General features: G+C 61.3%; 102 protein-coding genes and 4 tRNA genes (2 of these 106 only partly in view). 56 read left to right on the top strand and 50 right to left on the bottom strand.

Annotated features, from left to right (window positions below):
- The 3 genes from HZC36_13580 to HZC36_13570 form a co-directional block, all read right to left on the bottom strand.
- A protein-coding gene (locus HZC36_13580; protein MBI5708007.1) for a hypothetical protein crosses the window boundary here: on the bottom strand, positions 1–448 show its beginning. The gene continues 881 nt to the left of window position 1, outside the view; the window shows 448 of its 1,329 coding nt (coding positions 1–448); it begins with the start codon at positions 446–448; its stop codon lies off the left edge, out of view.
- A gap of 114 nt (positions 449–562) precedes the next feature.
- Complete coding sequence (locus HZC36_13575) at positions 563–1,549, bottom strand: Gfo/Idh/MocA family oxidoreductase (GenBank protein ID MBI5708006.1); 987 nt, start codon at positions 1,547–1,549, stop codon at positions 563–565.
- 95 nt (positions 1,550–1,644) lie between these two features.
- The gene (locus HZC36_13570) at positions 1,645–2,487 is read right to left on the bottom strand and encodes an LmeA family phospholipid-binding protein (GenBank protein MBI5708005.1); all 843 of its coding nucleotides are present in this window, start codon (positions 2,485–2,487) and stop codon (positions 1,645–1,647) included.
- Between the two features lie 48 nt (positions 2,488–2,535).
- Between HZC36_13570 and HZC36_13565 the strand changes: the two genes are divergently transcribed.
- Positions 2,536–3,456, top strand: coding sequence for a hypothetical protein (locus tag HZC36_13565; protein MBI5708004.1), 921 nt, complete (start codon positions 2,536–2,538; stop codon positions 3,454–3,456).
- A 37-nt stretch (positions 3,457–3,493) separates the two neighbouring features.
- Here HZC36_13565 and HZC36_13560 read toward each other — a convergent pair.
- A tRNA-Gly gene (locus tag HZC36_13560) sits at positions 3,494–3,568 on the bottom strand.
- A gap of 374 nt (positions 3,569–3,942) precedes the next feature.
- On the opposite strand from HZC36_13560, the gene HZC36_13555 reads away from it, so the two are divergent.
- On the top strand, positions 3,943–4,710 hold the full coding sequence (locus HZC36_13555) for an inositol monophosphatase family protein (GenBank protein ID MBI5708003.1): 768 nt from the start codon (positions 3,943–3,945) through the stop codon (positions 4,708–4,710).
- A 7-nt stretch (positions 4,711–4,717) separates the two neighbouring features.
- On the opposite strand, the gene HZC36_13550 is transcribed toward HZC36_13555, so the two are convergent.
- The 3 genes from HZC36_13550 to HZC36_13540 all read right to left on the bottom strand — a co-directional run bounded on the left by HZC36_13550 (position 4,718) and on the right by HZC36_13540 (position 9,812).
- The gene (locus HZC36_13550) at positions 4,718–6,040 is read right to left on the bottom strand and encodes an MFS transporter (protein MBI5708002.1); all 1,323 of its coding nucleotides are present in this window, start codon (positions 6,038–6,040) and stop codon (positions 4,718–4,720) included.
- 63 nt (positions 6,041–6,103) lie between these two features.
- On the bottom strand, positions 6,104–7,120 hold the full coding sequence (locus HZC36_13545; GenBank protein ID MBI5708001.1) for an ROK family protein: 1,017 nt from the start codon (positions 7,118–7,120) through the stop codon (positions 6,104–6,106).
- Positions 7,121–7,628: 508 nt separating this feature from the next.
- Positions 7,629–9,812, bottom strand: a complete 2,184-nt coding sequence (locus tag HZC36_13540) for a PD40 domain-containing protein (GenBank protein ID MBI5708000.1) — start codon at positions 9,810–9,812, stop codon at positions 7,629–7,631.
- A 149-nt stretch (positions 9,813–9,961) separates the two neighbouring features.
- Between HZC36_13540 and HZC36_13535 the strand changes: the two genes are divergently transcribed.
- From HZC36_13535 to HZC36_13515, 5 genes are all read left to right on the top strand, one after another.
- Positions 9,962–10,195 (top strand): hypothetical protein, encoded by a 234-nt coding sequence (locus HZC36_13535; GenBank protein MBI5707999.1) that lies wholly within the window; start codon positions 9,962–9,964, stop codon positions 10,193–10,195.
- Positions 10,196–10,330: 135 nt separating this feature from the next.
- Complete coding sequence (locus HZC36_13530) at positions 10,331–11,170, top strand: aldolase (GenBank protein ID MBI5707998.1); 840 nt, start codon at positions 10,331–10,333, stop codon at positions 11,168–11,170.
- A 200-nt stretch (positions 11,171–11,370) separates the two neighbouring features.
- Positions 11,371–12,513 (top strand): Gfo/Idh/MocA family oxidoreductase, encoded by a 1,143-nt coding sequence (locus tag HZC36_13525; protein ID MBI5707997.1) that lies wholly within the window; start codon positions 11,371–11,373, stop codon positions 12,511–12,513.
- A gap of 8 nt (positions 12,514–12,521) precedes the next feature.
- Positions 12,522–13,637 carry a carbohydrate kinase family protein gene (locus tag HZC36_13520; protein MBI5707996.1) on the top strand — a complete coding sequence of 372 codons (1,116 nt, stop codon included), beginning with the start codon at positions 12,522–12,524 and terminating at the stop codon, positions 13,635–13,637.
- A gap of 193 nt (positions 13,638–13,830) precedes the next feature.
- Entirely contained in the window at positions 13,831–15,015 is a 1,185-nt protein-coding gene (locus tag HZC36_13515) for an argininosuccinate synthase (GenBank protein MBI5707995.1), read from the top strand.
- Positions 15,016–15,154: 139 nt separating this feature from the next.
- Here HZC36_13515 and HZC36_13510 read toward each other — a convergent pair whose 3' ends face one another.
- From HZC36_13510 to HZC36_13500, 3 genes are all read right to left on the bottom strand, one after another.
- Positions 15,155–16,738, bottom strand: a complete 1,584-nt coding sequence (locus tag HZC36_13510; protein ID MBI5707994.1) for a sulfatase-like hydrolase/transferase — start codon at positions 16,736–16,738, stop codon at positions 15,155–15,157.
- A 6-nt stretch (positions 16,739–16,744) separates the two neighbouring features.
- On the bottom strand, positions 16,745–18,112 hold the full coding sequence (locus HZC36_13505) for a class I SAM-dependent methyltransferase (GenBank protein MBI5707993.1): 1,368 nt from the start codon (positions 18,110–18,112) through the stop codon (positions 16,745–16,747).
- Positions 18,113–18,203: 91 nt separating this feature from the next.
- Positions 18,204–18,347 carry a hypothetical protein gene (locus HZC36_13500; protein ID MBI5707992.1) on the bottom strand — a complete coding sequence of 48 codons (144 nt, stop codon included), beginning with the start codon at positions 18,345–18,347 and terminating at the stop codon, positions 18,204–18,206.
- A 349-nt stretch (positions 18,348–18,696) separates the two neighbouring features.
- On the opposite strand from HZC36_13500, the gene argH reads away from it, so the two are divergent.
- A complete protein-coding gene (argH, locus tag HZC36_13495; protein ID MBI5707991.1) occupies positions 18,697–20,070 on the top strand; it encodes an argininosuccinate lyase in 1,374 nt (457 codons plus the stop codon).
- A gap of 133 nt (positions 20,071–20,203) precedes the next feature.
- Here the strand turns inward: argH and HZC36_13490 are convergent, their stop codons facing one another.
- Positions 20,204–20,452 carry a zf-HC2 domain-containing protein gene (locus HZC36_13490; protein ID MBI5707990.1) on the bottom strand — a complete coding sequence of 83 codons (249 nt, stop codon included), beginning with the start codon at positions 20,450–20,452 and terminating at the stop codon, positions 20,204–20,206.
- Positions 20,453–20,944: 492 nt separating this feature from the next.
- Between HZC36_13490 and HZC36_13485 the strand changes: the two genes are divergently transcribed.
- Positions 20,945–21,520: a sigma-70 family RNA polymerase sigma factor gene (locus HZC36_13485; protein ID MBI5707989.1), complete on the top strand. Its 576-nt coding sequence runs from the start codon at positions 20,945–20,947 to the stop codon at positions 21,518–21,520.
- A 66-nt stretch (positions 21,521–21,586) separates the two neighbouring features.
- Here the strand turns inward: HZC36_13485 and HZC36_13480 are convergent.
- The 4 genes from HZC36_13480 to HZC36_13465 form a co-directional block, all read right to left on the bottom strand.
- Positions 21,587–21,663 (bottom strand) — tRNA-Met (locus HZC36_13480).
- Between the two features lie 13 nt (positions 21,664–21,676).
- Positions 21,677–22,069, bottom strand: coding sequence for a hypothetical protein (locus HZC36_13475; protein ID MBI5707988.1), 393 nt, complete (start codon positions 22,067–22,069; stop codon positions 21,677–21,679).
- Entirely contained in the window at positions 22,066–24,639 is a 2,574-nt protein-coding gene (locus HZC36_13470; GenBank protein MBI5707987.1) for a hypothetical protein, read from the bottom strand. The genes HZC36_13475 and HZC36_13470 overlap by 4 nt, the downstream gene beginning before the upstream one ends.
- A 216-nt stretch (positions 24,640–24,855) precedes the next feature.
- Positions 24,856–25,269, bottom strand: coding sequence for a cell division protein SepF (locus HZC36_13465; protein MBI5707986.1), 414 nt, complete (start codon positions 25,267–25,269; stop codon positions 24,856–24,858).
- Positions 25,270–25,503: 234 nt separating this feature from the next.
- On the opposite strand from HZC36_13465, the gene HZC36_13460 reads away from it, so the two are divergent.
- The 12 genes from HZC36_13460 (at position 25,504) to HZC36_13405 (ending at position 39,414) form a co-directional block, all read left to right on the top strand.
- Positions 25,504–26,979, top strand: a complete 1,476-nt coding sequence (locus tag HZC36_13460) for an amino acid permease (GenBank protein ID MBI5707985.1) — start codon at positions 25,504–25,506, stop codon at positions 26,977–26,979.
- Positions 26,980–27,310: 331 nt separating this feature from the next.
- Entirely contained in the window at positions 27,311–28,564 is a 1,254-nt protein-coding gene (locus HZC36_13455; protein MBI5707984.1) for a histidine--tRNA ligase, read from the top strand.
- Positions 28,561–29,439 (top strand): hypothetical protein, encoded by an 879-nt coding sequence (locus tag HZC36_13450; protein MBI5707983.1) that lies wholly within the window; start codon positions 28,561–28,563, stop codon positions 29,437–29,439. Before HZC36_13455 ends, HZC36_13450 begins: the two co-directional genes overlap by 4 nt.
- A gap of 10 nt (positions 29,440–29,449) precedes the next feature.
- Entirely contained in the window at positions 29,450–30,082 is a 633-nt protein-coding gene (locus HZC36_13445) for a hypothetical protein (protein ID MBI5707982.1), read from the top strand.
- On the top strand, positions 30,079–30,501 hold the full coding sequence (locus tag HZC36_13440) for a hypothetical protein (protein ID MBI5707981.1): 423 nt from the start codon (positions 30,079–30,081) through the stop codon (positions 30,499–30,501). Before HZC36_13445 ends, HZC36_13440 begins: the two co-directional genes overlap by 4 nt.
- 267 nt (positions 30,502–30,768) lie before the next feature.
- The gene (locus HZC36_13435) at positions 30,769–32,478 is read left to right on the top strand and encodes a DUF885 family protein (protein ID MBI5707980.1); all 1,710 of its coding nucleotides are present in this window, start codon (positions 30,769–30,771) and stop codon (positions 32,476–32,478) included.
- Between the two features lie 39 nt (positions 32,479–32,517).
- Positions 32,518–34,248 (top strand): GAF domain-containing protein, encoded by a 1,731-nt coding sequence (locus tag HZC36_13430; GenBank protein MBI5707979.1) that lies wholly within the window; start codon positions 32,518–32,520, stop codon positions 34,246–34,248.
- The gene (locus HZC36_13425) at positions 34,245–35,318 is read left to right on the top strand and encodes a hypothetical protein (protein MBI5707978.1); all 1,074 of its coding nucleotides are present in this window, start codon (positions 34,245–34,247) and stop codon (positions 35,316–35,318) included. Before HZC36_13430 ends, HZC36_13425 begins: the two co-directional genes overlap by 4 nt.
- On the top strand, positions 35,315–35,890 hold the full coding sequence (tsaB, locus tag HZC36_13420) for a tRNA (adenosine(37)-N6)-threonylcarbamoyltransferase complex dimerization subunit type 1 TsaB (GenBank protein ID MBI5707977.1): 576 nt from the start codon (positions 35,315–35,317) through the stop codon (positions 35,888–35,890). The genes HZC36_13425 and tsaB overlap by 4 nt, the downstream gene beginning before the upstream one ends.
- Positions 35,887–36,855 (top strand): UDP-N-acetylmuramate dehydrogenase, encoded by a 969-nt coding sequence (gene murB, locus HZC36_13415; protein MBI5707976.1) that lies wholly within the window; start codon positions 35,887–35,889, stop codon positions 36,853–36,855. The genes tsaB and murB overlap by 4 nt, the downstream gene beginning before the upstream one ends.
- Positions 36,852–37,469, top strand: a complete 618-nt coding sequence (locus HZC36_13410) for a phosphatase PAP2 family protein (GenBank protein ID MBI5707975.1) — start codon at positions 36,852–36,854, stop codon at positions 37,467–37,469. The genes murB and HZC36_13410 overlap by 4 nt, the downstream gene beginning before the upstream one ends.
- Positions 37,470–37,686: 217 nt before the next feature.
- Positions 37,687–39,414, top strand: coding sequence for an amidase (locus HZC36_13405; GenBank protein ID MBI5707974.1), 1,728 nt, complete (start codon positions 37,687–37,689; stop codon positions 39,412–39,414).
- Positions 39,415–39,606: 192 nt separating this feature from the next.
- Here the strand turns inward: HZC36_13405 and HZC36_13400 are convergent, their stop codons facing one another.
- The 4 genes from HZC36_13400 to kdsB all read right to left on the bottom strand — a co-directional run bounded on the left by HZC36_13400 (position 39,607) and on the right by kdsB (position 43,616).
- The gene (locus tag HZC36_13400; protein MBI5707973.1) at positions 39,607–40,137 is read right to left on the bottom strand and encodes a D-aminoacyl-tRNA deacylase; all 531 of its coding nucleotides are present in this window, start codon (positions 40,135–40,137) and stop codon (positions 39,607–39,609) included.
- A gap of 2 nt (positions 40,138–40,139) precedes the next feature.
- The gene (locus HZC36_13395; GenBank protein MBI5707972.1) at positions 40,140–42,311 is read right to left on the bottom strand and encodes a bifunctional (p)ppGpp synthetase/guanosine-3',5'-bis(diphosphate) 3'-pyrophosphohydrolase; all 2,172 of its coding nucleotides are present in this window, start codon (positions 42,309–42,311) and stop codon (positions 40,140–40,142) included.
- Positions 42,312–42,460: 149 nt separating this feature from the next.
- Positions 42,461–42,727, bottom strand: coding sequence for a hypothetical protein (locus tag HZC36_13390; protein MBI5707971.1), 267 nt, complete (start codon positions 42,725–42,727; stop codon positions 42,461–42,463).
- Between the two features lie 166 nt (positions 42,728–42,893).
- Positions 42,894–43,616 carry a 3-deoxy-manno-octulosonate cytidylyltransferase gene (gene kdsB, locus HZC36_13385; protein MBI5707970.1) on the bottom strand — a complete coding sequence of 241 codons (723 nt, stop codon included), beginning with the start codon at positions 43,614–43,616 and terminating at the stop codon, positions 42,894–42,896.
- 47 nt (positions 43,617–43,663) lie between these two features.
- Here kdsB and HZC36_13380 point away from each other — a divergent pair, with 47 nt between their 5' ends.
- The gene (locus HZC36_13380) at positions 43,664–44,614 is read left to right on the top strand and encodes a glycine--tRNA ligase subunit alpha (protein ID MBI5707969.1); all 951 of its coding nucleotides are present in this window, start codon (positions 43,664–43,666) and stop codon (positions 44,612–44,614) included.
- Between the two features lie 62 nt (positions 44,615–44,676).
- Here HZC36_13380 and HZC36_13375 read toward each other — a convergent pair whose 3' ends face one another.
- The 4 genes from HZC36_13375 to HZC36_13360 all read right to left on the bottom strand — a co-directional run bounded on the left by HZC36_13375 (position 44,677) and on the right by HZC36_13360 (position 48,394).
- The gene (locus HZC36_13375; GenBank protein ID MBI5707968.1) at positions 44,677–46,005 is read right to left on the bottom strand and encodes a hypothetical protein; all 1,329 of its coding nucleotides are present in this window, start codon (positions 46,003–46,005) and stop codon (positions 44,677–44,679) included.
- Positions 46,006–46,092: 87 nt separating this feature from the next.
- The gene (gene uppS / locus HZC36_13370) at positions 46,093–46,764 is read right to left on the bottom strand and encodes a di-trans,poly-cis-decaprenylcistransferase (protein ID MBI5707967.1); all 672 of its coding nucleotides are present in this window, start codon (positions 46,762–46,764) and stop codon (positions 46,093–46,095) included.
- A 344-nt stretch (positions 46,765–47,108) separates the two neighbouring features.
- Positions 47,109–47,669: a ribosome recycling factor gene (gene frr, locus HZC36_13365; GenBank protein MBI5707966.1), complete on the bottom strand. Its 561-nt coding sequence runs from the start codon at positions 47,667–47,669 to the stop codon at positions 47,109–47,111.
- Positions 47,666–48,394, bottom strand: a complete 729-nt coding sequence (locus HZC36_13360; GenBank protein ID MBI5707965.1) for a UMP kinase — start codon at positions 48,392–48,394, stop codon at positions 47,666–47,668. The genes frr and HZC36_13360 overlap by 4 nt, the downstream gene beginning before the upstream one ends.
- A gap of 227 nt (positions 48,395–48,621) precedes the next feature.
- On the opposite strand from HZC36_13360, the gene HZC36_13355 reads away from it, so the two are divergent.
- Together HZC36_13355 and HZC36_13350 are read left to right on the top strand one after the other, a co-directional pair.
- Entirely contained in the window at positions 48,622–49,350 is a 729-nt protein-coding gene (locus HZC36_13355) for a PEP-CTERM sorting domain-containing protein (GenBank protein MBI5707964.1), read from the top strand.
- Between the two features lie 22 nt (positions 49,351–49,372).
- Positions 49,373–49,999, top strand: a complete 627-nt coding sequence (locus tag HZC36_13350; protein ID MBI5707963.1) for an MOSC domain-containing protein — start codon at positions 49,373–49,375, stop codon at positions 49,997–49,999.
- Between the two features lie 317 nt (positions 50,000–50,316).
- Here HZC36_13350 and HZC36_13345 read toward each other — a convergent pair whose 3' ends face one another.
- Together HZC36_13345 and HZC36_13340 are read right to left on the bottom strand one after the other, a co-directional pair.
- Entirely contained in the window at positions 50,317–51,213 is an 897-nt protein-coding gene (locus tag HZC36_13345) for a PD40 domain-containing protein (protein MBI5707962.1), read from the bottom strand.
- A gap of 17 nt (positions 51,214–51,230) precedes the next feature.
- Positions 51,231–51,896, bottom strand: a complete 666-nt coding sequence (locus HZC36_13340; protein ID MBI5707961.1) for a hypothetical protein — start codon at positions 51,894–51,896, stop codon at positions 51,231–51,233.
- 660 nt (positions 51,897–52,556) lie between these two features.
- Between HZC36_13340 and HZC36_13335 the strand changes: the two genes are divergently transcribed.
- Positions 52,557–53,801, top strand: a complete 1,245-nt coding sequence (locus HZC36_13335; GenBank protein MBI5707960.1) for a serine hydroxymethyltransferase — start codon at positions 52,557–52,559, stop codon at positions 53,799–53,801.
- 7 nt (positions 53,802–53,808) lie between these two features.
- Here the strand turns inward: HZC36_13335 and HZC36_13330 are convergent, their stop codons facing one another.
- Positions 53,809–54,897: a M28 family peptidase gene (locus HZC36_13330; GenBank protein ID MBI5707959.1), complete on the bottom strand. Its 1,089-nt coding sequence runs from the start codon at positions 54,895–54,897 to the stop codon at positions 53,809–53,811.
- A 186-nt stretch (positions 54,898–55,083) separates the two neighbouring features.
- On the opposite strand from HZC36_13330, the gene HZC36_13325 reads away from it, so the two are divergent.
- Positions 55,084–55,479 carry a hypothetical protein gene (locus HZC36_13325; GenBank protein MBI5707958.1) on the top strand — a complete coding sequence of 132 codons (396 nt, stop codon included), beginning with the start codon at positions 55,084–55,086 and terminating at the stop codon, positions 55,477–55,479.
- On the opposite strand, the gene HZC36_13320 is transcribed toward HZC36_13325, so the two are convergent.
- Positions 55,480–56,577 carry a hypothetical protein gene (locus tag HZC36_13320; GenBank protein ID MBI5707957.1) on the bottom strand — a complete coding sequence of 366 codons (1,098 nt, stop codon included), beginning with the start codon at positions 56,575–56,577 and terminating at the stop codon, positions 55,480–55,482.
- 127 nt (positions 56,578–56,704) lie between these two features.
- Here HZC36_13320 and HZC36_13315 point away from each other — a divergent pair, with 127 nt between their 5' ends.
- Positions 56,705–57,718 carry a uroporphyrinogen decarboxylase family protein gene (locus HZC36_13315; protein ID MBI5707956.1) on the top strand — a complete coding sequence of 338 codons (1,014 nt, stop codon included), beginning with the start codon at positions 56,705–56,707 and terminating at the stop codon, positions 57,716–57,718.
- 63 nt (positions 57,719–57,781) lie between these two features.
- On the opposite strand, the gene HZC36_13310 is transcribed toward HZC36_13315, so the two are convergent.
- A complete protein-coding gene (locus HZC36_13310; GenBank protein ID MBI5707955.1) occupies positions 57,782–58,411 on the bottom strand; it encodes a PEP-CTERM sorting domain-containing protein in 630 nt (209 codons plus the stop codon).
- 260 nt (positions 58,412–58,671) lie between these two features.
- On the opposite strand from HZC36_13310, the gene HZC36_13305 reads away from it, so the two are divergent.
- On the top strand, positions 58,672–61,038 hold the full coding sequence (locus HZC36_13305; GenBank protein MBI5707954.1) for a S9 family peptidase: 2,367 nt from the start codon (positions 58,672–58,674) through the stop codon (positions 61,036–61,038).
- Positions 61,039–61,181: 143 nt separating this feature from the next.
- On the opposite strand, the gene HZC36_13300 is transcribed toward HZC36_13305, so the two are convergent.
- A complete protein-coding gene (locus tag HZC36_13300) occupies positions 61,182–61,496 on the bottom strand; it encodes a hypothetical protein (protein ID MBI5707953.1) in 315 nt (104 codons plus the stop codon).
- A 363-nt stretch (positions 61,497–61,859) separates the two neighbouring features.
- Between HZC36_13300 and HZC36_13295 the strand changes: the two genes are divergently transcribed.
- Complete coding sequence (locus HZC36_13295) at positions 61,860–62,804, top strand: hypothetical protein (GenBank protein ID MBI5707952.1); 945 nt, start codon at positions 61,860–61,862, stop codon at positions 62,802–62,804.
- Between the two features lie 89 nt (positions 62,805–62,893).
- Positions 62,894–64,252, top strand: coding sequence for a Gfo/Idh/MocA family oxidoreductase (locus tag HZC36_13290; GenBank protein MBI5707951.1), 1,359 nt, complete (start codon positions 62,894–62,896; stop codon positions 64,250–64,252).
- 67 nt (positions 64,253–64,319) lie between these two features.
- On the opposite strand, the gene HZC36_13285 is transcribed toward HZC36_13290, so the two are convergent.
- The 3 genes from HZC36_13285 to HZC36_13275 all read right to left on the bottom strand — a co-directional run bounded on the left by HZC36_13285 (position 64,320) and on the right by HZC36_13275 (position 66,971).
- A complete protein-coding gene (locus HZC36_13285) occupies positions 64,320–64,961 on the bottom strand; it encodes a PEP-CTERM sorting domain-containing protein (GenBank protein ID MBI5707950.1) in 642 nt (213 codons plus the stop codon).
- 283 nt (positions 64,962–65,244) lie between these two features.
- Positions 65,245–65,841 carry a thioredoxin family protein gene (locus tag HZC36_13280; protein ID MBI5707949.1) on the bottom strand — a complete coding sequence of 199 codons (597 nt, stop codon included), beginning with the start codon at positions 65,839–65,841 and terminating at the stop codon, positions 65,245–65,247.
- A gap of 8 nt (positions 65,842–65,849) precedes the next feature.
- The gene (locus HZC36_13275; protein MBI5707948.1) at positions 65,850–66,971 is read right to left on the bottom strand and encodes an exo-alpha-sialidase; all 1,122 of its coding nucleotides are present in this window, start codon (positions 66,969–66,971) and stop codon (positions 65,850–65,852) included.
- A gap of 30 nt (positions 66,972–67,001) precedes the next feature.
- On the opposite strand from HZC36_13275, the gene ilvE reads away from it, so the two are divergent.
- The 12 genes from ilvE (at position 67,002) to HZC36_13215 (ending at position 83,654) form a co-directional block, all read left to right on the top strand.
- Complete coding sequence (gene ilvE / locus HZC36_13270) at positions 67,002–67,874, top strand: branched-chain-amino-acid transaminase (GenBank protein MBI5707947.1); 873 nt, start codon at positions 67,002–67,004, stop codon at positions 67,872–67,874.
- Positions 67,875–68,204: 330 nt separating this feature from the next.
- Complete coding sequence (locus HZC36_13265; protein ID MBI5707946.1) at positions 68,205–68,933, top strand: DUF4397 domain-containing protein; 729 nt, start codon at positions 68,205–68,207, stop codon at positions 68,931–68,933.
- Positions 68,934–69,447: 514 nt separating this feature from the next.
- A tRNA-Tyr gene (locus HZC36_13260) sits at positions 69,448–69,533 on the top strand.
- Positions 69,534–69,536: 3 nt separating this feature from the next.
- Positions 69,537–69,611: transfer RNA gene (locus tag HZC36_13255), tRNA-Thr, on the top strand.
- A gap of 96 nt (positions 69,612–69,707) precedes the next feature.
- On the top strand, positions 69,708–70,565 hold the full coding sequence (locus tag HZC36_13250; GenBank protein MBI5707945.1) for a hypothetical protein: 858 nt from the start codon (positions 69,708–69,710) through the stop codon (positions 70,563–70,565).
- Between the two features lie 31 nt (positions 70,566–70,596).
- A complete protein-coding gene (locus HZC36_13245) occupies positions 70,597–71,628 on the top strand; it encodes a phenylalanine 4-monooxygenase (GenBank protein ID MBI5707944.1) in 1,032 nt (343 codons plus the stop codon).
- Between the two features lie 373 nt (positions 71,629–72,001).
- Positions 72,002–72,547 (top strand): PH domain-containing protein, encoded by a 546-nt coding sequence (locus HZC36_13240; GenBank protein MBI5707943.1) that lies wholly within the window; start codon positions 72,002–72,004, stop codon positions 72,545–72,547.
- Positions 72,540–74,006, top strand: a complete 1,467-nt coding sequence (locus tag HZC36_13235) for a PH domain-containing protein (protein MBI5707942.1) — start codon at positions 72,540–72,542, stop codon at positions 74,004–74,006. The genes HZC36_13240 and HZC36_13235 overlap by 8 nt, the downstream gene beginning before the upstream one ends.
- A gap of 58 nt (positions 74,007–74,064) precedes the next feature.
- Positions 74,065–75,336 carry a type II/IV secretion system protein gene (locus HZC36_13230; protein ID MBI5707941.1) on the top strand — a complete coding sequence of 424 codons (1,272 nt, stop codon included), beginning with the start codon at positions 74,065–74,067 and terminating at the stop codon, positions 75,334–75,336.
- A gap of 79 nt (positions 75,337–75,415) precedes the next feature.
- On the top strand, positions 75,416–75,814 hold the full coding sequence (locus HZC36_13225) for a hypothetical protein (protein MBI5707940.1): 399 nt from the start codon (positions 75,416–75,418) through the stop codon (positions 75,812–75,814).
- A gap of 45 nt (positions 75,815–75,859) precedes the next feature.
- The gene (locus tag HZC36_13220) at positions 75,860–78,421 is read left to right on the top strand and encodes a beta-propeller fold lactonase family protein (protein ID MBI5707939.1); all 2,562 of its coding nucleotides are present in this window, start codon (positions 75,860–75,862) and stop codon (positions 78,419–78,421) included.
- A gap of 76 nt (positions 78,422–78,497) precedes the next feature.
- Positions 78,498–83,654 carry an acetylxylan esterase gene (locus HZC36_13215; protein ID MBI5707938.1) on the top strand — a complete coding sequence of 1,719 codons (5,157 nt, stop codon included), beginning with the start codon at positions 78,498–78,500 and terminating at the stop codon, positions 83,652–83,654.
- Here the strand turns inward: HZC36_13215 and HZC36_13210 are convergent.
- On the bottom strand, positions 83,632–84,324 hold the full coding sequence (locus HZC36_13210; GenBank protein ID MBI5707937.1) for an N-acetylmuramoyl-L-alanine amidase: 693 nt from the start codon (positions 84,322–84,324) through the stop codon (positions 83,632–83,634). The two genes, HZC36_13215 and HZC36_13210, sit on opposite strands and share 23 nt — an antisense overlap.
- Positions 84,325–84,378: 54 nt before the next feature.
- Here HZC36_13210 and HZC36_13205 point away from each other — a divergent pair, with 54 nt between their 5' ends.
- A complete protein-coding gene (locus HZC36_13205) occupies positions 84,379–84,882 on the top strand; it encodes an N-acetyltransferase family protein (protein ID MBI5707936.1) in 504 nt (167 codons plus the stop codon).
- On the opposite strand, the gene HZC36_13200 is transcribed toward HZC36_13205, so the two are convergent.
- Both HZC36_13200 and HZC36_13195 read right to left on the bottom strand, forming a co-directional pair.
- Complete coding sequence (locus tag HZC36_13200) at positions 84,876–85,340, bottom strand: DinB family protein (GenBank protein ID MBI5707935.1); 465 nt, start codon at positions 85,338–85,340, stop codon at positions 84,876–84,878. The two genes, HZC36_13205 and HZC36_13200, sit on opposite strands and share 7 nt — an antisense overlap.
- A 25-nt stretch (positions 85,341–85,365) precedes the next feature.
- Complete coding sequence (locus HZC36_13195; protein MBI5707934.1) at positions 85,366–86,388, bottom strand: hypothetical protein; 1,023 nt, start codon at positions 86,386–86,388, stop codon at positions 85,366–85,368.
- A 93-nt stretch (positions 86,389–86,481) separates the two neighbouring features.
- On the opposite strand from HZC36_13195, the gene HZC36_13190 reads away from it, so the two are divergent.
- Together HZC36_13190 and HZC36_13185 are read left to right on the top strand one after the other, a co-directional pair.
- A complete protein-coding gene (locus HZC36_13190) occupies positions 86,482–87,201 on the top strand; it encodes a hypothetical protein (protein MBI5707933.1) in 720 nt (239 codons plus the stop codon).
- A 158-nt stretch (positions 87,202–87,359) separates the two neighbouring features.
- Positions 87,360–88,778 (top strand): nitronate monooxygenase, encoded by a 1,419-nt coding sequence (locus HZC36_13185; GenBank protein MBI5707932.1) that lies wholly within the window; start codon positions 87,360–87,362, stop codon positions 88,776–88,778.
- A gap of 169 nt (positions 88,779–88,947) precedes the next feature.
- On the opposite strand, the gene HZC36_13180 is transcribed toward HZC36_13185, so the two are convergent.
- Positions 88,948–89,652 (bottom strand): hypothetical protein, encoded by a 705-nt coding sequence (locus HZC36_13180; protein MBI5707931.1) that lies wholly within the window; start codon positions 89,650–89,652, stop codon positions 88,948–88,950.
- 190 nt (positions 89,653–89,842) lie between these two features.
- Here HZC36_13180 and HZC36_13175 point away from each other — a divergent pair, with 190 nt between their 5' ends.
- Together HZC36_13175 and purD are read left to right on the top strand one after the other, a co-directional pair.
- Entirely contained in the window at positions 89,843–91,243 is a 1,401-nt protein-coding gene (locus HZC36_13175; GenBank protein MBI5707930.1) for a hypothetical protein, read from the top strand.
- Positions 91,244–91,663: 420 nt separating this feature from the next.
- Positions 91,664–92,923, top strand: coding sequence for a phosphoribosylamine--glycine ligase (purD, locus tag HZC36_13170; GenBank protein ID MBI5707929.1), 1,260 nt, complete (start codon positions 91,664–91,666; stop codon positions 92,921–92,923).
- Between the two features lie 106 nt (positions 92,924–93,029).
- Here purD and HZC36_13165 read toward each other — a convergent pair whose 3' ends face one another.
- From HZC36_13165 to HZC36_13140, 6 genes are all read right to left on the bottom strand, one after another.
- Complete coding sequence (locus HZC36_13165) at positions 93,030–94,223, bottom strand: hypothetical protein (GenBank protein MBI5707928.1); 1,194 nt, start codon at positions 94,221–94,223, stop codon at positions 93,030–93,032.
- A gap of 79 nt (positions 94,224–94,302) precedes the next feature.
- Entirely contained in the window at positions 94,303–95,547 is a 1,245-nt protein-coding gene (locus tag HZC36_13160; GenBank protein MBI5707927.1) for a replication-associated recombination protein A, read from the bottom strand.
- A 71-nt stretch (positions 95,548–95,618) separates the two neighbouring features.
- Positions 95,619–95,963: a DUF86 domain-containing protein gene (locus HZC36_13155; protein ID MBI5707926.1), complete on the bottom strand. Its 345-nt coding sequence runs from the start codon at positions 95,961–95,963 to the stop codon at positions 95,619–95,621.
- A complete protein-coding gene (locus HZC36_13150) occupies positions 95,956–96,246 on the bottom strand; it encodes a nucleotidyltransferase family protein (protein MBI5707925.1) in 291 nt (96 codons plus the stop codon). Before HZC36_13150 ends, HZC36_13155 begins: the two co-directional genes overlap by 8 nt.
- 38 nt (positions 96,247–96,284) lie before the next feature.
- Complete coding sequence (purB, locus tag HZC36_13145; GenBank protein MBI5707924.1) at positions 96,285–97,301, bottom strand: adenylosuccinate lyase; 1,017 nt, start codon at positions 97,299–97,301, stop codon at positions 96,285–96,287.
- Between the two features lie 66 nt (positions 97,302–97,367).
- A complete protein-coding gene (locus HZC36_13140; GenBank protein MBI5707923.1) occupies positions 97,368–97,670 on the bottom strand; it encodes a hypothetical protein in 303 nt (100 codons plus the stop codon).
- A gap of 95 nt (positions 97,671–97,765) precedes the next feature.
- On the opposite strand from HZC36_13140, the gene HZC36_13135 reads away from it, so the two are divergent.
- A complete protein-coding gene (locus tag HZC36_13135) occupies positions 97,766–98,827 on the top strand; it encodes a DUF1731 domain-containing protein (GenBank protein MBI5707922.1) in 1,062 nt (353 codons plus the stop codon).
- On the opposite strand, the gene gspG is transcribed toward HZC36_13135, so the two are convergent.
- Entirely contained in the window at positions 98,808–99,308 is a 501-nt protein-coding gene (gene gspG, locus HZC36_13130) for a type II secretion system major pseudopilin GspG (protein MBI5707921.1), read from the bottom strand. The genes HZC36_13135 and gspG overlap by 20 nt on opposite strands.
- Before the next feature lie 58 nt (positions 99,309–99,366).
- The gene (locus HZC36_13125) at positions 99,367–99,657 is read right to left on the bottom strand and encodes a hypothetical protein (GenBank protein ID MBI5707920.1); all 291 of its coding nucleotides are present in this window, start codon (positions 99,655–99,657) and stop codon (positions 99,367–99,369) included.
- Positions 99,658–99,728: 71 nt separating this feature from the next.
- Here HZC36_13125 and HZC36_13120 point away from each other — a divergent pair, with 71 nt between their 5' ends.
- On the top strand, positions 99,729–100,193 hold the full coding sequence (locus tag HZC36_13120; protein ID MBI5707919.1) for a hypothetical protein: 465 nt from the start codon (positions 99,729–99,731) through the stop codon (positions 100,191–100,193).
- Positions 100,194–100,498: 305 nt separating this feature from the next.
- Here the strand turns inward: HZC36_13120 and HZC36_13115 are convergent, their stop codons facing one another.
- Positions 100,499–101,686 carry an acyl-CoA dehydrogenase family protein gene (locus HZC36_13115; protein ID MBI5707918.1) on the bottom strand — a complete coding sequence of 396 codons (1,188 nt, stop codon included), beginning with the start codon at positions 101,684–101,686 and terminating at the stop codon, positions 100,499–100,501.
- Between the two features lie 152 nt (positions 101,687–101,838).
- Between HZC36_13115 and HZC36_13110 the strand changes: the two genes are divergently transcribed.
- Entirely contained in the window at positions 101,839–102,447 is a 609-nt protein-coding gene (locus HZC36_13110; GenBank protein ID MBI5707917.1) for a hypothetical protein, read from the top strand.
- 275 nt (positions 102,448–102,722) lie between these two features.
- On the opposite strand, the gene HZC36_13105 is transcribed toward HZC36_13110, so the two are convergent.
- On the bottom strand, positions 102,723–105,827 hold the full coding sequence (locus HZC36_13105) for a PD40 domain-containing protein (GenBank protein MBI5707916.1): 3,105 nt from the start codon (positions 105,825–105,827) through the stop codon (positions 102,723–102,725).
- Positions 105,828–105,945: 118 nt separating this feature from the next.
- Here HZC36_13105 and HZC36_13100 point away from each other — a divergent pair, with 118 nt between their 5' ends.
- Genes HZC36_13100 through HZC36_13085 form a run of 4 tightly spaced genes read left to right on the top strand, consistent with a single transcriptional unit; the run spans position 105,946 to position 109,664 of the window.
- Positions 105,946–107,031, top strand: coding sequence for an aromatic ring-hydroxylating dioxygenase subunit alpha (locus HZC36_13100; protein MBI5707915.1), 1,086 nt, complete (start codon positions 105,946–105,948; stop codon positions 107,029–107,031).
- A 44-nt stretch (positions 107,032–107,075) separates the two neighbouring features.
- The gene (locus HZC36_13095) at positions 107,076–107,987 is read left to right on the top strand and encodes an ABC transporter ATP-binding protein (GenBank protein ID MBI5707914.1); all 912 of its coding nucleotides are present in this window, start codon (positions 107,076–107,078) and stop codon (positions 107,985–107,987) included.
- Positions 107,984–108,760: an ABC transporter permease gene (locus tag HZC36_13090; protein MBI5707913.1), complete on the top strand. Its 777-nt coding sequence runs from the start codon at positions 107,984–107,986 to the stop codon at positions 108,758–108,760. The genes HZC36_13095 and HZC36_13090 overlap by 4 nt, the downstream gene beginning before the upstream one ends.
- A gap of 1 nt (position 108,761) precedes the next feature.
- The gene (locus tag HZC36_13085; GenBank protein MBI5707912.1) at positions 108,762–109,664 is read left to right on the top strand and encodes a hypothetical protein; all 903 of its coding nucleotides are present in this window, start codon (positions 108,762–108,764) and stop codon (positions 109,662–109,664) included.
- A 10-nt stretch (positions 109,665–109,674) separates the two neighbouring features.
- On the opposite strand, the gene HZC36_13080 is transcribed toward HZC36_13085, so the two are convergent.
- The 4 genes from HZC36_13080 to HZC36_13065 all read right to left on the bottom strand — a co-directional run bounded on the left by HZC36_13080 (position 109,675) and on the right by HZC36_13065 (position 114,459).
- Complete coding sequence (locus HZC36_13080) at positions 109,675–110,466, bottom strand: nucleotidyltransferase family protein (protein MBI5707911.1); 792 nt, start codon at positions 110,464–110,466, stop codon at positions 109,675–109,677.
- A gap of 145 nt (positions 110,467–110,611) precedes the next feature.
- Positions 110,612–111,613 carry a sigma-70 family RNA polymerase sigma factor gene (locus HZC36_13075; protein MBI5707910.1) on the bottom strand — a complete coding sequence of 334 codons (1,002 nt, stop codon included), beginning with the start codon at positions 111,611–111,613 and terminating at the stop codon, positions 110,612–110,614.
- Between the two features lie 149 nt (positions 111,614–111,762).
- Positions 111,763–113,550, bottom strand: a complete 1,788-nt coding sequence (locus tag HZC36_13070; protein MBI5707909.1) for a DNA primase — start codon at positions 113,548–113,550, stop codon at positions 111,763–111,765.
- A 9-nt stretch (positions 113,551–113,559) separates the two neighbouring features.
- The gene (locus HZC36_13065; GenBank protein MBI5707908.1) at positions 113,560–114,459 is read right to left on the bottom strand and encodes a hypothetical protein; all 900 of its coding nucleotides are present in this window, start codon (positions 114,457–114,459) and stop codon (positions 113,560–113,562) included.
- 201 nt (positions 114,460–114,660) lie between these two features.
- Between HZC36_13065 and trxA the strand changes: the two genes are divergently transcribed.
- A complete protein-coding gene (trxA, locus tag HZC36_13060) occupies positions 114,661–114,984 on the top strand; it encodes a thioredoxin (GenBank protein ID MBI5707907.1) in 324 nt (107 codons plus the stop codon).
- A gap of 156 nt (positions 114,985–115,140) precedes the next feature.
- On the top strand, positions 115,141–115,343 hold the start of the coding sequence (locus tag HZC36_13055) for a hypothetical protein (protein ID MBI5707906.1). 640 nt of this gene lie beyond the right edge of the window; only the first 203 of its 843 coding nucleotides appear in the window; the start codon lies at positions 115,141–115,143; the stop codon falls past the right edge of the window.

Below are 115,343 nucleotides of genomic sequence, written 5' to 3'. Positions count from 1 at the left end.
TGATGTTCGCGAGTATGCCCGCAGAGCCGTCGAGCAGCTTCTTCTGCCCGAACTGGGTGTGTTCGGCGATTCGGTTGATGGAATCGATCGTGGAGCGAATCTGGGTCTGGTTGGCCTGCAGAGTCGCCGAATCGACCACTGCGGCATTGGCAGAGTGCACCGCGAGCGCTCGGATGTTGCGCAGAAGAAGCTGAACCTCGTCGAGCGCTCCTTCGGCTGTTTTCGACATGTTCACCGCGTCCTGGCTGTTGCGGATGGCCTGCTCGATGCCCTTGAGCTGGGTGCGCATGTTCTCGCTGATGATGAGGCCGGCGGGATCATCGGATGCCGTATTGATCCTCAGGCCGGTGCTCAGCCTTTCGACTACGCTACCCAGGGTGTCCTGCGTCCCCTGGAGGTTGCGCAAGGCGTTCATCGCCGAAACGTTCGAGTTGATTCTCAGAGCCACTGATCGATCTCCCCTGGCAGGCGCCCGCATCCCTGCGGACAGAAATCCTGCAAATCTACATGGGAGATTCTTGGCAAGACATGGAATAACTTTAGGTTTCCAGCTTGGGAACCCTCATTCCATGGGATAGCGAAGGCCCCACTGGGCGCGCATCGCGTCCAGGGTCTCCATGATCGAGATGGACTCCGTGTGGGGAATGATGTCGGACTGGGTACAGCCTTCGGCAATCAGCCTGGAGGCCTCTTCCACTTCGTACTGGAATCCAGGACCTTCAAAGGGAGACTCGAAAATCTCCGGCTCGTTGTCGCCTTCCTTGAGCACCGCAATCGAGGGCTTCCAGAAGGGCGTTGCGACCGTGATGCGCCCCTTTTCGCCGATGACGACGGCCTCCCAGGGGGTTGTAGCTTCCACTGCCGTGTAGAGGACCGCCATCGTGTGGCCTTTGATCAGGATCGCTGCGGACTGGGCATCTACGCCGTTCTCGGCCGGGACCATGGCGCTGGCGATGCGTTCCGGCTTGCCCATCAGCATCGAGGCGAAGGAAACCGGATAGATGCCCACGTCAAGCAAGGCGCCACCCCCCCGGGCAGGGTCGAAGAGCCTGCTCTGGGGGTTGAAGGACGCCCGGAAACCGAAGTCGGCGGTGATGGTGAGCACGTTTCCGATCCTTCCTTCCCTTACCCACTCGCGCAAGCGCGCCATCACGGGGAAGAACCGGGTCCACATGCCCTCCATGAAGAAGAGGCCCTTCTCGTCGGCTTTGGCGACCATCTTTCGGGCCTGTGCTGCGTTGATCGCGACCGGCTTTTCGCAGAGCACCGGCTTACCCGCTTCGAGCGCCAGGAGGGTGTGCTCACAATGGAAGTCGTGGGGGGTTGCCACATAGATGGCGTCCACGTCGGGGTCGGCAACCAGGGCCTCGTAGCTGCCGTGTGCCGTTCCGCCGCCGAACTTGTCGCAGAAAGCTTGGGCCTTGGCCTTGTCTCGGGAGCCTGCGGCGCCCAAGACGGCGTTCGGTGCGAGTTGGATGCCCGCGGCGAATTGGTTGGCAATGGATCCCGGACCGAGAATGCCCCAGCGGATGGTCTTCATCATGGTCATTTTGCTGCAAGGCGGGCAATCCTGGCATGGGCTCAATGCCCTAATGCCTCAATGCCCTAATGCCCTAATGCGCTAATGCCCTAACGCCATATCCCTCACTCCAACGGCCTAACCGGAATCTTGGTTGTTCCCCAAGCCTCCAAAATGCCCCGGTCCAGCTCCAGACGCTCAAGCTCAACCGCGCCGTGCAGCTTCAGGTCTTTGTCGAGGTCGATCACCGGGTTCAGTGCGTCCAGGATCGCCTTCTTGCTGTATTCGTCCGCCGACCGTCCGTCGAAAAACACCTTTGCGTCTGTGAGCACGATCTTGGACTTGTCCGCGATGGCCAGCTTTGCGATGACCTCAAACTGGGTTTGGACCACCAGGAACTCGCCGAACCCCTCGACGAAGGCATAGCCACGGTCAAGCTTCAGAGACACCCGCCTTACCTCAGCGAGCTTCTTGGGGATATAGGCCTCGAGATCCTGCTCTCGCAAGCGAACCCTGCCGGTGCCGATCCCGCTCTGGCTGAGGCGGATCTGGCGCTTCTTGATTGCGAGGTCGTAATCGAATCGGCAGTCAGGAATAGAGGCTTCCAGGTGCTCGACCCTGAGCCCGCACAACGTGAAATCGTCCAGGATGAGGTTCAGGGTCTGCAGCACGCCGCGCTTGGAGCGTTCCGGCTCGGTGAAGAGCGGAAGACCGTCTGATTCAAAGTGTGAGGCTCGGATCGTTGCGGATTTGAGGTTGCCAAGGGGGCCGTCGATGGGCCCATTGAGCTCTGAGCGCACCACCACCTTCTTGTTTGGGCCAGTTAGCTTCGATGCGATCTCGGCGGCGGCGGCACGCTCAAACCGCCGCACTTCGTTCCGTCCGATTCCGAAGAGCAGACCCAGGCCCGCCAACAGCAGCAAGACGCCACCATCGAAGATCGGCGTGCTTCCCCGGCGATGGCTCATGCCTTAGCCTACCCCTCAAATCCGACCGACACGGGCGTAGAATGAACCGTGCAGAATCGTGCAGAGTTCGAGCAAGAGTACGTGAAGCTTTCCACCGGGTGCGCCTTATGCGATCTTGGCGCGCTGCAGCCCGGACTGATCGAGCTCACTGGCGACGACCACCTCGATTGGCTTCAGGGCCAGGTCAGCAACGACCTGCGGGGGCTCGATGTTGGCGAGAGCATCGACTTTTGCCTGCTGAAGCCGACGGGCCAGATCGTCGCCCCGGGCCGCATTTGGAGACTTGAGGCCCGATCCCTTGTGGAAACGCCGCTGGCCTGCGTTTCGGCGGTGCTGGAGCGCGCCGAGGCGATGGTGGTCATGGAGGATGTAGCGGCAAGGGACTTAACGTCCAGCTATAGGCTGCTCTCGTTTCAGGGGCCGCAGACGTTTGGCACGATTGGAGGCGATTTCGCCTCCGACTGGATCGTCCTTGGTTCCGATCACACCGGATTTGGCGGCTTGGACATTTGGGTTCCCAAGGAAGTGGAGTTCACCGTTCTTGAATGGTTCGATAACAAGGCGAGTGCCCAGGTCGTGGACGCGGCTCGACTCGAAGCAGGCATCCCCAACTATGGTGTGGATATGAGCGACCGGACCCTGCCACCCGAAATGGGACCGGCGTTCGAGAAGTGTAACGTCAGCTACACCAAGGGTTGTTACGTGGGCCAAGAGGTGCTCGCGCGCATCCACAGCCGTGGCCACACGAACAAGACCTGGATGGCGCTTGTCTGCGAGGATGAGGTTCAGACAGGCTGCAGCCTGAAAGATGGCGCAGGCAGGGTCACGAGCGCGGCCTGGTCTCCAAGGTTCGGATGGATCGCGGGCGCGATGCTGAAGAACGACGTCGCGAAGCCGGGCGGCACAGTGGCTGTGGAGGTGCCCGGGGGCCCGGTCCGTGCCGAAGTCCAGCACTTTCCCCTGCACTAAAGCAGGAAGCCCGGCGCTTTCGGCCGGGCTTCGAATTTGGAGCGGGAAACCAGATTCGAACTGGCGACCCTCTCGTTGGCAACGAGATGCTCTACCACTTAGCTATTCCCGCTTGGGTGGGAGGGTTATACCACGAAATCGCGCGCGAGGCAAGGGGGGCAGGATGGAGATGAAGAGGTGAGGGGAATAGGGACCACGGGACGAAGGGAGGTGGGGCCGGAGCCGCTGGCTTTAGCCTGCCCGCGCAAAGGACTGCATACCGCCCTACAGGGGCCGTAGCCGCAGGTTCCGTGCCTGCGATCGGAATAGGGACGAAGGGACAGAAGGACATGGGAACGGAGAGGAATCGGGACCTACAAACCTGCGAACTGACGGATCAATGAACAAACGACCGTAGCTGCAGGTCTGGAGCTTGTGCGGGGGTAGCGAGGGATGGAGGGATGTGCCTCGCAGTTCGGCACGGGGTCTCCCCTGCCATAATCGGCTGTGATACCTCCCGAGTTCCCTTCGGCCTTCGAGTCGCTCTTGCGGGAGGCGGGCGCCTTGGCCCAGCTTTGCCGGGACGAACTCGAGGTTCACAAGAAGCCCGACGGGAGCCTGGTCACCAACGCCGACCAAGAGGTTGAGAGACTTTTCCGGAGCAGAGTCGAGGAAATCACTCCCGGTGCGGCAGTCTGGGGAGAGGAGTTCGGCTACGCCCGCGACGAAGGGCAAGGTCTCTGGGTCGTGGACCCCGTGGACGGCACCAGCAACTTCGCGTTCGGTTCCCCGCTTTGGGGCGTCACTGCCGCCTACCTAATGGATGGAGAACTCCAGGCTGGTGGAATCTTTCTGCCGGAACTCAAGGAGCTCTATCTCGCCACGAAAGGTGGCGGCGCAACCTTTAACGGCGAGCCTATCAAGCCTATCCCACCGGGCGAAATTGAACGCGAGGAGCTGGTTTCCTGCTCGCAGTACGTTATCAAAGCCTATCGAGAGGCCCGTTGGCCGGGAAAGTGGCGCTGCACAGGTTCGTTCGTCGTGGACGGGGCGTTCGTGGCCACCCAGCGGTATCGGGGCCTGATCGGATTCCGCGAGAAGCTCTACGACATCGCTGCGGTGCTGCTGATCTGCTCGGAACTTGGGGCAGAGATTCGGTTTGCCGACGGCGAAGCCATGGATTTCCAGGCACTCTTGGAGGATTGCGAGATCGGCCGGGCGTGGGCCATTCTCCCGCAGGGATGCGGCTACAGGCTGGCCGAGTCCGGCAAATGAACCGCTACTACCGCGCCTTCTTCACATTTCGCAGCAGATACGCACCGAGTGCAAAGTACACCGCCGAGAGGCCAAAGAGCAACCCGTAGCCGCTGGTCGCATAGTGGACCACGACTTCGCCCGTCTTGGGATCCGGCACACGGGCCTTCTCGAAGTTCGACAACAGGAACCCGGCGATCGGCTGGGTGAGCGATTGCGGCAGGACCATCGAGATGTGCCACACCGCCATGTCCTTTGCGGCTGAAGTCTTGCTTGGGAGGACGTCCGTTCCCAGGGCCCAGTCCACCGAAATATAGGCGCCGTATCCGAGCCCGAAGATCACCCCGACGATGAGCACCTGGGTCATGGTGTGGCAGAAGATCAGCGCCACGGCCATAACCGCGATGACCGAGTTGGCGACGTAGACCACCTTCTTCCGGCCCACTTTGTCCGAGATCGCGCCTCCGAAATAGCCGCTCAGCATCGCGGCGAAGAGGACAATCCCGAAGAACATGGCCGCCGTAGTCGCGGGGTTCTTCACGCCGATCACATCTTCCAGGTAGTACTGAGCGAACGGCTGGATGGAGTAAAAGCCCATCATCACGAGGAACCTCGTGAGCCAAACCCAGGCGAAGTCGGGATATTCCCTTGGGCTGATCCAGAGGCTCCTCAGGTAGTTGCCCCAGTGCAGCGGGGGCGGCTTGGCGGGCAGCGGGGTCTCCCTGATCCCCAGCACCGTGCCAAGCATGAACACAGAGAGCACGCCGCCGAGGAAGACGTAGGTCTGCCACTTCATCCCCGCGTCCATGAGCGGGCCGCTGACCGCCGCGCCAAGGAGGGTGCCCGCCTGGCTCATGACACCCATGTAGCCGCTTGCCTTCCCACGCTGGTCCTCGGGCACGAGGTCGGGAATCAGGCCGTTGTAGGGGGCGGTTGCGATGTTGTTGCCGAACTGCACCGCCACGTAGGCCAGCAGAAACAGCCCGTAGCTCTTCAGGTCGCCGGCAAACCACATCATGCCGAGCCCGATTAGGTTCAAAACGCCACCGTACACCATGTAGGGTCTGCGGCGGCCCCAGCGGTGCGCGCACCGATCGCTCAGTGCGCCAAAAAGGAGAGGAACAAAGAGGGCGATGAGAGCCACCGCGCCGAGAATGCCGACCGCCTGCGCCTTCGCCGTTGGCGAGATGGACTCGAGTTCTTTGGCGTTGACGACGAGGAGCAGAGCGCCCCACATCGCGTTGGACCCAAACCAGAACGCCGAAATGGCGATCTGCTGCCAGAAGGTCAGCCGCTGGCCGGCATAGGGGGATTCAACTACCGGAATGCTCTCGTTGTGGTGATCGGTCATGGGCTATTGAGTGTGGAGCATAGCTCCTCAGCTTCGCCTTGCGCTCGGAAATCGTCGAAAGGACTATCGCGATTGCAGCGCCAAAGCCGCCCCGCCGAGAACTCCGGCGTCGTCGCTGAGCTCGGCTTGAACGATCCTTACGTCTCGGAAGAGCGTCGGGATGGCGACATTCTCCGCCGAGGCGATGGCGGGCTCTATTAGCCACTTCCCTGCTTTGGCGATCTGGCCGCCGATGGCGAAAACGTCCGGCGCGAAAATGTTGATCATGTTGCCGATGCCAAGTCCAAGGTAGAAGCCGACCTCAGCCCAGACCTCCTGCGCCACGGCGTCGCCCTGATCGGCGGCCTCGGAGAGCATTTTGGGGGAGAGAAGGTCGTAGTTCCCGCCGGTCATGTCCTGCAGGACCGACTTCTTGCCTCGCACCAGCCTATACGCCGCGCGACGCACGATGGAATCCCGCTGGCAATAGGCCTCGATGGAGCCATAGGCGCCGGAGGTGGAGGCGAGCCCGCCCGCGAGGATGGTCGTGTGGCCAAGCTCCGCGCCGCCCATGTTCCCACCAACCAACACCACGGGCGCCGACACGCTCCCAAGCAGCGACTTCGGCCCCAGCACCACCCCACCGCCGATGCCCGTGCCGATGGTGAAAATCACAAGGCAGTTGGCGCTGCCCTTGCCGGAGCCGAAGCGGTATTCGCCGAGCGCCGCCAGGTTCGCGTCGTTTCCAAGCCGGATGGGCAGATCCACCGCCCGCTGGATCGGTTCGCGGATGGCCACGTCGGTCCAGTATTGGAACACGCCGTTTTCGATGGACCCGAAATTGGGCGACCACTTGACCATGCCGGCGTCGTCGTCCACATGTCCGGGGACGGCGATGCCAACAGCTTCCGGCGCGGCTTGGCAGCCTGCGCGAGCCTCCTGAATGACCGCGACAATGGCGTTGGCGACGGCTTCGACCCCGCCTGTGGCGTTCGAGCCTCGTTCTGCGCGAGGCCCGGCTTCGGTCCCGTCTTCAAAGATCGCCTGCGCACGAACGTTGGTCCCGCCCAAATCCACGCCAATGGTGCACCGCTTGCTCACAGAGGCTATTTTGGCTGAGAGGGGAGGGATGGGGTTTGGGGGGTTGGGGGTCTGGGGTATGCAATCAAGAACTCCCAGTGCACTTCGCCTATGCAGGCTACGATTTGCCCAATGCCGACCCGCGCGTCGCATGCCCTTTTGGACTGCGGTGACTTGTCACCGCCTTTCTTTGGAGGACTTGTCTTCCGGTTCCGGGTGGCTACACATCCTTCCTCCTTTCGAGCTTCCGCTTGGAGGACGACATGAAGTCAGCGCAACAAATCGCGGAGACCAAAGAGGTGACTACAGCGCATCTCAAGAGTCCGAGTAGCGCCCCTTCAGGGCTTCCATTCACAGGCGCAACGGGTCCCAGGGCTGCGCCCTTCGCTTTCTTCTTTTGGCCCATTGGGCCTTCCAGACGGACTTTTGAGATGCTCTAGTCACTCCAGTCCAAACCCGTCTGCCGATCAAAGGGTCCGCCAAGCCAGTGCAATCCTAAAATCGGCCCAACTCCCAAGTCCCCGTCGTCCTATCTTGGTTTCCAGGCGGGCCCCCATTCGGCTTCAGCGGTGTTCGTCAAGTTCCTTCGGTTGGTACCGTCGAGGTCCATAATGCTGATGTCGGATCCCTCTGACCGAAAGGCTATTTTCGTTCCATCTGGAGACCACGCCGGATCGAGGTCGAATACGTCCCCGATTGAGACGCGATGTACATTCGATCCGTCAGAGTCAATGGTATAGATCGCAAAACCTCCCTCTTGCTCAAGTGATGAGTAGGCGAGCTTCATGCTAGTTGGCGACCAGCTTCCAAGCCAGCATTGGGTGCCGTTGGTCAGTTGATGCTTGTTGGAGCCATCGGCATTCATGATCCAGACATTGGTGTCGCCGCCTTCCGGCCCGGACAAGTACGCAATCCAGAGCCCATTGGGAGACCAATTGGGATAGCGGTCAGATTCTGCGCTGTTGGTCATTCTTGTCTGACCAGTGCCGTCGCTGTTCATCACATAGATCTCGCTGTTCCAATTGTCCCTTTGACTTCGGAACACGATCTTTGACCCATCCGGCGACCAACTAGGGGAATCGTTGTTAATGCCACCCGTGGTCAGTTTGACCTGATTTGTGCCGTCCGCTTCCATGACCCACACTTGTGCGTCCCGGGCAAAGGCGATCCTCTTGCCGTCTGGTGACCACGCGGGCATGACTCCAAGTCCCAGCGACTTCACGTCCGATCCGTCAGGGCGCATTACAACGAGAGATCCTGCCGTCGACAGGCCCCTGGAAAAGGCAATTCTCGACACAAACACCACCTGCACCTTTGCTGTGCCTGAGGCCGATGGGTCCGCCTTGCTCGTCGCCTTGACCGTGAACAAGCCGTACCTGAGCGGCGCTCGGTAGTTCCCCTGCGCTGAGATCGTGCCACCATCCGTTTCCACCACACTCCAGACCACTTCTTGGTTCGGGCTGCCTTCGACCACCGCCGTGAAGTGCTGGGCCGTGTCCTGCTCCAGAGTGACATCGCCTGGGGATACGGTCACGACCAGAGTTCCAGCTTGCACCGTGACCTTCGATGTTCCTGCAACCAAGGGGTCGGCGACGGCACGAGCCTCGAGGGTCACCGCCATCGGCGTGGCCGGCGCGGTGTAGAGGCCCGAAGCATCGATCGAGCCACCACCCGAGGTCAGCACCTTCCAGGTGACCGCCTGGTTGGGGCTGCCGATCACCCAAGCGGCAAATTGCTGCTGTCCGTTCGGCCCGACGGTCACCGGGTTGGGCGTCACGTCCACCTCCAGCGTCTCCATTTGCACGATCACCAATGCGGTGGTTGCCTTCGATGGGTCGGCCACCGATCGCGCCTCGATCGTCACATACATCAGCTCCAGCGGCGCGGTGTAAAGGCCGCTCGCCGAGATATCGCCGCCCCCCGCCGTGAGCACCGTCCAAGTGACCAGTTGGTTCGAAGTGCCATACACTGTCGCCGAGAACTGCTTGGACTCCGCAGGCTGAACCAGCGCCGAAAGCGGGCTGATCTCCACGCTGATCGCCGAGTCCACGGTTACCGCAACCGCTACGGAGGCGCTGGCCACGCCATCTACGCTTGCTGAGACAGACGCCGTCCCCACGGCCCTTCCCCTCGCATAGCCATCCAGAAACTCCAGCTTGTCCGCGCCGGAAGTCACGGACCAGATCGCCGAACCGCCGCTGACGGCGACGATGCCGCCGCTGGAGTCCTTGGCGTTGAACTGAAGCTGCCGGGTCTGATCGATCCCCACCGCCTGGCCCGCCGGAACCGTAACGCTTGCGACGGTCCCTTGCGTCGTGATGGCGCCTGAGAGCGAGCCGTCCGGCTGAACGGAGAGGCTTCCTGAAGCCACGCCCACCACGCTTCCCGTGCCGCTTCCCTGGGCAAAGAAGGTCGCCGTCACCAAGTGAGAGCCCACTTTGGTCTTCATGCCGGTGGGATAGGTCTCGATATGAGCCGATGGGTCGGCCCCCCTGTTGGCGACGTAGAGCAGGTCGGCGCCGGTTTCCGAAGCACCCTGAAAGCGAACCACCACGGACAGGGCCGAGGAGGGACCGTCCAGTGAGCGGCTGCGAGCGCCCCAGTCCACAGAGATCTTCAGCAGACTGAAGGATGAACCGCCTCCGCCGCCGCCACCGCATCCCTGGAGCAGAACCACCAAGACCGTGGCCAAGAGGACAACACGTAACCGCACGCCAACTCCCTCCACGCAATGGACGGAGCTACCCCGTGCCTAGGTTCTACCCAAAGCGCCAGATGGGGGCTTGCCATGCTGCGGTCGGGTTTGGGAGTGCGGTGACTTGTCACCGATTTTCCCTAGTGAGGACTTGTCCTCCGGTTCCGGTGTCCGCTCATCTGTCCGCTCAGGATGGGCTCAGGGCTGCGGAAGGGCAGCGCGACAAGTCGCGCCAAGCAAAGCGCTGGCAAGCAAGCGCCTTCCCAAAGCCGGAGCGCACTCTCAAGCGACAAGTCGCGCCAAGCAAAGCGCTGGCAAGCCAGCGCACTCTCAAGCGACAGGTCGCGCCAAGCAAAGCGCTGGCAAGCCAGCGCACTCCCAAAGCCGGAGCGCACTCTTAAAGCGACAAGTCGCGCCAAGCAAAGCGCTGGCAAGCCAGCGCACTCCCAAAGCCGGAGCGCACTCTCAAAGCAAAGCGCAATCCTGGAAACTGCTTTCGGGAGCTTTTGCCCCTTCATCGCGGATAGACTCGCCCCATGGCCTCCACGTCCGCTCTGCCCCGCCTGAACAGGCTCTTCGCGCCGGATGGCAAGTGCTTCGACGTCGCGATCGACCACGGGTTCTTCAATGAAGGCTCGTTCCTTTCAGGCATCGAGGACCTGCGAAAGGTCGTGCCCAAACTTGTCGAAGCTGCCCCCGACGCCATCCAATTGCCGCCCGGCTCCGCTCCCTTGCTCCAAGCAATTCCTGGCAAGGCCAAGCCGGCATTGGTTCTACGCACGGACGTCGCGAACTGCTATGGCAAAAAGCTGCCGGAGTACCTCTACTCCAAGCTGATCGTGGACGCCGTCGAGCAGGCCGTTCGGCTGGATGCTTCCTGCGTCGTGGTCAACCTCTTGATCCTCCCAAATGAGCCCGAGCTTCACGGTGAGTGCGTTGAGAACATCTGCGAGCTGAAACCCGAATGCGAGCGGGGTGGCATGCCGCTGATGGTCGAGCCTCTGGTGATGCAGGAGAACAAGACCGCCGGGGGCTACATGGTGGACGGCGACCTGGCGAAAATCCTGCCTCTCGTTCGCCAGGCTGTTGAGCTTGGCGCTGACGTGATTAAGGCCGACCCCTGCGACGATGTGGGCGAGTACCACCGTGTCATCGAGGTGGCTTGCGGGGTTCCTGTGCTGGTGCGTGGCGGCGGCAAGGTCCCGGACCGCGAGATTTTGGAGCGCACCCACGCCCTGATGGCTCAAGGTGCGGCAGGGATCGTCTACGGACGGAACGTGATTCAGCACGCGAATCCTGTCGGGATGACCCGAGCGTTGATGGCGGTCGTGCATGAAGGCGCAAGCCCGGAGGATGCTCTAAGTCTGATTGGTTAGGCCGGATTTGGGCCCCATTTGGACTGCGGCGGTTTTTCACCGCTTTTCCCTAGGAGAACCTACCCTCCCGCTACTGCAGAGCTTCCTTCGAACGAGACGATCAACGCGCCGACAAGTCGGCTGATGCAGAGCGGCGACAAGTCGCCGCAGTCCAAAGCGGCCGCAGTTCAAAGCGGAATGGGGCCAAAATGGGGCCAACCATGGGTCAGAGAGAGATAGGCGTCGGGATCATCGGGTGCGGGCTGATGGGCAAGGAGCTTGCCAGCGCATCGGCGCGGTGGATTCATCTGAACGACCTTCCCTTCCGGCCTCGCATCGTGGCCGCCTGTGACACCAACCCCAAGGCGCTGGAGTGGTTTGACGGGGCCCATCGGTCGAATAAGTCCTATAAGTCCTTCAGGACATATTCAGACCTCTTGGAGAGCACAGAAGTCGACGCCGTCTACTGCGCCGTCCCTCACAACCTCCACGCCCAGATCTACACCGACATCCTGAAGGCGGACAAGCACCTCTTTGCCGAAAAGCCATTCGGGATCGACCTGGCCGCTTGCGAGAACATCCTCTCTGAAGCTGCAAAGCACCCAGAGCTGCTCGTTCGCGTCTCTTCCGAGTTCCCTTTCTATCCCGGCGTGCAACGCATCCTCAAGCTCATCGAGAAGGACGCTTTTGGGCAGATCATCGAGGTTCATGCCGGCTTCTGCCACTCCAGCGACCTTGACCCCACCAAGCCCATCAACTGGAAGCGGCGCATCGAAACCAACGGCGAATACGGCGTCATGGGAGACCTAGGAATGCACGTGGTCCACGTGCCGTTCCGCGCAGGCTGGTTCCCAACGAACGTCCGGGCTCTGCTCGCCAACATCGTCGCCGAGCGCCCGGGCCCAGACGGGAAGCTCGAGCCTTGCGAGACCTGGGACAATGCGACACTCGCCTGCGAGACCCAGCAGGGCTTCCCCATGCTCTTGGAGACCAAGCGCATCGCCCCAGGGGAAATGAACACCTGGTTCCTGAAAGTCTACGGCACGAAGCTGAGCGTCGAATACTCCACCAAGCGCCCCAAGACCCTTCGGCTGCTCCCCTACGAGCCCGGATTCGCCCAGGCCTGGCGCGAAGAGGACCTTGGCTACGCCTCGGCCTATCCCGCCATCACCGGCGGCATCTTCGAGTTCGGGTTCCCCGACGCCATCCAGCAGATGTTCGCCGCCTTCCTTGATGAACTGGTCCATGGCCCGAAAATGATCGGCCCGACCCGCTGCGCGACGCCTGAAGAAGCGCTCCGATCCCACGAACTCTTCACCGCGGCGCTCGAATCCCAGAAGCGCTGCTCCGTCGTCAAGCTCTAAAATAGCCCATGCCCGACATCGTCGTCGCCGGCCACATCTGTCTGGACATCATTCCAGACATCCCTGCCTCTGCCGGGGAGCTTAATCCGGGAAAACTGGTAGAGGTTGGCCCGGCGACGCTTTCGACAGGCGGCGCGGTCTCCAATGTCGGGATCGCCTTGCATAAGCTTGGCGCGAAGGTGCGGCTCGTGGGCAAGGTGGGCGACGACGACTTCGGCAACATTGTGGTTCGCATCCTGGAATCGCACGGAAGCACGCTCTCAGAGCGGATGGCAGTCGTACGCGGCGAGCGCACGTCGTACAGCGTCGTCATCAGCCGTCCGGCCAAAGACCGAACGTTCCTGCACTTCCCCGGCGCGAACGACACCTTTTCGGCCTCCGACGTTTCTGACGAAGCTCTCGAAGGCGCGGGACTCTTCCACTTCGGCTACCCGCCCATCATGCGGCGTTTTTATGAAGACAGAGGTACTGAGCTAGAAAGGCTGTTCCGGAGAGCGCGAGCCAAGGGGTTGACCACCAGCCTTGACCTGAGCCTCCCGGACCCAAATTCAGACGCCGGTAGGGCGGATTGGCCCAGCATTTTGTCCCGAGTCCTGCCGCATGTTCAGCTATTCGTCCCCAGCGTGGATGAACTCGCGTTCATGCTTCGCGAGGAGGTCCGTTCGGCATCTCTCAATCAGTTGGAGACGCTCGAACGGCTAAGCGCCTGGTGCTTGGGCCGCGGGGCATCGGTCGTTGTGCTGAAGTGCGGGGCGGATGGGCTCTACCTTCGCTCCGGGCGTATTTCTTCCGAGAACTGCTTTGGCCCCAGTGACCTTTGGGAGAACCGGCAGCTCTTGGCGCCCTGTTGGGACGTTGAGGTGGCCGGAACGACGGGCGCCGGCGACACGACGGTTGCGGGGTTCCTGCACCGGTTGGACGGGGGCCCCGTGGACGCTCTTGCGCTCGGACAGCTCACGGGCGCATGTTGCGTTCAATCGCCGGATGCCGTGTCCGGCGTGATGCCGGAAGCTGAGGCGAAAAGGGAGAGCGGGGCCTGGCGGCTAAAGGAGTTTCCGTTTCCCGATGAACGCGCCAGATGGCGTTGGCACGGGCCCGTCTGGGCGGGACCGGAAGACGCCTAGCGTATTTGTTGGGCAGTTGATAGCTCCTCCACCCGTCCGACAAGTCAGACGAGTCAGACAAGTCGGACCTATGGGGCGCCTCCGCTGACCCCGCACCCCACACCCCGCACCCAGCACCCTGCACCCCACACCCCACACCCCGCACCCAGCACCCCGCACCGCAAACCCACTTCCTGCCAAAATGAGCCTTCCCATGAAGACGGCGTTAATCATCTATTCCGGGGGTCTCGATACGACGGTTTGCATCCCCATGATGCGCGAGGAAGGTTTCGACCGCATCGTCACCGTAACGATTGATGTCGGCCAACCCTCTGAGGACATCGCCCAGGCGGCGGAGCGCGCCCAGATTCTGGGGACCGAGCACCACGTGGTCGACGCCAAGGACACCTTCGCGAAGGACTATTGCTTCACGGCACTCAAGGCCAATGCGGACTACTTCGGCTATCCTCTCTCCACCAGCATCGCCCGGCCGCTAATCGCCAAAGCCGCGGCAGAAAAAGCTCACGAGATAGGCGGCGTCGATGCGTTTGTTCATGGCTGCACGGGTAAGGGCAACGACCAGTTCCGGATCGAGTTCGGGCTCCGTGCGTTCGCTCCTGAGATTCCCATCCTCGCCCCCATTCGCGAGAAGAACCTGACCCGGACCTGGGAGATCGAGTACGCCGAGAAGGTCGGCGCTCCCATCGGACAGAGTAAGGACAAGATTTGGTCGATCGATGAGAACGTCTGGGGACGCTCAATCGAGGGTGGACGGCTGGAGGACCCCGGCTACGCGCCTCCCGAGGAGATTTTTCAGTGGACCCGCTCGCTGGAAGCAGCCAAGCCCGAACCCGAGATCATCGAGATTGCCTTTCAGAACGGCGAGCCCGTTTCTGTCGCAGGCAGGTCTGGCACGCCGCTGCAGCTCATCCAGACCGCCAACACCATCGCCGGGTCGCACGGGGTTGGCCGAGTGGACATCATGGAGGACCGCATGATCGGCCTCAAGGTGCGGGAAAACTACGAGTGCCCCGGAGCGGTGCTCCTCATCGCGGCCCACCGGGCGCTGGAGGCCCTGATCACCACGCACGCCGAACGCGCCTTCAAGGCCCAAGTGGACGCCCAGTGGGCCGATCTGGCCTACAAGGGGCTCTGGTGGGAACCGCTCATGGAGGACCTGAACGCGTTCATCGGATCGGTCCAGAGGCGGGTTTCCGGTTCTGTCCAGGTTCGGCTGTTCAAGGGCGGGATGCAGGTGGTCGGGAGAACCTCGCCCCATGCACTCTACTCCGAAGCCGCGGCGAGCTTCGACGACACGCAGGCACTCGAGCAGAGCCAAATGACGGGCATGGTCCGCACCCACGGCATGGAGAGCCTGCTCTATCTGAAGCAGAAGTAGGGGAAGAGCCGCAAAAGACAACAATGTCGGAGGTCCTGAGTCTCCCTCCCCAACCCCTCCCTTCCCGACCGGTCGGGACTCGGAAGCATTAACGAACCAAAACGAGGGAGGGGCTTCGGAACCTCACAACCGGTCGGCCTCAGCTCACGTCAGGCGCTTCGGCGATGCCGTCTTTGATCTCGAAACCTGGGGTTTCGGGGTGCTTCGCCATCCAGGCCTTCAGGAACGCCGCCGTCTGATCCTGGTCCTTCACTTCGCCCTTCATGATCGCAAGCACCAGATCGTGCAGCGCCAGGTTGTTGAAGTGGAAATCCGCCTGCCCTGCCTTGCCACCGGGGAACCGTATCATGCAGGGAATCCGCGCATCGAGCTCAAGTTCCATCTTCTCGGCGTCGCGGTTGGTATGGTCGGTCGTGACGATGAAAACCGTATTCTTTTCGAGCGGTGACGCCAGCAACGTATCGAGCAAGCGGTCCGCCATGTTGTCGGCCAGCAGCAGCGAGTCTTCATACATCGTCCGCTCGCTGCGGAAGAAGCTGAATGCCGTGTAGCCGCCCTTTCTGCGATCCCAATAGCAAGGCGGATGGGGCGGAAAAAGGTGAGCGAACACGAAAGAGTAATTCGGATCGTCGATCAGGCGCTGTGTCTGCGCAATCCCGAGCTCATTGGCGCGGATGCCGCCCTTGCGGATAAACATCGTCTTGAAGGGATCACCTACCGAGAGTGCCCATTGCTGCGTCAGGTTCTCCAAGTGGTTGTCGCTCTCACCAAGGACGCCGGGCGGCTGCCACCAGGTGACATGCGTCACGTCGCCCAGCAGTCGGCCATAGGGCAAGAAGATCCCGACGAGAGCGGAATTTCGCCCGAGGTCTTGAACCTCCTCAAACAAAGTCCGGTGGGTGCGGAAATCGGATTCCTTTCCCTGCTGGTCCTTGAGGGTCAGCTTGTTCGGGCTGCTCAGGACCGACCACTTGAAGGACTTGCCCGTGAAGAAGGAGGGCATAGAAAACTCGGTCCTGCTGGCGGGCGACCTCGCGTCGGAGAAGAACAGGGACTGGCTCCTTAGCCGGTCGAACGCTGGGAAGTTCAACTCCTTGGGCCTCTCCGCGAAGGATAAGCGGTACTCCCACTCATCCAAAATCACCCAAACCACACGGAGCCCTTCTTGGGGGGGCGCTGGATGGAGCTTTGGGGGCGCCTTATCGGCCATGGCGCCGCCGGACTGAACGCTCATCACCGATTGGACCCCCCAGAGGACGTCGATGAAGAAGATGGGCAGCAGAGCGGCCACGACCGTTCTCAGCACACGCGTCACCTTTCGTGAGTGCTTCCACAGCACGTAAGCCACGATGAGAAAAACTGGCCCAGCGATCAAGAGTCCGGGAGGCTTCACCAGCGACTTGAAGAACTGGAACTCCGTGGTCCTGGAGGCCATCAGCGTTCCCGCAGTGCCCTTGACGGTGAACAGGAACTGGACCAGAAACAAGAACTCGGCGATCTTTCGGGGCCACGGGCTCTTCGACTTGCGGACCCATCGGATGCACCCATAGCCGAGCAGCGCGAACAACAGGATGTTGACGAACAGATACGTGAGGTGAACCGAGAGGGGCAGGCGCGCGTGGAACACCATCCAGCGGTTGTTCAACAGCCAAAGGGTGTTCGGCAGGAACAAGAGGTTCGCCGCTGAAAGCGCCAACGCCAGATCGCGTTTGGGATCGTCCATCGCCACCTACAGCCGTCTTGCGAAATAAAGTTCTCGATGGCCATCGTTCAGGGTGATGGACCGAAGGATCTTGAAGCGCCGCGACAGCACCTTTTCAAAAACCTCTTTGGTCAGCCCCTCGAACAGATGCTCCTTGGTCTTGGCCAGCGCCCGGAACATGGGGTCCTGAGTGCCCACATATTCGATGACCAGGCCGTCCTTCGTGAGGTCCGCCGCCAGGTCGACGATCTCCTCCATCGGGACGCGCTCGGAGACGTGCATATGGTGGATAACCGCCAGCATCAGCACCATGTCGAACGCCTGGGTGGCACGGCTCAAGAACGAAGGCCACTCGGCATTGCGCCACCCGGTCGCAGGCGTGGGCCTGGTGAGGTCGGAAACGAGCGGCAGAACCGACGGAAACTCTTTGATGGCTCGTTGATGCACATAGCCGAGGACTTCGGGATCGTAATCGGCCGCCACGACGTCAGCGCCCTGCCCCGCTGCAAGGAAGCTGAAGTGTCCCGTGTTGCAGCCCACGTCAAGGACTTTCTTGGGCGCGATTTCGGACAGCGCCCCTTTGACGAATTCCTCTTTCTTCTTGAAATTGGCGTCGTCATAGGTGAAGGTCTGCATGTACTGCGTCCACATGCTCGCCCCGATGGCCGGCCGGACGCGCTCGAGCTTCTTACGGAGGCCCTTTAGGGCCGAGCGGAGTACGTAGTTTGCCGCGTCGATATTGGCCATTTCCCGTTTCGGCGCCTCGCTGGAGGACTGGCCCTTCTTGGCGAGAATCGCCGGCAGCGTGACCGAGCCGATCACGCTGGGCTTCCAACGGCCCAGAGGCGTGAGCATCTTGTAGACGAACTCGGGCTCCAGGCCATCGCGGTGTTTGAGCGCGAACTCATCCGGCCCGATGCCGAACTTCTGACGCACCATGAGCGGCAAGATGAAGTTGCGCTCGAACTGGCCGTAAGGGAGCCAAATCGGATTGTGGGGGTCGCGCGGGTCGAAGGATAGCAGGTCGATAAAGACCGGCTTGGCGCCCCGGAAAAGGATGTTGTAGGGCGTCGCGTCTTTGAGGAGGTACTGGCTGTCCAAGGCCATCTCGGCGACGTCGAGGGTCGCCAGTCCCGCCTGATACAGCATCGCCGCAGGCCACTCGTAGGGGTAGCTGGGGAACCACACCTTCTCGTGCTCGAACGCCTGGAACTCCGGATCTGCGCGCCCTTCGAGCGAAGGCTCTTGGCGTATCGCTTCTGCGCCCGATCCCAACTCCTGCGTGGTCACAAGCAGCCCTTGGGCTGCGGCCTTCGATGCAAACTCTGAACCCAGGAACGAACGAAATGAAGCGACCGCGCCCGGCTTTACAAGCCTCAGGACGCGGTCGCCCACGACGAATAGTCTTCCGTCCGGATCCCTAAAAGAACCCCAATTGGACATCCCAGTAAAGTTACCGGAGTGTTAGCCCCGGATTCCTAGGGTGTCACTTGTTCTTGCGAGAAAAAAGCCCAGAGAGCTTCGAGCGAAAGGCAAAGGTCATGCTGGCGACGCCCGCCACGATCACTTGCCAGATAAGGGCTCCGCTACCCGGGTCGATGTAAGCAATGGTGTCATTCAACATGGTCATCTTAATTTCTCCTTAATCCTAATGATGTGTGCAACCTGATGGCCCCTACTTGTCCCGGACCGCGCAACCTCTCAGCGCCCGGCAAATCGACGAGGGGTCCACAATCCGTTAAGGAATTGTTGCCTCGCAATCATGATTCACACTTTCGGTACTTTCTGTGACAACAATTCAGCCAATTGTCGGCGAATTGCGGATTCCTAGCGTATATAGCGGGTACTTGCGTACTAGTTTGCCACCATTCGGGTACTTGAGCCCCAACCGTTTGGTCCGGGTCCACACCTGGGACCGGCTCCCTTGGCCATCACCACCGTTCGCAGGGCGGGCGCTCTGATTGGGTAAACATCGGTCCATGCGCAAGTTGTGGGGAGGAGCGTTTGGCAGCGGTTCGCACCCGCTGGTCGAGAGGTTTGGTCAATCCATTGAGTCCGACCTTCGGTTTTGGCAGGAAGACCTGATCAGCAGCGTGGCCCACGCTCGGATGCTCGGGGCGACAGGAATCCTCACCGATGAGGAATCCAAGCAGCTCGTCGACGGTCTTGAGCGCATTCACGAAATGGGCCCGGGTTGCCTCCCCATCGACGTCGAGGACATCCACACGGCCATCGAGGTCAAGCTCGCCGAGGTGGCGGGACCGGTGGCCAAGAAGCTTCACACCGCGAGGAGCCGCAACGACCAGGTTGCCACCGACGCAAGGCTCTATTTGCACAACGATCTGGTCTCGGTGCTGATGGAGATCAAGGAGCTGCAGGGGGTGTTGCTGGCGCTCGGCAAAAAGCACAAGTCGGCGCTGATGCCGGGCTACACCCACCAGCAGCCTGCTCAGCCCATCACCCTGGGGTTTCACCTTATGGCGCGGTTTTGGGCAATGCAGCGCAACGGCTGGCGTGCGGAGAGGCTCTTTGAAGCCGCGAATTACTGCCCACTCGGCGCGGCGGCGCTGGCGGGCACAGGCTTCCCGATCGACCGGAACCGCACGGCCGCCGAGCTGGGCTTCTTCGCACCGATTCCGAACGCCCTCGACGCCGTATCCGATCGGTCGTTCATGCTGGACGCGCTCCATGTTTGCGCGCAGATCATGATCGACCTGAGCAGCCTGGCACAAGAGCTGGTCCTCTGGTCGACCGCAGAATTCGACTTTGTCAGGCTTGCGGACGCGGTGACAACCGGCTCCAGCATCATGCCCCAGAAGCGCAATCCCGACATGGCCGAGCTGATCCGTGGCCGGGCGGGCCGGGCCATCGGGAACTATGTGTCGCTCGCTTCGACGCTCAAAGCGCTTCCGCTCGCCTATAATCGCGATTTCCAGGACGACAAGCCGATCCTGTTCGAGTCGTTGGATATCGCCAAGGACAGCCTGGAGCTCAGCGCTCTGATGTTGGAGGGCGCGGAGTGGAACCTCTTGCGCATGAAGAAGGCTGCAGGTGCGAAGTTCTCTACCGCCACCGATCTTGCCGACTATCTGGCGTCAAGAGGCATCGCATTTCGCGAGGCGCACGAGATCGTCGGCAAGTTCGTGAGGGCTCAGGAAACGGGGCCCGGCGCCTCGGTGCTCGACGGCGCCCTCGGCAAAGAGGGGAGCGCTGCGGCTCTGAGGCTGCTCGATCCTGCGGCGAGCGTCAAGCGGCGAGAGAGCTTCGGCGGGCCGGGCCCCGGAGCGATGGCCGCCCAACTCAGGCAGGCCACGCGCCTGCACAAGAAAAGGGGATTTGTCTCTCCGTACTAGGAAGCCGGCCCTTGGGAAATCGGTGTCGGCTATTGGCCCAGGCAGATGTGTCGGACCCGCGATGGCAGATGGTATTGAACCCGCTTGTCCCGGGTCCCTCTGTTTCCAGGTCCCTCTGTCCCACTTCTGTGACCTAGTCGTACCGTCGGTTGTGGGCGCTGAAATAGAGCTTTCCGAGGCGAGGCATATGCTCGCTGAGTTTTCCCGCAAGACGAACATGCTCCGACATGGCCGCGCGACACGCGTCGCAACTGGCCAAATGCTCTAGGATCGGTTTTGACTCTTCGGGCTCCAATTCGTTGGTCACGAAGGCATGCAACAGATCCAGAACGTCTTCGCAAGTCATCTCCGGTTCTGGGACCACTTCGAAACCGGGATTCATTGGTGAGGCTCTGTACTTAGTATTGACTCCAACCCCCGAAAATGTGACGTGTTGCAAGGGTTGAAAGGTAATCCTTACAACGATGTGCAGATTCAGACGGGCCCGCAAATCGCTGTCACGGGCCCGGATTGAGTTCCATAGCCCGCTCCGGCCGTGGCCGACGTGCTCCCAATCGGTATGTTCCGTTTTCTAGTAATTTTGCCAGCGCTGAATCCAAGAGTCTTTGATAAACTGCATCTGGTCGAACCCACGTGGAGTAAGCGCCGAGGCGTGGGTGGGTTCGTTGGTGAGGAAAACTAGCGAGGGAGTTGCCGGTGGCAGGATGTGGAAAACTTCCTGTCACGAAAAGGACCACTTCGGACAATTCCCCAATGAGGTTGGTACGTCTGCGGCACGCTTCCGGTGGGTGCCGACGGACGAAAAGAAGGGCGCGCTGCCCCGAGGCCATGAGACCCGAAACAGCGTGATTAGGGCATTGAGGAGTGCGAGAAAATGGGATATGCGAGAAGTCCGGTTCCTGTACGGGAGGAGGTCGAGTTTGTCGGCCTTATCGCCGATTACCAGCAAGGGAATCTGCAAGCAGGCGAGGCGCTGCAGACCTCGGTTCGTTCGATTCTGACCAAGCGCATCAAACGATGCGACGTGACCGCGCAAGAGGCTGAAGAACTCGTTCAAGAGAGCATCCTGCAGGTGTTTGCGCGGCTCAACGAGTATTCGGAGGAAAAGGGCACGTTTGAAGCTTGGTTGAGCGGCTTCGCCATCAACGCTGTTCGCGCCCACAGGCGCAGGACGGCCCGAATGAGAACCCGCAGCGTCACGGTGGACGATTCCTTTGAGCTCTCCTATGAGATCAATGTGAGCGACTCCGACCAGGAACTGCTCAGCGAGGCCATCAACAGCCTCGACGTACTTGATCGCGAGTTGCTGCACATGCGTTTCTCGCTTGGGATGTCCTCTGACGAGATCGCGGCGAGAAGCGACCTCAACGCGCCGCAGGTCCGCAAGCGGATCTCGCGGGCCGTTGAGCGGCTTCGCCGCCATCCGTCGGTCCGACAAGTACTCGTATAACGCCCAGTGCACCCTCAACAAAAAGAAGACCCCTTCTTCACTCAGAAGAAGGGGTCTTTTCAATTCTGGGTGCGGGGAGAGGATTTGAACCTCTGACCTCCGGGTTATGAGCCCGACGAGCTACCAGGCTGCTCCACCCCGCGTCGTGAGTTGATATTATGCCTCTTCGTCGGCCCGATTGTCAACTTGCCGGGCCGCGCGGATCTCCGAGAACTCTCGATAGAGCTTTATCAGCGTCATCGCCGTGACGATATAAGTCGAGAGCTTGCCCAGCCGCTCGGCGGAGCCCGTCACAACTCCCTGCAGGCTCCCCACCATCTGCCGCGTCCCGGAGCCCACGGATTCCACGGTCGTTTTGGCCGAGGCGGCCGTGCTCTCAAGCTTTTCCGCGATCGAGTTCACCCGATCGGTGAGCTGGTCCACCTTGGGCTTGAGCTCATCGACGGCCTTCGCCAGTTTGACCAACAGCACCACGGACGCCAGAAACGCGAGGATGCCCACGAGGAAGAAAACGCCGGAGACCCATAGCCAGATCGCAGGGATGCTCATGATTCCACCGTCCTTACGGTCAATTCAGTCACGCTCGAAGGGGCCAGCGCCACCTCGGTCGACATCAGGCCGTCCACGGACTGGATACTTTTACCCTCAATCTCGAACTTCCGGCCCCACAGTCCCCGCATTTGCAGCCCTGCATAGGCCAAACGGTCTGACGAATTCTCGATGAGCATCGTTGACTTTCGCTTGCGGACGTCCAGCGAGACCTGCTTGATGCCACCGATGCTGCACGTCAGGTCGTATCCAATGTGCTTGAGATAGACGCCCCTTCCCACCCCGTCCCAGGGTTTGATCACGTAGCCGTCCTCCTCGGCGTCGAAGTGGCAGCCGAAGGTGAAAAGCCCAAGGTTGCGGCTGGGGTAGACCCATGCCCCCGCGCTCCGCAGATAGGCATAGAGCCCGATCCCCGAGTCGCCGCTCCACACGTTGGAACCGTGCTGTTTGGAAGCCATGTCGGCGCAGAAGCCCATCGAGGCGGCCCCATCGGCGCGGACCATCGCCCACGGGGCGATCATGCCGCCAAAGGCGAGACGCATTTCGCCGTCCGAGGTGGCGTCGTAGTCGAGCCCCCAAGAGCCGAGGTAGCTCGCTGAGAGGCTGGGGCAAGTCCTGCCGAGGGTGGCGACCCCGCGGTCACCCAACGACGTGAAGGGCCCGGTCGTTGGATCTTGAAAGACCTGTTGATCGCTTCCATAGAGCCACCAGTTCGGGCATAGCCCGCGCTGCGCAAAGGCGACGGCGAGGGTGGACTCGCGGAGGTCCGGATCGCCGAGCACGTCTGCAGCCCAGAGAATCGCCTCGAAGACCGTTGGGTTCCAGGCCCATTCGGCGGAGTTCTTTGAGGCGATTCGCGCGATGGAGCCCGCCGCCCGCAGCGCCAGCTCGTTCAGCTCCTCTGCTTGGTCGCCAAGGCCCGCGCACTGCAGATCGCCAATCAAGGCCCCCAACTGGCCGATCCCTGGCATGTTGAGGTTGCGAACCGACACCTGAACGCCGCGAAACATGGCCCGAGCGGTGGCATAGGATTGGAGCAGACTCTTGCTTGAGGCGTCGGAACTCCCCGAAAACCGACGCTCGATGCGCCACATGGCGTGAAACAGGTTGAAGAGCAGCGTGTAGGGCGCCGGATTCCCATAGTGGACAGCCACCGAGGTTTCATCCACGAAGATCGACCCAACCGAGCAATCCGCAGGATTCTGCAGACGCTGCGCCACAAATGCCTCAAGATAGGTCCTGACGGCCTCGATCTCAGTGGCATCGGGATAGAGGACGTTCTTCTCCGCCAGAAACAGCGCATCGCCCAGGCTGCAGAGCACGGGAAAGCTCGACCCCAACAGGTCCGGGCCTGACATCGGCGCTTGCATCAGCAGGTTCATCGGCCAGATCGCGCTAGGAAAGGGTACGCCCTGTTGGGGAGCCACCTGCTTGGAGGCGATGTAGGCCGCTCGGGCGCGGATGAGGGTTTGGATCGGCTCGGTGAAGATCAGGTTCAGATAGCTGACACGGCCCTGTGCGTCGCTGAAACTGAGCCGGTGCTGGCCTGGGGTCTTGGGCCTAAGGAAGCAGAAACCCCCTCCCTCGTCCGCATCGGTCTCCAGTTCAGCTCTGCCGGTGGACACAAACCGCTTCGGGGACATGCCGCCGATCTCAACCGCAATTCCAACGTCCCGTGGGGCAACCGCAGCCGGAAGAACCTTGGCCGCCGGCCTTCCACAGATGGCCAGCATTTGCAGCGCGGCGTCGTGCCCGTCCGGGCCCGTTGAAACAAAGCGGGTCTGGAACACCTGGGAGTCCCCAGGTTCGAGCACCAGCGAGCTGGTCGAACCCATTCCTTCGCTCCACCCTTCGCGCTCGGCTGCCGCCCGGGCAAAGAGGTAGATCACCGGAATGCCGCCCCACTTCAAGCTGGTCTGAAGCGATGCCGGCACGCTGGACCAAAGCTCCCAAGAGGTGTTGTCGCCTGGAAACACGAGGAGCCCAGGCGGCAATCCGTTCGAGCGTTGGGCGAACAGGTAGCTCGCGTGGCCGCCTATGAAGGGGTGCAAGCGGACACGGTCCCCGTCGTAGGGGTGGCGCTTGTCGTCGGCGCCCTGAACGCCTTCGAAGAGGTTGTTGAAGGCAAGAGGGAACGCCAATTCGCCAACTTCCACGCTGTGGCGGCTCACATTGGCGAGCTTCACCTCCCAGACGATCTGCGGCACGGGATGGGCCACCTCGAAGAACTTGCCGGTGACGTGGAGTTCGGGAAGCAGCTGAAAGTCGTACTCGAAGCTGGCCGTGCGCAGGTCGTCGTCGTCTTCAAGGGTAGAAGCCGTCTTGGTCCTGTCCAGCACCCAGGGGTCATCGAGCCGGGTACGAGCGCCAAGGAGGATGGTTCCGGGGAAATAGTCCTCGGAGAACTCCTCGCCAAAGGCGATGCTTGGGAGCACGAACTGGTATTCCTGGCCCTCTTCGGGCAGGGCGGGGTCTGCCACCCACATTTGGTGGATGCGCCCGCTTCCCCCAAATTCAAGGGTGATGAGGCTCCCATTAAGCTCTGGGCGATCGAGCGGGAAATCGTCCATTGGGTAGCCGAATGTACCTGAGTACGAAAAAAAAGGCGCTCCGGCTGTGAGCCGAAACGCCAACTGGGAACGGAGTTCCCTATAGGGTCATTGAGGAGTGTTTGTTTGAGAGGAGTTTATGAATGGTGCGGTAAGAAGCCTCTTTGCTTGCCTTTCCAGGCATGGCGCTCTGCGGTGATCGAACATTACAATCTGCCGAGCACCTGCACTTGCCGGCTAGTTGGATCGAAATACGCTGGTCTTCGGAACACCCGCCGCCACTTCGACAAAGGCGCTGGCCGGGCAGACGAGGTAGATGTGCTCGCCGATCTCTTCCCAGTTTGCGTCCTGGGCAAACGAGACGCCGGACATAAAGTCCACGATCTTCTGGCGCAGGGAGGGCTCGGTGAGCGTCAGGTTCAGAATCTGCTGCTCGCCGCGCTTTAGGCCGTTCGCTGCGGCATAGGCGTCATCAAAGGACACGAGCTCGCGCCTGACGGTCACATGATAACGATAGGATGAACGAAGCGTGTAGGTCTGGGACTTGCCGCCCGCCTCTTCTACGTCCATATCCTCATCCTCGGCGCGCGAAAACACCGATGCGATTCGAGAGAAAAATCCAGGCTTGTCCTGGAGCTCTAGCTCTTCCATGAGTCCTCCAATGATTCTGTTTTCATCTTGAAAGGGCGTCCTGCCCTTCCTCGCTCGCCGCCCATCCATAGGCAATTCGAGCTTCCCCACCTTTCGAGACGGCCGAAATCGCCCTTTCGATGCGAGGTGATTCCGATTCTGTAGAAATACCGGGTGCATTGTCAAGTGCCGACGGGATTCTCGCCGAAATCCGGAATGATTTTGGGTATGGTCCCGAAACCGAAGGGGGGATCGATGGCGGAAGCAACTCAACCAAACGAAGGGCAGGGTGGACACCTCGTTCGCCAGATCGGGTTCTGGAGCGGCGTGGCCGTCGTCGTGGGGAGCACGATCGGTTCGGGCATCTTCAAGAACCCCGCCGACATCGCCGCCAAGCTGCCGGGCCCGCTGCCAATGCTCATGGTCTGGCTCGTAGGCGGCCTGGTCGTACTCTGTGGGGCGCTGACGCTCGCAGAGGTTGGAGGGGCTTTTCCCTACTCGGGGGGCCACTACGTGTTCATCCGTGAGGCGTTCGGCAGGATGCCGGCGTTCCTATTTGGCTGGGCGCAGCTTCTCCTCATCCGGCCCTCTTCGATCGGGGCCGTAGCCATCGTCTTTGGCCAATACGCCCTTCGCATGTTCGGCGTAAAGCCCGAAGACCCCAATTTCACGGCTTGGTCCGCCTATCTGGCGGCCGGCGCCATCCTGATTGTGGGCACCGCGAACTACCGGGGGGTCAAGTTCGGGACGGGCATCCAGAACCTGACCACTGTGCTCAAGGTAGGCGGCATCATCGTGCTGGTGCTGCTGGCGTTCGCGATCGGGCTGCCGAAGACGGGCGGCCATTTCTCGCCGCTTGCGCCCGGTGGGAGCTTCGACATCTCGATGTTTGGGCTGGCGCTGGTCTCCGCGCTGTGGGCTTACGACGGTTGGAGCGACGGTGCTTATGTCGGCGGCGAACTGGTGGACCCGAAGAAGAACCTCCCGCGGGTGATCGTGATGGGCACGGCGATCATCATTGCCGTGTATCTGCTGGCGAACCTGGCTTACCTCTCGGTGCTTTCGGTCGCCGACATGAGCAAGAGCTCGATCATCGCCGCCGACACGATGAGCGTGCTGGTGGGGAGCTTCGGCGTCACCTTCATCACCGCAACCGTCATGTTCTCGACCTTCGGCACGGTGAACGGCTCGATGCTCACCTCGCCGCGCATCTTCTTCGCCATGGCGGAGGACAAGCTGTTCTTTGAACCCGTGGCGCGGGTCCACCCCAGGTTCCAGACGCCCTATGTATCGGTCGCGATCTGCGGCGGTTTGGGCACCTTCTATGTCGTTGTGGCTTCCCTCTTCACGGGATCGCAGGCCTTCAGCACGCTCACCGATGCGTTCGTGATTGCGATTGTGCCCTTCTATGCGCTCGCGGTCGGGTCTGTTTTCGTGTTTCGGAGACGTGAGCGCAAGCGCCAAGGCTCGGTTACAAACGGAGATGCGGCCCTCCCCGATTCGCTAGCCGATCCGCCTTCGCCAGGACACTTGGAAACCCATCCGCACCCCTACAATCCGCCGGTCCACACGCCGCTGTACCCGGTGGTGCCAGGCGTCTTCATCGCGTCGACAGTGTTCCTTTTGACGAACTCGATGCTCGATTCGAGTTCGCGAACGGCGACGCTGCTGACGTTGGGCCTGGTGCTTGCCGGCGCGCCCGTGTACTACGGGACGATTGGGCGGCGGTAGGGCGACTTTGAATGAAGGGATGATGAGATGAGGAGAGCCCCTCCCTTGGTTTTGACGATGTCGAAACTGAGGGAGGGGTTGGGGTGGGAGACTCCGGAGGATGATGGGATCAAGGGATGAGGTGAAGCGGGACGGAACCTCGACCATTCAACCGCCAACCCATTACGCCATTCGGCCCTTCTGTTCCCCATCCCCTCATCTCTTCATCTCATCATCCCTTCATCCCTTCATTCCATGATCGCCTCACAACCCTCGCCACCCTCACCACTCTCACCCCCCTCACCCACCCTGTCCCTGCGCCGACGTCTCCACAACGACTAAAATAGCCAGCATGCGCTATCAGGCGCCGCGAGGCACCGAAGACGTTCTCCCAAGCCAGGTCGAAAACTGGCTCCGTCTGGAACGCGTCTTCCGGGGAGTCTGCCGACTCTACGGCTACGAGGAGATCCGGACACCGACGTTTGAAGACACCGACCTCTTCGTCCGCAGCTCGGGAGACACCAGCGAGGTCGTCTCGAAGCAGATGTACAGCTTCGTCGACAAGGGCGGACGCAACGTCACCCTGAAACCCGAGGGCACTGCGCCCGCGATCCGCGCGCTCATCGAGCACAACCTCTGCCAGCCCGGCGGAACCTGCCGTCTCAGCTACATCACCCCCGTCTTCCGCTACGAGAGGCCGCAAAAGGGCCGGCTCCGCGAACCGCACCAGGTGGGCCTCGAACTCGTGGGCAGCGCCAGCGCCGAGGCCGACGCAGAGGTGATCGAGACCACGGTCCGGTTCTATGAGGCGCTCGGAATCGAAGGGATTCGGGTCCGCCTGAACAGCATCGGGAGGAACGAGTGCCGTACCGCCTATCGCGAGGCCCTGCTCGCATTCGCTAGGCCCCTGCTCGTCGACATGCCCGACGAATTTCGCGAAAAGGCGGAGCGCAACCCTCTGAGGCTGCTGGACTCCAAGGACCCCAAGCTCGCCGAGGCCTTGAAGCAAGCCCCCAGCATCCTCGACTTCTTGGAGCCCGATTCCAAGGTCCGGCTCGACACGCTCCAGATGCTCCTGAATGAGGCGGGCATCGCCTTCGACCTGGACCCGAACATCGTTCGCGGGCTGGACTATTACACCGAGACGGTCTTTGAGATTCACTCGGACCTGTTGGGGGCGCAGTCCACTCTCTGCGGCGGCGGAAGGTACGACAATCTGATCAAGGAGTTGGGCGGACCCGATCTACCTGCCGTCGGCGTCGGCATCGGGATTGAGCGGGCGCTGATCGTCCTTGAGAACCGTCCCGAGCCTGCGTATTCGCCGTGTGTCTTTGTCGTTGCCCTGGGCGAAGACGCGAGGATCGCGGCTCGCGGCATTCTTCGCACGCTGAGGGGCCAAGGCGTAACCTGCACAACCGACCTGGAGGGCCGCAGCCTCAAGTCCCAGCTCAACCAGGCCAACAAGTCGGGCGCGCGCTGGGCCGTGATCCTGGGTGAGGACGAGCTCAAGAGTGGGGCCGCTGCCTTGCGCTTGATGGCGGATGGGACGCAGCAAAGCGTGGCCATGGGCTCTCTTGGGTCGTTCGATTGGGGAAGCAACCCATGAGTTGGCGCGCGGCCTGGACCCTTGTTGGAAGCGTATTCGGGGCGGCAGGGCTCGCTCAGACCCCCGAGGTTCTCGTGCGTCTGGACCTGAACCTCTCGTTCAGCTCCGGGCCGGGGACAGACACGCTGTTTCGTGCCTACGACCTGAAAGGCAGGGCCAGTACCGTCGGGCTGCACTTTTCGCTCGAACCGGGCTTTCTCGCCGTCGTGAGCCAGAGATTCCAAAAGGTGCCCACCAGCGCAGATCAGAACCAACTCGACGAGAGCTACGTCGAGGACCCCGGTTATTGGCGCGCCGGCAAGCAGTTTGTTCCGTTTGGGGTTGGGCGAATCTTGGTGGAGTCCGTTTCTGCGGGCAGGATCGAGCGCTTCGTCGGCGGCGATCAAGTTCCGGCAACGCTTGCGCTGTGCCAGGACCTGAAGGGGCTCGCCAGGGGGTTCGTGGGCAGGCTAGGCGGCAAGTTCGCGATCAGCTTCGCGTTCGGTGAGAACTTCGGCGTGTCGGCGACCTCGCTCGCCAACGTGCGCAAGCTCGACGAGGCGCCTGGCAAGGGCATGGGCTGGGGACGCGTTTATGGCGCGGATTTCACGTCCAGACGCGACCATTGGACCGCCAGCGTCGAGGTCGCGCGCTTCGATCGGGGGGCCACGTCCGCGGTACGTCCAGAGACCGTGTCGGACGTCGAGTTTCGGCTAAGCCCGATCAAGGACAAGTCCCTGACGTTCGGCTGGGGGAGGCTTTGGGAGAAGGGCGTGAACGTGTTTCGCCTGGAAGCCCATCTGCCCGTGGCGTCGGGGCTTTGGTTGGATCCGATCGTTCGGATGAGGGACGGCAAGTTCATGGACGCGGCGTTTCAGATCGGGGTGAAACTCTAGGAGCCTAAGGATGAGCTTAAGACAGTTGTTCACCCACCCCATCGCGTTCATCGCCGAGGGCGCGGTCCTGCTCGGGATCGTCCTGGGGCGTTTTGAGCTGAGCGTGCTGGGGCTGCTCGGATGGATCGGGTTCGCGGCATTTCAGTCCATGAAAGCAACGCAGGCGCGCCAGCAGGGAGACCCGACTCATAGCCTCAGCAACGACGCGCGATCGCGGATTGGACCGATTCGAAGGCTGGTCGCGGAGATCGAGAGACTGGTCGCGGGCGGAGCCGGCAACACAGCGCTCCAGGTGATCGGCGCCGAGGCGATCAAGGAAGCTCGGTCAATGCTCGCAAAGGCAGCGGCCTTGGCCGCGGCCCGCGACGATCTGGAGCGCGCCGTCGCACAAGTGTCGCCTTCGACAGAGGAGGGTGCGCGGGCCCTCGAGACCGCGAACAAGGGCATCGCCGACATCGACCGTGCCCTTTCGCAAATGGAGGCGGGACTTGCGGACCTTCGTGGGCGCTTTGCGCTCTCCATCGCTCAAACTGTAGGAGCGGCTCAGGACCAGCAGAGCCTGGAAGAGACGCTCGCCAGGCTCAAGGCGCTCGGATCGAGTCTCGACGAAGCCGAATCGTTTTTGAGAGAGGGCCAACGATGAACGAAGCGAAGCGCGCCTACAATATCATTCGCGGCTATGTGGGCCGGGAATGGGACCGGATCAAGGAGTTCGAGCGGTCCTTGGCGGAGAACGAACTGGATGAAGCGATGCGCGAACCTGTGAAGTCGGAGGGTAGTGAGGACGCCGTGGCCCGGGCCACGGCGGATTTGGAGCGCCAGGTGGACCGCACGGGGATCGCGCGCAAGATGATCGGCGTCGCCGAGGATGCGGACTTCAAGACGATCCGGAAGAAATTCGAGGAGCTGAAGGAGCGCAGCGATCCGGCGAAGTTCCCGGCAGGATCGAAAGAACAGACCCAGGCGGAGCAGATCCAAAAGCGGGCGTATTGGGCGTACAACGTGCTGACCGAGCATTTCGACGCGACAGAAAAACGGTTCCGGACGCTTGAAATCGAGTAGTTCTCGCTCAGAAAGACCGGTTCGCTCGTGGAGAGCCAGGCGTAGATTCCAGTCCTCCGTCCCACCGTCCCTTTGTCCCTTTGTCCCTTGGTCCCTGCGTCCCCCTGTCCCTTCGTCCCTTTGTCCCTTTGTCCCTTGGTCCCTGTGTCCCCCTGTCCCTTCGTCCCTTTGTCCCTTGGTCCCTGCGTCCCCCTCGTCCCTCTGTCCCCCTTAAGCGCTCAGGCCGGACAGGATAATCTGTGCTCTACGTCGAAGCACCCTCTACCTATGCTTGCGATGGCTGCCTATTGCGTCCTCGGGATACCGACTATGGCCAACCAGACCCCCACCCCATCACCCAGCGAGATGATCCCCGTTCTTGCGCGTTACCAGGCCGACGTCGGGAGCCTCACCAGGTTCTACAACGTCCCGAACTCACCAACGCGGTCCGAGCGCTTCCGAAAGCTCTATGCCGGATGGCAGAAGACGCTCGATGGCATGGACTTCGGCAAGCTCAGCCGCGACGGCAAAGTGGATTGGGTGCTGTTCCGTCGCTTGCTCGAAAAAAACGTTCGGGACCTCGACACCCAAGCCAAGCAGTTCAAAGAAGCCGAGCCCCTGCTTCCCTTCGCCCAGGACATCATCGAACTCTCCGAGTCCCGCCAGCGCATGGAGAAGCTGGACCCTGCAAAAGCCGCCGCCCGGCTGAACGCCATGCGCAGGGCCCTGGAGGGCGCCCAAAAGGAGATCGAAACCAAGCACCAGAAATCCCCCTACAAGCGCACCACCGCCAATCGGGCCGCCGACCTGGCCCTTTCTTTCAAGCAGACCCTCGCGGGCTGGTACAGGTTTTACAACGGCTATCTGCCCGAGTTCGACTGGTGGGTGGATGAGCCCTACAAGGCGTTCGACACCGCGCTCCAGAGCTATTCCAACTTCCTCAAGGAGAAGATCGTCGGAATCAAGGCAGACGACAAGACCACGATCATCGGCAACCCGATCGGGTCCGACGCGCTCAAGATCGAATTCGAGTCGGAACTTATTCCCTACACCGCAGAAGAGCTGCTTGAGGTTGCTAACAATGAGTTCGCCTGGTGCGATGCGGAAATGCTGAAAGCCTCGCAGGACATGGGCTTTGGCGAGGACTGGAAGAAGGCCCTCGAAAAGGTCAAGCAAGACTACGTCGAGCCTGGGAAGCAGCCTGAGCTGATTCGCGAACTGGCGCTTGAGGCGATCGAATTCGTCGAGAAGCGGGACCTTCTCACGGTGCCCGACCTGGCCAAGGAGACCTGGCGCATGGATATGATGTCCGCCGAAGCTCAACTGCGAAACCCGTTCTTCCTGGGTGGCGAAGTCATCCAAGTCAGTTACCCGACGGACGGAATGTCGCACGAGGCCAAGATGATGAGCATGCGGGGCAACAACCGCCATTTCGCGCGGGCGACGGTTCAGCACGAGCTGATCCCCGGCCATCACATGCAAGGCTTCATGACCGACCGCTACCAGCCCCAGCGCGAGATGTTTTCCACGCCGTTCTGGATCGAGGGCTGGGCGCTGTATTGGGAGATGCTGCTTTGGGACAAGGGATTCCCGAAGACCCCGGAAAACCGCGTTGGGATGCTGTTTTGGCGCATGCACCGCTGCGCCAGAATCATCTTCTCGCTCAGCTTCCACCTGGAAAAGTGGACCCCCGACCAGTGCGTGAAGTTCCTGATAGATCGTGTGGGATTCGAGCCCGACAACGCGAGCGCAGAGGTCCGACGCTCGTTCATGGGAGGCTATGGGCCGCTGTACCAGTGTGCGTACATGCTAGGAGGGCTCCAGTTCCGGGCGCTGCATAGGCAGCTGGTGGATAGCAAGAAGATGACGGACCGGCAGTTCCACGACACAATCCTGCAGTCGGGCGCAATGCCTGTGGCGATGCTGCGCGCGATCCTCACCAACGCCGACGTCAAGCGGGACTTCAATCCAGGCTGGCGCTTCTACGACGAAAAGTGAGCCGGGGCGTTCAGCGCGCTCGGACTTCATAATGGACCCATGACGTGCTCCAAGGCCCTCGCCGACCTTGTGCAGGCCATAGCGGCCGACCGCGACCCGTCGTCCGCGCTCGAATCGCTTGCCAAGAGCACCTTGGAGCTCACGCAGAGCCGCAACGTCATGCTCGCCGTCCTAAACGACGAGCTGGCTCTCATGGAGCTGCTTTATGGAGCTGGCCCCGAGTGGCAGCCGATCTCGGAGCTCGGCGTCAAGGTGGACATCAACGAGCGAGACGGGATTGTGGCCACCGTCGCCGCGACGGGCGAGCCGTACCTCTCCGGAGACGTCCAGAAAGACCAGCGCTATCGCAAGCTGTTCGACTCCACCGAGAGCGAGATCGCCTTCCCCATCCGGGACCGCCACGGGCGAATCGTGGCCGTTCTGAACGCCGAATCGGACAAGAGAGAGGCCTATACCGACCTGCACTTTGAGACCTGCCGAGTCATGGCGGGGCTCGCGGCGATGATTCTGGACCGCGCCGAGCAAGAGCAGATGGAAGAGGCCCTGATGCTGGTGGGCAACGCTCTGGACTCGGCGCTCTCCGAATCGGAATTGGTCTCCCGCGTCATGAAGGTGGCGAAAGAAGTGCTGCGCTTCCAGGCCTGCAGCATCTTTATCTGGGATTCGGCGACCTCGTCCTACGTTCTCAGGGCCTCAGTGGGCAGCCTTGAAGGCATGGTGGGAGAGATCAGCTACCTCCCCGGCGAGGGCTGCACGGGATGGGCTTGCGAGACCGGCCAGCCCGTCCTGCTGAACCACCCGAGCGAGAACCCGCGGTGGCGCGGCAAGTACGTCGAGTTCGCCAGCGACCAGATCGCCAGCTTCCTCGCCGTGCCGGTGGTGGGCCGGTCCAGGACGCTCGGCGTGATCCGGGTGCTCCGCAAAAAGAGCCAAAACGAATATCTGGACAACCGCTTCACAGAGACCGATCTCGCCGTGCTCCACGCGATCTCGGAGCAAGTGGCGACCGGCCTCGAGTCGATCCGGGCTATGAACCGTTTGGTGCACTCCGAGCGCATGGTGGCCTGGGGCGAGCTGAGCGCCAAAAGCTCCCACATGATCGGCAACCGTGTGTTCGCACTTCGAGGCGACGTGAACGAGTTGGGGCATCTGTTGAACCAGAACAGCCCCAACCCTGAAGAGCTCAAAGAGGTTCAAACGAGCCTCGTGACCAACGTGGACCGGCTGACGGAGATTCTTCAGGACTTCAGGGACTTTGTCTCCGCGACCCAGCTCACGAAGACCGCCTCAGACCTGAACCGCCTCGTCGCGGAGACCGCCAACGAGGTGTTCCCCAAGCGCGGCCCAATCCGCCTCAAGATGAACCTCGATGAGGGTCTTCCCATGGCCGAGGCCGACCCGGTCCGCCTGAGGAGGGCCGTTTCCGAACTCATCGAGAACGCACTCAACTGGATCGACGAGGGCGAGCTGCGCATCGAGACGGGTCAAGCGACGGAGGGCGAACTCGTGGCGGGCAAGTTGCCGAGGCACAGGCCTTTTCTCAAAATCGCGGTCGAAGACGACGGACCAGGCGTTGCGCAGGACCAGAAGGAGGCCATCTTCGAGCCCTTCCGCAGCGGGCGCGTGAAAGGAATGGGTTTGGGGCTCTCCATCGTCAAAGGCATCGCCCAGGCGCACGGGGGCACCGCCATCGAATGCGGAGAAGAAGGAGTTGGCGCGCGGTTCGTGATCCTGCTGCCCTCGCAGATTCGTCACAATACCGAGAGATGAACAGCCCGGCACCGCTCCTCGGCTTCTTGCTGCTGCTCCAGGGGTCACCCCAGAGCGGCCCGGCGCTCTTTCAAGACGCGCAGCTTGGACTTTCTTTTGAATACCCGAGAGCGTGGAAACTCACGCAGAAGAAGACCGACGCCAAGTTCGTGATCCCGTCGGCAGATGGCTCCGAGTCGATACTGGAGATCCACCGTGCGGGGTACATCGGCCCGGAGGACAACTGGGAACTGACCCAGCTGCAAATCGCCAATTCCCAGCGCTTGGAGGTGGTCCGGCAGTGGCGCGAAGTGATTCTCGGCGTGCCCTTGCTGCTCACCAAGACCGAAGGCGCCGTTGGCGGCTCCACCAAGACGATCCTGCAGGGGCTGGTTTTCAGCCAGACCGAACAAAAGATGCTCTTCCGGCTGGTGTGCCCTCAGGCCAGCTTTGAAGAGGTTGAGTTCGCGGTGCGCGGCGCCTTTGAGAGCCTGAGGACCCTGGACGGCTCGCTGCCCAAACCGGAGGACCCAAACCGGATTCCCGAACCCCCCGGAAAGGGCAAGCCGAAGCCCGCGATTGCCAAGCCCCCTCCCATCGTGGAAGTGGGCAAGGGCAAAGCTCAAATCGAAGTCAAGGGTTCGGTCAAAGCCACCCTTCGCGCCGCCGGAAAGGACGTGACCTTGAGGCTGCCGGAGGGCTCGAAGGTTGAGGGGGCCGAAGCCAACGCCATCACCGTCTCCTTTCCCGGGCTTCCAGGGACGTTCCGTGTCACCGCCGCCTCGACCCTGGACTCGGTCGCACCGGGCAGGGCCCTGCTGAAAGCCTCCGTCGCCTCGCTCTCCAGCTTCGAAAAGTCGAACGAACGCGAAGAGACAACCCCGAAGAAGAACCTCGCGGGGGCGTATGAAGCCCACACCTGGAGAACCGGACAAGGTAAGGAAGGCGCGATCGCGAGCTTCGAATCGGCCGGCGCTTCGGGCGACCTCTACTTTGTGCTCACCTGGATCGGCCCGCCGGGCGAGGGCGGCGCGAACAAGGCGACTCTGGTCAAGATCGTGGCGGTCATGTGTCTGGAGCCAACCCCTTGACCGCGGTGTTCAGCACGTCCAGCCCGCTGGCCAGTGTGGCCCTTTTCTCTGATACAGGCGCACTCTTGGCGACTCATTCTGAGCTTGCTGGGCGCAACGCGGGGGCCGTGATCCTGAGCGGCCTGATGGAATTGCTCGAAGGCTTGGACAAGTCGGCACCAGACATCGAGCTGTTCGTGGCTGACGTTGGACCGGGCAGCTTTACCGGCGTTCGCGTGGGCGTCATCCTCGCCAAGACGCTCGCCTACGCCCAAGGCAAGACTTGCGGCGGCGTTTCCAGCTTCGATCTGATCTCACCCTGCAAGACCGTAGCCATAGGCGCCAAAAAGGGCTCGTACTTCGTGCGCCATCCCGGACAGCCGGCACTTTCGCATCAAGACGAATGGCCCAAAGGCGCCTTTGGTTATGCCGCCGACCGGAACGAGGCCAACTATCCCCTCGCAGAACACGCAGGGCCATTGCTGGGCCAGGTAATGCCGCTCACCCCGTTTGAGCTGCTCCCGGAATACATCGCCGAGCCGAACATCTCGCTGCCCAAGCGCCCCTACGGCCAGGGCGTGGCCCACCCATGAAAACGGCGGATGTCTTCCCTTTCCCGACCCTCGCGAGCGAGCCGCTCAAGCCCTTTACGACGCTGCGAGCGGGAGGTCCCGCGGAGCGCCTGACGGTCTGCCGGACGATTAACGATTGCGCCGCGGTGGCCCTGCATTGCCAGAAGTCCGGGATAAACGCCGTTTGGCTCGGCATGGGGAGCAACGTTCTTCCGAGCGACACAGGCGTGCCGGGGCTTGTGGCGATTCAGGCTGCAAGGCACATCGAGGTCAAGGCCGATGGAACCGTGCTGGCTTCTGCGGGAGCGGCGCTGCAAGAGGTCTTCCTCAAGACGGCTCAACGTGGCCTGAAAGGCTTGCAGTTCGCCGTGGGCATACCGGGGACCGTCGGCGGGGCGCTCGTAAGCAACGCGGGCGCCTACCGCAGCAACATCAGCGACCATCTGAAGGCGATCGAGATCGTGTTTGAGGGGGAGCGCCGGTGGGTGGAGCCGTCGTTCCTGCAATTTGCCTATCGAGACTCCATCTTGAGACGCCCCAACGCGCCGTCCATCGTGCTTCTCGCCGCAAGGTTCGAGCTGTCCAAGGGCAACCCCAAAGCGATCTATGATGAGGCTCGTGACTACCAGCGCCAGCGAATCTCCAAGCAGCCGCCTCAGGCCAGCGCCGGGAGCTTCTTCAAGAATGTCAACGACAACGAACTTGCCGGCAGGCTCGAAGGGCTGCCCGAACAGCTCCGCAGGGCCGGCGTCGTGCCCAGCGGCTACCTGATCGAGGCCGTGGGGCTGAAGGGATACCGGCTCGGCGGGGCCGTCCTCGGCCCAAAGCACGCGAACTTCATCGTCAACGTCGGCGACGCATCGGCCACCGAGATCCGCCACTTGGCGGAACACGCCAAAGCCAAGGTCCTCGAACGGTTTGGGGTCTTGCTTGAGGAAGAGGTGCTGTATCTGGGCGACTGGTCGCAATTCGGGGCGTCTCAGTGACCCCCTTGGCGAGCCTTGACGGCGCGCTGTTTCACTGGATCAACCATTGGCCCGAGGCGCTGGCGCCGTGGTTTCGGTTTCTCAGCGAGGGCAACAAGGAGCCGGTGGTCCGAGCTCTGCTGGCCTGCGTCGTCGTGCTCTTCATCGTCAAGGGGGGGCGGTGGCGGGCGGCGGCGATTCTTGCCGTGCTGGCTTGGCTGATCTCCAATGAGACCTGCGACCTGCTGAAAGAGGGCCTTCGCATGCCGAGGCCGTGTGCCGATCCCGTTGAGCCAGACCTCATCCTTCGCGTTAAGCGGCTCACCAGCTTTGGCACCGCTTCTGCCCATTCAGCCAGCATGGCAGCCGTGGCATCGGTCTTTACGGCTCTGCTTGGCCGGTGGGGCTGGCCCTGGATCGCGCTAGCGTTTGGGGTGGGCCTGAGCCGGGCTTATGTGGGCGTCCACTATCCGAGCCAGATACTCCTGGGTTGGGCTGTGGGGGCGGCGTTTGGATTGTTGGCGGTTTGGGTCTATCGAAGGTGGATAGCCCCTCCCTTGGCTTTGCAGAGCGAAACTGAGGGAGGGGCTGGGGTGGGAGACACTGGAGCAACCGTCCACCAGCCGATGACCTAAGAAAGTGCGGGTGATGGAAGATGTCCACGGACTTCTCGCAAAGGTACAAAAGCCCAAAGGCACTCGCTCTACGCGCCCCCCTCACCCGGTTCACTTCGTTCACCGACCTCTCCCCAGGGGGCGAGGTGGCCATCTGGGTCCGCTATCGCCCTTCGCGCCTCGCCCTTCGCCCATCATCCGGCAGGAGCCAGAGCCCTCCCGGTCGAACCCATAGCGCATGCCCTCCCCAAAGGACGTCTCTCGCAAGCAGTTTCTGGTTGGATTGCTTTCGGCTGCTGCAGCGACTGGAATGGCCGGCAAAGTGCCGCCTGAGCTTCTGGCATGGGAGGGAATCCTGCCTATGGCTGACCCACAAGGCGGCAGCCAAATCCCGCTGCCCGACCTCACGCTCGAAGACCTCAAGGGCGCTCAGAAGGTCGGCGATTTCACCTTTACCGATGAGCAGTTGCAGGGCATCCTGAACGCCGTACGATCTCTTGCCCGCGGTGTGCGCGCAGCGCACGGCCTACCTATCACCTACGAGGTTGAGCCGCCCGTGAAGTTCATCCCGGTCGGCATGGCTCCGAACCGGGGCAAAGCCGTTTTTCGACCCACGCCCGTTCGAAACCCCAAGAGGCCGTCGCGAGCGGAGGACCTGGCCTTCCTCTCGGTCCGGGAGCTCGGAGCCTTGCTTCGCGCAAGGCATGTGACCTCCCTGGAGCTCACCCAGCTCTACCTGCAGAGGCTCAAGACCTATGGCGACAAGCTCTTGTGCGTGGTGACGTTGCTCGAGGACAAGGCCCTCGCCGCAGCTAAACAGGCCGATCGGGAATCGTCCCAGGGCAAATGGCGCGGACCTCTCCACGGCATTCCGTGCGGAGTCAAGGACCTCTTCGCGACCAAGGGCGACCCGACGACCTGGGGCTCGGAGCCTCATCGAAAGCAGGTGTTCAGCTATGACGCCGCGCTGGTTGAGCGTTTGCAGGCTGCCGGCGCTGTGATCGTCGCCAAGCTGAGCATGGGCGCATTGGCCCAAGGCGACGTCTGGTTCGCCGGCAGGACGAAGAACCCGTGGAACCCTGCCCAAGGATCCAGTGGCTCTTCTGCGGGCTCAGCATGCGCGACCGCCGCGGGCCTCGTGGCCTTCACAATCGGGACCGAGACCCTCGGCTCGATCGTCTCCCCCAGCCACCAGTGTCGCGTCACGGGCCTGAGGCCCACGTACGGCAGGGTGAGCCGTCGTGGCGCAATGGCCGTGTCGTGGACCATGGACAAGATAGGGCCGATCTGCCGGACCGCGGAGGATTGCGCGCTTGTGTTCGCGGCCATTCACGGCGCGGATCCGGCAGATGGAAGTTCGGTTGACAAGCCGTTCTCCTGGAACCCTACTCTCGACATGAAGCGCCTGAAAGTCGGATTTGTGATCGGTCCAAACGATGACCCCAATGACGCGTCGTTGATCGAGAAAAGCGATCACCTCAAACTCCTATCCAGCCTCGGTGTCCGGCTCCGGCCCGTACGCTTCGACCCCGTCCCTGACGGAGTTAATGTGATCCTTGGAGTCGAGGCCGCGGCCGCCTTCGACGACTTTGCTCGGAGCCCCGATATCGAACTTCTGAAGAACAGCGCCTGGCCCAGCACCTACAAAAGCAACCGGTTCGTGTCCGGGGTCGACTACCTGCGAGCCATGCGGGGCCGTACGCTGCACATGAAGCGCTTTGAAGAGCAACTGGAAGACTTGGACCTCTTCGTTGCTTCGGGGACGGGCGGAACGACGCTGTTCACGACGAACCTCACCGGTCATCCGCAGGTCTTGGTGCCATACGGCTTGGATGACCAGGGCAGACAGAGGAGCATCTCACTGGTCGGCCGCCTGCACGACGAGGGAACGATTCTCGCGGTGGCCAATCGAATCCAACATGCGAAGGGGTTTCACCTCCTTCGTCCGGACCTGAGCAAACTGTAGGGACGAAGGGACGATGGAACACCGGGCCAAAGGGGCGCTCCCACGTGGGGCAGACTCTCAGTCTGCCTTTCCGGGTCTTGGATGGGGGAGGCGGTTCTGCCCCCTCCTCCGGTTCGCAGTAGCGGGCGCGGAAGACCTGCTCCTCATCCCTTCATCTCCTCATCTCGGCTTCGCGCTCGGTGGGCGGCGTTTTCAGGCTTCGGCAATCACCGTCACCGGTCCATCATTGACCAGCGACACTTCCATGTGCGCCCCAAAGACCCCGGTCTCCACCGGACATCCGAGCTTGCGAAGCCCCTCGACAAAGCGGTCGAAAAGCTCCTTGCCGCGATCGTAGGGCGCAGACTCGACAAAGCTCGGCCGCCGCTGGGTCGTGTCGCCGTATACGGTGAAATTGGAAACAGCAAGGACCGCAGGGGACGGTGATAGTTGAGATAATTGTGAGAGTTGCACCGGACCACCCTCACCATTCTCACCATTCTCACCACTCTTGCCACTCGAACCACCGCTACCCCCAAAGTCCTTTAGTGCCAAGTTGATCTTCCCTTCCGCGTCATTGAAGATTCTGCAGCCCCACACCCGGTCCGCCATCTTGCCGGCATTGGCCTCTGTGTCTTCCCGGTGCGCAGCCACGAGCACAACCAGTCCCTGCCCGATCTGGCCCACGACCTCGCCGTCCACAGAGACGGAAGCTGACGAAACACGTTGGAGGATGGCTCTCACACTTACCTCCCCGACGTCCTGCCAAACATACGCAGCACGCTGATGACGTCGGAGTAGTTGCTAAGCCGGTTCATCACCTGCGCCAGGTGATCGATGTCCGTCACATCGATGGCGATCTCGATCTCGGCCGTGTTGTTCTGCAGCGTCTTGATCTTCGCCCAGGAGATGTTCGCCTTCTGCTCGCCGAAGACCGTGCTTACGTCGGCCAGAAGGCCCTGTCGGTTCACCGTCGTGATCTTGAGCTGTACCGAGTGCGTTTCCCCGTCCTTCGGCCAGTCCAGATCGAGGAGCCGTTCGGGCTCGGCCTGGATCATCTTTGCGGCGTTCGGACAGATGGTTCGGTGGATGATGATGCCGCGCCCGCGGGTCACGTAGCCTTTCACATCGTCGCCGGGGATCGGGTCGCAGCACCGCGCCCGCTTGACGAGCATGTTGTCCACTCCGTCGGAGGTGACCGTCAGCCGTCCCTCGCGGGACTTTGACGTGTGGATGGTGTCGGCGGGTTTGGCCTCGGTCTCGGGGCCACGCAAGCGGGCTGCGACGCTGAAGGCAGAGAGCACCCCGGAACCCACCTTGGCAAAGAGGTCGATCGCCTCTGCGCACCCGTCGAAGTGCGGCAGGATCGCGCTGATGCGGTCCTCGGTGAGCATCATTTTGGGGTCGGCGCCCTGGGTTTTCAGCTCGCGGGCGACCGAGTCCTTTCCGCGCTCGGCGTCCACCTCGCGACTGTTGCGCCGGAAGTAAGCCTTGAGCTTGCTGCGGGCATGGGCCGACTTGACGAACTCCATCCAGTCCATGCTCGGGGTCGCGTTGCTGCGAGTGATGAGCTGAACCACATCGCCGTTCTGCAGCTTGGAGTTGAGCGGCACCATCACGCCGTTCACTTTTGCGCCAACGATGGTCAGGCCAAGCTGCGTGTGCACGCGGAACGCGAAATCCACTGGAGTGGACTCTTTGGGCAAGTCGAGCACATCGCCCTTCGGCGTGAACACGAAGACCTGCTCGCTGAAGAGGTCGGTGCTGAGGCTCCTGAGGAAGTCGGAGCTCATTTTCGCGTCGCTGGACCAGTCGAAGAGCTGCTCTCTTAGCCTTGCCAGGCGCGCGGCCTCGGTGAGCTCGATCTTGCCTTCTTTATAGGCCCAGTGCGAGGCCACGCCGTGCTCGGCCACGCGGTGCATGGCCTTGGTGCGGATCTGCACTTCCAAAGGCTCGCCGTTGTAGCCCATGACCTTCGTGTGCAGCGACTGATAGCCGTTCGGCTTGGGCTTGGCGATGTAGTCGTAAAAGAGTCCCGGGATGGGCATCCAGAGCTCGTGGACCACACCGAGGGCGAGGTAGCAGTCGCTGACCTCGTCCACGATTACGCGCAAAGCCAGGAGGTCATGGATGTCGTCGAAGCTCCGGCGTTGCTTGACCATCTTTTGAAAGATGCTGTAGAGGTGCTTCGGGCGGCCGGCGATCTCCACGTGTCGCATGCCCTTGCGCTCCAAGCGCTCGCGAAGCGTTACGATCGCCCGCTGAATCTCCGATTCCCGTTGGCGGTGGCTCTTGGCCACAAGCTCCTTCACCTCCTCAAACTCCCGAGGGTGAAGGGCATGGAACGCAGCGTCCTCAAGCTGCCACTTGACGTCCCAGATTCCCAGGCGCGCAGCGAGGGGAGCGTAGATGTCCAGGGTCTCGTTGGCGATGCGCGTGCGCTTGACGGGCGGCAGGGCGTCCAGGGTCTGCATGTTGTGGAGCCGGTCCGCGAGCTTGATGATGATCACGCGGAAGTCCTTTGCCATCGCAAGGAGCATCTTGCGAAGATTCTCTGCGGCGCGGGTACTTTCGGCACGCGCCCGCTGGACATCGGAGCCCTCCAAGAGGTTCTGGAACTTCAGCTTTGTGACGCCCTCGATCAGCGCGAGCACGTCAGACCCGAACTGTTTGCTGATCGACTCGCGCGAGGTCTCCGTGTCTTCGATCACGTCATGCAGCAGCGCCGCGACGATCGTGTCCTCGTCCATCTCGAGCTCGGCAAGGATGCGCGCTACGGCGAGAGGGTGTGTGATGTAAGGTTCACCGGAGTCGCGGGTCTGGCCGGCATGCGCCTGCTCGGCCATGTAGTAGGCATAGCGGACCTTGGCGACGTCGATCTCAGGATGCTGCTCGCGAATCTGATCAAGCAGGTCCATGAGCTCCTGGGGCTCTTCCCATTCGTGGCTGATTTCGTAGGCTGGGGAGGTCATGGGCGGTGGAAGCGACGGGCGACGGGCGACGGGCGATGAGCGGTGATTCAGTATATCGTAGGTTCAATGCGGCTGAAGAGAAGCGTCGGATTCTGTCACAGCCATCTCTTGGGTGGCTTCAACATCGCTGCGACGCCAGCGCCGCCATCTCCGAAGTACTCCGAAATGACCCTCCACCCTTTCTCTACTACATTGGGAGCGTAATCGCCGAAGGCCCGTACGACCTCATCTTTCGGGAAGTCAAAGTAGCGATAGAACCCGATCAATGTCTCGGCGTCGAACCGTGCCCGGTATCGATTGCGGTTTCCTAGCAGGATGGCAACCCGAATGCAGAGGTCTTCAGGCTCCGATGATGGCGTCATTTTCCGTCTGTTGTGCTCGTGGCCCGGCCCGCCTGAGCGAGCCCTATAGCCTGGGCCACGAGGCTACTTGCTCCTCCCAGCTTTCACGGCATACCACACCGCAACTGCGAGCAGAGTGCCGACGAAGAGCAGAATCGGGATCGTAACAACAAATGTATACATGGCCTTACCCTCCCTCCAGAATCCTGCGGACCTCCTCCGCCTGCTCAGGCGTATCCACCGCCAGCTCCGACCCTGCCCCTTCCGCCATGAAGATCCGCACGCCGTTCTCCAGGAACCTAAGCTGCTCCAGGCTCTCGGTCTGCTCTAGGGGCGAGGGTGGCCACGTGGCGAAGTCCATCAGAGCCTTGCGTGTGTAGCCATAGATGCCCACGTGCTTCTTCACCGGTGCGACCCTTGGAATTCGCTCGAACGGGATCGCATACCGGCTGAAATAGAGCGCGTAACCCGCTCGATCCGTGACCACCTTCACCACCGCCGGGTGCTCCACCTCCTCCGGCTCGCACTCGCTGAAGACCGACGCCATCTGGATCGCTGCGTCATTCAGCATCGGGTCTGCGCAGGCGCGGATGGTCTCGGGCTTGATCAGAGGTTCGTCGCCCTGAACGTTGACATAAACATCGGCGATCCTCGATTCGGCCACCTCGGCGATCCGGTCCGTTCCCGAAGGATGGTCGGCGCGCGTCAAGACCGCCTCGGCGCCGAACCTGGCGCATGCCTCGACAATCTCAGGATCGGGAGTCGCCACAAGAATTCGGTCTGCTACGCCCGAGACCTGCGCGGCTTCGACCACCCACTGGATCATCGGGCGTCCACAGAGGTCCACCAACGGCTTGCCGGGAAAGCGTGTGCTGCCCATCCGGGCCGGGATCACGATCATGCAGCGCATCGCGCCGAGTTTATCCGCAGGCCCCCTGTCCAAGTACAATCTCCCCCGTGACGTTTCAGGACCTCATCTTCACCCTCAACGGCTATTGGGCCAAGCAGGGCTGCGCCATTCTGCAACCTTACGACATCGAGGTCGGGGCAGGCACCATGCACCCCGCAACTTCCCTTCGCGTCCTGGGGCCCGAGTCGTGGAACGTCGCCTACGTCCAGCCCTCACGCAGACCTGCCGACGGTCGGTACACCCGCAACCCGCAGCGCAGCCAGCGCTACTACCAGTATCAAGTGATCCTCAAGCCGTCCCCTGACGACATCGTGGACATTTACATGGGCTCGCTGGATGCGCTTGGCTTCGACACGAAGAAGCACGACGTGCGACTGGTCGAGGACGACTGGGAATCCCAAGCTGCCGGCGCTGCCGGGGTCGGCTGGGAAGTCTGGCTCGACGGCACTGAGATCTCCCAGTTCACTTTCTTCCAGCAGATGGGTGGCATCGAGTGCAATCCCGTATGCGCCGAGATCACTTACGGTCCCGAGCGCCTCTGCCTGATGCTGAACGGCCAAAACTCCTTCTGGGAGGACCTTATGTGGACCGATTCTCTGTCCTATCGAAGCGTGGACTGGGAGCTCGAGATGCAAGACAATGTCTACAACTTCGAGGTCGCCAGCACCGAAATGCTGTTCAAGATGTTCGACATGTTCGAAGCCGAGTCCAGACGCACGATCGAGACCAAGGTTCACTGGGATGCCGAGCAAGGGATCCTGACCACGCGCGAGACGTCTGGCGAAGTCCCAGATGGCGTGCAAACCGGGCCGATGGCGCTGGTCTACCCGGCCTATGACTTGGCGCTAAAGTGCTCCCACACGTTCAATCTGCTCGACGCAAGAGGCGCCATTTCGCCAACCGAACGCGCGGCCTACATCAATCGAATCCGTGGACGTATTCGCGCCTGTTGTCTCAAGTACGTCGAGCAGTTCAAGGCTCCCGCGGCCCAGAAATAGACTCCCCGACGCAGTAAGGCCCTGCTCCGCGCGGAGCAGGGCCGTTCTTGTTTGGGAGTGGACTAGGGCTTCGTGACGATCCAGCTGAAGTCGTCCAGCGAGAACCGCCAGAGCCTGGGGTGGTTGAGCACCTCTTCCCTGATCTCGACTCGGGCCCGCATGAGCTTCGTGCCGGTTTTCCTCACATATTCCTTGGCTTTGGAGCTGTTCACGAGCTTGTCGTACTGGACCACATTGTTGGTGATGGGGCCGGTATAGACCACATCCCATCTTGCGAAGTCGTAGTTGTACAAGCTCACCTTCTGGATGAACCCGCTGTACTGCATCTTTCCATGCCAGGTCAGGCGGAGGCCCGTGATGGCCGTCGAGGGCGACAGCGTCTGCATCTCTACCCCGATTGGATAGATGAAGTCGCCAGATTGGTCGAAGTTGTCCAGGACATAAAACTCAGCGTCAGTGTCATAGACGCTCAGCACGTCGCCCGAGATGTAGCGGCCGTGGTAGCGGCTGATTGTCGCGGGGTGGAGCTGCTGAGCGGTGCCTCCGACGTCGATCTGGACCAGCAGATTGGCGCCCGGATGGTCGCCGCCGAAAGTGTCGAACTCATATTCGTCATAGGTTCCGTCGAGCGGATCGTAGTCGAACCAGAAGCCCTCATCGCTATTGCCGACCGTAGGGTTGTTCAGGCTAAAGACCGTCCAGAAGTTCTGGTTCAGAGCGCCCTCGCCGGTGTCCCCAATAATGATCCCCATGAAATAGATGGGGTCGGGCTCGCGGATCTGAGAGGCGAAGTAGAACATGCCGTCGTCCACCGCGGCATTGGCGTCCGAGATGTCGAAGGTGACCTTATAGGCGACCGATAAATCTTGGAAGCGCGTTTCGTCGAAGGTGAAGTACCCGCCGAAATCGTTCACGGCGTTGTACATCGCCGAAATGCCTGCACCATGTCCACCTTCGTAGTCATCAAAGGAGATCCACCGTAGCAGCACTTCCTCACGTCCTCGCGGCTGATAGCCGACCGTGAGCTGTTTCCAAACGCCGCCCTGGCCTGGCGCCGTGGTGGTCACATCGTCGCAAGCGCTGGGGCAAGGATAGGATTCTTGTCCCGTGATGTCGCCGGTCACGACGTAGGAGCCTTCTCCGTTGTCATTCTTATAGGTCGTCTGGAGCGCGGTGATCTCTTGGTTCGAGCCGCCGCCCTTGACGTACCCCGTCTTGATCGGGACGGCAGTCCAAGGCACGCGGACGCCGGCAACCGAGTGCTTTTTGCCGTCGGGCCCGGTGACATAGCCGTAAGTCAGGGTCATTTCGCCACGGATCACGCGGCTTTGGGCCAGCGCGACGCTCGTCACGAGAACGAAGAGAGATAGAAGTGTAATGATACGTTTCAAGGCCAACTCCCTCGTAAAGTCTACAGGCAATTGGACCGACATCCAAGAAAAAAGTTCCAAGCAAATTCGCCAGGAATCCAGGCGATTCTACGAGGAAGCCCCCGGCAACCCCCCAAACTTCCGTACTCGGGACTGAAAGTGGGCCACGGCGCGCAGAAGGTGGCCGGTCGAGAAAGCGGGCCAAGGGTCGTCGGTTACCCAAAGTTCGGAATAGGCCGCTTGCCAAAGCAAGAAGTTGCTCCAGCGAAGCTCGCCGGCGGTTCGAATCATGAGGTCGGGCTCGGGGACGTCGGGGTTGTAAAGGCGCTCGGCGATGGAATCCTCGCTGAGGGCTTCCGGTGAGACCCCTTCGTGAACGATCGCCTTCACGGCATCCAGAATCTCGGCCCGCCCGCCATAGTTGATTGCGAGCGTGAAGCCAATCCCAGTGTTGCCGCGCGTGGTGTCGACGCCCTCGCGCAGGGCCTCTTGTAGACCCGCCGGCAGCTCCTCGACGCGGCCCGCCACCCGAACACGGACCCCGTTTCGGTGCATGACCGCCAGCTCTTGGCGGGCGGCCTGTTCGATGAGCGCCATGAGGCCGTCGACCTCCTCGCGCGGACGCCTCCAGTTCTCGGCGGAAAAGGCGTAGACGGTGAGGTAGCGGATGCCAAGCTCATTGGCGTCGAGCAGCACCTGGCGGAGCGTCTTGTAGCCTTCGCGATGGCCGAGAAGTCTTGGGAGCCCTTTGGCCTCGGCCCACCTTCCGTTGCCGTCCATGATCACGGCGATATGGACGGGCAGTCGCGATAGGTCGATGCCTGCGGCGACGGCAGACGCCTGTACAGAGTTCAGCGGGGCTTTGTCAGGATGCAATGTTCAGCTCCGGTGGCAGGTCTGAGGTCTGAGGTGTGAGGTCTGAGGTCCGAGGTCTGAGGCGTGAGGTGTAGGATATGGGGTTCTGTTACCTCATCCGTCATTCGTCATTCGTCATACGACATTCGACATCAGTCTTCCGACACTCGCCCCTCGCCCTTCGCTTCTCGCCTTTCGCCTCTCCGCTTCTCGCCTTTCGCTTCTCGCTTCTTCGCTTCTCGCCTATCGCTTCTCGCGGAAGGAACTCCCTAGACCTCCATCAACTCGGCATCCTTCTTCTTCTGGTGGTCGTGGACTTCGGCGATGTATTTATCGGTCAGCTTTTGAACTTTGGCTTCGTTGACCTTCAGGTCGTCCTCGCTGATGGTTTTGTCCTTTTGAAGCTGCTTCAGGTGATCGATCGAGTGGTGCCGGACGTTCCGGATCGCCACGCACCCCTGCTCGGAACGCGAGTTCACCTGCTTGACCAGCTCTTTGCGACGCTCCTCGGTCATCTGTGGGAAGTTGAGCCGGATGTTCTGGCCGTCGTTGGTAGGGTTGATGCCAAGGTCGCTCTTTTGGATCGCCTTCTCAATCACTCCCATCATGTGCTTTTCATAGGGCGTGATCATGAGCTGACGCGGCTCCGGCACGCTGACGTTTGCCACCTGAGTGACGGGGGTCTCGACGCCATAGTAGTCCACCTTGACGCGGTCCAGCACCATGGCGCTGGCACGGCCGGTTCGAATGGTCTGGAAGTCGTGAAGCATCGCATCGATGGCGTGCTTCATCTTCGTTTCGGTTTCGCTGAGGATGGATTCAACTGTCATGCTTCTTCTCCGACGAAGGTGCCGACGCTTTCGCCTCGCACCGCGCGCAAAAGCGCTCCGGGCTGGTGGAAGTCAAGGACCACGATCGGCAAGTGGTTGTCTCGGCACATGGTGAATGCGGTTTGGTCCATCACGGCCAGCCGCTGAGAGATCGCTTGTTCAAAGGTGACCCGGTCGTAGCGCCTCGCGTCCGGGTACTTCTTGGGGTCTTTGTCGTAGATTCCGTCGACCTTCGTCGCCTTGATCAGGCACTCGGCCTCGATCTCAAGGCCGCGCAGGGCCGCCGCGGTGTCCGTCGTGAAATAGGGGTTTCCGGTTCCGCCGGCAAACACCACCACCCTCCCCTTATCCAGGTGACGGATGGCCCGGCGGCGGATGAACGACTCACACACTTCATGCACCTCGATGGCGCTCTGAACCCGCGTGGGCACGCCCGCCTTCTCGATGGCCGACATGAGCGCAAGCCCGTTAATGATGGTGCCCAGCATCCCCATTTGATCCGCCACGTTGCGGTCAATTCCCGTGTCTCCGCTGAACCGCTCGCCGCGAATGAAGTTGCCGCCCCCAATGATGATCGCAACTTGAGTGCCGGCCTGAACGACCGCGGCGACCTCTTTGGCCATGTAAGCCAGAACGCCTAAGTCCAGCCCAAATCCGCTGGTCCCGGCAAGCACTTCCCCCGAGAGCTTAACGAGGACGCGTTTGAGGGGCTTGGGTTGTTTCATGCGGCTTGGGAAATTATGGCTGAAAGCATGAGCGGTACGGGATAGGCTCAACTCTTGTGTTCGTTATTGGCCAGGCCCAGCCCAATGACGAACTACGGCCCCTCTCGTGGAGTAGTAAGTGGCCAAAAGTTGCATAACCTGGCAACATTGCTGGCCCGCAATACAGCGGGCCCCGCTATATTTGCCCTGTTGCCTTGCCAACTTTGGCGGGCGGAGGAGGAGTTTCCATGGCTTTGCGGCGTTCTCCCGGGGCTGTCGCCCCCAAACTGCTCGCGTTTGTGGGAGCGATGGGTGCTTCCACAGTCAAAGCGCTTGCGTTCACTCTATTCTGGGGAACCGAAATCCAGACCAACGATAACGGCCCCTTCGACAATGACCCCAGGCTTGGGTACATCAGCATCCTTCCGGAGGACCTACCGGGTGGCGGCGGGTGCACCGTGGCCCTCAATGCCCGTATCGTCAGCACCCCAACCTCGCACTACATGTTTCTGGAGAACCTGACAATCTTCAACCCGAGCACAACACTAACGGTGACAACCGCGAATCTGATCGAGTTCGTGCGCGATGAGTATCACATTCCGTTTGCCGAGGGCGAGAACGGGACCCAGTTTAGCGGCGAAGTTCGAAGGCTCGACGCCAATCTGGCTGGAGGGGAAAAGTTCGACACCCTTAGTCGTGCAACCCGGTTCGCGCCTAGGGACGTTGGGGCATCCTGGAACGCTGGGTTTGGCGCTAATCAGCACACGCGACGCGATGCCGTTGCACAGAACTTCAAGGGTGGCACCAACTCTGGCGCAGCGGGCGACCACATCGGATTCGTCGGCTTCAAGCTGGGCCCGAGAGAAGGGTTCTATATGGGACTCGTCGAGTATAGGGTGCGGGTAGTACCCGAGCCAGCTTCGGTTGCCGGACTCGCATTGGGTCTCCTATTGTTCCTTCGGCGTTCAAAAGGCTGAAGTGTGAGGGTAGAGTTCGTGGATGCCAACCATCCTCTCGGTGAACACCGGCCGGGTTCTTCCCTTCGACCCAACCGGCAAGGCCCGGCCGTCAGGAATCGTCAAGCTGCCCCGCGAAGGGCGTGTGACCTTGGGCGCGCTTGGCCTGGACGGGGACGAACACGCAGCCGACGTCCACGGCGGTGAGTTTCAGGCCGTGTATGCCTACTCGAAAGAGGATTACGCCTGGTGGGCGGCAGAGCTTGGCCGTGATCTGGAACCCGGGCTCTTTGGTGAGAATTTGACCGTCGAGGGCATCAACATGGCCTCAGTCCGAAGTGGGGACCTATGGCGCCTGCCGAACGCCGTGCTCGAAGCCACCCAGCCCAGACTGCCCTGCGCGACCTTTCAGGCGCGCATGAAGGAAGAGGAGTGGGTGAAGCGGTTCGACGCCGGCCAGCGATGGGGCGTGTACTTCCGAGTGGTCGCAGAAGGCTCAATCGGCCAAGGCGAAACCGTTTTCGTCGAGTCTGCGCCCTCAAGCAGCCCCACGATCTACGACATGGCGCGAATCAGAACCGGCGAAACGCATCGCGCGGCCGAACTCCTATCCGCACCCGCCTTATCACCGAAGTGGCGGAACTGGGCAGAGTCGGCAAGCGCTTCGTAGCGTTCGATCCCGCCGGTAGCCTCGGGATACAGGTCCATAAGTCGAGAAGGCGCTTCTGAATTCGCGCGTTGCTCTAAGCTGTCTTCTTTCGGCCCTTTGGGCCCCATGCGGCTCTTGAGATGCGGTCTACGAGCGATCCCAAAATCCTGCAAGAGGCGCGTTGGAGGGACCGAGGGACAAAGGAACGCAGGGACGCGGAACCGTGGCCGAAGGTCTTTGGCCTGTGGCGGGGTATCGATGAGAAAGCTTGTAGTGCCGAGATAAGGCCATTCGGCGTTTCACGGGGACGCCGAATGGCGAGACACCTCGTTAGGGCGTTAGCCTTTCCCCCAGTCAGCGGAGCTGTCTTCGCTCGCGTCGAGGGTGAGCCTCCTCGGAAAGCTGCCGTCCGCGTTCATGATGTAGATCTCGCGATCTCCATCGCGTTCGCTATCGAAGACGATCATCGCTCCGGTGGGGCTCCAGTTTGGAGCGCCATCTCGCGCTGCGTTGTTCGACAAGTTGACCTGGTTGCTGCCATCAGCGTTCATCAAATAAATCTCTGCATTTCCATCTCTACTGGATCGAAAGGCGATCTTCTTCCCGCTAGGTGACCAACTTGGCCGGATGTTATTGTTCCCGTCCGTCGTGAGGCGCACGACGTTGCTGCCATCCGCATTCATCACGTAGATGTCGTAGCCGCCGCCGCGATCGCTGGCAAAAGCAATCTTCCTGCCATCCGGCGACCACTGTGGGTACGAGTCGTCGCTCGGATCGTTCGTGAGATTCACCAAATTGCTTCCATCTGGGTCCATCAAGTAGATTTCATCGTTCCCATCCCGATCGGTCTCGAAGGCGATCTTCGTCGCGTCCGGCTTCAGGGCCGCCTGGGCGCTATTTGCCGAAGCGTTTGTCAGCTGCTGAAAATTGGAACCATCGGCATTCATGGAGAAGATCTGCTCGTTCCCCAGGTCCCGCTCAAATACGATCCCGGTACCGGCCGGGTTGATGTCGACGCCGAACTCGTCTTCAGTCGAGTTCGTCAGGTCGACGAGGCCCGATCCATCCGGATTGATGGCATAGAGGTCGAAGTTCCCCGTCCTGTCGCTGCGAAACACGATCTTGTTGCTCAGCGGGCCTAGAAACTTGGCCGTGTATGTGTCATTCCCCCCACACCCAGCGATGAGGACGGGAAGGAGGGCGCCATAGAAGTACCTTCGGTTGTTCATCTTCATTTGTCTCCTTGCAGTCATCAGCGGGATGTGACGGCGATGAATAACGCCCCGCTGTTGCCCAGCCCAGGCGTCATGCTGAAGCCGGTTGTAGCGCCAAGGCTATTCGTGTAGCCCAAGTCGATCGAGACGTTCCGGTCCTGCCCAGTCAAGAAGCGAAACGCAAAGCTGTAGGTGTTTCGCCGTTGGCGAGCCCCTGTTGTCGTCGATCTCGTATTGTCGCCGCTGATGATCGGCGTAAACTCGCCCACAAATTGCGCAGATTCTCGAACTGGGACGTTGATCCCCAGGCCGATGCCCACAATCGCGTTGTGGTCGATGAATACGGCCTTGGGATTCAGGTAGCAGGTGGCCGAGGCCAGCTTCGCTTCACCCATGAGGCCCGCGGTCAGCACCGAATCGCTCTGAGTGGGCGTTGCCGGCAAGGCAACACCTCCTTGAAAGGTGAGCCTGAAGCGATCGGCAAGCCGGATCTTGAGCGCCAGTTCCACATCGCTTCCGCCGTGCAGGATCGAACCTCCTTCCGTCACCTGGCATGTCTTCCTTGATGCAAACACCCCGCGAAGAATGCCCTCGCATCGTTCGCTGACACCCACTCTCGCAGCGAAACTGGTGTAGGCAAGCGCCTCTTTCCCTCGAAACGAGATGAACTCAATCCTGCCCTTCGACGTACCAGGCGCGACCATGTTCGGAGTGTCCAGATGAAGGGAGCTGATTTCATCGGAGGCGGAAACGGCGGCGAAGGCGCAGGGTGCCGCGGCGAGTCCGGCAAAGACAATTAGGCAGGGCCTGCGCCAAACGCGAACCTCGGACGCCCGTGCTAGCGGAGAACGCACGTATAGATCCTGATCGTGTAGGCCACCAAGTATCGCGAGCCGAAGCCATCGCGGCAATTTCGGAATCATGGTCAAACCTCCCGGACATCACCTCACAAGGCCTTGTGCCAGTTCAGTACTAAAGGCTCTGCTAGGCAACCGTTCCGCGACTATACCGGTTTCTCCTCGCTGTGTCCACTGATTACTTCACATTCACTGCGTTTTCACTCAGTGCGGCGGCGTTTGAGCCCGAAGGAGGGTGCGCAGAAGGGGCATGTCGTATGGGGGAAAGCTGGCCGCAGCCCTGAAGAGAGTCGATGGCTAGGAGCCATCCGACCCTATACGCGGCTGAGCTGCTATCCTCACCCGCCTAATCCCCGAAGTGGCGGAGCTGGGCGGAGGGTGTGGGAAAGCAGGTCGACAAGGTCAATTTGGACCCATGGGGCATATCCGATCTATAGGGCCTATCCATCAGGGCTCCACCCACTCACCCGCTCTCTCCCTCATAATAGTCCCATGCCCATCGCCGCCATGACCTCCCACCGGATTCCGCTCGACCAGGCCGACCCGGAAGTGATGGCCCTCATCCACCAGGAGGAAAAGCGGCAGCAGAATAACCTGGAACTCATCGCCAGCGAGAACATCGCCAGCCTCGCCGTGCGCCAGGCCATGAGCAGCGTGCTCACCGACAAATACGCCGAGGGCACCCCCGCAAAGCGATACTACGGGGGCTGCGAAGTCGTGGATGAAGTTGAGAACCTCGCCATCGAGCGCGCAAAGAAGCTCTACGGCGCGCAGCACGTGAACGTCCAGCCCCACAGTGGCGCGCAAGCGAACATGGCCGCCTATTTCAGCATCATTCAGCCCGGCGACACGATCCTCGCCATGAACTTGGCGCACGGCGGCCACCTGACCCACGGCAGCCCAGTGAACTTCAGCGGCAAACTCTACAAGGTCGTCCCTTACGGCGTGCGGCAGGACACTGAGACCATCGACTACGACGAATTGGAGAAGCTCGCCAAAGAGCACCGGCCCAAGGTCATCGTCAGCGGCGCCTCGGCCTATTCCCGCGCGTTCGACTTTGCCCGCATTCGGCAAATCGCTGATTCGGTCGAAGCGCTTCACATGTGCGATATGGCGCACTACAGCGGCCTGATCGCGGCGGGCGTCTACCCGAGCCCGGTCGGCCACGCCCACATCGTGACCACCACAACCCACAAAACCTTGCGCGGCCCGCGAGGCGGCATGATCCTCTGCGACGAGGAGTTCGCAGCGGGTATCGACAAGGCGGTGTTCCCCAACGTCCAGGGCGGCCCGCTCGAGCACGTCATCGCAGCCAAGGCCGTTTGCTTCGGCGAGGCATTGCAGCCGGAGTTCAAGGAGTACGGCCTGCAAGTCCGCAAGAACGCCGACGCGCTCGCCGCAGCCCTCACCTCAGAGGGTTTCCGCATCGTCAGCGGCGGCACGGACAGCCACATGTTCCTGGTCGACCTTCGGCCCTATGGGGTGACCGGCAAGGTGGCCCAGGAAGTGCTCGACAATGTCCACATCACGACCAACCGCAACTCGATCCCATACGATCCTGAGAAGCCGTTCGTTACGTCCGGTATTCGCTTGGGTACGCCGGCAGTGACCACTCGCGGTATGAGAGAGACCGAGATGGCTCAGATCGCTTCCTACATCGCCAAGGCGCTAAAGGGCCGCGAGAGCGAAGCAGAGCTGGCGCAGGTGCGCAAAGACGTGCTCAACCTCACGGAGCGGTTTCCGATTCACTGAACCGCACTTACCCCCCGGCCTTCAGCTTCTTCCAAGCCTCGACGTAGCGCGCGGTTCGGGGGTTACCCTCGTTCCATTTAGGCTCTTGTGCCGAGTCCGCGATGGTCAAGACGCAAAGGCACGAGGCCTTGAGCACCTTGGCCAAGTTGTCGTAATCCACCTTGTCCCAGGTGTCGCTGACCTTGTGGTAGTCCGGAAAAATAAACGCCGTGCAAAGGGTGTGTGAGGGAATCCCCACACCTGCGAGTGCGGCGTTGTCGCTTCGCATGAAGAAAGGATCGCTGTTCTTTGGGTGCTTGGTGATCTTCACTCCGAACTCCTGGCCCGCTTGACTAAAGATCGTCCCGATGTCGGAATAGTCGTAGCCAGTCATGCTGAGTTCGCCCACCCTGGGGCCTTCCGTGTCGTCGGTACGGCCCATATGCTCCAGGTTGATTCCGGCCACGGTCTTTGCCAGCGGAAAGATCGGGTGCTGGCCGTAGTAGGTCGAGCCCAACAAGCCCCGCTCCTCGCCGTAGAAGCAGATGAAAACGATCGAGCGCTTCGGCTTGACCTTCATCGCTCCGATCGCGTTGGCGAGTTCGATCACGCTGACCGTGCCGCTGCCGTCATCGTTCGCCCCATTGAAGATTTGGTCGCCCTGGAGGTTTGGGTTCATTCCCATGTGGTCGTAGTGCGCGCTGACCAAAATGTAGGTGTCCTTGAGCTTCTCATCCGAACCGCGCAGGAGTCCAACGACGTTTCGTACTTTGACGTCTTGGGGTTCGGGAGCGGCAGCGTTCGGATCGGCGCTTCTCGGTGGGCGAGATTTCACCGTCGTGGTCTGGAAGTAACCGTCGTCGCCTACGGGCTCCAAACCCGCCTGTCGGAAGCGCGAGGCGATGAACTCGGCGGCGAGGTCGAGCCCGCGGCTTGGCGTTCCTCTTCCTTCGAGGGCATCCGAGGCGAGGAAGCTGAGGTTCCCGCGAAGCGAGCTCGCCGAGATGCGGTCGAGCGCTTCTCTCCTGATCGGCGAGATCTTGGTGTCCCAGGTTTGGGCCAGGGCGAGGGCGACGCTTACGAGTAGTGCAGCGCCGGCAAATCGAATGACCTTCATGGAGAGAGTTTAGCAGGGGGATGCGAAGGATCCTGGGAATTGGGACATTGGGCACTGGTGCATTGGGAAGGCTGGACGGGTCTCCACCCCCAACCCCCTCCTCAGTTTCGCTGCGCAAAACCAAGGAGGGGGCTACATTTCGCCCTTCCCAAGAACCCCCAATGCCCCAACGCCCCCAATGCCTAAATGCCCACCAAGCAGGACTTTCCTCACTTCCCATCGAACTATGCTCCTATGAGCGATGCCCTGTCCTTTTCCGTTGGCAACGTGTCGTTTGAAGGGATTCGCCGCCTATCCAACTTCGAAGCCCCTGGTGGCCCTTGCCTTTATGTGATCTGCTACAAGCCCAAGCCCGAAACGAACCCCCTCGACCTGAAGATCCTCTATTTCGGCGAGCACGAGGACCTTAGCACTCAGGACTTCTATGCCAACCACCCGAAACTTCGGTGCTGGGTGAGCGAGGGCGGGCGACTCGATGCGCTGTACGTCGGATTTCACCCTTTGCCCGAAGCCAGCCTTGCTGAGCGAAAGCAGGCCGTTTTCGACCTGCTTGAGGTGTTCCGCCCGGTATGCAATATATAGCTAAGCTCGCAGCACTGATTTGCGCTTTCCAGCCAAGAGCGTCAGCAATCCAACCAAGAGCGTCGAATTCGAGCCAAGCTCAGGAACCGGCGTTGCCAGAAAGGCGTGGTTAACGCCATTGATGCTTCCGTAACCTGTAATCTGACCCGCATTGTTGATACCTCGCGCCGACCTGAGTTCCCACCCTGGGGTTGATGCATCAATCATCGAGTTCAAGTCCTTGATGCCTGAAGAAGCACTCCAAATGAAGGCCTTGCTATCAAACGATGATGCGCTATGGCCAACCACCATGCCTGTATCATTCACCGAGAAACCGTAGCTCGTTGGATTGTCACCCCCAAGGTCTCCAATCCAAGAGATGCCTCCAGACTCAGTCCATGCGAAAGCTCTAGCGTCCGAGTGGTCCGCAACATAGCCAACCGTAAGCCCAGAGTTGTTGATGTCGTAGGCAACGGATTCGACGTTCGCAGTCGGGGGGCCATAGATAAAGCGCATGCCGTTTGTTGCATCCCATATGAAGGCGGTCGTTGGGTAAAGGCAGTAACCGACAACCTGACCAACATCGTTTAGCGATTGTGCGTATCCGCCCTGTGTTCCCGCCAAAAACCCAAGGTCGTGGACCCCTCCCGAGGAGTCCCACAACACGGCTCTGTAGTTGAACGCATCTGCCGCACTTCCAGCAATGCTTCCAGCATTGTTGATGGCCATAGCCTCAAAACCATATCCGCCGAATAGCCCCGACAACTCAGACATCCCGTTCGCACTGTCCCACCTAAAAGCCCTCTTGCCAGCAGTCGATTGGCTGTGTCCGACAACGATGCCTGAGGAATTCACCCCAAAGGCGTAGCTATGATTGCCACCTGGCAAGGCTCCGAGGTGCTCCATCGCCGAGGAATCTGTCCAGCGAAACGCCCGCTCATAGTTCGAGCCCCCCCAGTTAGAATAGCCTGCCACTTGGCCAGTGGAACTCAGTCCATATCCTCGGCTCCGGTCGGAACCAAACGGCAAATCACCTAGGTCGGTAATCCGATATGTCGTTGCCGCAACCCCCGTTGCGGCGAGAGCGAACACACCAACAACATGCAGTATCGTCTTCAAAGCGCCCCCCGCCTACGCTAATCTTCCTTGAGCATATCCGAGCATTTGGCGCCCCCATCCTGGCAAAATTCCTAGTTCCGGGGTCCTGGCAAGTGATCATTCCTCGCTAGGTCCGGCACCTGCTGGCATGAGCAAGACGCTGAGTTCCAAGGACCGAACGCTGGCCTTCCTCAACGGCCGCCCCGTCAACCGGCTTCCCTTTCACCCCATCGTCATGCGCTTCGCAGCGCGCCACGCGGGGGTGAAGTACCGCGATTTCTGCCTATCGCCCGAAGCCCACGTCGATGCCGTAATCAGAACTGCCGAGGACTTTGGCATGGACTGGGTCAGCGTGATGTCCGACCCTTACTGTGAGGCCGAGGCCTACGGGCTGGCGGTGGACTACCCGGAGGACGACCTGCCCAGAAACGAACGTCCCTTGGTCTCCACTGCGGCAGAGCTTCTGTCAGTGGCGGCTCCGCAAAACCTCCGACAGGTCCGACTGCTCGGACGAGTCCGGCAAGTGGAGCTTTTCAGGCAAAGAGCCCCAGAGCAGTTCGTCGTGGGCTGGGTCGAGGGGCCCTTCGCTATGGTCTCGCTATTCCGCGGCCTAAGCGAAGCCTGTCTCGACCTCTACGACCATCCCGACGCCGTCTGGGCCGCCGTTCGGACCGCCGTGGACTTTGCAATGCGCTTTGCCGAAGCTCAAATAGCGGCTGGAGCCGATGCCATTGGGATGGGGGATGCAGTCTGCTCGCAGATCAGCCCGGAGCACTACCGCAAGTACTTTTGGGAAGGAGAGCGTGAGATCATCGAACACATTCATGCCTGCGGCGCGCTCGCAAAGCTGCACATCTGCGGAAACACTTCCCAGATCCTGCCGGACATGGTGGCCACAGGCGCAGACATCGTCGACGTGGACCATTTGGCGGGGTCCATGGCGCCGGCTGCAAGGCTGCTGGCCACCAACCAGGTCCTCTGTGGCTCGGTGGACCCCGTGTCCGTGGTGCAGAACGGAACGCCGGAGAGGATCCAATCGGAAGCGCGGAAGTGCCAAGCCGAAGCCGGGAGCCGGTGCATCATCAGCGCGGGATGTGAAATCACTCCCTCTACACCGCCAAAGAACCTGCGAGCTCTCTCGTTGGCGTGTTTGCGAGCGTAGGTGAGAAGCGCGGGCCGCTCGTTGGAGGAGCGGCCCGGCATGATTTGCCGACGCGCAGACTGACTACCGCCTTCTTCGGATCAACGCCAGAGCGCCCAATCCCAGAACCGCCAGGCTCGCGGGCTCTGGAACGAGGTTGATCTCAAATGTTGGAGCCGTCTCGTCGCTGTAGAAGTAGGTTGCGCCGTTGTCGTGGCTGAAGCCGGTTCGCCGGACGTCACCTATTGAGTTGTAGTTCCAAGCGTGCCAGGAATCCTGAGCGTTATAGCGGGCTTCCACCCAGTACTTGACGCCTTGCGTCAGCGTCGGAACCGTGAACTGGTTTGGCAATGTGGTCGGGCCGGCATTGTCTCCAAAGTGCCTCCAACCCCAGTCGCCCCACCATGTGATCAGCCAGTTTCCGAGCGTATCGGATCCGCTGTCTTCATAGAGGGTGACTTGCGCTACGTTGGGGCCGCCGACGTGCTCGAGAGCGATCTTGATATTGCTCAGCAGGCCGCTCGCGGCCGAGGTGAACTGGGTTGCGACGGTCTGTTCCGTCCCGAAACCGGGACCTGCTACTGTCCACCCCACATTGGGGTTGTAGCTATAGCCTGGCCCGAAGTTCGTAAAGGCCACGGCGGAAAGGGCCGAGGCAGCTAAGCTCGTCAGAAGGGCGCCGCCCATCAAGGCGCGCGCGAAGTTGCGATTCATCTTTTTTCTCCTTTTGGGGGATTCAATTCCCCAATGTCCGAGTTGGACTATCAGCCCCAACGGTATCACATCGACCAGGCCCGATACCTGCTGAAAACACCCGGACTTTCAATGTAAATATGTATATATTCGTGGGACATACAGGAATCCCTAGATAACCTCTATTTCCTGTCCGAAACGCCGCTTCAATGGGCTTTGGTTGCCCTAAGACCTCTGGACCTGCCGCCAAAGGGAGAGATTCGGTAAAACGCACACGAGCTATGGTCACCCTTCTTGCCGCCGCGTTTCTTCTGAACCAGATCCCTCAGATCGACTCGGACCTCAAGTTCGACGACTGCTTTCCCAGAAAGTCCTTCTGGGGAAAGACTGCATCTGGCCTGACATGGTCCAGCGACGGCCGCTACCTGGCCTATTTCTGGAACCCCTATGAGGTGAAGGGAGGGCTGGACCTCTACCTCTACGACACCTCGAAGCCCGTAGCCGCCGGCTCCGTGCCGGCGTCAGCCAACCCCCGCCGCATGACCTCGATGGAGTTCATGAAGCCCTACGATCGAGACATCGCCAAGGCGATCGAGCGCTACAAGAAGGACGTCGAGGACGAGGACAAAGCCGACAAGATGGGCGACATGGAGTGGCGGGAGTGGGTCCAGAACCAGAAGGAAGAAGCCGCCAAGCGCAAGGAGCCGCTGCCCAGCTATCCGGGCATCAGCGAAGTGGAGTGGGCGCACAAAAGCAACGAGTTCCTGATGGTGTTCAAGGGCGACATCTATCGGTGGCGATTGGGCGCTGAGCGCCCTGTGCGGCTCACGCGGACGCGCGACTCGGAATCCAATGTCGAGTTCACTCCGAACGATGATGGCTTCACCTTCCGCCGGGGCGATGGCGTTTACCGTGTCAATTTCGACAGCGCGGTGACCGAGCAGCTTAACCCGGCGCTGCCAACCGGCCTGACTTTTGCCGGCTACCGGATCTCTCCCGACGGAACCAAGATGATGGTGCAGGCCGGCAAGACGCTTGGGAGCGAGCGGCAGGTGGACTGGATCAGCTACAAGGGCCGCTTCGCGCAGGCGCAAAAGACCAGCCGGAACGTCGCGGATGACAAGTTCGCTGAAGAAAGCTACCTCTTCCTCTACGATATCTCGGACGACGCCATGGAGAACGCCAAGGGTGACGGCAAGCCCTGGGAAGTCTGGAAATGGCCCGGCGGTGAGGATTGGTGGGAGGTCTCTATCAGCGAAAACCCCTTTTCCAAGGACTCCACCAAGTTCGTCTTTGCTGGTTGGAAGCGCGATGCCAACGACCTGCAGATCGTGGTGGCAGACCTGAAGGAGAAGAAGACCTCGATCGCCTACAAGGACAAGGACGACGGCGACCACGATTCGCCGGGGCTCTGCAACCCGTTCTTTGCGCCTTCCGGCGAGGAAGTGGTTTGCCTCTTGGACAAGAGCGGCTACCGGCAGGCTTGGAAGATCAGCCTGCTCACCAACCTCGCCACCCAGGTGACCAAGGGCGATTTCGACCTTTATCCTGTCCAGCTCACCCCCGATGGCAAGCAGCTCATCTGCTATGCAGGAGCCGAAGACCCCGCGCGCATGCAGGTCTATCGAGCCGACATGGCCACCGGCGCACTCACCAAATGGACCACTCAGACAGGAAACTACGGCCGCCCAAAGGTGAGCAAGGACGGCACCAAGGCCGCTTTGACCTTCGCCAACTGGTCGAGCCCGAACGAGACCTACGTGATAGGGACGGAGAGACAGAGGGACAAACGGACGTCTGAAACGAAGCTGACTTCCTCGCACCGCTACGACGCCTGGAACGCGGTCAACAAGGTCAAGCCCGAGCTTTTCACCTTCAAGAACCGGAACGGTCAGACCGTCCATGGGTACGTGATGCTGCCTCCAGGCTTCGACAAGTCGAAGCCGCGCCCGCTGTTCATGTACGTCTACGGCGGACCTCTCGGAACGGGCTACTCCGTTATGGATGGCGCGTTCAATTCGACCGCCTACATCTTCGCGATGTACTTGACCTACACCCTCGGCTATGTAACCTGCACGATCGACCCGCGCGGCCAATCGGGCTATGGCAACGCCTTCGGCATGGCGAACTTTGACAAGCCCGGCGTGCCGCAAACTGAAGACTTGACAGACTGTGTGAAGCACCTTCAGATGACCTACAACATCGACACGAAGAAGGTGGGGATCAACGGCTGGTCGTTCGGTGGCTTCCAGACGCAGATGTGTATGTACACCGCCCCGGATGTATTCACGCTGGGCATCGCCGGCGCAGGACCCACGGAGTGGCAGAACTACAACACCTGGTACACGGGCGCGGTCATCACGAACACCCGTGACGGCAAGTCGGAAGACACTGACAAGTTCAGCCTCACCAAGCTGGCAAAGAACTTGAAAGGGCCGCTGCTGCTGCTGCACGGCATCGAGGATACGAACGTGCTCTTCCAGGACACGGTTCACGTGTATCAAAAGCTGCTGCAGTACGGCAAGGGGCCGCTGGTGGAGCTGGCGCTCGACCCGACCGGTGGCCACGGGATGGGCGGCGATATGTCGAACCACGACCGCCACCAGATCTACCTGCAGTTCATCTTGAAGTGGTGGGGGAAGGGGTGAGCGTGGGAGAGATGAAGGGATGATGAGTTGAAGGGATGAGGGGAGGAGTGTTGAAGTTCTTTACTCCCGCCTTTTGCAGCACTTGTGACGACGTTGAGTCATTTCGAGCGGTTGACGATGCCTACCGACTTCACATAGAAGGCCTAAAGGGACGGCTGCCCAACCATGTCCTTCAGCTGGCAGTTCCTTCTGGAATGGAGGACGGGCTTGTGGTTCGAGTAGATCATGACCGACACCGGCATCACATCAAACTTGTCTTGCGTTGTGGCCATCTCCAGATGGGCTACTACAACCTTGAGCTGGTCTATCTGAATGCGGAGATTAGCCCCGAACATGATCTCGTTCTGGCAAGAATCGCCCGAAGCACTAAGTCCCAGACTTACTTCGCCTGCGATCTCGCATATCACGAAGTCGATTGGGTCGTGGACGGCAGGATTGAGCACCGGCTCATCTTTCATGCGATTGACTGGTTCCTTCCGGACGCTGGCGGCAGCCTGTGGTTCGCCGTAAAATGCCACAGTCTGCAATGGCGCAGAATTCCGAAACGAAGCCGCAGGCTCCCTCCTGCTCTTGACCGCTACCCAGGGAGCCCTCCAATACCAGTAGAGGAGACGCGTTTCTTTTGAAGCCAAGTGCCTTTCGGTCCTCTTGACCCCAGAGAGGTCAATGACCGCTATCCGGTTGTCGCAGACACCGGGCTTGGGTGAACCTCGCGATTCCATTCAGCCTCAAGCCTGTGCCTCCTTCCATTCCATCCGATCTTGCATAGATTGGCCCGCAAACTCCTGCGCTACAATGACTCCGGAGCGTGTCCCATGAACATGAACCGGCCTTTTTGGGTGATGCTGCTTCCCTTTCTTTGGGTTTCCGCCCTTGGCGAGACCCAAGGCGACTCCAGAGCCCCCGCTTTGCGACAACTGCCCCCAGGCGCCCGGGTCGCAGTAATCGCGGACGGATCGCGCGGCGGGCACGACGTGGACCTCGCCGTCGGCGACATGCTGACAGCAGGACTCCGACAGTCCGGAATGCGGGTCATCGAGCGCATGCAGCTCGACGCAGTGCTCCGGGAGCAACGGCTGGCACGCGAGGGGATCGTCGATCCCAGCACAGCAGCTCCAACCGGCAAACTCCTAGGCGCGGACTACCTGATGTACGTCAAAGCCACTGAGTTCGGGGTGCGTGATGATCGGATCGGCGGGGCATTCGGCCTTGGCAATCTCGGTGGGATCCAACTCCGCACCAGCAGTGCGCGGGTGGTGCTCGATGTGCGTCTGATCGAGGTCAAGTCCGGCTCCGTGGTGACCACAGCCAACGGTGAAGGCGGGCAATCCAGTACTGGCGCCACCCTCATCGGCGGCACGATCGCCAATGGGCGCATCTCGCTCGGCGCCATCGACATCTCGAAGACCGAGTGGTCCCAGAGCATGCTCGGCAAGGCGAGCCGCAAGGCCGTGGAGTCGGTCGTCAAGAAGCTTGCGGGCAGGGGCTTGGCGCCCGAGGGCCGGGTCCTTGCCTTGGCGGATGGCGAGATCTTGATCCTCGACGTGGGCGCCTTCGACGGAATCCGGCAGGGCGACCGGCTCACGGTGTTTCGGCTCTCTTCGATCAAGGACAGCGCGGGGCTGGCGGTCTGGACTGAGGAAACGGCGCTTGGCGAAGTGCGCGTCGTCGAGGTACGCGGCGATAAGGCCAAGGCCTCCTTGGTGGGAAGGTGGGACAGGGCAGCCCAGGAAGGGGACCTTGCTAAGCGGGTCCGAACACCTTGAAGGACTCTGACATCTCGTTGTCGAACTCCCTGACTTAGCGGAGGACTCCACTTTCAGCGTTCCGCGAGCCCTCCCTACCGAGATTAGCCATGTCACACAAACCTTCACGCCGCGACGTCCTCAAGACCACCTCTGCAGCGGCTATCGCGGGCGCCATCGCCCTCCCGAAAACTTCCAGTGCCTCGTCGTCGACATCTGCCGAGGGCTTCGAGGCCCCTCTCATCCTGCCGCAAGGCATCCCCAAAGGCGACAAGATCCGCTTCGCGGCCATTGGCATTGGCGGCAAGGGCAGCAGCGACACCGCCGATGCGGCCAACGCCGGCGTACTCGTGGCTTTCGCCGAAGTGGACTCCAACACCCGGTCGGACGGCGTCAAGAAGTACCCCGGCGCCACCGCTTTCGCGGACTACCGAATGATGCTGGACCGGATGGGAAAAGACATCGACGCGGTGACCGTCAGCACCCCGGACCATAACCACGCCGCGGCCTCAGCCATGGCCATGCGAATGGGCAAGCACGTCTTTTGCCAGAAGCCTCTGACCCGAACCGTCTATGAAGCCCGGAGGCTGGCCCAATTGGCGCGGCAACACAAGGTTGCCACTCAAATGGGCAACCAGGGCACCGCGCGAGACGACCTTCGCAATGCCGCAGCGTTCCTGAAGTCGGGCGGGCTTGGCGCGGTGAAGGAGGTCCACTGCTGGACCGATCGGTGTGGCGGTTGGTGGCCCCAAGGCGTCCCTCGACCTGAGCGGAAGTCAATTCCAAGGAACGTGGATTGGGAGGTTTGGCTGGGCCCGGCGCCGTTCCGCGACTATGCCAACGGCTACCACCCCTTCGCCTGGCGAGGCTGGTGGGACTTCGGTTCGGGCGCTCTCGGCGATATCGGCTGCCACCAGATGAACCTGCCGTACATGGCGCTCGACCTTCGCGACCCGATCGCCATCCAGGCGCAGACCTCCGGCAACAACCGGGAGAGCTTCCCTAACTGGTCCATCGTGACCTATGAATTCTCCGAGCTTAGGGGCCGCGCCCCGCTCAAGCTCTACTGGTACGACGGTGGCAAGCGCCCCTCGCCCGACCTCGTCCCGAGTTGGAAGTACACGCCCAACGGCTCGATCTTCGTTTGCGAAAAGGGGATCCTCTACACCGAAAGTGAGTACGGTTTCAATGCGAAACTCGGGAGCGGCGACCCCGTTCCGCCGATGGAGTTCGAGCATTCGCCCGGGCACTTCCAGGAGTGGGTGGAAGCGATCAAAGGCGGAAAGCCCGCGCGCTCCAACATGCCCGAATACTCCGGTCCGCTGACCGAGATGGTGGTGCTGGGCAACCTGGCCGTGTGGGCCGATGGGCCGAGGTTGGAGTGGGACGCCCGGCGATTGCAGGTCAAGGGCACCAAGGAGTTCGACAGCCTGATCAGGCCCGCCTATCGAGAGGGTTGGAGCCTGTAAATCCGCGAACCAAAAGGCGGTCCTTCACGAGTGGGTGAAGGACCGCCCGATGACGACAATCAGCTGCTTATCGCCGCTTTCGAAGCGCAAGCCCAGCAACGCCAATGGCCAGGAAGGCCATGCTTGCCGGCTCGGGAACGACCGAGACGGCAACTTCGCCGATCGAGAGCGAATCAAACTCCGCCGGCAAGTTTGGCCCGGACATCTCGAAGCCGATGTAGCGCGCCATGCGTGCTCCGCCCGCCAGCGTGAACACGTCTGCTCCGTATGTTGAGGAAGCTGTCGTGTGGTCGGTCGGATAATGAACGCCGCCTGCCATCGAGTCCGACAGATCGAACAGGTTGGCAGTGAACAATCCAAGTTCGGCAATACCGCCGGATTCCTCGTTCCAGAGTGCCACGCGATCCACCAGATAGGATGCGCCAAGATCATAGACGATGAGGCCCGGGTAGGTTCCCATCGGTCCAAACCACTCGTATCCTGCAAAGACATAGGTGTGGACCGGTGACATTCCCATGTAGGCGTCAAAGTCGGTAACACCCGGGGTATATCCCAGTGAGAGGCCGCTCTGATCGAAAGTGTAGGAAAGCGGGCTGTACGGTTCGCCCAACGTGTTCGTGTGGACTCCCGTTGGCGCCCTGATAACTGCAGCGTAGCTAGCCAGCGCCAGAGTGCTGACAGCCATCGTCAGCAAAGATCGCTTGAACATATCAATACTCCTTTTCGCGTACAAACTTGCACGCTCATCAGAGGATTGACTGATGCGGCGCGGCCTGTGACTAATCCCAAGAGAACCAGGTAAAATTAACAGGTACCTAAGTACCTCACCATCAATTCGCAGACTTCCACCTGCTCGCAGTGACAACTGAGCCCCCTCCTCGTTTTGGTTCGTAAACGCTTCCGAGTCCCGGCTTGTTGGGAAGGAGGGGATTGTCGCAGATCTCGCCGGGCAATGCGAGGGGAACGAAGTCGGGAGGGGTGGAGACAGGCCGCTACCGGACTTCCACTAGATCGCAGGCCTCTGCCGGCATCCAATGCGCCTCTTTGCCGTCCCACTTCACGTTACATCCGATCGGGTTCGTCAACGGAACCGATATGGGTTTCGCTTCCAGCAACTGGTCGAGCGCCCGCTCCAAGTCGTGAACCGTCGCCTGCGTGTGGTCCCGTGGGTTGTCGATGGCTCTTCCCGTGTAGACCAGCTTCCGCGAATCGTCGAACACAAAGAAGTGGGGCGTTCGAAGGGCGCCGTAGCGGCGCGCGACATCTTGTGACTCGTCGCGAAGGTACGGCCACGGGAAGTCCTGTTCTCTCATCCGCTCCACCATGCCCTCAAAGCTGTCCTGGGCATAGGTGTTCCTGCTGTTGGAGTTGATCGCCACAAACCGCACACCGCTCACCCCATATTTCTCTGCGATCCGCCTCGTGTCTTCGTCACTTCCAAGAACGTAAGGGCAGTGGTTGCACGTGAAAAACACGACAAGCACTGCGGCGCCCGCAAAATCTCCAAGACTGTAAGTGCGGCCATCAGTCGCCGGGAGCGAGAAATCTGGAGCTGAAGCGCCGATCTTGAGCGTAAACGTGTTCTCCATATCTATTTCTACGGTTGCGGGGTCCGCATCGTGCTCTGGCTCTTGGCGTCGTGAATCACGGCCTTAGGGCCCGTGGCCTCGTTCCACAGCACGGCGAGCCTTCCTTTGGGCGACACCACGGCCATCGGGTCGTCCGCCGAGTTGGCAAGGTGCCGCCTTATGCCCAACGGGTGCCCTTGCGCCGAAATCCCTTGCAGAAACAGCGGCCCATTGCGGCGCTCGATCCACACCGCCCAGGCCACACCTTCGTGTGAGGCGATCCAGGGCTGGAAACCGGGACCTAGCGTGACTTCAGAAGCTCCCGATCCGGCCAAGTACACGGTCCCCTCACGCCTCCAGATAGAGACCTGCCTGGCTCCGACCCGGGCGATAGCCCCTCCGTCCATGGGGCAGGCTTTAAGGGGCCACGAACCAACTCCAAGCTTGCTTGCTTTGACTGGGCCCGCAGGAGATCGCGGCACCTCGAGCGCGTACATGTCCCGGTTGCCGCCGAGCCAGTTGCGGAACATGGCCAGCGCACCGTCTCCGCTCGCCGAAATCGAGGGGTGGCAGCACTCGCAGATGGTCCCATCAGGTGAGGCGTAAAGCAAGCGGTTCTTGCTCCAAGTCCTGCCGGCGTTCGCAGACTCGGAATAGTAGAGCTCGGTCGTCTTGTTGCGGTTGTCTAGCCAGACACAGGCAACCCTGCCACCAGAGAGGCTGGACATCCCATGCAATCCTTCGGGCGTGCAGCCTGGCACGTCGTTCACGCGAAACGGCCCTTGCCATGTCTTCCCTTGGTCGGCGCTTCGGAAGGCACAGAGGTCCTCGCCGCCCGCCGGGTTGGGAAAGGTCGCAGTGATCACGAGGTCCTTGCCGGCCGTTGCGATCCGGGGCCCGCGCCGCATCCCAGCCATCATCCTCGACTCCTTCTTGATGAGCACAGGGGAATCGAATCCGGACTTCCCAGCAGACTGAACGGTGAACCAGAGCCCCTCCGGGCTGGCGAACGTCACAGCAAGCCTCCCGTCCGCGAGAAACGCGCCTTGGGGCTCCTTTGCCCTGGCAATCGAGGGCGCGATGTCTACGACGCTTGCCTCCTGTTTGGAGGGCATTCCAAGGATCAAACCGGCGAACAGGATTGGGAGCATTTGCCGAAATAGTACCGGTAATATCCAATCATGCCGAAAATCGTCTGGCTCAATGGCACCGTCTCGCCCCTTGAATCCGCCACAGTCAGCGCGGCGGACCACGCCCACCTTTATGGCGACGGCCTCTTTGAAGGGATTCGGTTCTACAGCCGCAAGATCTTCAAGTTCGACGAGCACCTTGACCGCCTGTACCACGGCATTGCCTACATGGGCTTCAACATGCCGTATCCCAAGGTCCAGCTTCGCGAGATCGTGCTCGACGTCTGCAAGCAAGCCGACCTTCCCGACGGCTACATCCGGCTCAACGTGACGCGCGGCACGGGGCTCGGCCTCGACCCCAAGCACATCGAGCAGAAAGCCAACGTGATGGTGATGATCAACACGCTCAGCCTCTATCCGCCCGAGCTGTTCGATAAGGGCATCACCGTCATGACGTCGCCAATACGCGTGATCCCCGCAGACTCTTTGGACCCCAGGGTCAAGTGCATCGGGCGTTACGCCTCCAACATCCTCGCCAAACAGTACGCCAACCGCATCGGCGCAGGCGACGGCATGATGCTGAACCACGAGGGCTATGTGGCGGAGGGCACCGGAAACAACCTGTTCATCGTCACCCAAGGCCGCCTGAGAACCCCGCACCCGTCTTCGGGCATTCTGAAGGGTATCACGCGCGACTCCGTGATCGAGTTTGCCAAAGAGGCCGGAATTCCCGTCAGCGAGGAAATGATCACGCCCTATGATGTTTTTGAGGCCGATGAGGCGTTCTTCACGGGCACCGCGACCGAAATCATGCCGATCAATTCGCTCGACGGCACGCCGATCGGGTGCGGCAAACCGGGAGAAGTGACCATCGAGCTCATGCGGCGCTTCAAGGCCGCGCTCGGGTCAGGCACGCCGTTTTGAAGCCCAAGTGCTCGCTCTGCGGGCAACCGGCTACACGACGGGCCACGCTCGGGGGACAGACCACCGATCTTTGCGAGCTTTGTACCCGTCAACATGCGCTGAGCAGGTCCTCAGCGAGCCTTTTAGGCCACTTCAGCCGTCCAAGGCATAGCGGCGACGTGTGCCCTTATTGCGGGTGGACGGCCTCCCAAGTTGCCGTAAGCGGCTTGGTGGGCTGTCCTCTGTGCTACGAGTCATTGCGCGCGCCGCTTATCGAGGAGTTCCGACGAGCCGATGCTTAGGTTCGACGAACTCGGCGAGAGCAGGTAAGCTTGAACCTTGGAGTTTAGGATGCTTCGAATCACTGGAATGTTGTTGGGATGTGTGGCCGCGCTCGCGCTGTCCGGCTGTGGCGGCGGGGGCGGCACGACCGCGCTACCAAAGCCCCAAGTGATGTTTTTCAATGCAGGCCCCGATAACGCCGGGATCGACTTCTACATCGACAGCGTGCTCTCCGGCAACGCGGTCGCTTCGGCGGCTGGAACGGACTTTATGGCAACCGATCCCGTCGCCAGGGACCTCATCGCCAACGCGACGGGCACAACCACCGATTACGACGCGATCCTTCAGACCTTTGCCCGCAACAAGCACTATGTCATCTCGGCGCTCGGGCTCGTGACGTTCGGTACGGAGTTTGAGAAGCGTCTTCGGCTGACGGCCACCGAAGTGGACCGACACACGATCCAGGGCAACAAGTCGAGGCTCGTAATCTTCCACGGGTTTAGCCGCGCGACGGGATTTCTGACCCCCAACATCGACTTCCAATCCCCTGGGCAGAACCCCCAATACAAGGCGGCCAACATCGAGTTCGGCGCAAGCAGCGTGCTGACGATCGACTCAGGAACCCACAGCTTCGACGCCCGGCGCGCCGGTTCGGACGATGTGTTTGTGTCGCTTGTTAGCTTCGCGTTCGGCACGGGAAAGATGTATCTGGTGTACGTGATGGGCGTCGAGGGCGGCGCAGGCGCACAAACACCGCAGATCGTGGTCAAGGAAATCCCGACGGGCGATTATCCCTGAGGTCTGGGGTCTAGGGTCTGAGGTCCGAGGTCTGAGGTCTGAGGTCTGAGGTCCGAGGTCTGAGGTCTGAGGTCTGAGGTCTGAGGTCTGAGGTCTGGGGTCTGGGGTCTGAGGTCTGAGGTCTGAGGTCTGGGGGCCAAGGTCCGAGGTGTGGGGTTTGAGGTTCGAGGTCTAGGACCTAATGAGTGACAACAGGATTTCGGGCTTTGGGATCTGGATCTCGAAGTCTGAAATCTGAAATCTGTGATTTGTAAGCCCAAGTCGTCACCCCCTCACCGACTCAACTTCTCATCCTCCCACCTCTTCACCCGGGATTCCAAGCAGCGCCGAAAGCAGGCAGACTGAGCATTTGCCCTACGGGACCTCACCGACCCATCGTCTCACCCCCCACTGTATCAACGCGTCCTGTCTTCACTCACCCTCACTCACCCTCACTCACCCTCACGCCCCCCTCATCCCTAGTCCCCCGCGCTCCCGCAGCCGAACATCCCAATGAGGTATAAATCTCCCTCACGGCGGGTTGCCCGAGTGGCCAATGGGAACAGACTGTAAATCTGTCGGCGAATGCCTTCGAAGGTTCGAATCCTTCACCCGCCACCAGACGCCTTCGTAGCTCAGGGGTAGAGCATCCCCTTGGTAAGGGGAAGGTCACGAGTTCGAATCTCGTCGAAGGCTCCATAACTTGCTTTTTGGCCGTATGTAGGAGTGGGCGCCCTGTTGGCGGCCCCATTGGAGGAAGTCTTGCAGCCTGAAACGCCTGGATCGCGCGGAGCAATGTCCTTTCTGTGGATCATCGGCGGGCTCGCCCTTGGCATCGGGTTCGCCAAGGTGTTCCTGTGGAGCGACTCCCAATACTCCATTCCGCCTGCCGGACCCAAGCCAAAGGTTGGGGCTCCCTTGCAGCCCCCTGGCGCCGGATCCTCGGAAGACCAGACGCCTCCCCACGAAACCGCGCCCGATAGCGTCGCTCTGAACGCCCACGACCCCGCCAGCCCAACCCACATGGGACCGGACCTTCCTGGCATCAGTTGGCGGCCCGACCCTCTGCAGGGCTCCATCTCCGGGCCCGGCGTACCTCCGGTTTCCCCCGTGGTCGTAAAGGACCCCGCTGCTCAAGAAGCTGCCAAAGAGGTGACCTTCACCGAGATCACGGTTATCGTGCCGGAGGCAGACATCGATTCCATCGGCCATCAGGTCGCCGACCTCGCCAAATCGGCGGGCGCAGGCGTCCAATCCCAGGCGACCTCGGAAACGGGATGGCTCGGCGACGCCAGGGAGATGCTGCTGGCCATCCCACCGGACCGCGCCAAACAGGTCGAAAGCGAGCTTCTCAAGCTCGGTTCTGCCCAGGCCACCGATCGCTGGACCGGCCCCTATTCCGAACGCCAGTTCCGGGTTGAGAGGATGCTCCGGGATGCAAAGCTCGACTACGAGGCCCGCGTCCGCAAGCTGCTCATCAAGTACCTGGACGACGCCCCGGAGGTGCTTCGCGCGCAGGAGCAGCTCGCCGAGATCGGCAAGGCGCTGAGCGCAATCAAGCGGATCCCCTCCGACAAAAGCGCGATCCGCGTGCTGATTGGCAAGAAAGCCATTTCGTTTGGGGCCGAAAACGCCCGGGCGTCGGGTACATAGTCGAGTGGCTCAGAGGTCGAGGAGGACCAGCGTGGCGCAAGCAACACCAGCGGAACAATCATCCCATCCCAACGACGATCGGTTTCGCACGGGGCTCACGACGACCTTCGCGCCCTTCATCGAGCAGGCCCAGGCGAACGGGCAGCTCTACATCGAACAGCCCTATGACCTCTATTCAGAGGAAAACCACCAAGCCTGGAAGCTCCTCTATGCAAGGATGCAGGACCGCTGGCACAAGTACGCCAATCCGCACTTTCTGAAGGGCATCGAGAGCCTCTGCCTGGACCCAGAGCGGGTTCCCAGGCTCGAAGACGTCAACAGGTTCCTGTGCCAGCTCACGGGCTTTCGGGCCAAGGCGGTCAGCGGCTATGTGCCCGCTTTTCCTTTTTTCGATTGCCTCAGGCAACGGGAGTTCCCCACCACGATCACCATTCGCCGGTCCGATAGGCTCGATTACCTGCCTGAGCCGGACATTTTTCACGACATTTCGGGGCATGTGCCGATGCACACAGACAAGGCGTTTGCCGACACTCTGGTTCGCTTTGGAGACGCCGCCCACCAGGCGGCTGAGATCGCCTCCGGCATCAAGGACGACGCCGAGAAGGTGCGGGTGCTGACCAGCATGGTCAAGGCGATGGCGCGGTTCTTTTGGTTCAGCATTGAGTTTGGGTTGATGAAGAGGGAGGAAGGGTCGTCAGGTGATCAGGTGATCAGGTTGTCAGGTTCTCAGGAACGACCTGAAAACCCATCACCTGAAAACCTGTCGCCCCCTCCACTCTGCGTCTACGGAAGCGGCCTGCTTAGCAGCTACGGCGAGATCGCCCATTCCATCGATTCGCCCGACGTCCAGAGGTACCCCTTTCAACTCGAATGGGTGGTCAATCAGTACTTCGAGATCGACCATTACCAGCCGCTGCTGTTCTATGTGGACTCGTTCGACCACCTCTTCAGCCAGGTGGACCTGCTGATCGAATGGATGAAACAAGGCAAACTGAACAACGTTTCACCCGGCGACCCCGAAGTGGGCGAAGCCGACCTCAAGAGCTTCCTACACGTGGGGTAAAGACGACAGCGGTACAAAATGCAAGGGGCGACGGGGGAACAGGGGACTACCCTTCCCTTTGAAGGAGAAGCCTGCGCAGAGCTTGCCGAAGGGGTCGGAGAGACTTAGCGAATCGAGGATCTCGCGCCTACCAGGACCAGGCGAGGGGGCCGGCATGTTCCGCACTTCCCGATGCTCAAGCGGCTCCCCATCACCCATCGCCCAACCCGTACCGCCTTCTCCCTCGCCCTTCACCCGCCCCCCATTGCCAACAGGAGTGAGGAATGGAGGGCCCCGCGGACAACTTCGAGGCGGCATCGCACCGCTCCGACTCCCGGGATCGTCGTACCTTAAGGAAACCGCCTGCCGAACGGCAAGGGGCCATCAACGTACAATGGACGACGCCAGCACCCCAACCCCTGCCCCGCCTGCTGCACGACGCACCACCGGCGGCCCGAGAGGCATCCACCCCGCAATCAAAAAGGTCTGGGTGGTTTCGGGCCTGTTTGGCTCGCTCCTTTCTGGGGCGATGTTCATCGTGCCCGGCTACCTTGTGTTCGACCTTCAGCGGGATCGAAACATCTCCAAGCCGATCGCGGTGGCCGTGTTCACCGTTTTTGCCCTCATCTGGCTGGGGACCATCGCCTTCACACTTGCGAAAATCCGGAGGCAGTGGGAGAGCTGGCAGTACGAGGTCCGCGAGCACGACGTCGTGCTGAGCTGGGGGGTGTTCTGGAAGACACGCCGCCATGTCGCTCGGGACCGCATCCAGCATCTCGACATCAATTCGGGACCGCTCGACCGGCGGTTTGGGCTGGTGCAGGTGGGCATCCACACGGCAGGCGGCGCAGGCACCGTTGGCGTCATTCCCGGCCTCACGCCTGAAGAGGCCGAAGACCTGCGCGACATGATTCTGGAGTCTCAAGCCGACCATGTTTGAGTCTCCGAGACGGCTTCACGTCGCCTCCATCCTGATCAGCGGCATGGCTTACTTGCGCCATGGCGTTTGGCCGCTCATCCTCACCGTCATGACCTCCACGAAGTCCGGCGAGGGAAAGATCATGCTGATCTTGGTGGTGGGTGGCGCGGTTGTGGGACTGCTCGGCTTCGTCGCGCCGGTTTTCTCCTACTTCTTCACCAACTACCGGATCTCGGACGACTCCCTGATCGTCAACTCTGGGTTCATCTGGAGGCGCACCCGAGTGATTCCATTGGCGCGCATTCAGAACGTGAACACGCGCCAAAACCTCCTGCACCGGCTGATGGGAGCGGCAGCCGTCATGGTGGAAACGGCCGCAGGACACGGCGTCGAGGCAGAGCTTGCGGCCGTCTCTCGCGCCGATTCGATCGAGCTCCAAAACGCGCTGCTCCAGAGGAAGAGCCAGTCCGAACAGCCTATTATGGAGGCCGAGCCACCCGCGCTCTTCCAGCTCACCCCCAAGCAGCTCTTTATCGCGGGCGCATTGAGCAATCGCCTAATGTATATCGTGGCCGGCATCGCCGGCGTCTTCCAGTTCGACGACGTTGTGGACCGCTTCATCGCTCCGATCGAGAGTCTTGCCCATCGGCTGTCACCTGTTCAGGCAGTTTTGCTTTCCGTTGCGTCGTTCTTTGCGCTGTTTCTGGTGGGCTGGCTTTTATCGGTGATCTACTCGCTGTCCAGGTTCTACGGCTTCCGCATGGAGCGACACATCAAGGGACTCAAACTCACCTACGGGCTCTTCACCAAGATTCAGAGCGTCGTACCTCTGGGCCGCGTCCAGAGCCTGAGAATCGCGCAGCCGCTGCTCTACCAGCCGTTCGGCTATTGTGAGATGTTTGCCGACACGGCAGGTTCATTCGACGCCAAGGAGTTGGGCGCGACGAACAAGCTATGCCCGCTGGCTTCCATCGAGCAGATCGACGTCATCGGGCAGCTGGTGTTTCCTCAATTCCGCTTCATGCACTTTCAGTGGCGTCGAGTGAGCCCGAAAGCGGTGTTGCGCTATGCGATCCGCAACTTCCTGGTGTTCCTCTTCCTCTTCGGACTGGCGTGCATTCCCGCTCGGAGCGCCTGGCCCCTTCTCGGCATGGTGGTGTGGGCGCCCCTAAGCTATATGCTGGCGGTCTTGCGTTACCGCTACGTGGGTTATGCGGAGCAAGACGGATTCCTGGCCGCTCGCCAAGGCATCTTCCGCAAGCAGGTGGCGGTGGTCCCCTTGGATCGCACGCAGATTCTAACGGTAAACCAATCCTGGTTCCAGAGGCGCTGGCATCTTGCCGACTTGGCGCTCACGACGAGCTCGCCCTTTGGCGTCCTGCACATCGAAAACCTGGACCTGGACCTCGCCTACAGCCTGCAGGATCGCCTTTCGATCGAGAGCCAAGACAGGCGCAAGGCTTGGCACGGCGGCAACTGAGACGAACGAAGTTCGCTTGCCAAACCGACTCCACTTCCGTCAAGATCAGAGAACCGCCATGTCGATGCAAGACCTCTCCAACACCAATTTCGGCGCCTCCAAGCGCTTCCGACTGATTCTCCGCGAGTCCGGCGTCACGCGCGAGATGGGTGGCGAAGAGATGTCGCTCGCCGTCGGCATCGTGGACAACATCTTCATGAACGCCCTTGAAACGGGCACTTCCGACATCCACCTTCAGCCGGAGCGCGACCAGTTGCGCATCCGCTACCGCCAGGACGGTGTTCTCCACTCGACTGGATTCCTTCCGCCGGAGCAGGCCACGAACGTGCTCGCCAGGCTCAAGCTCTCTGCGGGCATGCGGCTCGACGAGATGCGCGAACCCCAAGATGGCCGCATCGATATGGAGTACCAGGGACGGCGGCTCTCTTCCCGCGCTTCCTGCGTACCTTGCTTGAACGGCGAGAAGATGGTCCTTCGTATTCTCGACCCAACGGCGATGAAGGTCGACTTGATGAAGCTCGGAATGCCGGAGGACGTGCTCAAGAACTGGCAGCGAGCGATCAATATTCCCTATGGCCTCGTCATCGTCACGGGCCCCACAGGTTCTGGAAAGACCTCCACACTCTACGCGTCGGTGAACCAGCTCGACCACAAGACAAAGAACATCGTCACCGTCGAGGACCCGGTCGAATATGAGTTCGAGCAAAACATCGCCCAGGTTCAGGTCTCGGAAAAGATGAGCTTCCCCAGGGTCATGCGCTCGTTCCTGCGCCAGGACCCCGACATCATGCTCGTCGGTGAAATGCGCGACCCTGAATCGCTTGCCATTGGCATCCAGGCGGGTCTGACTGGCCACCTTGTGCTCACCACCATCCACACCAACAACGCCGTAGAGACCATCGGACGAATGATGGACATGGGCGCCGAACCCTACCTCATCGCGGGTACGTGCGTTGCCATCATGGCCCAGCGCCTGGTGCGCCTCAATTGCCCCAAATGCCGAACTCCCTATACACCCGACGATGACGAGCTTCAACTCCTCAAGGTGACACCCGAAGAGCGTGAAACGGCAAAATTCGCTAAGGGCGCAGGCTGCCCGGATTGTCGCGGAACGGGCTACAAGGGGCGTATTGGTGTCTTTGAGCTGATTGTAGGAACGACGGACTTCCGCCACGCAGTGGCCTCCAAGGCGGACTATCGCGAGCTGATGGCCGCCGCCCGCCAGCAGGGATTCAGGACAATGCTCGAAGACGGAAAGTCGAAAGTCCTTCAGGGCTGGACGACTGCCGACGAGGTGTTGCGAGCGGTGTTTACGCAGGCGCTCGACTAGACCCCGCTTCCTGCTCAAAAGCCCTCAGGCGTCAATTCGCCCAGCATTTCTATCAGCCATACTGGAGATGGATCGTTTCGTGCCCGATCATTCGTCTGGAGTCAACCCCATGTCGTTCCTCGCCCAAGCCGACGTCACCTGGACGGATGTCCTCATGCTTCCCCTGCTCGCGGTGATCTTCGGGCTTTTCGTCTACATCGTCGGCTATCGAAAGGAAATGGCGGGTGAGAAGGGCGTGTGGCGCTGGCTCGGCGTAGCGCTCTTCGTTCTTGGCTGCTATGTGGGCTGGAGCTACTTCTATAACATGTTTGGCGGCAGCGCCGATGCCCTCCTCTACCGCGCCCAGATCGAGGGCGGCGGCCCCAACAAGAAGCTTCGTATCGCGCACTACGCTTCGTTCCTCTTGCCCTTTGCGTCGCTTCTCGTGGCGCTCTTTCTTGAGTGGCGTCTCAAGCGAATGACCATCTACGAGGACTGATCCAGGCAACCCAATCCGGCTCCCATTGCGGCTATCCTAACCGTGATGGTTTGTACGACTCGGTGGCCGCTTTTTGCCGCTCTCGTCCTCGCTTCCGGCTGTTCGGCGCCTGACAGGATCGGCCCCCAACCTGATGGCGGCCACAAGGTTGCCACGGGACAGTACCTACACCCTGCCGGCAAGCAGGTTCACATTGCGGCGCGCCCCGTGGACATGGCGCTGTCCAGCGACGGCGCCATCGCCTTCGTCAGGGAGAACCGCGGCGTCACGATCGTCGACGTTGGGTCGGTGCGCGTCCTGCAAGAGCTTGAGATCAAAGGCGGCGCTTCCTACACAGGCATCGAGGTTTCGCCGGACGGCTCCTTCTGGACCACCACTGCAGCTTCCGACCTCGTGCACGTCACACGGTCTGCCGAGGGCCGCTGGGCGGTTGCCGAGACCTTGACCCTTCCAAAACCCATCGACAAAGGAGAGGCTTATCCCTGCGGCTTCGCCATCTCGCCGGATGGCAAATCCGCCGTGGTCTGCCTTTCACGCAACAACGCGATCGGGATCGTAGACCTCGCCTCGGGAGTCACCGTCCAAATCCCCTCGGACATTTGCCCTTACTCGGTGACGGTGGATTGGGAACGCTCGATGGCCTATGTGTCCTGCTGGGGCGGCCCTCCTCCCGACTCGAGCGCCAGGCGCGCGCCGTCTTCGGGCACGCAGGTCGCCGTCGACGCCCGGGGGATCGCGAAGGGTGGGACCGTCGTTCTTATCGATTTGAACCTGAAGCGACGCGTGCATCGCGTTCCGGCCGGCCTTCAACCCAGCGACCTCCTGATCGCCCCGAAAGGACAGAGACTCTACGTCGCGAACGCCAACTCCGACCAGGTCTCGGTGATCGATTTGGCGAAATGGAGGGTCTCACAGACCCTCGTGACGCATACCGAGCCGGGCCAGCTTTTTGGGAGCGCTCCGGGAGCCCTCGCCCTATCGCCCGACGAGAAGCGGCTCTTTGTAACGCTGGGCGGCAACAACGCCGTCGCCGTCTTTGATGTCTCTGGCCCTGCCAAGATCCTGGGCCTGATTCCCGTCGGGTGGTACCCAGGGAGCCTCGCGCTTTCGGGCCAGACGCTCTGCGTGGCGAACGTCAAGGGTGTTGGGTCTCGTTCTGGGCCTCGTGAGGGTGGAGGCCATAGCGTCTACGATTTCAAAGGCAGCGTGAGCCTAATACCCTTGCCCACTCCCGATGCTCTGAAGGCGATGACCCAGCGCGCCAAGGCGGACGCCCAGTTCAAAGAAGCCTTGATGGCATTGGAGCGTGGCCGTTCGAAAGGTGCGGCAAGGCCCGTGCCAGCCAGGCTGGGTGAGCCCTCGTCGATCGAGCACGTCGTCTACATCATCAAGGAGAACCGAACCTACGACCAGGTGTTCGGCGACCTTGAACCGGGGGACGGCGACCCCAGGCTATGCACGTTTCCCCGCAAGATCACACCAAACCACCACGCGCTCGCCGAGCAGTTTGTGCTCCTTGACAACTACTACTGTAACGGCGTGAACTCGGCCGACGGGCACGCCTGGGCCGTCGAGGGCAACGCCTCGGCACACCTCGAGCGGTCTTTTGGCGGCTGGACCCGCAGCTATCCATTCGGTGACGACCCGCTAAGCTACACCACCACCGGGTTCATCTGGGACAACGTCCTGAAGCACGGCCTCACTTTCAGGAACTACGGAGAGTTCGTCTATTCCGACCCAAAGCCCGACAAGACGTTCAAGCAGGTCTACGACGACTACACGAAGGGGACGAACAAGGTCAGAATCGAGCACAAGATTGGAGTCGAACGCGCCAAGCTCTACGCCAATCCCAGGTTCCCGGGATGGGGGATGAAGATTCCCGACGTCCTCCGTGCCAAGGTTTTCCTCGACGACCTGAAGGCATTCGAGCGAAAAGGCCAGTTTCCCAACTTCGTGATCATCTACTTGCCCCAGGACCACACGTCAGGCTCCGAGGAGGGCATGCCAACGCCCCGCGCCCACATGGCGGACAATGATCTTGCCCTTGGGAGAATCGTGGAAGGGCTCTCGAAGTCGAAGTTCTGGAAGAAAATGGCGATCTTTGTCAACGAGGACGACCCGCAGAACGGCTTCGACCACATCGACGGCCACCGATCGCTCTGCCTCGTTCTCAGCCCCTATTCGCGCAATCGCGGCGTGGTAAGCCAGTTCTACAACCAGACGTCGGTCCTGCACACGATGGAGCGTATTCTCGGGATACCTCCGATGAATCAGATGGACGCCATGGCCCCGGTTATGTCGGCGTGCTTTGGCGCGAGAGCGGACTTGCGGCCCTATCGGTGTCTGCCCTCAAACGTTCCCCTCGATGAACTGAACCCCAAGAAGAGCGCTCTGAAGGGCGAAGCGAAGTATTGGGCCGAGCAATCTTCAAAGCTCGACTTCTCGCGCCCCGACGCAGGGAACGACGACCTAAGGAACCGCATCCTTTGGTATGCGACGATGGGCGCGAAGCCCTATCCGTCCGAATGGGCAGGCGCCCACGGGCGCGGACTCGCTCGCAAAGGGCTCAAGCTCGCTGCAAGCAATCTCCGAGACAGCGACGACTAGCCACGTTCCGCAGAGAACCCAAGAGGACGCGCGGGAACCCTTGTCGAAGTTGAAACTTGGCTTTCGGAGTCCAAATATGCTTACGGCACTGCTTTTCGGCGTCGCATTCGCTTCCCCACCCAGCCCCATCACCTTCGGCTATCAGGAGTTCAGCCGCGTCCTGCAGTCCGCGGGTCTCAGCAGCCGTGTTTCAAACGTGACTGCGAAGGTGGACCCAAAGGTTGGTGTCGAGCGCTATCGGATCACCTCCGACGGCAAGAAAGTCTCCGTCGTCGGCGGCGACGCAAACGGCGTGATGTACGGGTATCTGGAGCTAGCGGAGCGGGTTCAGAACGCCGGCGACAAGGCCCTCGCAAAGGGCACGGCAATAGGTAACCCTTACCTGGTGGACAGGGGCCTAAACCTCTTCCTTCCCTTGCCTTGGGACTACGCGAACAACCGGAACGACTCCGATCCCGCCGCGCTGATCGACCCCAAACGCTGGTTCTTCATGGACGACGACTATTGGCAGACGCTCTTCAGGCAGATGGCCTGGGCGCGGCTGAACTGGCTGGACATCCACGGCCCGTACGATCTGGACACGACGCGCTTCCCCAACCTCTACGCCTACTTCATCCAGAGCGACAAGTTTCCGAACGTCGGCGTTGCGCCGGAGAGCAAGAAGATCCTGCTGAACCGGCTGCGCTGGATCATCAAGCTGGCGCATGAACACGGCATCAAGGTCAGCCTCATGAGCTATGAGGCTCGGTTCGACATCCCGACCAACCCACGCCCCGGTTATGCGGGCACCGAGAAGGAGGTTTACGACTACACGCGCGAGGTCGTCTCCAAGATGATTCGGGAGGTCCCGGAGCTCGATAAGATCGGCTACCGCGTAGGGGAGAGTGGGCGCGGGGCGGAGTTCTTCAAGTGTTATGGAGAAGCCGTAAAGGACAGCGGGCGTGAGATCCCGCTTTACACCCGAAGTTGGGTGACGCGCAAGGCGCGCGTGGTGCCGCTGGCGCGGGCGAGCAAGGACTTCACCGTCGAGATCAAATACAACGGCGAGCAGTGGGGCGCGCCGTACATCATGCAGGGCGGCCGGGTTGCCAATTGGTACAGCTACTTCTGGGAGGATTATCTTTCGTATTCCGGGCCGGAGGGGGCGCGGATGTGGCCGGGGAATCCCGGGGAGGGTGGCCAGGTGGCAAGGTATTCAGGTGCTCGGAGCTTGACCGGAGACACGAGGAACTCCGCAGCGCCCCAAAACCCGAAAACCAGACAACCTGAGAACCTCTCCCGCTGGCCCAGCCAGCCCTACAAAATCGTCTGGCAGGTCCGTGCAGACGGCACGCACCGCATCTTCCCGTTCTATCAGCCCGAGTGGACGCGGCGCTCAATCCTGAGCATGAAGGTCGGCACCACGAGTGGCTATACGGTCGAGCCGGTTGGGGCGTATTTCCCGCAGTCGCCTGCCTATTACATGAAGGACCCGAGCAAAGCAGGCTACCGGTGGCTGCACCAGCGCAACGAGATGTACATGGCCTGTTGGGGACGGCTGGGCTACGACCCGACGGTGCCCGAATGGAAGTTCGACAAGATGATCGAGCGGAAGTTCGGGGCGAAGGTCGGCAAGCCCTTGGCGGAAGCCTGGAAATCGGCCAGCAAGGTCATCCCGACGGCGTACATGGCGTACAGTCTTGGTCCGGACCATCGCAACCACGCTCCGGAGTTGGAGTGGGGAGGGGATACGGGCTCGTATATCGTCAACGGTCCGTTCGATGAGCACGCTTTCAAAACCCCTGCCGAGAACCTCGCCTACAGGTGGACCGGAGGAAAGGACGGCCGCTCGGCTTGGCAAGACACATTAGCCTTCATGTTCCATTCGCCGGTCCTCTTTGCCGTAAACGACGGCTTCCCGGCCCGATGGAAGGAGTCGGCAGCCAAGAATCTACAAGCGGCGGAGATCCTAGTCGCCGTCGAGCAATTGAAGGCGTTCGCCAATTACTACGGGTCTCGTTTCATGGGTGCAGATGCTGTTGCTCAACTTGAAGCCGGACTTAAGAATCCCGCGATTGGACAGCAACTCTCTCAAGCCTCGAAGGAGATGACCAAGGCTTGGGAAGCGATCTCTGAAGAGCCCTTTTACAAGCCATTTACCGACCGCCTTCGAATGGGCACGCATGCATATGCCTGGAGTTCCCAGCTCGCCTCGGTTCAAGGAGCCGCCAAGAGTCTGTCAGACCTGGCAAGAGGGCTTCCACAGGGCGGGATGGCAGCCGTAGCGGGCCCATCGGCAATGCCGCCGACCTCCCTCAAAGTCGCCGTGTTCGATTCCGAGGTGAAGGTCTCTATTCTGGCCACCGGCCTTAACCAAGCCTGGCTCTTGGAGAAACCCCTTCCCTCCTCGACCTTTTTTCACAAGTCCCCGATGGTTCGGCAAGGCGACAAGTTCGTTGCCACCTTCAAGCGGGAGGTCTGGGGGCACTGCGTCGCCGCGGAGGTTGAGATGAAAAACGGCACGGTCCGCCGCATTCCCTGGTGGCAAAAGGAGCAGCCCTACCTCACCGTCCCTTCCCTCCCCAAGCAGACGCCGACGATCTACTCCAGCGAGGAGGCGATGGCCTATCTCGATCCCAAGATCCTCGACCCCAGCAAATACGGCTGGCTGGTCGTGGCGTTCCGCGCAGGCGACTTCAACCGTTTCGACACGGCCACCCAGCGCAAACTCCTCACGGCCGTCGACAAGGGCATGAACCTGCTCGTTATGCAGCAGGATTTCGTTTCGGGCCGCTATAGGTCGGATTACTTCCCCATCAAACCAAGGCTAGAGAATCGTGCCAGCGCGGTGTTCGACCCACAGGGAGCGCTCGGCATGCCGAAGGTAGAGACGGCAGAGATCCTTTCTCAGCCTATCGTTGGGGGTGGCGCGCCGTCGGCCCAGTCGGACAGGTCCGACAAGTCAGACCCCTCGGACAAAGCCTGGAAGGTCTTCGGCAACGGCGGAGTCGCCAGCCTACGCTATGGCAAGGGCACCATCTGGATGGTCCAGGCCCGGATCATCCAGCGGATGCACATCCCGAACGCGGCAAAGGCTCTGCTGGCGCTGCTTCAACAGACCGCCCCAATCCGCAATCCCCAATCCACAATCCGAAATCCGAAATCCGAAATGAGAAGGCCCGCCATCCTCATCGACACCGGCACCGAGAACGCCACTTACGCGACCTCAGTCATCCCCGACTTCATGAACGCGCACGACCTCCCCTTCCTCACGCTCGGCGAGGTCATCGCCAAGGAACAAGGCATGAACTCCAACAAGATCATCCCCGGCGCCGTTTCGGACGACGCCGTGCTCGGCGGCAAGGGCCCCGACATCATGAAGAACTTCCTCGAGGCCAAAGTCAAGGCCGCCGCCGCGCGTCCTTTGCCGAAGTCCGTCGCCGAAGTCGGGCAACGCCGCCCCGTGGACCGCAAGGAGTTCATGCGCATGATGGGGCTCGACCCTCTGCCCCCGCGCACGCCGCTGAACGCAAAGATCACAGGCGTCTTCCATCGGCCCGGCTATCGGGTCGAGAAGCTGGTCTATGAGAGCCGCCCGGGGTTCTTCGTGACGGGGTTGTTGTATGTGCCAGAGCCTTTGGGAGCGTCTTTGGGAGTGCGCGAGCTTGCTCGCGCTTTTCCTTCTGCGGCTGAGGAAAATGAAAGTGAAAGCGCGAGCAAGCTCGCGCACTCCCAAACATTTCCCGTCATCCTCGACGTCCACGGACATTGGCCCGTGAAAAAGCAGACCGGCGTCGTTCAGGACCGCTGTATCTTCCAGGCGCTGCGCGGCTACGTCGCGCTCTGCATCGACACGCCGGGGCACAGCTTCGAAGCCGACGACGCGCCGATCGAGCGCCGATGGCAGGGGCAGCACAACGACTGGTCGCTGATGCTCGGCTCGGCGAACACCACCGCCCTCTACGCCTGGGATGCGATGCGCGGACTGGACTATCTGGAGACCCGGCCCGAGTGCGACACGAACAAGGTCGGCATCACCGGCGCCTCGGGCGGCGGGCTGGCGACGCTCTACACCTTTGCTGCCGACGACCGCATCAAGGTCGCCGTGCCCGTGGTCTATGCCACGAGTCTGGAGGTCAACCCGCACAACGGATGCCTGTGCAACCACGTTCCGGGGACCCTGCAAGTGGGCGACCGCAGCGACATCTTGGCGATCCGCGCACCCAACCCCGTGCTCGTGATCGGCGCGACCGTCGACACCGAATTCCCGCCTGCAGGTACGCAGAAGACCGGCGAGAAGCTGCGGGCGATCTGGAAGCTCTTCGGCAAGGAAGACGACGCCCAGTGGAAGGTTTTCCCCGGCGGGCACGACTACAACCAGGCCATGCAAGAACTTGCGATGGGGTTCTTTGACAAGCATCTGAAGGGGGTCGGCGACGGCTCGCCCGTCCCTAGGCCCGCGTTCAAGAATGAGCCCGACAGCAGCCCAGAGACTCAGGTACTTGGCGGCAGGACGCCCGACAGGGCGATCACCCAACGCGACGTCGCGCTCCAGAACCTGAAGCGCGCCAGGGACCACACATGGGAAGAGGTTTTGAAGCTGAACGGCGGAACGCCCACCGCCTGCCCATTGAACTGGAGCGAGAAGCCAATCGATGGGTCGAATAAGTCCTATGTAACCTACCAATCAGAAGCCGGCTTGACCATTCCTGGCATCCTCTGGAAGCCGGCGGGCCAGCCCAAGGCCACCGTGGTTCTAATCAGCGAGGGTGGCAAGGCCGCGGCCGGGCGGGAGTTCGACGTGCCCTCGATGCTCAAGGAGGGCTACGCCTGCCTCGCGATCGACGTTCGCGGCTTTGGCGAGCTTCAGGGGCTGGACCCACGGCTCATGACCTATCTCGGCACCGCCGACGCCTTCGCGATGGGATGGGACGCCGCCGTTGCCGCAAAACATCTTGTGGCACAGGGCCAGAAGGTGGTTGTGGCCGGCCAGGGGGCGACCGGATCGCAAGTTGCCCTCTTTGCCAATCTTCTGGAGCCTGGAGTCACCGGCGTCGTGGGGCTGGACGGGCTGGAGAAGTGGGAGGACGGCTTCAGCGGGCAGGCTCCGACCCACGCGTTCATGCCCCGTGCCGACCAAGCGGCCAGACTCGCCACCCTTTGGAGCTGGGTCAGAAACAAGGAGGCCTATCCCCTTCGCGAGGGCCCTCGGCCCGGAGCCGCATCGCTGGTCAAAATCGTGCTGTCTCGCTGACGGGCACGGCAGGCGCAGGCGGGCTTGCCTGCCAGATCGGCTCGAACGCCTCAGCCGCTGTCGGCGGCTTCTGCAGCCCGTAGACGAGCTTGAGCCCGAGATACTGAAGCCGCTCCCACGGGAAGCCCTTCGGGTCCGGTTTGCGCCCAGGCGGCATCGCAATGTACTCGTGGCTGGTGATGTACTTCAGCGTCGGAAACCGAAAGCGCATCGCCCCAATCAGGTAGCCGACCACTTTGATCTGCTCCTCGGTGAACTTGTCCACGCCGTCCCCGGCGTTGACGATTTCGATGCCGATCGAGAAAGCATTGACGCCGGTCCGACCCTCGATATCTTTGCTGACCCCCGCGTGCCAGGCTCGGCTGAAGGTGGAAACATGCTGAAGGATCGAACCGTCCTTGCCGATCGTGTAATGCGAACTCACGCGGCTTTCGGTGCTCGCGAACCACTTCGACGTTCCTTCCAGGCTCCCGTTCGCCGTATGATGCAGAACGATCGTGTCGACGACGGTGCCGGAAGGGCGCTCGTCGAAATTGGGGGACACGTACCACTCCAGTTTCGCGAAACCGGGAGCCACGAAAGCTTGAGGTTGAGGCGCTGAGACTGGCACGCTGGGTTTCGGAGCGACAAGGCTCACGATGGCGAAGGATACGATTGCGCTGATGGACATGGACACGGGTGCACCAAATGGAATTGGTTTCCATTATCGGGTATCAAACCGCCCATGATGGCCCGAATCGCAGAAAAACGTGACCTATCCGCGATTCAGCAGATCCTGAACCACGAGATCGAGCACGGATTTGCCCACTTTGGGACCGTTCCGATCTCCCTGGAGCAGTTGGCCACCGAATTCGAGAGTAGGGCCGAGAAGTACCCCTGGTGGGTCCTCGAGGACGAGGGCCAGGTGCTGGCTGTCGCCCGCACGAGCCCGTGGAAGGCTCGTGGTGGTTACGCGCAGACCGTGGAGGTCGGCATCTACGTGCGTTCGGACCAGCAAGGCAAAGGCTTCGGCAAGGCGCTCTACGGCCCGTTCTTGCAGGCCGTGGAGGCAGCCGGCTTTCACACCCTGCTCGCTGGCATCGCGCAGCCAAACGAGCCGAGCGTGCGCCTCCACGAGCGCTTCGGCTTTTCCCACGTGGGCACCCTGCCCGAAGTGGGCTTCAAACTCGGCGCATGGCGAAGCGTCGGGTATTGGGCCAAGGTCTTGCCCAAGCCCGAGCCTCAATAGAACGTAGCGTAATAGTCGAAGTCTGGATCGGTGCCCTGCCGGATCGCGCTCACTTGGCCGATGTGGTACCAGTCTTCCGTCGTGAAGGAGACGACCTCCCACCATAGGGGCTGCTTGCCCGCATACACCGCGTCGATTTCCGCGCTGAGGTCCTTGCCTGTCAGAAAAGCCCGCACGCGCTCGATCTTGGCTTTGTGGGTCTCCCCCATCAATGCCATCAGCTCCTCGACCGAAGCCGAAGGATCGGGCCGAAACGACTCGTAATCGGGTTCACCATGGCCCTCTAGCATCAGCGGAAACACCCTATCGTCGACGATCAGGTGAGCCAGCGTCTCCCTGGGGCTCATCACGTTGGGATAGGGTTTGGCGTCCCACTGTTCCGGGGTCAGACCCTCTACGAGCTTCAGAAACCAGGCTCGGCTGGCTTCGAGTTGGGTGATCAGTTGTTCTGTGTTCATCACCCCCATATTACACGACATTAGTCTACTGGTTGTCAAGGGATTCTTCGGCCAACGCGATCGTTCTTGGGCGCAGCGCCCACCCTAGGAACACAAGGCCCACCACGCACGCCAGACCCGCCTGTGCCCAGAGGCTGGACGCCGCCTCGTGAGGAATGGGCGACGCAAAAGCCTCGGAGAGCTTTATGTCCCTTAGGCGCTGACGGCTGACCACCATCAACAAGAGCGAGCCGAACGTCAGAACGCTCGCCAGCACGACCTTCTTGCGGCAAAAGTGCATCGCCGCCAGGGCAAAGAGGACACCGAACCACAGCGCTCCGGTCTCCAGTTGCCCTTGGCCCAGGAATTCGAGGCGGATCGGCTTGGGGATGGCGAAGAGGTACCAGGGTCCGACGATGAAGTTGATGGCGGTGGCGATGATGAACCACCGCGCGCCCAGCGCTGTCGTCTTCAGGCCGGCATCGTTCGTCACCTTTCTTGAAATGAACGCGAGCCACAGGCCGCCAATGGCGGGGCCGCTCACGAGGAAATGGAAGAACCTGGCAAAGGCGAGGTTTCCGGCGAGGTTCACAGAATGCCCTCCAAATCCCTGCGCCTGGAGTTGATCGTAGGCGAGGACGTCCGGAAGAGTCAGGGCATTGGTGGTGGCGACGGCGCTCATGCCCACCGCGAGAATCGCGAGCACCCACGAATAGCCCCACGAAATGGCGCCCTTCTTGGCGCCAGAGGCCATGAGAACGGAAAGCCCGATGGCCACGATGCCCGCGATCGCGGCGGGAACCAACCACGCCTGCTGGGCGGACTCGCCGATGAAGAGCCAGCCGTAAACCGCGTCCAGGCCAAAAAGCTGGCCGATTCCCAGAAACACAGTGGCCGCCGCCAATATGGGCATGGCCGGGGCCAAAGTGCACAGGATGGCAGCGTGGAGAGGCGAGGACCTGCGCTTCAGCCCGCAAACGCCGGCTATCACGAGGGTGCCCACGAGGGCGTTCATCGCCACCACATAGAGCGCGAAAAGCGAGCAGAGCGCGAACTGAGCGAGGCTCATAGTACGTGAAGCCTACCCCGCAATCTCACCGGCCCCGCCGGGTGTAGCCAAGGTCCTCGTGACCAGCGGGCTTTCGGAACCGTCTGAAGCTTCATGGTCACGACCCTATCGTTCGCTCTTGCCTTGATCCTCCCCGTTGGTGGCCAACCCGCGAGCCGTGCCGAAGGCAGGGCCGGGCTTTCGATTCTCTTCTTGGGAAACAGCCACACCGCGGGCCATCAGCTTCCCGACATGGTCAAGTCCATGCTTGAATCCGGAGGCGAGAAGGTCCAGGTCAAGGCGATTTTCGGGGCGTTCCTCGATGACCTTGCCGTGAACCCGAACGTGTTGAAGGAGATTGACTCAGGCAATTGGACCTTTGTGGTGTTGCAGGGCGCCAGGCTCAGCAGCAGCCACCGGTTTGAATACTCCAAGATGCCGGGGATCGATCTGGCCAAGAGGGTGCTCAAGAAGGGCAAGACGCCTGTCCTCTTCGCCGAGCACCCTCGCAGAGGATGGGACGAGGCCGCCTGGCAATACGCGCAGTACCAGCAGATCCAGACCAAGGTCTCGAAGGACACGGGAGGCAAGGCTATCGGCATCGCGCCCGTCTGTTACGCCTATGCGGAAGCGCTTAAAAGAGACCCCAAGCTCGATCTGTGGGAGTTCGATGGCAACCACGCCAACCTCCCTGGAAGCTACCTATCGGCGGCGACGATTGCCTGGTTTCTGAAGCCTGGCGCAAAGATCACTTTTGTCGCAACAGGTGTCGGCCGTCAGGCAGCCAAGACTCTGCTGGCGGCGGCGCGCAACGCTGTGAAGGAACATCGTTAGTTGGCCCCTTTTGATAATCTGCACTCTTTCGTGTGATTTGAAACATACCGCTTGAGTGCCCGGGCGCATCACAATGGGTGGAACATGGAAGTTTTCGCCCCCAAGTCCCCTCTCTTCAACGCATCGATGGTTCCATCGACTGTAGGGTGTGAGAACCGATGAATTACCCCCAGATCATCCAGGGTGGAATGGGGGTTGGCATCTCCGGTTGGAGGCTTGCCCAGGCGGTGGCTAGCGCCGGGCAGCTTGGCGTTGTGTCCAGCACGGCGCTCGACACGGTGCTGGTGCGCAGGCTTCAGCTTGGCGATCCCGGCGGACACATGCGGCTCGCGCTCGACGCATTTCCAATCGTGAAGATCGCCCAGGAGGTCTGGGACAAGTATTACGTCTCCGGGGGAAAGGACCTCCATGCGCCATTCAAGTCGAAGCCCATGCCCTCGCTCAAGCAAAACCGGGCACTAGCCGACCTGGTCGTGCTTGCCAACTTCGTCGAGGTGTACCTGGCCAGGCTTGGGCATCAAGGCCTCGTTGGGATCAACCTCATGGAGAAGATCCAGCTTCCAACGCTTCCGTCCCTTTTTGGAGCACTGCTGGCAGGCGTGGACTATGTGCTGATGGGCGCGGGAATCCCCCGGTTCGTGCCTGGCGCTTTGGACAGGCTTGCTGAGGGCGAAAGGGCGGAACTGCCCATCTATGTCGCCAACGCCCCTAAGGATGAGGCTTTCTATAGCAGATTCGATCCAGCGGCCTATCTGTCTTCCGGAAGCGTCAACCTCAGGCGGCCGAAGTTCCTGGCCATCGTCGCGTCCAGCCCGATCGCGGCCACTCTGGCCAAGAAGAGCAGCGGCAGAGTTGACGGCTTCGTCGTCGAGGGTCCCCGAGCCGGAGGGCACAATGCGCCGCCTCGCGGCCCCATGGTCCTTGGCGAAACGGGGGAACCGGTCTATGGAGAGCGCGACGTCCCCGACCTGAACGCGATCAAGGACCTGGGCCTGCCATTCTGGCTCGCGGGGTCCTACGGCAGACCGGGGATGCTCAGCCGAGCGCTCGATCTTGGTGCGACGGGCATCCAAGTCGGCACCGCCTTTGCGTTCTGTGAGGAATCCGGGATGGCCCCTTCGATCAGGGAAAGAGTCCTCTCCAGGGCAAGGCAGAAGAACGCCCAGGTGTTCACGAACGCCTTGGCCTCACCGACCGGGTTCCCTTTCAAGGTCCTCGCGGCAGAAGGCTCCCTCTCCGAAGAGGCGGTCTATGGCGGGCGGGCAAGGGTGTGCGACCTTGGGTATCTCCGGGCGCCGTATCTGCGCGAGGACGGGACGATCGGCTACAGGTGCCCGGCCGAGCCGGAAAAGGACTTTGCCGAAAAGGGTGGCAACGCAGACGAATGCGCTTGCCGCATGTGCCTATGCAATGGGCTGATGGCGACGGCAGGGTTTCCCCAGGCTCGTAAGGACGGGAGCCTGGAGCCGCCGCTCGTGACAGCGGGGGACGAAGTCGTGAACCTCAAGGACTTCCTGCAGGATGGCAAGAACGGCTACACGGCTCGCGACGTCGTCGAGTGCTTGCTTGGGGGCTAGAGCGCAGGTCAGAAGCCGCTCTGCCAGACCCAATGGGCCAACCTATTGAAGCGAAGGGCGAGGCCCTGGAACCTTATGCCGGGGACAGCACAGGGCCTGAAACGTCGCTCTTCAGCTTTCTTGAGATGTTCCCTATTGCAGCAGGTGCGCACGGAGCGTCCCGGCGTCCTCAGCGCAGGTGGCCGACGTAGCCGAAGCGATAGGTGACATCAGGGCCGTAGGCGTTCATCGCGACACCAATCCCCGCTTTGAAAAGCCCGCCACCTTTGGTGGCAAAGATCAGCTCTGGGATCGCCTCCTGGGCGTCGGTCTTTTTGAATCCGCCGGCCACTTCTAGGCCCCAAGAGACGTGATCGCTCATCCGCTTGCCGATTCCGGCTGAGTAGGAGAGCACCGTGTCTTTGTCTGCGCCGCTCACCGGACGCGAGGCGATGATGTTGGCCATGAACATGTAGCTGCCCGAGACCGTCCCGACGATGTAGCGCGCCGACACGTTGCTGGGCTCTTCGGCGCCCGATCTTGCGCCCTCGTACTCGAGCCCGACCGCGTGGCCCCAGCCGTTGTGCTTGCCAAGCAGGTGTCGGTATTCGGCGCCAACGGCTTCAAACTGGAGCGGGTCGGAACCCTCTTTGCCAAAGTGCAGATGAAGCTCGAGGCCCGCCCTTGAGTCGTTTCCAAGCGCCATGTAGTAGCCGGGGCTCAGTTCCGTCGAAAATCTTTGGTTGAATCGAAGCGACGCGGCGTCCATCAGCCAAAGATGCTGCCCGGGGTGGCCCATGTCGAAGCTGGTGGTCAGCAGGAAGAAGCGGCCATGATGAGCCGGCGCCAGAGCAGGCAAAACAAGAAGCCCCAGAGCGAACGCACGTATCGACATGGGGACAACTATACCGGCAACCCGGCCTTTGGCCAAGAAGCGAGGCCATTCAGTTGAACGATCGGTCCCCATCGCGACACGAACGTACAGGATGCCGCAGGATGCCGCGATGCGTGGCTGTGCGTCCAAATAGGGTAACTGTCAGAAACAAACCCCGGGGACATGGGTAGAGGAACGAAGGACACACCAAATGTTGATACCAGTCGCACTCGGAATTGCCTTGACTCAGGCAAACCAAAATGAAGTCACCGTTTACAACCAGGGCTTTGCCCTGATCAAGGAAGTCAGGCAGATCTCCCTCCAAGCCGGACGTCAAAACCTCGCCATCGAGGACGTGGCGCAGCAGATCGAGACCAACAGCGTCGGCATCAAGTGCCTGGGAAACCCGAACGCGCTCGAAGTGCTGGAGCAGAACTACCAGTACGACTTGATCAGCCCGATGGCCATCCTGAACAAGGCGATCGGCAAGACGATCCGGCTCAGTCGGATCTTGCCAAACGGCGCAAAAGAGACCATCGAAGGCACGATGCTAAGCGCACCCAGCGGCATCGGAGCCGACATGGTCTACCAGGGCATGGTTCTGCGTACCTCTGACGGCCGGATCCTTCTCAATCCGGCAGGCGAACTCGAGGTGACCTCCATCCCCGATGGGCTCATCAGCAGACCCACCTTGCTCTGGGATCTGTTTGCGCCCACCGCAGGCAGCCAAACCATCGAGCTCAGCTACCTGACCCGTGGGATGTCTTGGACGGCCGACTACGTGCTTACGCTGGACGGAAGTGGGACAGGAGATATCAAGGGGTGGGTGACCATGACCAACCAGTCCGGCGCCAACTTCGCCGACGCGAAGCTCAAGCTCTTGGCGGGAGACGTTCAGCGAGTTGCCCCGCGAGGGGCGCCTGGAATTATCGGCGGCGGACGAGAGGCCTTGTCCAAGATGGTGGATGCCGGATTTCAGGAGGAGAGCCTGTTCGAGTACCACCTCTACACTCTCCAGCGCCCGGCGACGATCCGAAACAACGAGACCAAGCAGCTTTCGCTCCTTGAAGCGAAGGGCGTTACGGTGACCAAGAAGCTGGTGGTGGACTCGATGCTCAATTTCGGGATGTACTACCCCTCGGAGGGCGAGGTTGGGACCGGCATCATGAAGCCTCAGGTGCGGCTCGAATTCCTGAACAAGACGGACAACAAGCTCGGCATGCCGCTTCCGGCCGGCAACTTCAAGGTGTACCAGCGCGACAAGAGCGGCTCGGTACAGATGCTCGGCGAGGACCGCATCATCCACACCCCACGCGATGAAAAGGTGTCGCTGGTGGTGGGGCGTTCCTTCGACGTGGTCGCAGAACGCAAGCGAACCAACTTCCGACGCCTCAGCCCCAACTCGTTCGAGGAGTCCTTTGAGATCGAAGTGCGAAACCGAAAGCAAGAGGCCGACTCCGTCGTGGTGCTCGAGCGCCACTATGGCGATTGGCGAGTGTCCGAGACGAGCCAGAAATGGGACAAGCTCGACGCCAACACGATGCAGTATGTAGTGGCCCTGAAGGCTGGCGAAAGCAAGAAGATCACGTATACCGTGGTGACGAAGTGGTAAGGGAGACGGAGGGACCGAAGGACATAGGGACCAAGGGGACGAAGGGACATAGGGACGAAGGGACAAAGGGACAAATGAGCACAGGGGCAAGGAAGCTTGGAGTGCTCCCCCTCCTCCTGCACCGGAGGAGGAGAGGGTCAGGGGGTGGAGGCTCCGGGAGCCAAGGGACCAAGAGACCAAGGGACGAAAGGACAGCCGGATAGGGGATAAGGGTTAGGGGATGCCCAATTGGCGATCCCGTGGGGCAGGCTCATTCGCACGCATTCCCGCCGCACATCCCATCATCTCTACACCCTTCATCCCATCACTCCCAGGTCCCTCAGTCCCCGAGTCCCTCAGTCCCTAAGTCCCTCCGTCCCCGCGTCTCCGGGTTCCTCAGTCCCTCTGCCCCTTTCTCCTTCCTTCCGGTAGCATTCATTCATGCGCATTCTCGTCGTCGGCTCAGGAGGACGTGAACACGCCCTCGCGTGGAAGCTGTCACAAGAGGCTGAGGTCTTTGCCGCTCCAGGAAACCCCGGAATCGCCGAGGTGGCGACGCTCCTGCCCTTCTCTCCGGCTGATGGCGACTCGATCGCTGCAGAATGCGCCCGACTGAGCATCGACCTTGCCGTCGTCGGCCCGGAATCGCCCTTAATCGCAGGGCTTGCCGATCAGTTGCGAGCCCATGGCGTCACGGTGTTCGGGCCCAGCATGGCCGCGGCCCAGCTGGAGGGCTCTAAGGCCTTTGCGAAAGAGGTGATGCGGGAAGCGGGAATCCCGACCGCAGGATTTCGGGTCTTCACCGACCCGGACGAAGCGGAGGATTCGGCACGGGAGGCTTACGCCAGTGGGCGGCAGCTCGTGGTCAAAGCGAGCGGTCCTGCGCTCGGAAAGGGCGCGATCATGACTTCGACGCTCGACGAAGCCATCGAGGCGATCGAAAGATGTATGGTGGACGATGCCTTTGGCGAAGCAGGAAGGACCGTCGTCCTGGAGGAGCGAATGGTGGGCGAAGAGTTCAGCCTCCTTACCCTCTGCTCCGGCGGCCACTACGTGAGCCTCCCGGTCGCCCAGGATTACAAGCGGGCACTCGACGGCGACCGCGGTCCGAACACCGGCGGCATGGGCAGCTTCAGCCCCGTTGATTGGGTCACCCCCAACCTTGTGGCGCGCACCGAGGAATACGTCGTCGCGCCCGTGTTGAGGTTGATGCAGGAACGCGGTACGCCATTTCAGGGATGCCTGTTTTCGGGGTTGATGCTCGTGGACGGCATGCCGCGCTGCATCGAGTACAACGTTCGGTTCGGCGATCCGGAGACCCAGAGCGTGATGATGCGTCTTGGCGGGGGTTTGGCGTCGGCCCTTTTGGCGGCAGCAAAGGCCGAACCGATCCCGCCGATCCAGGTCAAGGCCAATGCCGCCGTGGCCGTGGTCGTCGCCAGCTCAGGCTATCCCGGCCCCATCGAAACCGGGCTGCCCGTCACCTTGAGGGAGCCCGACTCTGGCGTTCAGGTCTTTCACGCTGGGACGAAGTCTGTGGACGGGCAGTTGGTGACCTCGGGTGGACGGGTTGCGGCTGTGACTGCGGCGGCGTCGAGCCTCTCAGAAGCTCGACAACTGGCCTACCAAAACCTGCGCTGCATCGAATTCGAGGGGGCCCGCTGGCGGGCCGATATCGCTCAATCGGGCCCATCCTCGTAGCGCGCTATTGGCGAGAAGAGTGCTGAATCACCGCGATCCGGTGTTACCTCTGCTTTTGATGCATGGAGTTCGCCTAGGGTTACGGTGATTCTGGCCTTTTTTTGACTCAATAGAGAACCCGGAATTCCAGCAGCCATAGCGCAGGCGCCCCCTGCCGGATTCGGCCCTCCAAGATGAACCTTCCTGTCGCCGCTCCGATTGGGAACACGAAGCTGGCCAGCGGGGCCAGCGTGGCGGGCTCGCCAGCCACGTGGCGTTGATCGGCACGGATCCCCATCGCCCACGTGTCGGAGGGAATCCATGCGACGGACAGGTCCGATCTCCACTCGTTCCCTGCTGACCATTCGGCGCGAACCAGGCCCGCCTCGACGTGGGTTTGTCCCCATTGGCGCTGCCCAAGAACCCCGAAGACCCGGCGAGCGTTGTTGCCGACGAAGCCATGCACCCCGAAAGAGCCGAGGCCGCGCTTCTCGTACGCTTCGACGAAGAACCCCTTGGGAGAACTCTCAAAACGAGCGTCCGCAGTCTCCTGAGCGAGATCGGTCGTCGGAATGGAGGCCTCCCCTGGAAACACCGCCGCAGCCGTCACGTAAGCGCCCTCGTAGGAGTCCTTTGCTTTGGGCCAGTGCTTGGTTAGCCGGATCGCCGGAGACCGTCCGCTTGGCGCAAAGCCGTTGAGCGACTGGGTGCGTGCGTCGGAACTCTTGCGGCCGGGAACCGATGCCGCGAAAGCAGGCGGGTCGGTCAGGAAGACCTTTCCCGATTCATCGATCTGGGACATGATTCTGAACTGCCCGACCTGAAGGCCCAGGCCGTGATCGAGGGAGACCCCAAAGAACAGATCCTCGAACCGCCCGCTGGTGTCGCGTGTCGATCCGTCGGACTGAAAGTCGATCATGGCGGGGTTCCACTCCATCATGGTGTAGCCTCTTGGGCCAACAGGGCCGGCGCTGACCAGCTTCGCGCGATTCAGAACCGCCTTTGCGCCGCTCCCAGCTCCTGCCCGGTACTGTCCGATCTCGCTGGCCCAAAGGGTTAGGGGCAGCGTCGGCTTTCTCTCCAGACCAGGCATCCGATAGCCGTTCGCGACGAACTGTTCACCTGTGGCGTTGAGCTTTGGGATGTGCTCGTGGCATGCGCGACACGGCAGGCCGTATTCACGTGCAAACTGCGGCATGGCTTGAGCCTGGCGATAGAGGGCGACCGGTCCGCACAGGAGCAAACACAGAGTCAGGAACAGGGCGACGCTCTTGCGCGCCCGCAGGTTCAACGAAGAAAAGAAGAGACAAGAAGAAGACATGTACATCCGCATTAGAAATACCTCCTAATCAGATGTACTTTGGATGCCTAAGGTACTGACATTCGTCACAGGAGCAGGTTCAGGTTGCTTTGCGCGCTTTGCGCCGCTCCACGATCCGCGCCTCGTAGCCGATGTCGCTCGGCTCGTAGTACGGCGTCTCGAACGAACCCTCGGGCATGTAAGGTTGCTCCACCCATCCTCCCGGGAAGTCGTGCGGGTACTTGTAGCCAACCGAATGGCCCATCTTCTTCATCGCTTTCACGGGGGCGTTCCTCAGGTGAAGCGGGATGGGCGGATACGGTTTGCCCTCGGCGTCTTTCTTCGCCTTTTCGAGCGCCATGTAGCTTCGGTTGCTCTTGGGGGCTGAGGCCAGATAGGTCGTGGCTTGCGCGAGGATGATCTGCGCCTCAGGCATCCCGACTCTTTCGACCGCCTGCGCCGCGGCGGCAGCGACCACTAGGCCCTGCGGGTCTGCGTTGCCGACGTCCTCGCTTGCGAGGATCAGCAGTCTGCGCATGATGAACCTCGGGTCTTCGCCGGCAACGAGCATCCGGCTGAGATAGTGCAGCGCCGCGTCGGCGTCCGAACCCCTAACCGACTTGATGAACGCCGAGATGGTGTCGAAGTGGTAGTCGCCTTGCTGGTCATAGCGGACCTGAGGCTTTTGAATGACCTGCTCGATCAACTCGAGCTGAAGCTCCGCGCCGTCCTCAGCAAGCAGGCTGGCGGCTTCCAAAACGTTCAGCGCCAGCCGAGCGTCGCCGTTCGCGCAGGCGACCAAGTGACGCTTGGCTTCTTCGCTCAGCGTCAACCGCCGGCCGCCCAGACCGCGCTCTTCATCGGAAAGTGCGCGCTCGACCAGATCCTCTACGTCGGCGCTCTCCAGCGGCTTCATCGGCAGGACTCGCGCGCGAGAGAGCAGCGCAGGCGCCATGACGAAGAACGGGTTCTCGGTCGTGACGCCGACCAGCATCAGCAGACCGTCCTCCACGTATCCTAGCAGCGAGTCCTGCTGGGTGCGGTTGAAGTGGTGGATCTCGTCGAGAATGAGCAGCGTCCGCTGCTTCCTGGACCGCAGCCGCCTCCCCGCCTCTTCGGCGATTTTGCGCACCTCGGCGACGCCGCTGGTCACGGCGCTTCTGGCTTCGGCGTGGGCGTGGGCGTAGTTGGCGATGAGGTAGGCGAGTGTGGTCTTGCCGCAGCCCGGCGGCGCCCAAAGGACCACTGAGCCGAGACGTCCCTCTTCGATCGCCTTCTTGAGCGCAGAGTCCTTTCCAAGCAGGTGGCCCTGGCCGACGAATTCGTCGAGGGTCCTTGGGCGCATGCGCGAGGCGAGCGGCTCCCATTCGGGCTTAAGCTGACCCTCACTCGGCTCTTCGAACAGCGTCTCTGAGTTCACTCGGCGACCTCTTCCGCCAGGATCTGAACGACGACGGCGAGCAACTCCGGCACCTTTGCCGAGACAACCTCCCAGATAATGTCCTCGTCAAGGCCGAAGTAATGGTGGGCCACCTTGTCTCTGAACCGTCCGATCTGTTGCCACTCGATATCGGGACGCCGGCTCGTTATCGACTCCGGGAGCTGCTTGACGGCCTCGCCGATGATCTCGAGCCTCCGGATAACTGCATCGTAAAGAAGGTCGTCGGAAAAGAACGCGGCGCGCTCAACCGATGCCGTTCGCGCAATCACTTTTCGGCAAGCGTCCTCGACGTCCCGCAGGTACAGAACCTCCCTACGCAACGCGCTTTGCCTCTCGGAGTATCTCGTCACGAATGGGCTCGCGAAGTGCCTTCGTCGTGACCAAGTCGACCTTGCGCCCGAGTACGTCTTCGAGGAAATCGGAGAGGCCCATATATCCGCTGAAGGTGGCGGGACCCTCGAACTCGACAAGCACGTCCACGTCGCTGTCCTGACGATCCTCGCCGCGAGCGAACGAGCCAAACAACCTGAGTGACTTGACGCCGAATGCGTCAAGGCGATGCTTGTTCTTGCCGAGGATCGTTTCAATCTGTTCGAGCGTCATGGCGCCTCTCACATTATGGGGCATCCCATCGGCATGACCTACCCAAACCTCAAGTGGTGCCCCAGACTGAACACCTCCTCGATCTCCTTAGCGTCCAGGCGGGATTGGACGTCCGGGTCGGCCTCCACCGAGGTCTTGAAGTCCTTCCCTTCCCAAGCTAGCGCGGCATTGCGCTGGGCGACCTTGTAGGCGTCCTTCCGGGTCATGCCCTTGCGGATGAGCGCCACCATCAGGTGCTCGCTGAACACCAGGTCGCCCATGAGCCGCAGGTTCTTCGCCATGGTCTCGGGGAAGACCTGGAGCCCGCTCAGGATCTTCGCCAGACGGTTCAGCATGAAGTCGAGCAGTTGAAACGTGTCCGGCAGAACGACACGCTCTAGCGAGGAGTTCGTCAGATCGCGCTCGTGCCAGGTGGCGACCGTTTCAAGCATGGCGTGGGCGTTTCCGCGCACCACGCGAGCCAGACCGCACACCGTCTCGGAGTTCCACGGGTTGCGCTTGTGCGGCATCGCGCTCGAGCCGATCTGGCCGGCCTCGAACCCCTCCTGAACCTCCAATATCTCGGTCCGCTGGAGGTTTCTCAGCTCAGTGGCGATACGCTCGAGCCCGCCCGCAAGTACCGCCATGACCGTCAAGAGGTTCGCCATGCGGTCGCGGTTGACGATCTGCGTGCTGTAGGGGTCCGCGGTCAGCCCCAGACTGCCGCAAATGGCAGCCTCCATCTCAGGCGAAACGTGCGCATGGATCCCAACTGCGCCGCTGATCTTGCCGACCGCCACTTCCCTCTTACTTGACTTCAGGCGCTCCTCGCTCCTCTCCAGTTCCGCCAGCCAGCCGCCCAGCTTGTGGCCGAACGTGATCGGCTCGGCGTGGATGCCGTGGGTCCGGCCAATCATCGGCGTGCTTCCCCATTTCGATTTCAGATTTGAGATTTGAGATTTCAGATTGCCTAGGGAGGCGAGAAGAACACTGCATGAGTCGCGGAGCATCAGGCCGAGCGCCGTGTCGATGACGTCGTAGCTGGTCACGCCGAAGTGAATCCAGCGTCCGGGCAAAGCCCCTCCCTCGTTTTTGTGAAGCGAAAATGAGGGAGGGGTTGGGGAGGGAGACTCCGGAGTCCCTCACTCGTCAAGCCTCTGGGATTGATGAGGGAGGGGTTGGGGAGGGAGATCCGGCCGGTTCACGCTCTCCTCGAGATTCCTCACGAACGCCGCGAGATCGTGGCGCGTCTCCTTCTCGATCTCGTCGCACCGCGCCAGATCGAAGGCGGACCTGGCATCAATCGCCTTCAGATCAGCTTCGGGAATCACACCGGCAGCGGCCCAAGCCCGGCAGATCGCCAACTCGACCTCCAGCCACCGCTGATACTTGGCCTGGCGGCTCCAAAGCGCGGTCATCGCGGGCGTGCAGTAGCGATCGAGCATAGGGAGTTAGGGTACCTGGGGGCCAGGGAACAGCATCGCTCACGCCGCGAGCATCCAATCGATTTGGAGTCTCCGGTCTCGGTCCATAATGTGGCGTGTCCGGGACGATCGTCATCGCTGGAGGAATCGGCTTTCTTGGGGGAGCCCTGAAGGCGAAGCTCGTGGAAGCAGGGTGCGAGGTCGTGATGCTCTCGCGCCGAACGTCGCACGAAGGCGCCTCGACCCTTCACACGCCGAACTCTGATTTCCGGCCCACAACGATCGTGTGGGACGCCAAAACTCTGGGCTCGTGGACGGCATCGCTCGAAGGGGCGACGGCCGTCATCAACCTCGCGGGACGGAGCATTGACTGCCGGTTCACGCCCGAAAACAGGCGGCAGATCCTGGAGTCGAGGGTGGAATCTACAAAGGTCATCGGCCAGGCGATCGCTGCTTGCAAGGAGCCTCCAAAAGTGTGGCTGCAAGCCAGCGCGATCGGGGTCTATGGCGACGGAGGCGATTGGGAGCTCGACGAAGGGGCTGTGCCCTTCCCTGCGACACCCCGATCCTTCGGCGAGGGTGTGGAACCAGACACCCTGACCCGGTTCGCTTCGCTCACCGACCTCTCCCCAAAGGGGCGAGGTGGTCTGGATGGGTCTGTCACCGCGTTCATGGCGACAAGCTGCAGGCTCTGGGAGGCAGCCTGCGCCGAGGCAGAAACGCCTTACACACGAAAAGTCGTTCTTCGGACCGCCGTCGTCCTGAGTCGGCACTCAGGGGCATTCCCAAAGCTCTGGAGGCTCACCAGGCTCGGCCTTGGCGGTGCTGCAGGATCAGGCAAGCAGTTCTTCAGTTGGATTCATGTGGAGGATTGGGTTCGGGCGGTGCTCTTTCTCCTCGATAACAGCGGGGCCGAAGGGCCATTCAACCTGGCCGCGCCCGAGCCCGTGAGAAACAAGAACCTAATGGCAACGCTGCGCAATGCGGCTCACCGGCCTTGGAGCCCTCCCGTCCCTGTTGCGGCACTTCGAATCGGATCGGCCTTGATGGGGACGGAGGCGGAACTGATTCTCCAGAGCCAAAGGGTTATTCCTTTCAAGCTGATTGAAGTGAGGTTTCAGTTCGATTTTCCGAAGCTTGAAGATGCCATCCAGTCCCTCACCTCGGACCGAAACTGAGCGACCCTGTGTCCGACCTCCATTCGAGGTCTTCCGAAGATCCCTCGCCACCGGAACAGCCGTCGGACCCCAAGCAGACCAGCCGGACCTGCTGTCTGCCGCCCGTGGCAAACGGCTCATAGCCGTAGGGGTTCCCCCAGGGATCGAGCGGGATGGACGGAGAGACGTAGGGACCGCGCCAGCCCTGATCGCCGGCAGGCTTCACGAGCAATGCGTCGAGGCCCGCCGAGGATGTGGGCCAATGGCCCACGTCGTCGCGATAGGTCTCAAGCACCTTGCCCAAGGTCGCGAGGTCGTCGTGAGCCTTCGCCTCCTTGGCCGCCTCGATGCGGCGGTAGTATCGAGGAACGATCATCGCCCACAGTCCGATAGCCGTGATAATCGTCAGGAACAGCAGGCCGGTCCACTGGGTGCGACGGCGCCGCTCCGGCGGAAGATGCTCGCTGTACGGGCGCATACCGGTCTTGACGAAACTGGGCAAACGCCGTTCATCTCAGAACGAAGGCGTTAACGAATGCCTTCCAGTCGGCCCACAATTCTTAACTCGGCTTTCCTGCCGTGACGCGGCAAACGCGCCGCACAGGAAACCACTTCTCGAACTCCTCTTCGCTGGCGAGGTCGTTCATGAACAGGACCTCACCCGCCAGAGCATAGCGGCGGGTCCAGATATGCCGCAGCCAAGTGTTGGGCGTGATTTCGCCGGTTCCCAGCATCGTGCGAAGCTCCAGGGGCCGGTGGCGGCCGGTTTCCTCTCCGGCGCGGTCGACCGCCCACTGGCTCCACCAGTCGCGGATCATGAAGAACATCGGCTTCATGCCCTTTAGACGCACGAAGGTACACCAAACGTTAGCGGAGCCAATATTGAGGTCTGTGCCCGCCACAAGGGTAAAGTCAAAGTACGATGAGGAGCTCCATTTGGAACAAGGACCTTCTCAAGACTCGGACAGGAGATGCCATTGCGCGAATTGTGATGGTCCTTCTGCCCGGGGGATTCGCCTGCTCGAGCTCTTGGGTCGCCGTGCGCCACTATCCGGATGAGTTCGTCGCAGCGGCCAAAGGGTCTGGAATCCCGGTCTGGCTTCAAATCACGATCATCATCACCAATATCGTGCTTCTTCTCACATTGGCGGGCATGGCGGCATGGGGCCAGTGGGAGCGAGTGCAATCAGCTTTTGCTTTCCTGGCGGTCGCCCTAGTTGCTGTTCCACCCAGATTCACCTCTCCGGGAGACTCCCAGTACTATCGGATCGTATTCGGCGTCGCAGTGGGGATGACTATTGTCCAGACAGCGGTCATCATCAGGCCCCGGCTGTTCAGCCGGTTCCTGCCCGTTCCATTTGGAGACGACCGGTCCGGTACGGATTAAGAACGACTAGCCGGATTGCTGCCCTTCCATGGCTCGTGATTCTTAGGCGCGCCACCAGCCAGAGCGTTGCCCCTAGATTCCACCCAACGGCCCTTTGGGCCTCCAAGATCATCCCTCTGCTGCCACCAGACACCGTAGCCAAGACAGCCGGTAGCTATGTGAACCCGTGGCCGCAGGTTCCGTGTCTGCGTTCATCAGAGTTACAATTGAGTTTGCCGTCCGTAGCCGCAGGTTCCGTGCCTGCGCCGGTGAGCCTGGCGGCCCAAATCAGGCGTGTTGCGGATGGTGCGGTAATTCTGCTGCCATTACTTCACGGGCCACGCCGGCAGACTGTGCCGGAGGGGGCGGTCCTCGCGGTATCCCAGCTCGTACTCCGCCTGCATCAGCGTATGGATCTCGTGAGTGCCTTCATAGATCATCGCGCCGCGGCTGTTCCGGAAGTAACGCTCCACCGGGAATTCGTCGCAATACCCATAGGCCCCGTGAACCTCGATCGCCTTGTGCGCAGCGTCGAACGCCGCCGCACAGTTCGTCCACTTCGCGAGCGAGACCTCCTTCGTGTGCCGAATCCCCTGATTCTTGAGCCAACCGACCTTGTAATAAAGCAACCTGCCGATCTCCCGGCCCTGCACCATCGAAGCGATCATCTGCTGCACAAGCTGCTTTCGCCCGATCTCCTCCCCGCTCACCTTACGGTCGTGGCAATAAGGGATGCAGGCGTCCAGACAGGCCTGGATGATGCCGACGGCCCCGCTGGCAACCGTGTAGCGGCCGTGGTCCAGGGCCGACATCGCGATCTTGAACCCGTCGCCGATCTCGCCGAGCATGTTCTCCTTTGGCACGCGAACGTTATCGAAAAAGATGCTGCCCGTATTTCCGGCCCGAACGCCCAGCTTGCCGTGAATTGGGCGGCTGGAGAACCCTTGCAGGGTGCGGTCCACGATGAACGCCACATGCTGCTTGGGCTTGGAATCCTCGATCACACCAACGACGAGGAACTGGTCGGCGAAGTCCGCCAAGCTGATCCAGGTCTTCTCGCCGTTCAGGATGAAGTCGGATCCGTCTGGCCTCACTCGGGTAGTGATGTTGATCGCGTCGGAACCCACGTTCGGCTCGGTGAGCCCGAAGGCGCCAATCTTTTCGCCCGATGCAAGCGCCGGCAGCCAGCGGTGCTTCTGCTCTTCGGTGCCCCATTGCAGGATCGTCATGGAGTGAAGGCCGCTGTGAACGCTCATGACCACGCGCGCCGTGCTGTCGCCGCGCTCCAGCTCCTCACACACGATGCCCAGCGAGATGTAATCTGTGTCGGTCCCGCCGTATTTGGCGGGGATGCTCACCCCGGCAAGACCCGATCTGCCAAGCTCCTTGAGGAACGACGGGTCGGCTTTGGCCTCGCGGTCCCGCTCCCTGATGCCGGGGACGATGACGGTCTGTGCAAACTTCTGCGCCGATTCGCGGATCAGCTCGTGCTCGGCTGTGAGGGAGAAATCCATGCCCAGAGTGTACTTTGGGGAGCGGGTCTTCGGCTTTGAGAGCGCTCTTGGGTCAGCTCGGACTGCTCTTCAAAGGCCTCGGCCAAAGGTCCGAAAGTCCCGGCTCGTTCCGCCTGGGAACTTCGACCGGACCTATCCAGGTATCCCCAGCCATGAAGCGACCCCTTCAATCTCTGCTTACTCTTTTCGTCCTGCTCTGCGCGCTTCCGGCGATCGCTCAGGAGCCCCCGGCCCGCGAGATGATGCTCGGCAAGAAGATATTCTATGCCCTTGGGCCGGAGATCAGGGCTGAGATCAAGCTGACCCCAGCCCAGTCACAGAAGATCGTGGACTGTTTTGAAGGCGCCTTAACCATCGAGGGCGATCGCATCATGGTGACGATGCACGGCGGCGAAGACATGGCGGGCATGGAAAAGGCGGCGATGAAGGTCCTCGATGCCGCCCAGATCAAGCGCCTGACCGAGTGCTGGATCCAGGTTCTCGGAGGGATCGCGGTCGCTGACGACGAGATTGCCAAACAGCTCAAGCTCACCGACAAGCAGCGCAAGGATGTCGAACGCGCCCTCGAGGTTGGCGCTGACGAGATGCACGGTGTGTTCAGCTCAGGCGCGCACGATGAGTCGACGCAGAAAGCGGCCAAGGCGGTTCAGGTCGCGACCGGAAAGAAGATCGAGAAGCTCTTGACCGATGAGCAGCGCGCGGCCTTCGAAAAGATGAAGGGCGAGCCCATGAAGAAGAAAGACAAGAAGGACGGGGCGTAATCCCCCGGTCCACGGGTCTGGCCGATTAGCCCCCTCCTCGTTTTGGTTCGTAAGTGAGGAGGGGGTTGGGGGTGGAGACTCCGGAGCGAGCTATAGACGGCCCATCCCTAGGGATCTCCCGCAAAGGCGCAAAGGAAGCCTTCACCCAGTCCCGACTTCATCGGGATTATTGGTTCGCTAGCGCTCACAGACCCTCTCCTGGGCGGGGAGTGGTCCTCAGCCCTCCCTCCCATCATCTCTTTATCCCACCATCACCTCATCTCTTCAATGCCCCCCTACCCCGGCGGGATCTTCACCGGATCGGGAGGCTGTATGGGGCGTCTGGCAGGGTTCTTCTTGAGCTGGGCAAGCAGCTCCGCGATCGCGCGGTCGAGCTGTGGGTCTTGCCCTCTTGCGAAGGCGTTCGGGTCGCTCGGCACGTCGATATCGGGCTCGACGCCCTTGCTCTCGATGATCCATCCCTCGTCTGGGGTCCAGGCGCCGTAATTCGGCACACTGATCCGTCCTCCATCGACGAGCGGCCAGCCAGGATCGGAGCCAACTTCCCCTCCCCGAGTCCGACGTCCTATGATGGCGCCCAGCCCCAGCTTTCGGAACTGGTACGGGAACTCCTCGCCGTCGGAGTAATTGAACTCGTTGACGAGGCACGCGATCGGCCCTGGGAAGAAATCCTGCTGACGGGTCCAGAAGGATGGGGCGTTTCGCTGGTTCCAGAGCACGACCGGCTTCTGCTTGAGCACGGTGGCGATGAGGTCGGACACGTTTCCTCCCGTGTTGTAGCGGATGTCGAGCACAATGCTCTCTTTGCTGCGTTGGCCGTAGTACTGTTTGGCGAAGTCGGCCACGTCTCGGGCGATCATCGAGGAGAGGTGGATGTAGCCGAGTTTGCCGCCAGAGGCCTTGTCGACATACTCCCGGTTGGCCTGCTCCCAGCTCAGGACGCGCAAGTCCTGCTCGGTCTCCATCGGCTTGACGTAGTAAACCTTCGCGCCTTCCGCCTTCGGCTCGGAGTTCACCTTCACGCTCACGATCTGTCCAACCCTGCCGACGAGCCCCGCCTGCCAATCCGTCCCAACCCGCGCCGGGATTCCCGACACTTCAATCAGGAAGCTGCCGGGCTTCACATCGAGGCCCGGACCCAGCAAGGGGGACCGGTCCGCCTCACGAAACGCATCGCCGGAAAGCACCTTGGCGATCCGATAGAACCCGGAGGGATCGGGCTCCAGGTCGACCCCAAGAAAGCCCGCTGCGTTGGCGCGGTACAGGCTCCTCCGGTCACCGGTCCTAAGGAAGGAATGGGAGATGCCAAGCTCGGCCTGCAGCCACCGGATCAACTCGTCGAGCTCATCGCGCGAGCGGACGCTGGGAAGATATTGCGCGTACTTCTTGCCGACCTCCGGCCAGTCCGCGCCGTGCATGTTCTTCACGTAGAAATAGTCACGGCAGAGACGCCAGGCGTCCCAGAAGATCTGACGCCACTCGGCAACGGGGTCAATCGTAAGCTGAAGGCCCCCGAAACCCACTTTGCCCGAGCTTGGGTCCACATTCTTGGCCGTAGCATCGATGACCTGCAGGTTCGCGCCGCTGCCGACCAGCAGCTTCTTGCCGTCTGACGAGACCTTGTAGGCGGATGTCGCGCCGAGCGAGCCAAACGCCTTGGCCTTGAGGTCGTAGTAAGCCAGGGTCGAACCACTCTCTTCTACACTCAAGAAGCAAAGCCGGTCTCCGGCGAAAGACGCCCTGGAATAGGCTCCCGCGGGTGTGGGCACCTCGAACCAGCGCTGAGCGATGCCCTCGAAATCGACGCGGAAGGGGTCCTCCTTGGGCGGGTCCTTCTTTTCTGCGGCCGCCTCCTCCTCTTCGTTTTTAGGCGCGAATGGGCTGGGCGTATCGTTTCTTAGTGCGACGACGATGGGCCTAACTGTCAGCACCGTGGCCATCAGGTTCTGGATGCCGTCCCACCGAGGCGTAAAGACCCGCTTTGATAGAAATGCCAGCCACTTGCCGTCGGCGCTGAAAGACGGCGAAAAGTCGTCCGAAAGCCCCTGGATCACCGGACTCCTCTTGCCTGTCGCGATCTCGTAGAGAACCACGCGGTGGAAGTAGGTGAACGTGTCCAGCTCCTGGACGGCGATCCATTTGGAATCCGGCGAGAAGTCGAACTCCGGGCCGTCCCAGCTTTCACCCAGGGCGACAGTCGTATCAGTGCTCCCATCTGCAGCAATCAGACGGAGCCGCGTTTCGCTGTCGGTGAGCGCGATCCACTTGGAATCGGGCGACCAGCGGAGGCTGCGAATCTGACGGCTCAGGTCTTTGGTGAGCTGCTTCGGGTTCGAGCCGTCAGCTCCGGCGACGTAGAGTTGCTGCTCGCCGGTCTCATCTCCGACGTATGCCAACGACCTCGAATCTGGCGAAAGGGCAGGCAGTCCATAGCGCACGCCAGACTTCGCTACCAGTACTTTGGCTTCGCCCTCGCCGGCAGGGAGCGAAATGATCTGGCCACGAGAGGCTGCAAACACCCGCTTTCCGGTGGGCCCAAGGCTCGGCGCCTCCACCACTTGGCTCGCCGGAACACGGTATGGGCGGGTGTGCATTAGGTCCGACTTCAGGTCAAACCGGACCCACTCCAGCTTCCCGGTCTCGGGGTTCGCGATCTCTATGCCCCTTCCCCGCTCGTAAATCAGGCGGGAGCCGTCGGTCTGCAGCGCCCGAATCTCCATCGGTGAATCCTCCACCAGCTTGAGCGGTTCCCTGCCGTTGAGAAGCGCCGATTTGAGGCTGAATTTGCCCTTGGCCTCCTCGACAAACCAGACGCGGTTGCGGGCGATCACCGGGTACTCGGCGGTCCCATGGCCCCGATAGACCTCCTTGAAGCTCTTCGTCTTGAGGTCGCCCACCCAGATGCCGTTCTGCAGCCCGCCAGTGTAGTGGAACCACGCGTTTGCCGAACGGTTGAAGCGGGTGAACGCCAACTGTCCCTCATTCCCGAACGACGCGTGCGCGGCGAATTCGATCGGGAGCTTCTCAAGCACGCCGCCCTCTGCTGGGACCTTGTAGAGCTCAAAGCCGGCGAGCACCCCGCGCACCCGCACCAGCACCGAGTTTCCGTCAGGCGACCATCCCAGCGGTTCGGCAAGGGAGTTCCGGTAGGTCAGGCGTCTTGGGGCTCCACCCGACACAGGCATCACATAGACCTCATCGGCGCCGTCGTATTGGGCTGAAAAGGCGATCCTCGAACCCTCCGGCGAGAACTTAGCGGCGTATTCGCGGCCCTCGTGACGTGTGAGCCGCTCGGCGGTCTTGTGGTGCAGGCTCCCCAGCCAGAGATCGCCTTCACACGTGAACACGGCCTCGCCGCCATACAGGTCGGGATCGCGCATGAATGGGCTCGCTGTTTGTGGAGCCAGAACGACGGACGAGAAGACGAGGGCTGCCAACATGGTGTTGCGCCATCAGTTCGTCAGGCGGCGCCCAAATTCCTGTCTTCATAATGGGCTTGTGGCCCACTTCGAGATCGACGCCGACATCCGCAAAGCCTGGACGCCGCCCGCGCGGTGGTACACGGACCCCGCCGCTTACGAAGACAGCAAGGACCGCATCTTCGCGCGGAGCTGGCAGTGGATCGGCGACAACTCCAGCCTGAAATCGCCAGGCTCCGTGCAGCCGTTCACGCTGCTCGAAGGGTGCCTCGACGAGCCGCTCGTGCTCACACGCGACACCAAGGACCAGCTTCATTGCCTCTCAAACGTGTGTACGCACCGGGGCAACCTTGTGGTCGAGGGCGCGGGCGTGGAGCGGGCGAGCCTGCGGTGCCGATACCATGGGCGCAAGTTCGGCCTCGACGGCGCCTTTCAGTCCATGCCCGAATTTGAGGGCTGTGAAGGCTTCCCTTGCGCCAAGGATGACCTGGCAAGCACCGAGCTGAAGTCCTGGGGCAACATGCTCTTCACCTCGATCCAGCCGGCAGATTCCTTTGAGAACTGGTTCGAGCCGATGCTCTCGCGGGTGGGCTGGCTCCCGATCAAGGAGTTCGTCCATGACCCCGCCCGGGGGCGGGAGTACCTGGTTCGCGGACATTGGGCGCTCTATTGCGACAACTACCTCGAAGGCTTCCACATTCCCTACATCCACCCTGCCCTGAACGCCGCTCTTGACTACAGCCAGTACGAGGTCGAGCGATTTCGGTATGGCACCCTGCAGCTTGGGATCGGCAAGGACGGCGAGGATTGCTTCGAGCTTCCCCCGGGCTCCCCGGACCTGGGCAGGAACGTGTCGGCCTACTATTTCTGGTTCTTCCCCAACCTGATGTTCAACTTCTATCCTTGGGGGCTCTCTGTAAACGTCGTCCGCCCGATCGCACCGGACCTGACCAAGGTGACGTTCATCCCCTACGTCTGGCGGCCGGATCGTCTGGGACAGGGCGCCGGTGGCGATCTGGACCGCGTCGAGCGCGAGGACGAGGCGATCGTCGAGTTGGTGCAAAAAGGTCTCCGTTCGCGGCTGTATGACCGGGGCCGATACTCGCCCACACGCGAGGATGGAACCCACCATTTCCACCGCTTGATCGCCGAGTTCCTCGGTTAGCGCCCTGCGGCATCGGGCCAGTGTGCCGATACTTTTACCAGGCCATGCCTGCCGCGATTTCTGTTTCCGACCTTCACGTGCGATATCGCGCCAAGAACGGTGCGTCCGTTCACGCCGTTCAAGGGCTGTCGTTTGAGGTCCAGCCCGGCGAGATCGTGGGCTTCCTTGGTCCCAACGGCGCCGGCAAAAGCTCCACGATCAAGGCGCTGATGGGGTTTGTCGCGCCCGAGTCCGGCACATGTTCCATCCATGGCGAACCTGCCGGCAGTCTGGCGGCCAAGGGGCGCGTGGGCTATTTGCCCGAAGTCGCGATGTACTATCCGTTTCTCACACCGCTGGAAACGCTCTGCCTGTATGGGCGGCTTCAGGGTCTGAAGGGGAACCCGTTGAAGTCCGAGGCGGAGCGGCTTCTGACCTCGCTGGGGCTTGGAGGCGCGCTCAAGAAGCACAACCGCACCCTTTCTAAGGGGATGCTCCAGCGCGTCGGCATCGCGCAGGCCCTTTTGGGCAGCCCTGACGTCTTGATCCTCGACGAGGTGACCAGTGGCCTCGACCCCATCGGCCGCAAGGAGTTGCGCGAAGTCCTCTTGGAGAAGCAGAGGCAGGGCTGCACGCTGTTCTTCTCCAGCCACGAATTGGCGGAGGTGGAGAGCCTCTGCGCGCGGATCCTGGTGATCCATCAAGGACAGTTGATCGAAGAGCGCCAGATCGGTGACCTTAGGGAGGAGCTACAGGCGTTCAGGATCGCCTACCTGGGAACCTGCGACTTGTCAGGGCTCTGCGCTGAGCCGTCGCGCAGCCCGGATGGACCCTGGGAGGCGTCTTTTGCCACCAAGGACGCGTTCCTTCAAGGGCTTCAGCGCCTTGCGGCATCCGGTGCGACAATCGTGGACGTCGAGGCTTCGGAGGGATCTTTGGAGGACTACTTTATCGACACGATTCGGAGGGCCGCATGAAGCCGGGGGTTTGGGGTGGTATCGCTTGGGGCGTGGTCTTGGAGTCTGTTCGCCGCAAGGACCTGTGGGTTGTGGCGATCCTCGGTGGCCTGGTAGTGGCGTTTGCCGGCTTACTCGGCATCTTCGGTTTCAGCGGGCTGGAGATCTTCGCAAAGGACCTCGCCGTCTCCGTGCTCAGCCTGTTCTCCACCTTCCTGACGGTGATCGTGGCCTGCCGCGTGATCCCAGACGAAGTGCGCAACCGAACCCTGTATCCGCTACTGGCCCGGCCCATTTCCCGGTTCGATTTCCTCGTCGGCAAGTTCTTCGGCGCTGTCCTGGTGTCCTGGGTGGCGTTCCTTGTGTTGGCGCTCCTAACCGGCGTCGCGCTGGCCACCTTTGGCGTGGGCTGGGAAGCGATCATGGCGCAGTTCGTGCTCGCCAAGCTGATGGGGCTCGCGATGTTGTGCGCGGTGGGCCTCATGATCAGCACCTTCATGACCCAACAAGCTTCGGTGACGGTGACCCTGATTCTGGCTCTGGGGTCCAGCACGGTCACGCGGGCGCTGCAGATGGCCTATGCGAATTCGGGTTCACAAGGGCAGGTGGGCTACAAGCTGCTGAACGCGATGCTGCCGCAGTTTAGCCTCTTCGACCTGGGCGGCCGGGTGGCGTATGTGGGCTGGCAGGCGGCGCCCATGTGGGTGATGCTCGCGCTCGCCGCCTACATGGCGATCTACTCAAGCTGTATGCTCGGTTTCGCCTGGCTCAAGTTCAGGAAGCAGGGCTTGTGACATGAAAACATTCGCCCTCGCAATGGTCCTGTTCGCCGCCACCGCGAGCATCGGAGGCTGGGTTTCCACCTTCGAGCCCGTCATCCACCCCGTCGTCAAGACGGAATCGCGCCAGGTGAACGAGGAGCAAGCTGGCGCCTCGTTGCTCGGACAGTTTCGGACCAGTTTCACCTCCTGGCTCTGGCTGAGAACGGACCTCTACCTTCACAACGGTGTCGAGATGCGCAAACTCACTGACGCCGAGATGAGGACGGGCGAGGAGGCCGCGCACAATGCCGACCACGACGACGACGGTCTCTGTATCGATGGCACGACGGCGACCGTGATCCCATCGGCTGAACGAGATTTTCGCGGCGTGTTCGGCGACATCGAAAGGGCCACCACGGCCTTTGAGGACATGTCCTCACACCACCACAACGACCCCAAGACCACGCTGCCGCTGTTTCGTCTGCTCACATTGATCGACCCTCAATTCACGCCGGCATGGGTGGTGGGCGGTTCGATCATGGCGCGAGACCGCAGTGCTCACGCCCTCCGCGAGGCCGAGGCCTTCCTTCGGAGAGGTCTTTACGAGAACCCCAAGGCGCTGACCATCCGAGTTCAGCTTGGCGAGCTTCAGATCGTCAAGAAGCACGACCTGGAGGCTGGCGCGGCGACGATGAAGGAGGCCGTCCGCATCGGAACACTGAACCCAAAGCGACTCGACGAAGAGGACGAGTTGGCGCTCGACGACGCGTTCCGTTGGCTCGCGCTCTGCCAGAGAGACTTGGGCGACCTCGATGGAATGGAAGCGACGGCCAGGTTCGGATTGACGCTGTTCCCGAAGGACAAGGCGCTTGAGCGGCTGCTCAAGGACAGTGTGCCAATGGTGCCGACAATTCTCCGCGATTCGGCCTCGAATTAGATTCCTGACTTCAGTGCATGCTGGGCGTTTTGCGCATGGTGCGGAAGGTCTGCATCGCGTAATGGTAGTCCTCGAGATAGTCCACATCGTAGGCCAGTTCCGGCGGGCTATCCGCGACGGCCTGGCCCGTGCAACCCAGAAGCTCGTGCACCTTGTCCTCGACGTCGCGGATCGTTAGGCGCTTCATCAGCAGGAGCAGTACAAACCGCATCCCAAGCACGCGCGCCATGCCGATCTTGCTCTTGCGGTTCACAAACAGCCGGTCGATGTGGTGGATGGCCTTGCGCAGCGCTTCTGGCCGGACGTTGTAGAGGCAGCCCGTCGTGAACACCCCGTCGCGAAGGCCGACAAACGTGGCTTCGGCCTGCGGATAGGCCTCACTGTAGTCGGGCTCGGCGATCAGCGGCACGCAGAAGTCCTTGTTCTCGTTGCAGAGCGAAAGGAACAGCTTGACGACATCGGCGTCGATGAACGGCAGGTCGCAGGTGCAGATCAAAACGCGATCGGAGACCGAACCGTCTTCGACCAAGTAGTCAAGACCGCGGAAGATGTTTTCAGGGCCCGTGGCGCCTTCACGGAGGCATTCGTCCGCAGATGCCCCCTCGGCGCTTTCGCAGACCTCGGTCGAACCGACCACCACGATACGCCGCACCGCACCGGACTCCCGAAAGGCGGTTATCGTGCGTTCCAGCACCGTCCTGCCGTCGAAGCGAATGAGCGCCTTGCTGTTGGTCGCCACGACCTTTGAGAACTCTTCGTCGAGGCGGCCCCCCGCGGGAATGATGACGTCGTAGGTTGACACAGGTGTTTCCTATCTTACGCGACTTGGCACGCGTTCATGGGGTTTCTCGCCCGAGCGGCGGATTCCTTTGATGGTTCTGACGAATCTGGAGGATTATCCGAATCTCTGGCGTTGCGGTTATGCCCGGTGCGGCCCGAAAAAAGGGTCACTCGAGGGCTTCCAGGAGCTTCTTGGCCCGGGTCGGATGCTTGAGCTTCTTGAGCGTCTTCTGTTCGATCTGGCGAATTCGCTCACGAGTGACCTGGAAACAGGCGGCGACCTCTTCAAGGGTGTAGGGCCGCCCGTCGAAGAGCCCGAAGCGCATGAGGATCACGTCGCGCTCACGCTCGCCGAGGGTGCCCAGAATCTCGACGACGCGCCGCCGGATCAGATTCCTCACGGCAAGATCGACCGGGGCCTCCTTCATGTCGACGACGAACTCTGAGAGCATCGAGTCCTCGGTTTCGCCAACTGGAGCGTCCAGCGAAAGCGGCTCGCTGGCGGCACGTAGGACTTCTGCGACCTTCTCAGCCGACATTCCGGCTGCTTCGGCGATTTCAGCTTCCGTGGGCGTTCGGCCGAGGCTCTGCTGAAGGCAGTTGGCGGTCTTCTGCAGCCTTGAGACCCACTCCAGCGCATGGATGGGCACGCGGATGGTCCTGGCTTGGTCGCCGATCGCCCGCGACATGGATTGACGGATCCACCAGGTGGCATAGGTCGAAAAGCGAAAGCCCTTTGAGGGGTCGTACTTTTCAACCGCGCGAATGAGGCCCAGATTCCCCTCCTGAATCAGGTCCTGGAGAGAGAGCCCCCGCCCTGTGAAGCGCTTGGCTATGCTGACCACGAGCCGCAGATTAGCTTCGATCATCGACTTTCTAGCCTGGCGACACCCCAGCCTGGCGCGGTGAGTCAGTTCGAACTCTTGTTCAGCGGTGAGCAAAGGAATCTGGCAGATCGTCTGCATCCAGAGTTGCAAGGAGTCGTCGACTTCGATCTGTCGCGACCTGCCGACGGGCGATGCGCCCGCCCACGAGGAAGGACCCGCCATCGCGTCGGCAAGAGGTCTGTGGCCCTCTGCTTCCTCCACGGAATAACCGGAGGAACCCTCAGCCGCCTCACGATACGGCGATGTGCACTCCCCAAAAATCATGACCTTCGTACCAGGCACCCGTTCGCGGCCTCCCCTCAAGTACCGCGCCGTTGCAACTTTTACTCTAACACACGTTTGGCGATTCTCCAAGGAGTTTTGCCGGGATGGCGTGCACGCCATCCCCAGGCCCAAGAGGGACCCCCCTTGCTCGCCCATCGCCATGCGCTCTACAGGAACCCTGCGTCGCCGCCAGACCCCTTCTCCGGGGGGTCCTTGTCGAAGTGCCAGAAGGGGTTCTCTACGGCAGCCGCTTTCAGCCGCTCCGCTATGGCTGCCAGATCGGCCCCTTCGCCTTTGATCGCGCTTAGCTGTTCGGCGTCCCGACGCTGGCGGTCGGATCTAAGGAGACTGACGCACGCCGCCAGCGATTCGGAACTCGCGGAGTACCTCGGGTCCTCGGCGCGGGAGAAGAGCTCCCTAAGCGTCTCGTCCTCGATGCCCCCAATCCAGCTCGCCGCCGCACCTACCGGAGGCTTTTCACCCCACTTTCCGCGTAGCGCCAGTGCAAGCTGCTCTGCGGCCTCGCTGTCCATCAGGCCCTCTTCGAGTATGGCGGGCCAGGCCTCCGCGCGCAATGGCTCGTGAAGCACCGCGTGGAAGACCACGTAGGCCCTCGCGCTGATCGGATCGGGAACGAAAGCTCGCGGCACCGCAGGTTCCGCCCTCCTTCTGTCGCGATGCAGCGACGACCTGGCGCGACGCACGTCCGCCCGGAGTTTGGCTTCCTCGATCTCGTGCGACCGGCCCTGGTGGTACTTGTGCACCAGACGCGCCACCTGGGCGTCAACCGCCGGCATCGCGTCGCATTCGGCCAAAGCGCCCACCACCCCGGTCCAGAAATCCTCTTGATCGGGCTTGAGGGTCGCTTCAAGCATCGCCAGCCGGAACTCCAGGGGGCTCAGCCCTTGATCGACCGCTTTCTGGACGGCGTCCGCGCCGAGGCTCCGAAGCAGCGTGTCCGGGTCCTGACCCGTAGGCAAGAGCGCCACCCGCACCCTGTTCCCTGCCTCATTGAGGACCGAAAGCGCCCTTTCGGCGGCCTTCTTGCCGGCGGCGTCGCCATCGTAGAACACGACGACCTCGCTCGCCCAGCGCTTTAGGAGCTTGGCGTGATCTTCGGTCAGCGACGTGCCCAGCGAGGCGACGGCGGTCTTGACCCCCGCGCAGTGGCAGGCGATGACGTCGAGATACCCCTCCACCAACACGGCTCGGCCGGACTTCGCGACGAGGTCCTTGGACTGGTAGAGGCCATAGAGAACGCGGCTCTTTCTGAAGATAGGCGTGTCGCCGCTGTTGATGTATTTGGGGACCCCATCACCCAGGAGCCTCCCGCCGAACGCGACCAGTTCACCCCGCTCGTCGCGGATCGGGAACATCAAGCGCCCTCGAAACTTGTCGAAGAACCCTCCAGAGGAGTCTTCTTCGGCGAGGAACAGGGACTTGGCCTCTTGAAGAGGGAGGCCCTTCTTCTTCAGGTGGGTGGTCAGGGCTACGTCGATGTCGGCGGCATACCCAAGCTCCCACGTCTTGGCCACCGCCTCGTCCAGACCTCGCTTCTCGAGATAGGCTCGCGCAGTCTCCGACTGGGAAAGCTGAGCTGTGAAAAAGGCCCTGGCCTCCTCCATGATCGCCTTACGGACCTCGCGCTGGGACTTGTCTTCCCGAGTGCCGATCCTCTTCAGCGTGACTCCGGCCCTCTCGGCGAGGATCTTCAGGGCCTCGGGGAATTCGACGTTTTGGGTCTTCATGACCCATGTGAAGATGTCGCCGTTCTCGCCGCAGGCCCGGCAACGGTAATAGCCGGTGGTCTCAGAAACATCAAAGGAAGGGTTCTTGTCCGGATGAAACGGACAGAGGCCCTTCCAATATTTGCCGCTGCGTTTGAGCGCTATGGATTGTCCGACGAGGTCGACGATGCTTATCCTGGCTTTGATTTCGTCGCGCTCGTCGGACACTCCAAGAGTTTAGTCCTTTCCGCCGGCGACCACAACCCCGGTCACCACATGGCCCTTCTTTTCATCGAGCCGAGAGAGGCGGAAAGCCACTTTGTTCTTTTGCAGGAATCGGACGACGAACGAATCGCCGGCGATGTCATAGCCATCAGGGTTGCCGTAGGCCTTCACCAAACTGGCGAACGGAGCGCCGAAGCTGGTGCCTCGGTTCGTGCGCACTGCAGCGTCCTTGATTCCGATCGCTTCGATCTGCACGACGCGGCCCTGCTTGTTGACGATGAACGCGTACTTGCTGTTGGGCCGGTTGTAGATCCAGCGGGTGAAGTTGGTCGACGTGGAGCTGCCGGAACCGCCACCGATCGCTCGGCCAGGGCCGCCGCCGGAGGCTCCAGGTCCCGGAGGGCCACCCTGGATCGTGCCGCCAGGGCCACTGGCGCTAGGCCTCGGAATGCCTTTGCCCGGGCCATCCTGCATGAACAGGGTGCTGCCGAACCCAAAATCGTTGGAGGGAGAGGTCACACCAATGGCGCCTGCAGAACCGCCTCCGCCACCACCGCCCGCGCCGGGAATACCCATGCCGGGAGGCACGCCTGGACCTGCGCCCTGGGGCGAAGCCGGGCCGCCGATGCCTTGGCCGCCCGAGGGGCCCACGGGTCCGACCGACCCGCTGGAAATGCCCACGGCCTCGATCTCATTGGGCGAACCAAACTTGTTCAGCACGACGGTGGCGGGATCAAACAGATGAACGCCGACCAGGCCGTTCTCGTCACGGGCGGCCGCCGCTTTGGCAGGAGCCTTTTTGACGACCTTCTTTGCCGTGGCCTTTGACCGCTTTTGAGCCGAAACCGTTGCCGGAGCGGCCAAGATTGCGCCGACCGCCAACGTTGCCAGGATTGCTAACCGGTAATTCAAAACTCTGATTCCTCCTAAAAGGTGCGCTATTCGTTACTTTGGACGGGAACGAGACTCAAAAGGTCACGCCTCTGCGCGCCGTTTCGGCCAAGCAAGGCCCGACCTGCGGCCAAGCTCGCGGTGCGTTGAATCATCCCGCCCCCTTCGGGCGTAGTAAGGTATACCAGACTCAGGCTCGTCCTGAACCAGGACACATCAACTATGGCAGCAGATCTCGCTCTCGCAACCTCTGAATTCGAGGAGAAAGTCCTCCAGTCCGACGTCCCCGTGCTCGTTGATTTTTGGGCAGAGTGGTGTGGCCCTTGCCGAGCCATCGCTCCTTCGATCGAGCAGATCGCGCAGGAGTACGCCGGCAAGGTCAAGGTCTACAAGGTCGACGTGGACCGCGAAGGCGACTTGGCCATGAAGTTCAACGTGATGAGCATCCCCACTTTGCTGGTGTTCAAGGGCGGGCAAAAGGTTGGGCAGATGATCGGTGGCGCTCCCAAGCAGAAGATCATCGAGCTCCTGACGCCGCATATGTAGGGGTGCGGGCTCTTCGCGACCGGGTTTGCAGGCTCGTTTCGCAAAACGGGACTCATGCATATCCCTTTTGGGGGAAGGAGCGGCTCCATCAAGGGGTCCACGAGCTCTAAGACACGAAGATCAAGGATCAGGGCAGTAGCTGGCTCAGGCTTGCTGGTGGCGCTCTTTCTTGTCGTCCGGCCCATGATGTGCGCCCCCGCGCCCAACGCGATCACGAAGGCCCTCGAGCCGCTTCATTTGGCGATGTCCCCTTCCCGCGACGAGGTGGCCCCAAGCAGCGGAGTGCCGGGCCAGTCCTTCGCCAAGTACCGCGACTCCTATAGGAAAAGCGACTACACCACCCTCTACGTCCAGCCCAT

The organism is Armatimonadota bacterium, from assembly GCA_016223145.1.
Lineage (GTDB): Bacteria > Armatimonadota > Fimbriimonadia > Fimbriimonadales > Fimbriimonadaceae > Nitrosymbiomonas.
The sequence above is the reverse complement of the archived record's forward strand: the minus strand, read 5'-3'. Positions and strand labels throughout refer to the sequence as shown.

What these genes read in the sequence shown, in the direction of transcription:
- HZC36_13105 (MBI5707916.1), bottom strand. Translation starts at nt 105,827, where the DNA reads ATGCGCGATCCCGACCTGTATGGCGGCGAGGCCGTGTTCACGTGTGAA.
- HZC36_13215 (MBI5707938.1), top strand. Translation starts at nt 78,498, where the DNA reads ATGCTTACGGCACTGCTTTTCGGCGTCGCATTCGCTTCCCCACCCAGC.
- HZC36_13325 (MBI5707958.1), top strand. Translation starts at nt 55,084, where the DNA reads ATGCCCACCAAGCAGGACTTTCCTCACTTCCCATCGAACTATGCTCCT.
- HZC36_13090 (MBI5707913.1), top strand. Translation starts at nt 107,984, where the DNA reads ATGAAGCCGGGGGTTTGGGGTGGTATCGCTTGGGGCGTGGTCTTGGAG.
- HZC36_13465 (MBI5707986.1), bottom strand. Translation starts at nt 25,269, where the DNA reads ATGGAAGAGCTAGAGCTCCAGGACAAGCCTGGATTTTTCTCTCGAATC.
- HZC36_13175 (MBI5707930.1), top strand. Translation starts at nt 89,843, where the DNA reads ATGTTGATACCAGTCGCACTCGGAATTGCCTTGACTCAGGCAAACCAA.
- HZC36_13475 (MBI5707988.1), bottom strand. Translation starts at nt 22,069, where the DNA reads ATGAGCATCCCTGCGATCTGGCTATGGGTCTCCGGCGTTTTCTTCCTC.
- HZC36_13265 (MBI5707946.1), top strand. Translation starts at nt 68,205, where the DNA reads ATGCTTCGAATCACTGGAATGTTGTTGGGATGTGTGGCCGCGCTCGCG.
- HZC36_13455 (MBI5707984.1), top strand. Translation starts at nt 27,311, where the DNA reads ATGCGCTATCAGGCGCCGCGAGGCACCGAAGACGTTCTCCCAAGCCAG.
- HZC36_13435 (MBI5707980.1), top strand. Translation starts at nt 30,769, where the DNA reads ATGCTTGCGATGGCTGCCTATTGCGTCCTCGGGATACCGACTATGGCC.
- HZC36_13500 (MBI5707992.1), bottom strand. Translation starts at nt 18,347, where the DNA reads ATGACCATGTTGAATGACACCATTGCTTACATCGACCCGGGTAGCGGA.
- ilvE (MBI5707947.1), top strand. Translation starts at nt 67,002, where the DNA reads ATGCCGAAAATCGTCTGGCTCAATGGCACCGTCTCGCCCCTTGAATCC.
- HZC36_13315 (MBI5707956.1), top strand. Translation starts at nt 56,705, where the DNA reads ATGAGCAAGACGCTGAGTTCCAAGGACCGAACGCTGGCCTTCCTCAAC.
- HZC36_13200 (MBI5707935.1), bottom strand. Translation starts at nt 85,340, where the DNA reads ATGAACACAGAACAACTGATCACCCAACTCGAAGCCAGCCGAGCCTGG.
- HZC36_13140 (MBI5707923.1), bottom strand. Translation starts at nt 97,670, where the DNA reads ATGCTCGATCGCTACTGCACGCCCGCGATGACCGCGCTTTGGAGCCGC.
- HZC36_13340 (MBI5707961.1), bottom strand. Translation starts at nt 51,896, where the DNA reads ATGGTCGCGCCTGGTACGTCGAAGGGCAGGATTGAGTTCATCTCGTTT.
- HZC36_13490 (MBI5707990.1), bottom strand. Translation starts at nt 20,452, where the DNA reads ATGAATCCCGGTTTCGAAGTGGTCCCAGAACCGGAGATGACTTGCGAA.
- HZC36_13530 (MBI5707998.1), top strand. Translation starts at nt 10,331, where the DNA reads ATGGCCTCCACGTCCGCTCTGCCCCGCCTGAACAGGCTCTTCGCGCCG.
- HZC36_13205 (MBI5707936.1), top strand. Translation starts at nt 84,379, where the DNA reads ATGATGGCCCGAATCGCAGAAAAACGTGACCTATCCGCGATTCAGCAG.
- HZC36_13235 (MBI5707942.1), top strand. Translation starts at nt 72,540, where the DNA reads ATGTTTGAGTCTCCGAGACGGCTTCACGTCGCCTCCATCCTGATCAGC.
- HZC36_13290 (MBI5707951.1), top strand. Translation starts at nt 62,894, where the DNA reads ATGTCACACAAACCTTCACGCCGCGACGTCCTCAAGACCACCTCTGCA.
- HZC36_13430 (MBI5707979.1), top strand. Translation starts at nt 32,518, where the DNA reads ATGACGTGCTCCAAGGCCCTCGCCGACCTTGTGCAGGCCATAGCGGCC.
- purD (MBI5707929.1), top strand. Translation starts at nt 91,664, where the DNA reads ATGCGCATTCTCGTCGTCGGCTCAGGAGGACGTGAACACGCCCTCGCG.
- HZC36_13360 (MBI5707965.1), bottom strand. Translation starts at nt 48,394, where the DNA reads ATGAAACAACCCAAGCCCCTCAAACGCGTCCTCGTTAAGCTCTCGGGG.
- HZC36_13515 (MBI5707995.1), top strand. Translation starts at nt 13,831, where the DNA reads ATGAAGACGGCGTTAATCATCTATTCCGGGGGTCTCGATACGACGGTT.
- argH (MBI5707991.1), top strand. Translation starts at nt 18,697, where the DNA reads ATGCGCAAGTTGTGGGGAGGAGCGTTTGGCAGCGGTTCGCACCCGCTG.
- HZC36_13250 (MBI5707945.1), top strand. Translation starts at nt 69,708, where the DNA reads ATGTCCTTTCTGTGGATCATCGGCGGGCTCGCCCTTGGCATCGGGTTC.
- HZC36_13310 (MBI5707955.1), bottom strand. Translation starts at nt 58,411, where the DNA reads ATGAATCGCAACTTCGCGCGCGCCTTGATGGGCGGCGCCCTTCTGACG.
- HZC36_13095 (MBI5707914.1), top strand. Translation starts at nt 107,076, where the DNA reads ATGCCTGCCGCGATTTCTGTTTCCGACCTTCACGTGCGATATCGCGCC.
- HZC36_13525 (MBI5707997.1), top strand. Translation starts at nt 11,371, where the DNA reads ATGGGTCAGAGAGAGATAGGCGTCGGGATCATCGGGTGCGGGCTGATG.
- HZC36_13575 (MBI5708006.1), bottom strand. Translation starts at nt 1,549, where the DNA reads ATGACCATGATGAAGACCATCCGCTGGGGCATTCTCGGTCCGGGATCC.
- HZC36_13120 (MBI5707919.1), top strand. Translation starts at nt 99,729, where the DNA reads ATGAGGAGCTCCATTTGGAACAAGGACCTTCTCAAGACTCGGACAGGA.
- HZC36_13335 (MBI5707960.1), top strand. Translation starts at nt 52,557, where the DNA reads ATGACCTCCCACCGGATTCCGCTCGACCAGGCCGACCCGGAAGTGATG.
- HZC36_13440 (MBI5707981.1), top strand. Translation starts at nt 30,079, where the DNA reads ATGAACGAAGCGAAGCGCGCCTACAATATCATTCGCGGCTATGTGGGC.
- HZC36_13390 (MBI5707971.1), bottom strand. Translation starts at nt 42,727, where the DNA reads ATGACGCCATCATCGGAGCCTGAAGACCTCTGCATTCGGGTTGCCATC.
- HZC36_13285 (MBI5707950.1), bottom strand. Translation starts at nt 64,961, where the DNA reads ATGTTCAAGCGATCTTTGCTGACGATGGCTGTCAGCACTCTGGCGCTG.
- uppS (MBI5707967.1), bottom strand. Translation starts at nt 46,764, where the DNA reads ATGGACGGCAACGGAAGGTGGGCCGAGGCCAAAGGGCTCCCAAGACTT.
- HZC36_13110 (MBI5707917.1), top strand. Translation starts at nt 101,839, where the DNA reads ATGAAGCGACCCCTTCAATCTCTGCTTACTCTTTTCGTCCTGCTCTGC.
- HZC36_13230 (MBI5707941.1), top strand. Translation starts at nt 74,065, where the DNA reads ATGTCGATGCAAGACCTCTCCAACACCAATTTCGGCGCCTCCAAGCGC.
- HZC36_13570 (MBI5708005.1), bottom strand. Translation starts at nt 2,487, where the DNA reads ATGAGCCATCGCCGGGGAAGCACGCCGATCTTCGATGGTGGCGTCTTG.
- HZC36_13240 (MBI5707943.1), top strand. Translation starts at nt 72,002, where the DNA reads ATGGACGACGCCAGCACCCCAACCCCTGCCCCGCCTGCTGCACGACGC.
- HZC36_13355 (MBI5707964.1), top strand. Translation starts at nt 48,622, where the DNA reads ATGGCTTTGCGGCGTTCTCCCGGGGCTGTCGCCCCCAAACTGCTCGCG.
- HZC36_13345 (MBI5707962.1), bottom strand. Translation starts at nt 51,213, where the DNA reads ATGAAGATGAACAACCGAAGGTACTTCTATGGCGCCCTCCTTCCCGTC.
- HZC36_13115 (MBI5707918.1), bottom strand. Translation starts at nt 101,686, where the DNA reads ATGGATTTCTCCCTCACAGCCGAGCACGAGCTGATCCGCGAATCGGCG.
- HZC36_13275 (MBI5707948.1), bottom strand. Translation starts at nt 66,971, where the DNA reads ATGCTCCCAATCCTGTTCGCCGGTTTGATCCTTGGAATGCCCTCCAAA.
- HZC36_13520 (MBI5707996.1), top strand. Translation starts at nt 12,522, where the DNA reads ATGCCCGACATCGTCGTCGCCGGCCACATCTGTCTGGACATCATTCCA.
- HZC36_13445 (MBI5707982.1), top strand. Translation starts at nt 29,450, where the DNA reads ATGAGCTTAAGACAGTTGTTCACCCACCCCATCGCGTTCATCGCCGAG.
- murB (MBI5707976.1), top strand. Translation starts at nt 35,887, where the DNA reads ATGAAAACGGCGGATGTCTTCCCTTTCCCGACCCTCGCGAGCGAGCCG.
- HZC36_13195 (MBI5707934.1), bottom strand. Translation starts at nt 86,388, where the DNA reads ATGAGCCTCGCTCAGTTCGCGCTCTGCTCGCTTTTCGCGCTCTATGTG.
- HZC36_13460 (MBI5707985.1), top strand. Translation starts at nt 25,504, where the DNA reads ATGGCGGAAGCAACTCAACCAAACGAAGGGCAGGGTGGACACCTCGTT.
- HZC36_13470 (MBI5707987.1), bottom strand. Translation starts at nt 24,639, where the DNA reads ATGGACGATTTCCCGCTCGATCGCCCAGAGCTTAATGGGAGCCTCATC.
- HZC36_13300 (MBI5707953.1), bottom strand. Translation starts at nt 61,496, where the DNA reads ATGAAAGATGAGCCGGTGCTCAATCCTGCCGTCCACGACCCAATCGAC.
- HZC36_13210 (MBI5707937.1), bottom strand. Translation starts at nt 84,324, where the DNA reads ATGTCCATCAGCGCAATCGTATCCTTCGCCATCGTGAGCCTTGTCGCT.
- HZC36_13350 (MBI5707963.1), top strand. Translation starts at nt 49,373, where the DNA reads ATGCCAACCATCCTCTCGGTGAACACCGGCCGGGTTCTTCCCTTCGAC.
- HZC36_13450 (MBI5707983.1), top strand. Translation starts at nt 28,561, where the DNA reads ATGAGTTGGCGCGCGGCCTGGACCCTTGTTGGAAGCGTATTCGGGGCG.
- HZC36_13295 (MBI5707952.1), top strand. Translation starts at nt 61,860, where the DNA reads ATGAACCGGCCTTTTTGGGTGATGCTGCTTCCCTTTCTTTGGGTTTCC.
- frr (MBI5707966.1), bottom strand. Translation starts at nt 47,669, where the DNA reads ATGACAGTTGAATCCATCCTCAGCGAAACCGAAACGAAGATGAAGCAC.
- kdsB (MBI5707970.1), bottom strand. Translation starts at nt 43,616, where the DNA reads ATGCGCTGCATGATCGTGATCCCGGCCCGGATGGGCAGCACACGCTTT.
- HZC36_13180 (MBI5707931.1), bottom strand. Translation starts at nt 89,652, where the DNA reads ATGTCGATACGTGCGTTCGCTCTGGGGCTTCTTGTTTTGCCTGCTCTG.
- HZC36_13160 (MBI5707927.1), bottom strand. Translation starts at nt 95,547, where the DNA reads ATGCGCCCAAGGACCCTCGACGAATTCGTCGGCCAGGGCCACCTGCTT.
- HZC36_13510 (MBI5707994.1), bottom strand. Translation starts at nt 16,738, where the DNA reads ATGGACGATCCCAAACGCGATCTGGCGTTGGCGCTTTCAGCGGCGAAC.
- HZC36_13085 (MBI5707912.1), top strand. Translation starts at nt 108,762, where the DNA reads ATGAAAACATTCGCCCTCGCAATGGTCCTGTTCGCCGCCACCGCGAGC.
- HZC36_13395 (MBI5707972.1), bottom strand. Translation starts at nt 42,311, where the DNA reads ATGGACCTGCTTGATCAGATTCGCGAGCAGCATCCTGAGATCGACGTC.
- HZC36_13220 (MBI5707939.1), top strand. Translation starts at nt 75,860, where the DNA reads ATGGTTTGTACGACTCGGTGGCCGCTTTTTGCCGCTCTCGTCCTCGCT.
- HZC36_13185 (MBI5707932.1), top strand. Translation starts at nt 87,360, where the DNA reads ATGAATTACCCCCAGATCATCCAGGGTGGAATGGGGGTTGGCATCTCC.
- HZC36_13280 (MBI5707949.1), bottom strand. Translation starts at nt 65,841, where the DNA reads ATGGAGAACACGTTTACGCTCAAGATCGGCGCTTCAGCTCCAGATTTC.
- HZC36_13165 (MBI5707928.1), bottom strand. Translation starts at nt 94,223, where the DNA reads ATGTCTTCTTCTTGTCTCTTCTTTTCTTCGTTGAACCTGCGGGCGCGC.
- HZC36_13305 (MBI5707954.1), top strand. Translation starts at nt 58,672, where the DNA reads ATGGTCACCCTTCTTGCCGCCGCGTTTCTTCTGAACCAGATCCCTCAG.
- HZC36_13550 (MBI5708002.1), bottom strand. Translation starts at nt 6,040, where the DNA reads ATGACCGATCACCACAACGAGAGCATTCCGGTAGTTGAATCCCCCTAT.
- HZC36_13150 (MBI5707925.1), bottom strand. Translation starts at nt 96,246, where the DNA reads ATGACGCTCGAACAGATTGAAACGATCCTCGGCAAGAACAAGCATCGC.
- trxA (MBI5707907.1), top strand. Translation starts at nt 114,661, where the DNA reads ATGGCAGCAGATCTCGCTCTCGCAACCTCTGAATTCGAGGAGAAAGTC.
- HZC36_13425 (MBI5707978.1), top strand. Translation starts at nt 34,245, where the DNA reads ATGAACAGCCCGGCACCGCTCCTCGGCTTCTTGCTGCTGCTCCAGGGG.
- HZC36_13330 (MBI5707959.1), bottom strand. Translation starts at nt 54,897, where the DNA reads ATGAAGGTCATTCGATTTGCCGGCGCTGCACTACTCGTAAGCGTCGCC.
- HZC36_13485 (MBI5707989.1), top strand. Translation starts at nt 20,945, where the DNA reads ATGGGATATGCGAGAAGTCCGGTTCCTGTACGGGAGGAGGTCGAGTTT.
- HZC36_13190 (MBI5707933.1), top strand. Translation starts at nt 86,482, where the DNA reads ATGGTCACGACCCTATCGTTCGCTCTTGCCTTGATCCTCCCCGTTGGT.
- HZC36_13405 (MBI5707974.1), top strand. Translation starts at nt 37,687, where the DNA reads ATGCCCTCCCCAAAGGACGTCTCTCGCAAGCAGTTTCTGGTTGGATTG.